The organism is Oerskovia merdavium (assembly GCF_014836755.1).
In the GTDB taxonomy this organism is placed as follows: domain Bacteria; phylum Actinomycetota; class Actinomycetes; order Actinomycetales; family Cellulomonadaceae; genus Oerskovia; species Oerskovia merdavium.
The window spans coordinates 109,106-205,388 of record NZ_JACSQF010000003.1 but is presented as its reverse complement, the minus strand read 5'-3'; the positions used below and the strand labels follow the sequence as shown (position 1 = coordinate 205,388).

At 71.0% G+C, this 96,283-nt stretch carries 98 protein-coding genes; 72 read left to right on the top strand and 26 right to left on the bottom strand.

Annotated features, from left to right (window positions below; genetic code table 11):
* Positions 1-105: 105 nt before the first annotated feature.
* The 36 genes from H9641_RS04575 to H9641_RS04400 all read left to right on the top strand — a co-directional run bounded on the left by H9641_RS04575 (position 106) and on the right by H9641_RS04400 (position 27,275).
* The gene (locus H9641_RS04575; protein ID WP_191801419.1) at positions 106-3,975 is read left to right on the top strand and encodes a DNA-directed RNA polymerase subunit beta'; all 3,870 of its coding nucleotides are present in this window, start codon (positions 106-108) and stop codon (positions 3,973-3,975) included.
* Between the two features lie 367 nt (positions 3,976-4,342).
* A complete protein-coding gene (gene rpsL, locus H9641_RS04570; RefSeq protein ID WP_021479869.1) occupies positions 4,343-4,717 on the top strand; it encodes a 30S ribosomal protein S12 in 375 nt (124 codons plus the stop codon).
* On the top strand, positions 4,717-5,187 hold the full coding sequence (gene rpsG / locus H9641_RS04565) for a 30S ribosomal protein S7 (RefSeq protein ID WP_191801416.1): 471 nt from the start codon (positions 4,717-4,719) through the stop codon (positions 5,185-5,187). Before rpsL ends, rpsG begins: the two co-directional genes overlap by 1 nt.
* Positions 5,188-5,296: 109 nt before the next feature.
* A complete protein-coding gene (gene fusA / locus H9641_RS04560; protein WP_191801413.1) occupies positions 5,297-7,402 on the top strand; it encodes an elongation factor G in 2,106 nt (701 codons plus the stop codon).
* A 118-nt stretch (positions 7,403-7,520) separates the two neighbouring features.
* Positions 7,521-8,711: an elongation factor Tu gene (gene tuf, locus H9641_RS04555; RefSeq protein WP_056653755.1), complete on the top strand. Its 1,191-nt coding sequence runs from the start codon at positions 7,521-7,523 to the stop codon at positions 8,709-8,711.
* Between the two features lie 1,004 nt (positions 8,712-9,715).
* Positions 9,716-10,024, top strand: a complete 309-nt coding sequence (rpsJ, locus tag H9641_RS04550; RefSeq protein WP_012867945.1) for a 30S ribosomal protein S10 — start codon at positions 9,716-9,718, stop codon at positions 10,022-10,024.
* Positions 10,025-10,038: 14 nt separating this feature from the next.
* Positions 10,039-10,701 carry a 50S ribosomal protein L3 gene (gene rplC / locus H9641_RS04545; RefSeq protein WP_191801411.1) on the top strand — a complete coding sequence of 221 codons (663 nt, stop codon included), beginning with the start codon at positions 10,039-10,041 and terminating at the stop codon, positions 10,699-10,701.
* A gap of 5 nt (positions 10,702-10,706) precedes the next feature.
* Positions 10,707-11,408: a 50S ribosomal protein L4 gene (gene rplD / locus H9641_RS04540; RefSeq protein ID WP_056653761.1), complete on the top strand. Its 702-nt coding sequence runs from the start codon at positions 10,707-10,709 to the stop codon at positions 11,406-11,408.
* A complete protein-coding gene (gene rplW, locus H9641_RS04535; protein WP_056653763.1) occupies positions 11,405-11,707 on the top strand; it encodes a 50S ribosomal protein L23 in 303 nt (100 codons plus the stop codon). Before rplD ends, rplW begins: the two co-directional genes overlap by 4 nt.
* 33 nt (positions 11,708-11,740) lie before the next feature.
* On the top strand, positions 11,741-12,577 hold the full coding sequence (gene rplB, locus H9641_RS04530; protein ID WP_056653766.1) for a 50S ribosomal protein L2: 837 nt from the start codon (positions 11,741-11,743) through the stop codon (positions 12,575-12,577).
* Positions 12,578-12,591: 14 nt separating this feature from the next.
* Entirely contained in the window at positions 12,592-12,873 is a 282-nt protein-coding gene (gene rpsS / locus H9641_RS04525) for a 30S ribosomal protein S19 (RefSeq protein WP_012867940.1), read from the top strand.
* 70 nt (positions 12,874-12,943) lie between these two features.
* Positions 12,944-13,315, top strand: a complete 372-nt coding sequence (gene rplV, locus H9641_RS04520) for a 50S ribosomal protein L22 (RefSeq protein WP_030151935.1) — start codon at positions 12,944-12,946, stop codon at positions 13,313-13,315.
* Entirely contained in the window at positions 13,315-14,157 is an 843-nt protein-coding gene (gene rpsC / locus H9641_RS04515; RefSeq protein ID WP_030151934.1) for a 30S ribosomal protein S3, read from the top strand. The genes rplV and rpsC overlap by 1 nt, the downstream gene beginning before the upstream one ends.
* Positions 14,158-14,159: 2 nt before the next feature.
* Complete coding sequence (gene rplP, locus H9641_RS04510) at positions 14,160-14,579, top strand: 50S ribosomal protein L16 (protein WP_191801409.1); 420 nt, start codon at positions 14,160-14,162, stop codon at positions 14,577-14,579.
* Positions 14,579-14,818, top strand: coding sequence for a 50S ribosomal protein L29 (rpmC, locus tag H9641_RS04505; RefSeq protein WP_056653772.1), 240 nt, complete (start codon positions 14,579-14,581; stop codon positions 14,816-14,818). The genes rplP and rpmC overlap by 1 nt, the downstream gene beginning before the upstream one ends.
* A 7-nt stretch (positions 14,819-14,825) precedes the next feature.
* On the top strand, positions 14,826-15,128 hold the full coding sequence (gene rpsQ / locus H9641_RS04500; RefSeq protein WP_056653775.1) for a 30S ribosomal protein S17: 303 nt from the start codon (positions 14,826-14,828) through the stop codon (positions 15,126-15,128).
* Positions 15,129-15,333: 205 nt separating this feature from the next.
* Entirely contained in the window at positions 15,334-15,702 is a 369-nt protein-coding gene (gene rplN / locus H9641_RS04495) for a 50S ribosomal protein L14 (RefSeq protein ID WP_056653778.1), read from the top strand.
* Positions 15,703-15,704: 2 nt separating this feature from the next.
* Positions 15,705-16,046 (top strand): 50S ribosomal protein L24, encoded by a 342-nt coding sequence (gene rplX, locus H9641_RS04490; protein WP_056653782.1) that lies wholly within the window; start codon positions 15,705-15,707, stop codon positions 16,044-16,046.
* Entirely contained in the window at positions 16,046-16,618 is a 573-nt protein-coding gene (gene rplE / locus H9641_RS04485) for a 50S ribosomal protein L5 (protein WP_056653785.1), read from the top strand. Before rplX ends, rplE begins: the two co-directional genes overlap by 1 nt.
* Before the next feature lies 1 nt (position 16,619).
* The gene (locus H9641_RS04480) at positions 16,620-16,805 is read left to right on the top strand and encodes a type Z 30S ribosomal protein S14 (RefSeq protein WP_012867931.1); all 186 of its coding nucleotides are present in this window, start codon (positions 16,620-16,622) and stop codon (positions 16,803-16,805) included.
* Between the two features lie 76 nt (positions 16,806-16,881).
* Positions 16,882-17,280: a 30S ribosomal protein S8 gene (rpsH, locus tag H9641_RS04475; protein WP_030151928.1), complete on the top strand. Its 399-nt coding sequence runs from the start codon at positions 16,882-16,884 to the stop codon at positions 17,278-17,280.
* Between the two features lie 20 nt (positions 17,281-17,300).
* On the top strand, positions 17,301-17,837 hold the full coding sequence (gene rplF / locus H9641_RS04470) for a 50S ribosomal protein L6 (protein ID WP_056653788.1): 537 nt from the start codon (positions 17,301-17,303) through the stop codon (positions 17,835-17,837).
* A gap of 2 nt (positions 17,838-17,839) precedes the next feature.
* The gene (gene rplR, locus H9641_RS04465; RefSeq protein WP_056653792.1) at positions 17,840-18,211 is read left to right on the top strand and encodes a 50S ribosomal protein L18; all 372 of its coding nucleotides are present in this window, start codon (positions 17,840-17,842) and stop codon (positions 18,209-18,211) included.
* 52 nt (positions 18,212-18,263) lie between these two features.
* Positions 18,264-18,920, top strand: a complete 657-nt coding sequence (gene rpsE / locus H9641_RS04460; protein ID WP_056653795.1) for a 30S ribosomal protein S5 — start codon at positions 18,264-18,266, stop codon at positions 18,918-18,920.
* A complete protein-coding gene (gene rpmD, locus H9641_RS04455; RefSeq protein WP_030151924.1) occupies positions 18,920-19,102 on the top strand; it encodes a 50S ribosomal protein L30 in 183 nt (60 codons plus the stop codon). The genes rpsE and rpmD overlap by 1 nt, the downstream gene beginning before the upstream one ends.
* A gap of 2 nt (positions 19,103-19,104) precedes the next feature.
* Positions 19,105-19,677, top strand: a complete 573-nt coding sequence (gene rplO / locus H9641_RS04450; protein WP_082609121.1) for a 50S ribosomal protein L15 — start codon at positions 19,105-19,107, stop codon at positions 19,675-19,677.
* Positions 19,678-19,910: 233 nt separating this feature from the next.
* A complete protein-coding gene (gene secY / locus H9641_RS04445) occupies positions 19,911-21,206 on the top strand; it encodes a preprotein translocase subunit SecY (RefSeq protein ID WP_191801407.1) in 1,296 nt (431 codons plus the stop codon).
* A gap of 56 nt (positions 21,207-21,262) precedes the next feature.
* Positions 21,263-21,820 carry an adenylate kinase gene (locus tag H9641_RS04440; protein WP_191801536.1) on the top strand — a complete coding sequence of 186 codons (558 nt, stop codon included), beginning with the start codon at positions 21,263-21,265 and terminating at the stop codon, positions 21,818-21,820.
* Positions 21,821-21,842: 22 nt separating this feature from the next.
* Positions 21,843-22,679, top strand: coding sequence for a type I methionyl aminopeptidase (gene map, locus H9641_RS04435; RefSeq protein WP_191801405.1), 837 nt, complete (start codon positions 21,843-21,845; stop codon positions 22,677-22,679).
* Between the two features lie 349 nt (positions 22,680-23,028).
* Complete coding sequence (gene infA, locus H9641_RS04430) at positions 23,029-23,250, top strand: translation initiation factor IF-1 (protein WP_012867920.1); 222 nt, start codon at positions 23,029-23,031, stop codon at positions 23,248-23,250.
* An 85-nt stretch (positions 23,251-23,335) separates the two neighbouring features.
* Positions 23,336-23,449, top strand: a complete 114-nt coding sequence (gene rpmJ, locus H9641_RS04425; RefSeq protein WP_009740505.1) for a 50S ribosomal protein L36 — start codon at positions 23,336-23,338, stop codon at positions 23,447-23,449.
* 214 nt (positions 23,450-23,663) lie between these two features.
* Entirely contained in the window at positions 23,664-24,038 is a 375-nt protein-coding gene (rpsM, locus tag H9641_RS04420) for a 30S ribosomal protein S13 (protein WP_030151919.1), read from the top strand.
* Between the two features lie 103 nt (positions 24,039-24,141).
* A complete protein-coding gene (gene rpsK / locus H9641_RS04415) occupies positions 24,142-24,546 on the top strand; it encodes a 30S ribosomal protein S11 (protein ID WP_056653805.1) in 405 nt (134 codons plus the stop codon).
* A 154-nt stretch (positions 24,547-24,700) separates the two neighbouring features.
* On the top strand, positions 24,701-25,720 hold the full coding sequence (locus H9641_RS04410; protein ID WP_056653808.1) for a DNA-directed RNA polymerase subunit alpha: 1,020 nt from the start codon (positions 24,701-24,703) through the stop codon (positions 25,718-25,720).
* Between the two features lie 56 nt (positions 25,721-25,776).
* The gene (rplQ, locus tag H9641_RS04405; RefSeq protein ID WP_191801403.1) at positions 25,777-26,277 is read left to right on the top strand and encodes a 50S ribosomal protein L17; all 501 of its coding nucleotides are present in this window, start codon (positions 25,777-25,779) and stop codon (positions 26,275-26,277) included.
* Between the two features lie 263 nt (positions 26,278-26,540).
* Positions 26,541-27,275, top strand: coding sequence for an alpha/beta fold hydrolase (locus H9641_RS04400; protein ID WP_191801400.1), 735 nt, complete (start codon positions 26,541-26,543; stop codon positions 27,273-27,275).
* Positions 27,276-27,360: 85 nt separating this feature from the next.
* On the opposite strand, the gene H9641_RS04395 is transcribed toward H9641_RS04400, so the two are convergent.
* On the bottom strand, positions 27,361-28,146 hold the full coding sequence (locus tag H9641_RS04395; protein WP_191801398.1) for an ROK family protein: 786 nt from the start codon (positions 28,144-28,146) through the stop codon (positions 27,361-27,363).
* A 34-nt stretch (positions 28,147-28,180) separates the two neighbouring features.
* On the opposite strand from H9641_RS04395, the gene truA reads away from it, so the two are divergent.
* The gene (gene truA / locus H9641_RS04390) at positions 28,181-29,101 is read left to right on the top strand and encodes a tRNA pseudouridine(38-40) synthase TruA (RefSeq protein ID WP_191801396.1); all 921 of its coding nucleotides are present in this window, start codon (positions 28,181-28,183) and stop codon (positions 29,099-29,101) included.
* Between the two features lie 34 nt (positions 29,102-29,135).
* Here truA and H9641_RS04385 read toward each other — a convergent pair whose 3' ends face one another.
* On the bottom strand, positions 29,136-29,534 hold the full coding sequence (locus H9641_RS04385; RefSeq protein ID WP_191801394.1) for a DUF5709 domain-containing protein: 399 nt from the start codon (positions 29,532-29,534) through the stop codon (positions 29,136-29,138).
* Between the two features lie 186 nt (positions 29,535-29,720).
* Here H9641_RS04385 and H9641_RS04380 point away from each other — a divergent pair, with 186 nt between their 5' ends.
* The 8 genes from H9641_RS04380 (at position 29,721) to H9641_RS04345 (ending at position 37,787) form a co-directional block, all read left to right on the top strand.
* Positions 29,721-30,275 carry a DUF937 domain-containing protein gene (locus H9641_RS04380; protein WP_191801392.1) on the top strand — a complete coding sequence of 185 codons (555 nt, stop codon included), beginning with the start codon at positions 29,721-29,723 and terminating at the stop codon, positions 30,273-30,275.
* 174 nt (positions 30,276-30,449) lie between these two features.
* Positions 30,450-32,168 (top strand): ABC-F family ATP-binding cassette domain-containing protein, encoded by a 1,719-nt coding sequence (locus H9641_RS04375; protein ID WP_191801390.1) that lies wholly within the window; start codon positions 30,450-30,452, stop codon positions 32,166-32,168.
* A 192-nt stretch (positions 32,169-32,360) separates the two neighbouring features.
* Positions 32,361-33,320 carry an oxygen-dependent tRNA uridine(34) hydroxylase TrhO gene (gene trhO, locus H9641_RS04370; protein WP_191801388.1) on the top strand — a complete coding sequence of 320 codons (960 nt, stop codon included), beginning with the start codon at positions 32,361-32,363 and terminating at the stop codon, positions 33,318-33,320.
* 269 nt (positions 33,321-33,589) lie between these two features.
* Positions 33,590-34,033 (top strand): 50S ribosomal protein L13, encoded by a 444-nt coding sequence (rplM, locus tag H9641_RS04365; RefSeq protein ID WP_030151909.1) that lies wholly within the window; start codon positions 33,590-33,592, stop codon positions 34,031-34,033.
* A gap of 46 nt (positions 34,034-34,079) precedes the next feature.
* A complete protein-coding gene (gene rpsI / locus H9641_RS04360; RefSeq protein WP_056653832.1) occupies positions 34,080-34,568 on the top strand; it encodes a 30S ribosomal protein S9 in 489 nt (162 codons plus the stop codon).
* Positions 34,569-34,721: 153 nt separating this feature from the next.
* Positions 34,722-36,086, top strand: a complete 1,365-nt coding sequence (glmM, locus tag H9641_RS04355) for a phosphoglucosamine mutase (RefSeq protein ID WP_191801386.1) — start codon at positions 34,722-34,724, stop codon at positions 36,084-36,086.
* Positions 36,083-36,757, top strand: a complete 675-nt coding sequence (locus H9641_RS04350) for a peptide deformylase (protein WP_404821921.1) — start codon at positions 36,083-36,085, stop codon at positions 36,755-36,757. The genes glmM and H9641_RS04350 overlap by 4 nt, the downstream gene beginning before the upstream one ends.
* Before the next feature lie 274 nt (positions 36,758-37,031).
* The gene (locus H9641_RS04345) at positions 37,032-37,787 is read left to right on the top strand and encodes a DedA family protein (RefSeq protein WP_191801384.1); all 756 of its coding nucleotides are present in this window, start codon (positions 37,032-37,034) and stop codon (positions 37,785-37,787) included.
* Between the two features lie 116 nt (positions 37,788-37,903).
* Here H9641_RS04345 and coaA read toward each other — a convergent pair whose 3' ends face one another.
* Positions 37,904-38,854 (bottom strand): type I pantothenate kinase, encoded by a 951-nt coding sequence (coaA, locus tag H9641_RS04340; protein ID WP_191801532.1) that lies wholly within the window; start codon positions 38,852-38,854, stop codon positions 37,904-37,906.
* A 201-nt stretch (positions 38,855-39,055) separates the two neighbouring features.
* Here coaA and glmS point away from each other — a divergent pair, with 201 nt between their 5' ends.
* Positions 39,056-40,921: a glutamine--fructose-6-phosphate transaminase (isomerizing) gene (gene glmS / locus H9641_RS04335; RefSeq protein ID WP_056653840.1), complete on the top strand. Its 1,866-nt coding sequence runs from the start codon at positions 39,056-39,058 to the stop codon at positions 40,919-40,921.
* A gap of 121 nt (positions 40,922-41,042) precedes the next feature.
* Entirely contained in the window at positions 41,043-41,393 is a 351-nt protein-coding gene (locus H9641_RS04330) for a holo-ACP synthase (RefSeq protein ID WP_056653843.1), read from the top strand.
* Between the two features lie 226 nt (positions 41,394-41,619).
* Here the strand turns inward: H9641_RS04330 and H9641_RS04325 are convergent, their stop codons facing one another.
* Positions 41,620-42,681 carry an LLM class F420-dependent oxidoreductase gene (locus H9641_RS04325; protein WP_191801383.1) on the bottom strand — a complete coding sequence of 354 codons (1,062 nt, stop codon included), beginning with the start codon at positions 42,679-42,681 and terminating at the stop codon, positions 41,620-41,622.
* 107 nt (positions 42,682-42,788) lie between these two features.
* The gene (locus tag H9641_RS04320) at positions 42,789-43,988 is read right to left on the bottom strand and encodes a DUF4190 domain-containing protein (RefSeq protein ID WP_191801381.1); all 1,200 of its coding nucleotides are present in this window, start codon (positions 43,986-43,988) and stop codon (positions 42,789-42,791) included.
* A 155-nt stretch (positions 43,989-44,143) separates the two neighbouring features.
* On the opposite strand from H9641_RS04320, the gene H9641_RS04315 reads away from it, so the two are divergent.
* The 8 genes from H9641_RS04315 to H9641_RS04280 all read left to right on the top strand — a co-directional run bounded on the left by H9641_RS04315 (position 44,144) and on the right by H9641_RS04280 (position 52,005).
* Positions 44,144-45,820: a bifunctional ADP-dependent NAD(P)H-hydrate dehydratase/NAD(P)H-hydrate epimerase gene (locus H9641_RS04315; RefSeq protein WP_191801379.1), complete on the top strand. Its 1,677-nt coding sequence runs from the start codon at positions 44,144-44,146 to the stop codon at positions 45,818-45,820.
* Between the two features lie 87 nt (positions 45,821-45,907).
* Entirely contained in the window at positions 45,908-46,708 is an 801-nt protein-coding gene (locus tag H9641_RS04310; RefSeq protein WP_449866956.1) for a nucleoside/nucleotide kinase family protein, read from the top strand.
* A 47-nt stretch (positions 46,709-46,755) separates the two neighbouring features.
* Complete coding sequence (locus tag H9641_RS04305; protein ID WP_318244374.1) at positions 46,756-47,754, top strand: pseudouridine synthase; 999 nt, start codon at positions 46,756-46,758, stop codon at positions 47,752-47,754.
* A 183-nt stretch (positions 47,755-47,937) separates the two neighbouring features.
* Positions 47,938-49,230 carry an alanine racemase gene (alr, locus tag H9641_RS04300; RefSeq protein WP_318244379.1) on the top strand — a complete coding sequence of 431 codons (1,293 nt, stop codon included), beginning with the start codon at positions 47,938-47,940 and terminating at the stop codon, positions 49,228-49,230.
* Positions 49,227-49,871, top strand: coding sequence for a tRNA (adenosine(37)-N6)-threonylcarbamoyltransferase complex ATPase subunit type 1 TsaE (gene tsaE, locus H9641_RS04295; protein WP_191801375.1), 645 nt, complete (start codon positions 49,227-49,229; stop codon positions 49,869-49,871). The genes alr and tsaE overlap by 4 nt, the downstream gene beginning before the upstream one ends.
* Positions 49,872-49,880: 9 nt before the next feature.
* On the top strand, positions 49,881-50,615 hold the full coding sequence (gene tsaB, locus H9641_RS04290; protein WP_191801373.1) for a tRNA (adenosine(37)-N6)-threonylcarbamoyltransferase complex dimerization subunit type 1 TsaB: 735 nt from the start codon (positions 49,881-49,883) through the stop codon (positions 50,613-50,615).
* Entirely contained in the window at positions 50,612-51,151 is a 540-nt protein-coding gene (gene rimI, locus H9641_RS04285) for a ribosomal protein S18-alanine N-acetyltransferase (RefSeq protein ID WP_191801371.1), read from the top strand. Before tsaB ends, rimI begins: the two co-directional genes overlap by 4 nt.
* On the top strand, positions 51,148-52,005 hold the full coding sequence (locus H9641_RS04280) for a sulfurtransferase (RefSeq protein ID WP_191801369.1): 858 nt from the start codon (positions 51,148-51,150) through the stop codon (positions 52,003-52,005). Before rimI ends, H9641_RS04280 begins: the two co-directional genes overlap by 4 nt.
* Before the next feature lie 65 nt (positions 52,006-52,070).
* Here the strand turns inward: H9641_RS04280 and H9641_RS04275 are convergent, their stop codons facing one another.
* Entirely contained in the window at positions 52,071-52,712 is a 642-nt protein-coding gene (locus H9641_RS04275; RefSeq protein ID WP_191801367.1) for a malonic semialdehyde reductase, read from the bottom strand.
* A 117-nt stretch (positions 52,713-52,829) separates the two neighbouring features.
* On the opposite strand from H9641_RS04275, the gene tsaD reads away from it, so the two are divergent.
* The gene (gene tsaD, locus H9641_RS04270; protein ID WP_191801365.1) at positions 52,830-53,900 is read left to right on the top strand and encodes a tRNA (adenosine(37)-N6)-threonylcarbamoyltransferase complex transferase subunit TsaD; all 1,071 of its coding nucleotides are present in this window, start codon (positions 52,830-52,832) and stop codon (positions 53,898-53,900) included.
* 76 nt (positions 53,901-53,976) lie between these two features.
* Here tsaD and H9641_RS04265 read toward each other — a convergent pair whose 3' ends face one another.
* The gene (locus H9641_RS04265; protein ID WP_191801362.1) at positions 53,977-54,726 is read right to left on the bottom strand and encodes a class I SAM-dependent methyltransferase; all 750 of its coding nucleotides are present in this window, start codon (positions 54,724-54,726) and stop codon (positions 53,977-53,979) included.
* A gap of 59 nt (positions 54,727-54,785) precedes the next feature.
* Between H9641_RS04265 and H9641_RS04260 the strand changes: the two genes are divergently transcribed.
* On the top strand, positions 54,786-55,988 hold the full coding sequence (locus H9641_RS04260; RefSeq protein WP_191801360.1) for a hypothetical protein: 1,203 nt from the start codon (positions 54,786-54,788) through the stop codon (positions 55,986-55,988).
* Positions 55,989-56,031: 43 nt separating this feature from the next.
* Here H9641_RS04260 and H9641_RS04255 read toward each other — a convergent pair whose 3' ends face one another.
* Together H9641_RS04255 and H9641_RS04250 are read right to left on the bottom strand one after the other, a co-directional pair.
* A complete protein-coding gene (locus H9641_RS04255) occupies positions 56,032-57,168 on the bottom strand; it encodes a glutamate--cysteine ligase (RefSeq protein ID WP_056653873.1) in 1,137 nt (378 codons plus the stop codon).
* Between the two features lie 3 nt (positions 57,169-57,171).
* The gene (locus tag H9641_RS04250; protein WP_191801358.1) at positions 57,172-58,470 is read right to left on the bottom strand and encodes a class I SAM-dependent methyltransferase; all 1,299 of its coding nucleotides are present in this window, start codon (positions 58,468-58,470) and stop codon (positions 57,172-57,174) included.
* Between the two features lie 207 nt (positions 58,471-58,677).
* Here H9641_RS04250 and groES point away from each other — a divergent pair, with 207 nt between their 5' ends.
* Positions 58,678-58,974: a co-chaperone GroES gene (gene groES, locus H9641_RS04245; protein WP_056653879.1), complete on the top strand. Its 297-nt coding sequence runs from the start codon at positions 58,678-58,680 to the stop codon at positions 58,972-58,974.
* A gap of 184 nt (positions 58,975-59,158) precedes the next feature.
* On the opposite strand, the gene H9641_RS04240 is transcribed toward groES, so the two are convergent.
* The gene (locus tag H9641_RS04240) at positions 59,159-59,446 is read right to left on the bottom strand and encodes a WhiB family transcriptional regulator (RefSeq protein ID WP_056653881.1); all 288 of its coding nucleotides are present in this window, start codon (positions 59,444-59,446) and stop codon (positions 59,159-59,161) included.
* Positions 59,447-59,656: 210 nt separating this feature from the next.
* On the opposite strand from H9641_RS04240, the gene H9641_RS04235 reads away from it, so the two are divergent.
* Positions 59,657-60,760, top strand: a complete 1,104-nt coding sequence (locus H9641_RS04235; protein ID WP_191801356.1) for a MerR family transcriptional regulator — start codon at positions 59,657-59,659, stop codon at positions 60,758-60,760.
* 94 nt (positions 60,761-60,854) lie between these two features.
* Positions 60,855-62,378: an IMP dehydrogenase gene (guaB, locus tag H9641_RS04230; protein ID WP_191801354.1), complete on the top strand. Its 1,524-nt coding sequence runs from the start codon at positions 60,855-60,857 to the stop codon at positions 62,376-62,378.
* 75 nt (positions 62,379-62,453) lie between these two features.
* Here the strand turns inward: guaB and H9641_RS04225 are convergent, their stop codons facing one another.
* Together H9641_RS04225 and H9641_RS04220 are read right to left on the bottom strand one after the other, a co-directional pair.
* Positions 62,454-63,995 carry a UDP-N-acetylglucosamine 1-carboxyvinyltransferase gene (locus tag H9641_RS04225; protein ID WP_225219969.1) on the bottom strand — a complete coding sequence of 514 codons (1,542 nt, stop codon included), beginning with the start codon at positions 63,993-63,995 and terminating at the stop codon, positions 62,454-62,456.
* Between the two features lie 123 nt (positions 63,996-64,118).
* Positions 64,119-64,817: an exonuclease domain-containing protein gene (locus H9641_RS04220; RefSeq protein WP_191801352.1), complete on the bottom strand. Its 699-nt coding sequence runs from the start codon at positions 64,815-64,817 to the stop codon at positions 64,119-64,121.
* A gap of 283 nt (positions 64,818-65,100) precedes the next feature.
* Between H9641_RS04220 and H9641_RS04215 the strand changes: the two genes are divergently transcribed.
* Positions 65,101-66,225, top strand: a complete 1,125-nt coding sequence (locus tag H9641_RS04215; protein ID WP_056653894.1) for a GuaB3 family IMP dehydrogenase-related protein — start codon at positions 65,101-65,103, stop codon at positions 66,223-66,225.
* Positions 66,225-66,734: a GNAT family acetyltransferase gene (locus H9641_RS04210; protein ID WP_191801350.1), complete on the top strand. Its 510-nt coding sequence runs from the start codon at positions 66,225-66,227 to the stop codon at positions 66,732-66,734. The genes H9641_RS04215 and H9641_RS04210 overlap by 1 nt, the downstream gene beginning before the upstream one ends.
* Positions 66,735-66,842: 108 nt before the next feature.
* On the opposite strand, the gene H9641_RS04205 is transcribed toward H9641_RS04210, so the two are convergent.
* Entirely contained in the window at positions 66,843-67,604 is a 762-nt protein-coding gene (locus tag H9641_RS04205; protein WP_191801348.1) for an SDR family NAD(P)-dependent oxidoreductase, read from the bottom strand.
* A gap of 94 nt (positions 67,605-67,698) precedes the next feature.
* Between H9641_RS04205 and H9641_RS04200 the strand changes: the two genes are divergently transcribed.
* Both H9641_RS04200 and H9641_RS04195 read left to right on the top strand, forming a co-directional pair.
* Entirely contained in the window at positions 67,699-68,313 is a 615-nt protein-coding gene (locus H9641_RS04200; protein WP_191801346.1) for a TetR family transcriptional regulator, read from the top strand.
* Between the two features lie 123 nt (positions 68,314-68,436).
* A complete protein-coding gene (locus H9641_RS04195) occupies positions 68,437-70,074 on the top strand; it encodes a succinic semialdehyde dehydrogenase (protein ID WP_191801344.1) in 1,638 nt (545 codons plus the stop codon).
* Positions 70,075-70,149: 75 nt separating this feature from the next.
* Here H9641_RS04195 and H9641_RS04190 read toward each other — a convergent pair whose 3' ends face one another.
* From H9641_RS04190 to H9641_RS04170, 5 genes are all read right to left on the bottom strand, one after another.
* The gene (locus H9641_RS04190; RefSeq protein WP_191801342.1) at positions 70,150-70,887 is read right to left on the bottom strand and encodes a SanA/YdcF family protein; all 738 of its coding nucleotides are present in this window, start codon (positions 70,885-70,887) and stop codon (positions 70,150-70,152) included.
* A 117-nt stretch (positions 70,888-71,004) separates the two neighbouring features.
* Positions 71,005-72,003 (bottom strand): DUF4031 domain-containing protein, encoded by a 999-nt coding sequence (locus tag H9641_RS04185; protein WP_191801340.1) that lies wholly within the window; start codon positions 72,001-72,003, stop codon positions 71,005-71,007.
* A 116-nt stretch (positions 72,004-72,119) separates the two neighbouring features.
* On the bottom strand, positions 72,120-73,481 hold the full coding sequence (locus H9641_RS04180; RefSeq protein WP_191801338.1) for an acetate/propionate family kinase: 1,362 nt from the start codon (positions 73,479-73,481) through the stop codon (positions 72,120-72,122).
* Positions 73,478-75,706: a phosphate acetyltransferase gene (pta, locus tag H9641_RS04175; RefSeq protein ID WP_191801336.1), complete on the bottom strand. Its 2,229-nt coding sequence runs from the start codon at positions 75,704-75,706 to the stop codon at positions 73,478-73,480. Before pta ends, H9641_RS04180 begins: the two co-directional genes overlap by 4 nt.
* Positions 75,703-78,198: a phosphoketolase family protein gene (locus H9641_RS04170; RefSeq protein WP_191801334.1), complete on the bottom strand. Its 2,496-nt coding sequence runs from the start codon at positions 78,196-78,198 to the stop codon at positions 75,703-75,705. The genes pta and H9641_RS04170 overlap by 4 nt, the downstream gene beginning before the upstream one ends.
* Positions 78,199-78,441: 243 nt before the next feature.
* On the opposite strand from H9641_RS04170, the gene H9641_RS04165 reads away from it, so the two are divergent.
* Positions 78,442-79,407, top strand: coding sequence for an SURF1 family protein (locus tag H9641_RS04165; RefSeq protein WP_318244373.1), 966 nt, complete (start codon positions 78,442-78,444; stop codon positions 79,405-79,407).
* Here H9641_RS04165 and H9641_RS04160 read toward each other — a convergent pair.
* The 4 genes from H9641_RS04160 to H9641_RS04145 form a co-directional block, all read right to left on the bottom strand.
* Positions 79,388-80,092 (bottom strand): YceI family protein, encoded by a 705-nt coding sequence (locus H9641_RS04160; protein WP_191801332.1) that lies wholly within the window; start codon positions 80,090-80,092, stop codon positions 79,388-79,390. The two genes, H9641_RS04165 and H9641_RS04160, sit on opposite strands and share 20 nt — an antisense overlap.
* A 253-nt stretch (positions 80,093-80,345) precedes the next feature.
* Entirely contained in the window at positions 80,346-82,043 is a 1,698-nt protein-coding gene (locus H9641_RS20605; protein WP_191801330.1) for an NAD(P)-binding protein, read from the bottom strand.
* 70 nt (positions 82,044-82,113) lie between these two features.
* On the bottom strand, positions 82,114-83,847 hold the full coding sequence (locus H9641_RS04150; protein WP_191801328.1) for an ABC transporter ATP-binding protein: 1,734 nt from the start codon (positions 83,845-83,847) through the stop codon (positions 82,114-82,116).
* Entirely contained in the window at positions 83,844-85,706 is a 1,863-nt protein-coding gene (locus H9641_RS04145) for an ABC transporter ATP-binding protein (RefSeq protein WP_191801326.1), read from the bottom strand. The genes H9641_RS04150 and H9641_RS04145 overlap by 4 nt, the downstream gene beginning before the upstream one ends.
* Positions 85,707-85,764: 58 nt before the next feature.
* Between H9641_RS04145 and H9641_RS04140 the strand changes: the two genes are divergently transcribed.
* Together H9641_RS04140 and moeB are read left to right on the top strand one after the other, a co-directional pair.
* Positions 85,765-86,202 carry a DUF3817 domain-containing protein gene (locus H9641_RS04140; protein ID WP_191801324.1) on the top strand — a complete coding sequence of 146 codons (438 nt, stop codon included), beginning with the start codon at positions 85,765-85,767 and terminating at the stop codon, positions 86,200-86,202.
* Entirely contained in the window at positions 86,199-87,536 is a 1,338-nt protein-coding gene (moeB, locus tag H9641_RS19945) for a molybdopterin-synthase adenylyltransferase MoeB (protein ID WP_225219968.1), read from the top strand. Before H9641_RS04140 ends, moeB begins: the two co-directional genes overlap by 4 nt.
* Positions 87,537-87,621: 85 nt before the next feature.
* On the opposite strand, the gene H9641_RS04130 is transcribed toward moeB, so the two are convergent.
* The 3 genes from H9641_RS04130 to thiO form a co-directional block, all read right to left on the bottom strand.
* Complete coding sequence (locus tag H9641_RS04130) at positions 87,622-88,467, bottom strand: thiazole synthase (protein ID WP_191801522.1); 846 nt, start codon at positions 88,465-88,467, stop codon at positions 87,622-87,624.
* 70 nt (positions 88,468-88,537) lie between these two features.
* The gene (thiS, locus tag H9641_RS04125) at positions 88,538-88,765 is read right to left on the bottom strand and encodes a sulfur carrier protein ThiS (protein WP_191801322.1); all 228 of its coding nucleotides are present in this window, start codon (positions 88,763-88,765) and stop codon (positions 88,538-88,540) included.
* Positions 88,765-90,063, bottom strand: a complete 1,299-nt coding sequence (gene thiO / locus H9641_RS04120; RefSeq protein ID WP_191801320.1) for a glycine oxidase ThiO — start codon at positions 90,061-90,063, stop codon at positions 88,765-88,767. The genes thiS and thiO overlap by 1 nt, the downstream gene beginning before the upstream one ends.
* A gap of 306 nt (positions 90,064-90,369) precedes the next feature.
* Here thiO and thiE point away from each other — a divergent pair, with 306 nt between their 5' ends.
* The 4 genes from thiE (at position 90,370) to guaA (ending at position 94,033) form a co-directional block, all read left to right on the top strand.
* Entirely contained in the window at positions 90,370-90,990 is a 621-nt protein-coding gene (gene thiE / locus H9641_RS04115) for a thiamine phosphate synthase (protein ID WP_225219993.1), read from the top strand.
* A gap of 154 nt (positions 90,991-91,144) precedes the next feature.
* Positions 91,145-91,807, top strand: a complete 663-nt coding sequence (locus tag H9641_RS04110) for a hypothetical protein (RefSeq protein WP_191801316.1) — start codon at positions 91,145-91,147, stop codon at positions 91,805-91,807.
* Between the two features lie 4 nt (positions 91,808-91,811).
* Positions 91,812-92,378, top strand: a complete 567-nt coding sequence (locus H9641_RS04105) for an OmpA family protein (protein ID WP_191801315.1) — start codon at positions 91,812-91,814, stop codon at positions 92,376-92,378.
* 68 nt (positions 92,379-92,446) lie between these two features.
* Complete coding sequence (gene guaA, locus H9641_RS04100) at positions 92,447-94,033, top strand: glutamine-hydrolyzing GMP synthase (protein ID WP_191801313.1); 1,587 nt, start codon at positions 92,447-92,449, stop codon at positions 94,031-94,033.
* 152 nt (positions 94,034-94,185) lie between these two features.
* Here the strand turns inward: guaA and H9641_RS04095 are convergent, their stop codons facing one another.
* Positions 94,186-95,334, bottom strand: a complete 1,149-nt coding sequence (locus H9641_RS04095; RefSeq protein WP_191801311.1) for a glycosyltransferase family 4 protein — start codon at positions 95,332-95,334, stop codon at positions 94,186-94,188.
* 139 nt (positions 95,335-95,473) lie between these two features.
* Here H9641_RS04095 and H9641_RS20600 point away from each other — a divergent pair, with 139 nt between their 5' ends.
* Positions 95,474-96,226, top strand: a complete 753-nt coding sequence (locus tag H9641_RS20600; protein ID WP_318244371.1) for a hypothetical protein — start codon at positions 95,474-95,476, stop codon at positions 96,224-96,226.
* The last annotated feature ends 57 nt before the right edge of the window (positions 96,227-96,283 follow it).

Here is a 96,283-nt window from a genome sequence, read left to right as displayed (position 1 = left end):
GTCACGAACGACCGCCCCACCGCCACCCGACACTCTGTAGCACCTCCACCGCGCCGGCCGGGACGAACCCCGGACAGGCCGGCAGACGAAGGAAGTAGGACCACCTTGCTCGACGTCAATGTCTTCGACGAGCTGCGTATCGGACTGGCCACGGCAGACGACATCCGTGACTGGTCTCACGGCGAGGTCAAGAAGCCTGAGACCATCAACTACCGCACCCTCAAGCCGGAGAAGGACGGGCTCTTCTGCGAGAAGATCTTCGGTCCCACCCGTGACTGGGAGTGCTACTGCGGCAAGTACAAGCGCGTGCGCTTCAAGGGCATCATCTGCGAGCGCTGCGGCGTCGAGGTGACGCGCTCGAAGGTGCGCCGCGAGCGCATGGGCCACATCGAGCTCGCCGCTCCTGTCACGCACATCTGGTTCTTCAAGGGTGTGCCCTCCCGCCTCGGTTACCTCCTCGACCTCGCGCCGAAGGACCTCGAGAAGGTCATCTACTTCGCCGCGTACATGATCACGTCGGTCGACGTCGAGGGCCGTCAGGAAGACCTCCCCAACCTCCAGAACGAGATCGACCTGGAGAAGAAGGAGATCACGGACCGTCGCGACAACGACATCAACACCCGTGCCCAGAAGCTCGAGGCCGACCTGGCCGCGCTCGAGGCCGAGGGCGCTCGCGCCGACGCCCGCCGCAAGGTCCGCGACTCGGCCGAGCGCGAGATGGCGGCGATCCGCAAGCGTTCCGACGCCGAGCTCGACCGCCTGGACCAGGTCTGGGACCGTTTCAAGAACCTCAAGGTCGCCGACCTCGAGGGCGACGAGATGCTGTACCGCGCCCTCCAGGACCGCTACGGCAACTACTTCGAGGGCTCGATGGGCGCCGCGGCGATCCAGAAGCGTCTCCAGGACTTCGACCTGGCTGCCGAGGCTGACCTCCTGCGCGAGATCATCCGCTCCGGCAAGGGCCAGAAGAAGACCCGTGCGCTCAAGCGCCTCAAGGTCGTCAACGCGTTCCTGACGACCACGAACTCGCCCACGGGCATGGTGCTGGACGCCGTCCCGGTCATCCCGCCGGACCTGCGCCCCATGGTGCAGCTCGACGGTGGCCGCTTCGCGACCTCGGACCTGAACGACCTGTACCGCCGCGTGATCAACCGGAACAACCGCCTCAAGCGTCTTCTCGACCTGGGCGCCCCGGAGATCATCGTCAACAACGAGAAGCGCATGCTGCAGGAAGCTGTGGACTCGCTCTTCGACAACGGCCGTCGTGGTCGCCCGGTCACGGGCCCCGGCAACCGTCCGCTGAAGTCGATCTCCGACATGCTCAAGGGCAAGCAGGGTCGATTCCGTCAGAACCTGCTCGGCAAGCGTGTCGACTACTCGGGCCGTTCGGTCATCGTGGTCGGCCCGCAGCTCAAGCTGCACCAGTGCGGTCTGCCCAAGCAGATGGCCCTCGAGCTCTTCAAGCCGTTCGTGATGAAGCGCCTCGTGGACCTGAACCACGCGCAGAACATCAAGAGCGCCAAGCGCATGGTCGAGCGCGCGCGCCCGGTCGTGTGGGACGTCCTCGAAGAGGTCATCACCGAGCACCCGGTGCTGCTCAACCGTGCACCGACGCTGCACCGTCTCGGCATCCAGGCGTTCGAGCCCCAGCTGGTCGAGGGCAAGGCCATCCACCTGCACCCGCTCGTGTGTGCCGCGTTCAACGCGGACTTCGACGGTGACCAGATGGCCGTGCACCTGCCGCTGTCGGCCGAGGCCCAGGCCGAGGCCCGCATCCTCATGCTCTCGAGCAACAACATCCTGAAGCCGTCGGACGGCCGTCCGGTGACCATGCCCTCGCAGGACATGATCATCGGTCTGTACCACCTGACGAACGACAAGAAGGATGCCAAGGGTGCAGGGCGTGCGTTCAGCTCCGTCGCCGAGGCCATCATGGCCTTCGACGGCGGGACGCTGGACCTGAACGCCGAGGTCAGCATCCGCATGGACGGCCTCGTCTTCGCCGAGGGAGAGGCCCCTGAGGGCTTCGTCCCCGGCGAGCCCTTCGTCTTCGGGACGACGCTCGGGCGCGCGCTCTTCAACGAGACGCTGCCCGTCAGCTACGGCTACGTCAACGGGATCGTCGACAAGAAGAAGCTGTCGACGATCGTCAACGAGCTCGCCGAGACCTACCCCAAGGTCGAGGTCGCTGCCTCGCTCGACGCTCTCAAGGAGGCCGGCTTCCGCTGGGCCACCCGTTCGGGTGTCACCATCGCGATCTCCGACGTCGCGACGCCGAGCGAGAAGGCCGCGATCCTGGAGGAGCACGAGGCTCGTGCGCTCAAGGTCCAGCAGGAGTACGAGCGTGGTCTGATCACCGACGACGAGCGCCGTCAGGAGCTCATCGAGATCTGGACCCAGGCCACCGACAAGGTCGCCACCGCGATGCGCGCGAGCTTCCCCGAGCGCAACACCGTCTACACGATGGTCGGCTCGGGTGCTCGTGGTAACTGGATGCAGGTCCGTCAGATCGCCGGTATGCGCGGCCTCGTGGCGAACCCGAAGGGCGAGATCATCCCCCGCCCGATCAAGTCCAACTACCGTGAGGGCCTCTCGGTCCTCGAGTACTTCATCGCGACCCACGGTGCCCGTAAGGGCCTCGCCGACACCGCTCTGCGTACGGCCGACTCGGGTTACCTGACCCGTCGTCTGGTCGACGTGTCGCAGGACGTCATCGTCCGTGAGGAGGACTGCGGCACCGAGCGTGGTCTGACGCTGCCCGTCGGGGAGAAGATCGGCGACCGCCTGGTCCGTCACGACAAGGTCGAGACGAGCATCTACTCCCGCACGCTGGCCTCCGACGTGCAGGACGCCGACGGCAACCTCATCGCCAAGGGAGGGGAGGACGCCGGTGACCTGGTCATCGACGCTCTCCTCGCTGCCGGGATCGACACGGTCAAGGTCCGCTCGGTCCTGACCTGCGAGTCCCGCGTCGGTACGTGCGCCAAGTGCTACGGCCGTTCGCTGGCCACCGGCAAGCTCGTCGACATCGGCGAGGCCGTCGGCATCATCGCGGCCCAGTCGATCGGTGAGCCCGGTACCCAGCTGACGATGCGTACCTTCCACACCGGTGGTGTGGCCTCCGCGGACGACATCACGCAGGGTCTGCCCCGTGTGACCGAGCTCTTCGAGGCACGTACCCCGAAGGGTGAGGGCCCCATCGCGGAGTTCTCGGGTCGTATCACGATCGACGAGGCGGAGCGCACGCGCCGCATCGTCCTGACCCCCGACGACGGCTCGGAAGAGCTCGCCTACCCGGTGACGAAGCGTTCGCGCCTCCTCGTCAGCGACGGCGACCACGTCGAGGTCGGCACGCAGCTGGTCCAGGGTGCGGTCGACCCCAAGAAGGTCCTGCGCATCCTCGGCCCCCGCGCCACCCAGAAGCACCTGGTGGACGAGGTCCAGGAGGTCTACCGCTCCCAGGGCGTGGACATCCACGACAAGCACATCGAGGTCATCGTGCGGCAGATGCTGCGTCGCGTGACCGTGCTGGACTCGGGCGACTCGCAGCTCCTCCCGGGCGAGCTGGCCGAGCGTGGGCGTTTCGAGGACCTCAACCGTCGCGCGGTGGCGGAGGGTGGCCAGCCGGCCTCCGGCCGTCCCGAGCTGATGGGCATCACGAAGGCGTCGCTCGCGACGGACTCGTGGCTCTCGGCGGCCTCCTTCCAGGAGACGACACGCGTCCTCACCGAGGCAGCGATGAGCGGTCGTCGTGACCCGCTCCTCGGCCTCAAGGAGAACGTCATCCTCGGTAAGCTCATCCCGGCCGGTACGGGTCTGCCCCGCTACCGCAACGTCGAGGTCGAGCCCACCGAGCAGGCCAAGACCGAGCTCTACCCGAGCTTCGGCTACGACGAGATCGACTTCCAGGGGCTCGGCATGGGCTCCGGCGAGGCGATCCCGCTCGAGGACCTGGACTTCGGCGACTACCGCTGATCCTGACCCAGCGGCCCCCCCGCCCCGCGGGGGAACGAGTAGCACAGGGGGTGGTCGTGGCGCGTTCGACGCGCCGCGATCACCCCCTCTCGCTTTGACTACCTGCCAACCGGCAGGTATCGTGAATGACCGTGCCCGCGCCGTCGGGCTTGCTGTGGTGTTCTCCAGCGAGCCGATGTGAGTGCGCGAGCATTCCGGTCCCTGTGTTCCTCGGATGATCCGTGGTTCGGGGCCCGGACCATCGAGCCGGTGGTACGTGGCGATTGCGACGCTCTGCGTCGCAGGTGCCGTTTGCCGTCGGCGCCCACAGCCCGTAGACCACCGCCGGGGTTCGCCCCGGTCCAGCTCGAGAAGACACGGAGACGTAGTGCCTACGATCCAGCAGCTCGTCCGCAAGGGGCGGACCTCGAAGGTCGGGAAGTCCAAGACTCCCGCCCTCAAGGGTTCCCCGCAGCGGCGTGGTGTGTGCACGCGTGTGTACACCACCACCCCCAAGAAGCCGAACTCCGCACTGCGCAAGGTCGCACGCGTGAAGCTGTCCTCGCAGGTCGAGGTCACCGCGTACATCCCCGGTGTCGGCCACAACCTCCAGGAGCACTCCATCGTGCTCGTCCGTGGCGGTCGTGTGAAGGACCTCCCCGGTGTCCGCTACAAGATCGTCCGTGGCGCACTCGACACCCAGGGCGTCAAGAACCGCAAGCAGGCTCGCAGCCGCTACGGCGCCAAGAAGGAGAAGAGCTAATGCCTCGTAAGGGCCCCGCCCCGAAGCGCCCGCTCATCGTCGACCCTGTCTACGGTTCCCCGGTCGTCACGCAGCTCATCAACAAGGTCCTCCTGGACGGCAAGAAGTCGACCGCCGAGGCGATCGTCTACGGTGCCCTCGAGGGTGTCCGCGCGAAGACCGACGGCGACCCCGTCGTCGTCCTCAAGCGTGCGCTCGAGAACGTGCGCCCGGCCCTCGAGGTCCGCTCCCGCCGCGTCGGTGGCGCGACCTACCAGGTCCCCGTCGAGGTGCGCCCCGTGCGTTCGACGACGCTCGCGCTGCGCTGGCTCACGGACTACTCGCGCGCCCGTCGCGAGAAGACCATGACCGAGCGCCTCATGAACGAGATCCTCGACGCGAGCAACGGCCTCGGTGCCGCGGTCAAGCGTCGCGAGGACATGCACAAGATGGCCGAGTCCAACAAGGCCTTCGCGCACTACCGCTGGTAGTCCGACCGACCGGCCCTGGGGGTTCACCCCCCGGGGCCGTCGGCGGGTCCAGCCGGCCTCTCGGTCGAAGCATCGCCCCCGACTCAACCCACACAAAGGGGAAGTACCCGTGGCACACGACGTGCTGACCGACCTGAACAAGGTCCGCAACATCGGCATCATGGCCCACATCGATGCCGGTAAGACCACGACCACCGAGCGCATCCTGTTCTACACCGGGGTGAACTACAAGATCGGTGAGACGCACGACGGCGCGTCGACGACCGACTGGATGGAGCAGGAGAAGGAGCGCGGCATCACGATCACGTCTGCCGCCGTGACCTGCTTCTGGAACAAGAACCAGATCAACATCATCGACACCCCGGGCCACGTGGACTTCACGGTCGAGGTCGAGCGCTCCCTGCGCGTGCTCGACGGCGCTGTTGCTGTCTTCGACGGCAAGGAGGGCGTCGAGCCCCAGTCCGAGACCGTCTGGCGCCAGGCCGACAAGTACAACGTCCCGCGCATCTGCTTCGTCAACAAGATGGACAAGCTCGGCGCGGACTTCTACTTCACGGTCGACACCATCGTGAACCGCCTCAAGGCCAAGCCGCTGGTCATCCAGCTGCCGATCGGCTCGGAGAGCGACTTCACGGGCGTCGTCGACCTGCTCGAGATGCGCGCGCTCGTCTGGCGCGGCGAGACCAAGATGGGCGAGGCCTACGAGATCGAGGAGATCCCCGCGGACCTCCTCGAGAAGGCCAAGACCTACCGTGCCGAGCTCGTCGAGAACGTCGCCGAGGCCGACGAGGAGCTTCTCGAGAAGTACCTCAACGGTGAGGAGCTGACGGTCCCGGAGATCAAGTCCGCGATCCGCAAGCTCACCGTCTCGGGCGAGGCCTTCCCCGTCCTGTGCGGCTCCGCTTTCAAGAACAAGGGCGTCCAGCCCATGCTCGACGCGGTCATCGACTACCTCCCCTCGCCCCTCGACGTCCCGGCCATCAACGGCCACGACGTCAAGGACGAGGAGAAGGTCGTCGAGCGCCACCCCGACGCCACGGAGCCCTTCGCGGCTCTGGCGTTCAAGGTCGCCTCGCACCCGTTCTTCGGCAAGCTGACGTACGTCCGCGTCTACTCCGGCCAGGTCACGCCGGGCACCCAGGTGCTCAACGCGACCAAGGGCAAGAAGGAGCGTCTGGGCAAGATCTTCCAGATGCACTCCAACAAGGAGAACGCGGTCGAGCTCGGCAGCGCCGGCCACATCTACGCGTTCATCGGCCTCAAGGACACGACGACCGGTGACACCCTGTGTGACATCGCGAACCCCGTCGTCCTCGAGTCGATGACCTTCCCGGAGCCCGTCATCGACGTGGCGATCGAGCCCAAGACGAAGGCCGACCAGGAGAAGCTCTCGGTCGCCATCCAGAAGCTCGCCGAGGAGGACCCGACCTTCCGCGTCAAGCTCGACGAGGAGACCGGCCAGACCGTCATCGGCGGCATGGGCGAGCTCCACCTCGACATCCTCGTCGACCGTATGCGTCGTGAGTTCAACGTCGAGGCGAACGTCGGCAAGCCGCAGGTCGCGTACCGCGAGACCATCCGCCGCGCGGCGGAGAAGATCGACTACACGCACAAGAAGCAGACCGGTGGTTCGGGTCAGTTCGCCAAGGTGCAGGTCACCTTCGAGCCTCTCGACCTGACCGACGGCGGCGAGCTCTACGAGTTCAAGAACGCCGTCACCGGTGGTCGCATCCCGCGTGAGTACATCCCGTCGGTCGACGCCGGTATCCAGGCCGCCCTCCAGCTGGGTGTCCTCGCCGGCTTCCCGCTCGTGGGCGTGAAGGCTACGCTCATCGACGGCGCGTACCATGATGTCGACTCCTCGGAGATGGCATTCAAGATTGCCGGCTCGATGGTCCTCAAGGAGGGCGTCAAGCGGGCGGACCCGGTTCTGCTGGAGCCGGTCATGGCGGTCGAGGTGCGTACGCCCGAGGAGTACATGGGCGACGTGATCGGTGACCTCAACTCTCGTCGCGGCATGATCCAGTCCATGGAGGACGCGACGGGTGTCAAGGTCATCCGTGCTCAAGTACCGTTGTCCGAGATGTTCGGGTACATCGGCGACCTGCGGTCCAAGACCCAGGGTCGTGCTGTGTACTCGATGTCATTCGACAGCTATGCCGAGGTCCCTCGGAACGTTGCCGAAGAGATCATCAAGAAGACCCGGGGCGAGTGAGTCCCCACAGGTCGAAGACCCTGTAACAACCATCAACCTGTAGCGACCCGCACGCCCCGCAGATGTCTTGTGCATCTGCATCGTTCGGCACAACTACCCAAGTCCCAGGAGGACCCCAGTGGCGAAGGCCAAGTTCGAGCGGACCAAGCCGCACGTCAATGTCGGCACCATCGGTCACGTCGACCACGGTAAGACGACCCTGACGGCAGCGATCTCCAAGGTGCTGCACGACAAGTACCCGGACGTGAACCCCGAGTTCAAGTTCGACGAGATCGACAAGGCTCCGGAAGAGAAGCAGCGCGGTATCACGATCAACATCGCGCACATCGAGTACGAGACGGAGAAGCGTCACTACGCTCACGTCGACGCTCCCGGGCACGCCGACTACATCAAGAACATGATCACCGGTGCCGCTCAGATGGACGGCGCGATCCTCGTGGTCGCGGCGACCGACGGCCCCATGGCTCAGACGCGTGAGCACGTGCTGCTCGCCCGCCAGGTGGGTGTCCCCTACCTGCTGGTCGCGCTGAACAAGTCCGACATGGTCGAGGACGAGGAAATCCTCGAGCTCGTCGAGATGGAGGTGCGTGAGCTCCTCTCGTCGCAGGGCTTCGACGGCGACGAGGCCCCCGTGGTCCGCGTCTCCGGTCTGAAGGCTCTCGAGGGCGACCCCGAGTGGGTCAAGTCCGTCGAGGCGCTCATGGAGGCCGTGGACGAGAACGTCCCCGAGCCCGTCCGTGAGCTCGACAAGCCCTTCCTCATGCCTGTCGAGGACGTCTTCACGATCACCGGTCGTGGCACCGTCGTCACCGGCAAGGTCGAGCGCGGTACCCTCGCGGTCAACTCCGAGGTCGAGATCGTCGGCATCCGCAACCCGCAGAAGACCACGGTCACGGGTATCGAGACGTTCCACAAGCAGATGGACGAGGCTCAGGCCGGCGACAACACCGGTCTGCTGCTCCGCGGCATCAAGCGCGAGGACGTCGAGCGCGGCCAGGTCGTCGTCAAGCCGGGTTCGATCACCCCGCACACCGACTTCGAGGCTCAGGTCTACATCCTGGGCAAGGACGAGGGTGGGCGTCACAACCCGTTCTACTCGAACTACCGCCCGCAGTTCTACTTCCGCACCACGGACGTCACCGGCGTCATCACGCTGCCCGAGGGCACCGAGATGGTCATGCCTGGTGACAACACCGAGATGACGGTCGCGCTGATCCAGCCGATCGCCATGGAGGAGGGCCTCGGCTTCGCCATCCGTGAGGGCGGCCGTACGGTCGGTTCGGGCCGTGTCACGAAGATCATCAAGTGATCTTCTGACCACCTGATCCACTCCGGCCGGTCCTGAGCCTCACGCTCAGGGCAGCCGGGAAGGATTGAACGAAGGGCCCGGGTACCGCAAGGTACCCGGGCCCTTCGTCGTCCCCGGACGCCCGACACGGACTCTCGAGGCGAGCCCCGACGTCGTCGTCACCGTGGGCTGACGCCGGGGCGGCCCAGGTGCCGCAGCTGCTCGCCGCCGTGACGGCCGTCGGACGTCGTGCGGTCCGACGAGCTGGTCGTGGCCGGTGCACGGCCGGTCGCGGGGGAGCGGGCAGCGCGTGACTCCGGGTGAGGATTCGACTCCGGGCCGGGGTCGCGTCAGATCGTGCGAGACTCGACTCGAGGGCGAAGAGGGCAGGCCGACAGGGCCCGGTGCGGTGATCTCGCACCGATCTCGATTCCGGACGGGGCGTGGCCGACCTGCATCGATGCAGGTGAGGAGCGTGCGGTCGGGTACGGGGCTCTCCGGGGGAGCCGGCCGTCGGTGTGAAGGCCGTCACTTCGTCCTGCGAGGTCCGATCTGGCGGTTACCCTAGAAGTACCGACAAGCCCGCACTGCGCGTGAGCGTGTCGGTCGGAGCGTGGGGACAGTCCCTCTGAGGGCAGAGTCACACGCGCAACGATTGGTCTTCCACGAGTTCCTGTGGCAGACTGTTCAGGTTGCCTGTTACGGGTGCGCTCTTTCATGTGTCGAACAGTGTGTTGAACCGCTAAGCATGCGGACCTCGGTATTCCGGGGTTGCCGCGGGTTGAACTCTCTGTCGATACGGATCGAGGACCCCGCGGAGCTCAGGTTCTGCACAGGCTCGACAACGTTGTGAACGGCTGTGACGCCGTCGGGCGCCAGAAGTTGGCCCGATGCGTGAGCGGTTCACATATCCAACGGCCCTGCACCGTTCCTCGGTGCGTGCGCTGGGTAGGTCGCGATACGCGACACGCCCGAGCGCGTGGGTCGGACAGCTAGCGGTTCGAGAGAGAGAGTCAGACGACGCCATGGCGGGACAGAAGATCCGCATCCGGCTCAAGTCCTACGACCACGAGGTGATTGACAGCTCGGCGCGCAAGATCGTCGACACTGTCACCCGCGCTGGTGCAACGGTCGTGGGCCCGGTGCCGCTGCCGACGGAGAAGAACGTCTTCTGCGTCATCCGGTCGCCTCACAAGTACAAGGACAGCCGCGAGCACTTCGAGATGCGCACGCACAAGCGGCTTATCGACATCATCGATCCCACTCCGAAGGCCGTCGACTCGCTCATGCGTCTCGACCTGCCTGCGGACGTGAACATCGAGATCAAGCTCTGAGGCGGGAGGACAACATGACTACCCCCCAGCAGAACGAGCGGCCCGTCACGGCCGTGCTCGGTACGAAGCTCGGCATGACCCAGCTCTGGGACGAGGCCGGTCGCCTGGTTCCCGTCACGGTCGTTGCCGTGGGCACGAACGTCGTGACCCAGGTCCGTACCGAAGAGGTCGACGGCTACAGCGCGGTCCAGCTGGCTGCAGGCCAGATCGACCCGCGCAAGGTCACGAAGCCCCTCAAGGGTCACTTCGAGAAGGCCGGCGTCACGCCGCGCCGTCACGTGACCGAGGTCCGCACGACCAACGCCGGTGAGTACACCCTCGGCCAGGAGATCACCGCGGAGGTCTTCACGGCCGGCGCGAAGGTCGACGTCCAGGGCACCACCAAGGGCAAGGGCACGGCCGGTGTCATGAAGCGTCACGGCTTCCACGGCGCCCCGGCCTCCCACGGTGCACACCGTAACCACCGCAAGCCTGGTTCGATCGGTGGGGCCTCGACCCCGGGTCGAGTCTTCAAGGGCGTGCGCATGGCTGGTCGCATGGGTTTCGACCAGCAGACCACGCAGAACCTGACCGTCCACGCGGTCGACGCAGAGAAGGGTCTGCTGCTCGTCAAGGGCGCAGTGCCCGGCCCCAAGGGCGGCGTCGTCCTCGTGCGTAGCGCCGTGAAGGGAGCATGACACTCATGGCAGCTCTCACTGTTGACGTCCTCGACGCCACGGGCAAGAAGGCCGGCACCGCCGAGCTTCCCGCCGAGGTGTTCGACGTCCAGACGAACGTCCCGCTGATCCACCAGGTTGTCGTCGCGCAGCTCGCTGCAGCCCGTCAGGGCACGCACGACACCAAGAGCCGCGGCGAGGTCCGCGGTGGTGGACGCAAGCCGTACAAGCAGAAGGGCACCGGCCGCGCCCGTCAGGGTTCGACCCGTGCGCCTCAGTTCGCCGGCGGTGGGGTCGTTCACGGCCCGACGCCGCGCGACTACAGCCAGCGCACCCCCAAGAAGATGAAGGCTGCTGCCCTGCGCGGCGCCCTCTCCGACCGGGCTCGTGCAGGCCGTGTCCACGTCGTGTCCGGCTTCGGGATCGACGGCCAGCCGTCGACCAAGGCCGCGATCTCCTCGCTCGCCAACCTCTCTCCCCGCAAGCACGTGCTCGTGGTGCTGGAGCGCGGCGACGAGCTGACGAGCAAGTCCCTCCGCAACGCGGAGCAGGTGCACCTCCTGGTCGCAGACCAGCTGAACACCTACGACGTGCTGGTCTCCGACGACGTGGTCTTCACCGAGGGCGCACTCGCTGCGTTCCTCGCCGGACCCGCCACGGGCTCGTCGGTCAAGGCCGTCGCGTCCGAGTCGGAAGCAGCTGACGAGGCCGAGGAGGCCGCGAAGTGACCGCCGTGACGAAGGACCCCCGCGACATCCTGCTCGCGCCGGTGGTCTCCGAGAAGAGCTACGGGCTCCTCGACGAGGGTAAGTACACCTTCCTCGTGGACCCGCGGGCCAACAAGACCGAGATCAAGATCGCTGTCGAGCAGATCTTCTCGGTCAAGGTTGCCTCCGTGAACACGATCAACCGCAAGGGCAAGACCCGGCGGACGCGTTTCGGACTGGGCAAGCGCAAGGACACCAAGCGTGCGATCATCACCCTCCGCGAGGGCACGATCGACATCTTCGGCGGGCCGGTCGGCTGAGGCCGGACGAGAGCAGATTGAGGACAGATCCCCATGGGAATCCGTAAGTACAAGCCGACGACGCCCGGCCGCCGCGGCTCGAGCGTTGCCGACTTCGTCGAGATCACGCGCTCGCAGCCGGAGAAGTCGCTGGTCCGTCCGCTCACCAAGAGCGGTGGCCGCAACAGCACCGGTCGCATCACCACCCGTCACAAGGGTGGTGGCCACAAGCGCGCATACCGAGTCATCGACTTCCGTCGTCACGACAAGGACGGCGTGCCCGCGAAGGTCGCTCACATCGAGTACGACCCCAACCGCACGGCACGCATCGCGCTCCTGCACTACGCGGACGGCGAGAAGCGCTACATCATCGCGCCGAACAAGCTGAAGCAGGGCGACGTCATCGAGAACGGCGCCGGCGCCGACATCAAGCCCGGCAACAACCTGCCGTTGCGCAACATCCCGACCGGTACGGTCATCCACGCCATCGAGCTCAAGCCCGGTGGCGGCGCGAAGATCGCCCGTTCGGCTGGTGCCTCCGTGCAGCTCGTCGCCAAGGACGGCCCCTACGCCCAGCTGCGTATGCCGTCCGGTGAGATCCGCAACGTCGACCTGCGCTGCCGCGCCACGGTCGGCGAGGTGGGCAACGCCGAGCAGTCGAACATCAACTGGGGCAAGGCCGGCCGTATGCGTTGGAAGGGCAAGCGCCCCTCCGTCCGTGGTGTCGCCATGAACCCGATCGACCACCCTCACGGTGGTGGTGAAGGCAAGACCTCCGGTGGACGTCACCCGGTCAGCCCCTGGGGCCAGGCCGAAGGTCGTACCCGCCGTCCCAACAAGCCGAGCGACAAGCTGATCGTGCGTCGTCGCCGTACCGGCAAGAAGCGCTGATAGGAGCCTGACAGATGCCACGCAGCCTGAAGAAGGGCCCCTTCGTCGATGGACACCTTCAGAAGAAGGTGGACGTCCAGAACGAGAAGGGGACCAAGAACGTCATCAAGACCTGGTCCCGTCGGTCGGTCATCACGCCCGACTTCCTCGGTCACACTTTTGCCGTGCACGACGGACGCAAGCACACTCCGGTGTTCGTCACCGAGTCGATGGTTGGCCACAAGCTCGGCGAGTTCGCACCCACCCGGACCTTCCGCGGCCACGTGAAGGACGACAAGAAGGGCCGTCGTCGCTGATCTGCGTGCAGACGCAGATCAAGAGACGGCGACTCCGAACGTCATGACGAGACAAGAAGGCAGGACAGCAATGGAAGCCAAGGCGCAGGCGCGGTTCGTCCGTGTCACGCCCCAGAAGGCCCGGCGCGTCGTGGACCTCATCCGTGGCAAGCAGGCCACCGAGGCCGTCGCGGTGCTGAAGTTCGCACCGCAGGCCGCGAGTGAGCCCATCCGCAAGGTCGTGGAGAGCGCGATCGCGAACGCACGGGTGAAGGCCGACCGCGCGAGCGTGGCATTCGACGAGCAGGAGCTCGTCGTTGCCCAGGCGTTCGTGGACGAGGGCCCGACCCTCAAGCGGTTCCGGCCTCGCGCTCAGGGGCGCGCGAGCCAGATCCTCAAGCGGACGAGCCACATCACCGTGGTTCTCGTTCCGCGCGAAGACACGAAGGGAAGGGCCCGATAGTGGGACAGAAGGTTCACCCGCACGGGTACCGCCTCGGCATCACCACCGACCACCGGTCGCGTTGGTTCGCCGACAGCACCAAGCCCGGACAGCGGTACCGCGACTACGTCCGTGAGGACGTCCAGATCCGCAAGCTCATGGCCACCGGCCTCGAGCGTGCCGGCATCTCCAAGGTCGAGATCGAGCGCACCCGCGACCGTGTTCGTGTGGACATCCACACCGCACGTCCGGGCATCGTCATCGGCCGCCGTGGCGCAGAGGCAGACCGCATCCGCGGCGAGCTCGAGAAGCTCACGGGCAAGCAGGTCCAGCTCAACATCCTCGAGGTCAAGAACGCTGAGATCGATGCTCAGCTCGTGGCCCAGGGGATCGCGGAGCAGCTCGCGAGCCGCGTGTCCTTCCGTCGTGCGATGCGCAAGGGCATGCAGTCCGCGCAGCGCGCCGGCGCTAAGGGCATCCGTGTCCAGTGCTCGGGTCGTCTCGGCGGCGCCGAGATGAGCCGCTCGGAGTTCTACCGCGAAGGCCGTGTGCCGCTGCACACGCTCCGCGCGAACATCGACTACGGCTTCTTCGAGGCCCGCACCACCTTCGGCCGTATCGGCGTCAAGGTGTGGATCTACAAGGGCGACATGACCGAGAAGGAGTTCGCTGCGCAGCAGGCGACCGCCGCTCCCCGCCAGGGCCGTGGTGGCCCCCGCGGTGGCGACCGTCCTGACCGTGGTGGAGACCGTCGCGGTGCTGGTCGTCGCAACGAGCGTCCGGCACAGTCCGAGGCACCTGCAGCTGCAGGGGCGGAGGCACCTGTCGCCGAGAAGGCTCCTGAGTCCGGAACGGAGGCCTGAGCATGCTTATCCCGCGCAGGCTGAAGCACCGCAAGCAGCACCACCCCTCGCGCTCCGGCGCCTCGAAGGGTGGCAACCAGATCGCGTTCGGCGAGTTCGGCATCCAGGCTCTCGAGCCTGCGTACGTCACGAACCGCCAGATCGAGGCTGCTCGTATCGCGATGACCCGCCACATCAAGCGAGGCGGAAAGGTCTGGATCAACATCTATCCGGACCGCCCGCTGACCAAGAAGCCGGCGGAGACCCGCATGGGTTCTGGTAAGGGTTCGCCCGAGTGGTGGATCGCCAACGTCAAGCCCGGCCGTATCATCTTCGAGCTGGCCGGTGTACCGGAGCCCCTGGCTCGCGAGGCCATGCGCCGCGCGATCCACAAGCTCCCGATGAAGTGCCGTTTCGTGGTGCGCGAGGGTGGTGGCAACTGATGGCTATCGGAACCAAGGAACTGGGTTCGAGCGAGCTGGACACGTTCGATGACGAGAAGCTCGTCGCCGAGCTGAAGAAGGCCAAGGAGGAGCTTTTCAACCTCCGTTTCCAGTCGGCCACCGGTCAGCTGGAGAGCCACGGTCGCCTGAAGGCCGTGCGTCGCGACATCGCTCGGATCTACACGATCCTGCGCGAGCGCGAGCTCGGTATCCGTACCGCACCGAGCGTGAGTGAGTGAGGCTGGAATGAGCGAGAACGCAACGAACGCCGCACCGGTGACCGAGACGGCCGCTGACCAGCGCGCCAACCGCAAGACGCGGCGCGGCTACGTGGTGAGCGACAAGATGGACAAGACCGTCGTGATCGAGGTCGAGGACCGGGTCAAGCACCCGCTCTACGGCAAGGTCATCCGGCGCACGAGCAAGGTCAAGGTCCACGACGAGCAGAATGCTGCCGGCGTCGGTGACCTCGTCCTTATCATGGAGACCCGCCCGCTGTCCGCGACCAAGCGGTGGCGCCTGGTGGAGATCCTCGAGAAGGCCAAGTAGGCCCTGCGCCTACCAGGTCGTGACGGGCGGGGGTCCCGTCCGTCACGACCGGTCTCGGGCCGCACCAAGGTGCGGCAACCAGTAGACAGGGCGGCGGGACCCCGCCGCACCTGGCCGGTTCACCCGCAAGGGACCCGGCACTGACAGCTATCCGTTCGGCAAGGCTCGCTCAGCGAGAACCGGCTCGACGACAGGAGTTCACTAAATGATCCAGCAGGAGTCGCGACTTCGCGTCGCCGACAACACGGGTGCCAAGGAGATTCTCTGCATCCGTGTTCTCGGTGGTTCGGGCCGTCGCTACGCCGGAATCGGCGACGTCATCGTCGCAACCGTCAAGGACGCTATCCCCGGCGGCAACGTGAAGAAGGGCGATGTCGTGAAGGCGGTCATCGTCCGCACCGCCAAGGAGCGTCGTCGTCCGGACGGTTCCTACATCAAGTTTGACGAGAACGCGGCCGTGATCCTCAAGAACGACGGCGAGCCTCGTGGCACGCGCATCTTCGGCCCCGTGGGCCGCGAGCTGCGTGACAAGCGGTTCATGAAGATCATCTCGCTGGCTCCGGAGGTGCTCTGAACATGGCGAAGATCAAGAAGGGCGACCTGGTGGTCGTCATCTCTGGCAAGGACCGTACCCAGCAGGGTCGCGTGCTCGAGGTCCTCACGGACTCCGACCGCGTGATCGTCGAGGGCATCAACCGCGTCACGAAGCACACCAAGGTGGGTCAGTCCCAGCGCGGGACGCGTACCGGTGGCATCGAGGTCGTCGAGGCGCCGATCCACGTGAGCAACGTGATGGTCGTCGACCCGGAGACCAAGAAGGGCACCCGCGTCGGGTACCGCACCGAAGAGGTCGAGCGTGACGGCCGTACGCGTAACGTCCGCGTGCGCGTCGCCAAGCGTTCCGGTAAGGACATCTGATGAGCACTGAACTGCAAGCCCCGGAGATCGCGCGTCTCAAGCAGCGCTACCGCGACGAGATCGTCGCCGGGCTCCTCGAGGAGTTCGGCCACGAGAACGTCAACCAGGTTGCACGACTGACGAAGATCGTCGTCAACATGGGTGTCGGCGACGCGGCCAAGGACTCGAAGCTCATCGAAGGTGCCATCCGCGACCTCTCGGCCATCACCGGCCAGAAGCCGCAGGTCACCAAGGCCCGCAAGTCCATCGCTCAGTTCAAGCTGCGTGAGGGCATGCCGATCGGCGCGCACGTCACGCTGCGCGGCGAGCGCATGTGGGAGTTCCTCGACCGCCTGCTGTCCATCGCACTGCCGCGTATCCGCGACTTCCGCGGCCTGTCGCCCAAGCAGTTCGACGGACACGGCAACTACACCTTCGGTCTTACGGAGCAGTCGATGTTCCACGAGATCGACCAGGACAAGATCGATCGCGTCCGCGGTATGGACATCACGATCGTGACGACGGCGACGACCGATGACGAGGGCCGCTCTCTGCTGCGCCGTCTCGGCTTCCCCTTCAAGGAGCAGAACTGATATGGCGAAGAAGGCCCTGGTCAACAAGGCAGCCGCAAAGCCTAAGTTCGCGGTTCGCGCCTACACTCGCTGCCAGAAGTGCGGTCGCCCGCACTCCGTGTACCGCAAGTTCGGCCTGTGCCGTATCTGCGTTCGCGAGATGGCACACCGTGGCGAGCTTCCCGGCGTCACCAAGAGCAGCTGGTAACAACTACGTCGTAGGTCTGGCACGGTTCCCCACGGGGAACCGGCCAGATACCCCGGCGAGGAAGGGCTGAAGCCCAATGACGATGACCGACCCGATCGCAGACATGCTGACCCGTCTGCGTAACGCGAACTCGGCTTACCACGAGACGGTTCAGATGCCGTTCTCGAAGCTGAAGTCGCACATTGCTGAGATCCTGCAGGCCGAGGGCTACATCTCCGGCTGGACCGTCGAGGACGCCCCCGTGGGCAAGTACCTCACGATCCAGCTGAAGTTCGGCCCGAACCGTGAGCGCTCCCTTGCTGGCGTGCGCCGCGTGTCGAAGCCCGGCCTGCGTGTGTACGCGAAGTCGACCAACCTGCCCAAGGTTCTCGGTGGCCTCGGCGTGGCGATCCTGTCCACGTCCTCCGGCCTCCTGACCGACCGTCAGGCAGCCAAGAAGGGCGTGGGCGGAGAAGTCCTCGCCTACGTCTGGTAATCGGAAAGGAGAGATACGCCATGTCTCGTATCGGCAAGATCCCCGTTCCGGTTCCCGCCGGAGTGGATGTCACGATCAGCGGCGCACTGGTGACGGTCAAGGGCCCGAAGGGTTCCTTGGAGCACACCATCCCCGCCCCCATCGAGGTCTCCCAGGACGCCTCCACCCTCGTGGTGACGCGCCCCAACGAAGAGCGTTCATCTCGCGCTCTGCACGGCCTGACCCGCACGCTTCTCGCGAACCTGGTGACTGGTGTCACCGAGGGCTACGAGAAGAAGCTCGAGATCGTCGGTACCGGTTACCGCGTGACCGCGAAGGGCACTGACCTGGAGTTCGCTCTGGGCTTCAGCCACCCCGTCGTGGTGTCCGCGCCCGCTGGTATCACCTTCGCTGTCGAGTCCCCGACCAAGTTCTCGGTCGCGGGCATCGACAAGCAGCAGGTCGGCGAGGTCGCTGCGAACATCCGCAAGATCCGCAAGCCCGAGCCGTACAAGGGCAAGGGTGTGCGGTACGCCGGCGAGGTCGTCCGCCGCAAGGTCGGAAAGGCTGGTAAGTAACGATGGCTCTCAAGGTTCTCGGCAAGGGCAAGGCGGTCTCGCGCAAGCGCCGCCACCTCCGCCTGCGCAAGAAGATTGCCGGCACGGCTGCTCGTCCCCGCCTCGTGGTGACGCGCTCCGCGCGCCACATCACGGCGCAGATCGTGGACGACACGATCGGCCAGACCGTTGCTTCCGCTTCGACCATCGAGGGCGACCTGCGGTCGCTCGAGGGCGACAAGAGCGCGAAGGCCCGCAAGGTCGGCGAGCTCGTCGCAGAGCGTGCCAAGGCCGCTGGCGTCGACTCGGTCGTCTTCGACCGCGGTGGCAACAAGTACCACGGCCGGGTGGCTGCAGTCGCCGACGGGGCCCGCGAAGGCGGTCTGTCCCTGTGATGATGGCCGAAACCACCACCGTGTACACGGTACGGAAGCAAAGGATTCTCTGATGGCTGCAGGGCAGCGCAGCAGCACCGGCGCCCCTACGGGTGCCGCCAACGAGTCGACCGACCGCAACTCCGGAGGCCGGGGCGACGCTCGTCGCGACGGTCGTCGGGGTGACGGTCGCCGTGGTGACGCCGCCGAGAAGAACGCCTTCGTCGAGCGCGTCGTCACCATCAACCGCGTGTCCAAGGTCGTCAAGGGCGGCCGTCGCTTCAGCTTCACCGCGCTCGTCGTGGTGGGCGATGGTGACGGTACCGTCGGTGTCGGCTACGGCAAGGCGAAGGAAGTTCCCGCGGCGATCGCCAAGGGTGTCGAGGAAGCCAAGAAGAACTTCTTCAAGGTTCCCCGCATCCAGGGCACCATCCCTCACCCCATCCAGGGCGAGGCAGCCGCCGGTGTCGTCTTCCTGCGTCCGGCCGCTCCGGGTACCGGTGTTATCGCCGGTGGACCGGTGCGCGCCGTGCTGGAGTGCGCGGGCATCCACGACGTCCTGAGCAAGTCGCTCGGTTCGTCCAACGCGATCAACATCGTGCACGCAACGGTCGAGGCACTGCGCAACCTGGAGCAGCCTGAGGCTGTTGCAGCGCGCCGTGGCCTGCCGCTCGAGGCAGTGGCTCCGGCCGCCCTCCTGCGTGCACGTGCAGCTGGGGTAGGTGCGTGATGGCTCGACTCAAGGTGACCCAGACGAAGTCCGCCATCGGCGGCAAGCAGAATCAGCGCGACACGCTGCGCACTCTGGGCCTCAAGCGGATCGGCGACACCGCCGTGAAGGAGGACCGCCCGGAGATCCGCGGCATGGTCGCAACGGTGGCGCACCTCGTCGCCGTTGAGGAGGTCGAGTGATCATGGCTGAGAAGGCCAAGAAGGAGACCGCGGTCGAGGCTTCGACCGACGCTCCCAAGAAGAAGGCTCCTGCCAAGAAGGCTGCTGTCGCCGAGGCCCCTAAGGCCGAGGCTCAGCAGACCGTCGGCGCTGGTGGCACCCTGAAGGTGCACCACCTCCGTCCGGCCCCCGGCGCCAAGAAGGCCAAGACCCGTGTGGGTCGTGGTGAGGCGTCGAAGGGTAAGACGGCCGGCCGTGGTACCAAGGGCCAGAAGGCTCGTTACCAGGTGCCGGAGCGTTTCGAGGGTGGTCAGATGCCGCTGCACATGCGTCTGCCCAAGCTTCGTGGCTTCAAGAACCCGTTCCGCACGGAGTACCAGGTCGTGAACCTGGACAAGCTCTCCGCGCTGTACCCCGAGGGTGGCTCCGTCACCGTCGAGGACCTGGTCGCCAAGGGAGCCGTCCGCAAGGGCGAGCTCGTCAAGGTGCTCGGCACGGGTGAGATCACCGTCAAGCTCGAGGTCGCGGTCGACGCGCTCTCTGGTTCCGCCAAGGACAAGATCCTTGCGGCCGGTGGCTCCATCTCGGAGAACTGATACGAAGGACAGGGCCGATAGCGCTATGCGCTGTCGGCCCTGTCTGCGTCTAGAGGCGTGGTAGCCGGTGCCAGCCTCGCTCGGGGGAACGTAGAATCACTGCCGGTTGTCTCAAATTGCCGTCCATCGCGGCGCAGCGGCTAAGGTGCCCAGTGGCGTCCCGTGCCGGGTGCGTCACATCTCGCCGAACCCCGGCGACACGACATCCCGCCTCGAGCGGGCCAGGAGGATAGGTGCTCAGCGCATTCGCCCGGGCTTTCCGGACACCTGACCTGCGGCGCAAGCTGCTGTTCACGATCGCCATCATGGCGATCTTCCGTGTGGGCTCGTTCATCCCTACCCCCGGCGTGGACTATGCCAACGTCCAGCAGTGCATTGATTCCCAGGGGCAGAACGACCTCCTCGGAATGGTCAACCTGTTCAGCGGTGGAGCTCTGCTCCAGCTCTCGATCTTCGCGCTCGGCATCATGCCGTACATCACCGCGAGCATCATCGTGCAGCTGCTCCGCGTGGTCATCCCTCACTTCGAGGCGCTGCACAAGGAAGGCCAGTCCGGTACCGCGAAGCTCACGCAGTACACGCGCTACCTGACCATCGCTCTCGCGATCCTGCAGTCCACGACGGTGATCACCACTGCCCGCAGCGGCTTCCTCTTCCCGAACTGCCCGGTCGAGGTCATCCCGAACGACAGCTTCATGACCTCGGCCCTCATGGTGATCACCATGACCGCCGGTACCGGTCTGATCATGTGGCTCGGTGAGCTGATCTCGGAGCGCGGCGTCGGCAACGGCATGTCGCTCCTCATCTTCACCTCGATCGCCGCCAGCTTCCCCACGGCGCTGTGGTCCATCGCGGGTGGCGCCAACGGCGCCGTGAACTTCACCATCATGATCGCGGTCATCATCCTGGTCATCGGGCTCGTCGTCTTCGTCGAGCAGTCCCAGCGCAGAGTGCCGGTGCAGTACGCGAAGCGCATGGTCGGACGCAAGATGTACGGCGGCTCCAGCACCTACATCCCCATCAAGATCAACATGTCGGGTGTCATCCCCGTCATCTTCGCGTCGTCGCTGCTCGCGGTCCCCGGCCTCATCGCCCAGTTCGGCGACGCGACGGCCGGATGGGTCCAGTGGGTCTCGAAGTACCTCGCGGACCCGGCCTCGCCGATCCACATCTCGATCTACGTGCTCCTGATCGTCTTCTTCTGCTTCTTCTACACGGCCATCACGTTCAACCCGGACGAGGTCGCCGACAACATGAAGAAGTACGGCGGCTTCATCCCCGGCATCCGTGCCGGCCGGCCGACGGCGGAGTACCTGGACTACGTCATCACCCGCATCACCTCTGCGGGTGCCATCTACCTCGCGCTCGTTGCGCTCATCCCGACGCTCGTCCTCGTCCTGCTGGGGGTGAGCACGAACATCCCGTTCGGCGGTAGCTCGATCCTCATCGTCGTGGGCGTCGGCCTCGAGACGGTCAAGCAGATCGACTCGCAGCTGCAGCAGCGTCACTACGAAGGGTTCTTGCGTTGACCGAATCGACTCCCACTGCAGCGTCCTCCGCGGAGGGCTCCGCTCGCCTGATCATCATGGGTCCCCAGGGTGCAGGCAAGGGCACCCAGGCGGCGCGCCTGGCGGAGCACTACGGCATCCCTGCGATCTCCACGGGCGACATCTTCCGTGCGAACATCAAGGGCGGCACCGAGCTGGGCAGGCTCGTTCAGGAGTACACCGCGAAGGGTGAGCTCGTCCCGGACTCCGTGACGAACGAGATGGTCCGTGACCGTCTCGCTCAGGACGACGTGGCGCGCGGCTTCATCCTCGACGGCTACCCGCGCAACGCGGCGCAGGTCGTCGAGCTCGACGAGATCCTCGCGGACCTCGGCGTCCGGCTGGATGCCGTCCTCGAGCTCACCGCGGACCGCGACGAGCTCCTCGCTCGTCTGCGCAAGCGCGCCGAGATCGAAGGTCGCGAGGACGACACCGAGGAGGCGATCGCCCGCCGTCTGGACATCTACGCCGAGCAGACGGCTCCGCTCACCTCCGCCTACGCCGAGCGCGGTCTGCTCGCCCAGGTCGACGGTATCGGTGAGATCGACGACGTGACCTCGCGTCTCGTCGAGGCGCTCGCGCCTCTCGTCGGCTGACCCGGGACGGTTGGGGCGAGACGTGTTCGGTCGCGAGAAGATCGAGTACAAGACGGTCGACCAGGTGCGCACCATGCGCCGGGCGGGCCTGGTGGTCGCTGACGCGCTCGCCACGGTCCGCTCGGCGGTGCGTCCCGGCATGACGACCGCGGACCTGGACGCCCTGGCGGCGGCTGTCATCGGCGACGCCGGTGCCACCCCGTCGTTCCTGGGATACCACGGCTACCCGGCGACGCTCTGCGTCTCGGTGAACGACGAGGTCGTGCACGGTATCCCCGGGACGCGCGAGCTCCTCCCGGGCGACGTGGTCTCGGTCGACTGCGGCGCGATCGTCGACGGCTGGCACGGGGACTCCGCGTTCTCGTTCGTGCTGCCGGAGGCCGACGCAGCGGACCTCGCGCTCGTCGAGGCGACCGAACGGGCGCTCTGGGCGGGCATCGCCGCGCTGGCCACGGGTGAGCGGCTGGGCGACGTCGGGAACGCGGTCGAGGACTCGATCGAGGCCTCGGCTGCCGCGGACGGCGTCGCGTACGGGATCATCGAGGAGTACGTCGGCCACGGCATCGGTACCTCGATGCACCAGCCGCCGGACGTCCTGAACTACCGGACGCGGGAGCGCGGCCCTCGGCTCAAGCCGGGCATGTGCCTCGCGATCGAGCCGATGGTGACGCGTGGCGAGCGGTTCACGCAGGTTCTCGAGGACGACTGGACGGTCGTGACCGACGACGGCGCCCGTGCTGCTCACTGGGAGCACAGCGTCGCGATCCTCGAGGACGGGATCTGGGTCCTGACGGCCCCTGACGGCGGTGCGGCCAAGCTCGCCGAGCTCGGTGTCACGATCGCCCCGCTCGACGCCTGACGGCCCTGTTCAGCCAGCCCCCGCCCAGGCGTGGGCCGGCGTCAGACCCGGCCCGTCCCGCCCTTCATGGTCCGGGCGGGCCGTCGGCCGTCGGGCGAGCCGTCGCTCGCCCGAGCACCAAGCACCGCGCACCGCGCACCGCGCACCGCGCAGCACGGTGACGGGGTGCACAACCCTGCGGTTCCCTCGCGGTGATCCATGCCGTAGGATAGTCCGCTGGGTGTAGTCCGCGTTTCCCGTGCGAGTCGAACTGACCGACGACGGGCCGGACCACACACGACGTCCACTCACCGGTCCTCGTAGAGCACGGGTGCGTGGGAAGCAGTTCAGACGAGAGTTAGCGGAGGATATGGCAAAGAAGGACGGTGTCATCGAGATCGAGGGCAGCGTGGTCGAGGCCTTGCCGAACGCGATGTTCCGCGTGGAGCTGGCCAACGGGCACAAGGTTCTGGCTCACATCTCGGGCAAGATGCGACAGCACTACATCCGGATCCTCCCTGAGGACCGAGTGGTGGTGGAGCTGAGCCCGTACGACCTGTCCCGTGGCCGGATCGTCTACCGCTACAAGTAGTCGTCAAGAATCCACCACTCGAAACAACTGCTGCCGCAAGCCTGGGTTCGCCCGCGCGTGCGTGCGGCGGCGGAGGAACAGACTGATGAAGGTCAAGCCCAGCGTCAAGAAGATCTGCGACAAGTGCAAGGTGATCCGCCGGCACGGTCGCGTCATGGTGATCTGCGAGAACCTGCGCCACAAGCAGCGCCAGGGCTGAGTCCCCGGCGCTCCGGCGCACGGTGATCCAGGTCCGCGAGAGCGGACCGGTCGCCGGCACCCTCGGGTGCCAACCAGCGCATCACCACGAACCTCACGGTCGGGCCGCACAGGCCCACTGAGGGGAACCCCCGGCTCGGAGGCCGGGGCCCGCAGCTCCGCGGGAAGATGGTGCGGTAGACCTCCGAACGAAGTACAGAGGAGCCGAAAGGCACATGGCACGTCTTGTCGGCGTCGACCTCCCCCGCGAGAAGCGGCTCGAGATCGCGCTCACCTACATCTACGGCGTCGGCCGTACCCGCGCCCAGCAGACGCTGGCCGCCACCGGGATCTCCCCGGACGTTCGCGTGAAGGACCTCGGTGACACCGAGCTCGTCGCGCTGCGTGACTACCTCGAGGGCAACTACAAGCTCGAGGGTGACCTCCGCCGTGAGGTGGCCGCTGACATTCGCCGCAAGGTCGAGATCGGCTGCTACGAGGGCCTGCGTCACCGCCGCGGCCTGCCCGTCCGCGGGCAGCGCACCAAGACCAACGCGCGTACCCGCAAGGGACCCAAGCGCACCGTGGCCGGCAAGAAGAAGGCCCGCTAAGCAGTAGTCCGTGGAACGCGTGCCGCTCGCCTGAACCTCGAGTTCACCCGCGCAGCGCACGCCGACCCGGTCCGAACACCTCAGACCAGGAGAGAACTCAGAAATGCCTCCCAAGACTCGCGCCACCGCGGCTCGCAAGCCGCGCCGCAAGGACAAGAAGAACGTCCCTCACGGCCAGGCTCACATCAAGAGCACGTTCAACAACACGATCGTGTCGATCACGGACCAGACGGGTGCTGTCATCGCCTGGGCCTCCGCCGGCCACGTCGGCTTCAAGGGCTCGCGCAAGTCGACCCCGTTCGCCGCGCAGCTCGCTGCTGAGTCCGCGGCTCGCCGCGCCCAGGAGCACGGCGTCAAGAAGGTCGACGTCTTCGTCAAGGGCCCGGGCTCCGGTCGCGAGACCGCGATCCGCTCGCTCACGGCGACCGGCCTCGAGGTCGGCTCGATCCAGGACGTGACGCCTCAGGCTCACAACGGCTGCCGCCCCCCGAAGCGTCGCCGCGTCTGATCTTCCGCTTCGCTCGCCGTCGCGCCGCACCCGATCCCTTCGGGCCGGTGCGGCGGCGGGCGCAGCCACCTGGGCGGGTGGACAGAGTCCCGCCCCGGCACAGCGTTGCCCGTGATGCGTCATATGGCGGACGCACACTGAAAGGAACACACCAGTGCTGATCGCACAGCGCCCCACCCTGACCGAAGAGGTCCTCTCGGAGAACCGTTCGCGCTTCTCCATCGAGCCGCTCGAGCCTGGCTTCGGCTACACCCTCGGCAACTCGCTTCGTCGCACGCTGCTCTCGTCCATCCCGGGCGCTGCAGTGACCTCGATCCGTATCGACGGTGTGCTCCACGAGTTCACCACGGTGTCCGGTGTCAAGGAAGACGTCACCGAGATCATCCTCAACATCAAGAACCTCGTGGTCTCCTCGGAGAACGACGAGCCGGTCGTGATGTACCTGCGCAAGCAGGGCGCTGGCGCGGTCACCGCCGCGGACATCGTTCCGCCGGCGGGTGTGGAGGTCCACAACCCGGACCTGCACATCGCCACCCTCAACGACAAGGGCAAGCTCGAGATCGAGCTGACGGTCGAGCGTGGACGTGGCTACGTCTCCGCCAACCAGAACAAGTCCTTCGACGCCGAGATCGGCCGTGTTCCCGTCGACTCGATCTACTCGCCGGTCCTCAAGGTCACGTACAAGGTCGAGGCGACCCGTGTCGAGCAGCGCACCGACTTCGACAAGCTGATCGTCGACGTCGAGACGAAGCAGGCGATCTCCCCGCGCGACGCGCTGGCCTCGGCCGGCAAGACGCTCGTCGAGCTCTTCGGCCTCGCCCGTGAGCTCAACGTCGAGGCCGAGGGCATCGAGATCGGCCCGTCCCCGACGGACGCCGCTCTCGCCGCGGACCTGGCGCTCCCGATCGAGGAGCTCAACCTCACGATCCGTTCGTACAACTGCCTCAAGCGCGAGGGCATCCACCAGGTCGGCGAGCTCGTCGCTCGCAGCGAAGCAGACCTGCTGGACATCCGGAACTTCGGCGCGAAGTCCATCAACGAGGTCAAGGAGAAGCTCGCAGAGCTCGGCCTGAACCTCAAGGACTCGCCGCTGGACTTCGACCCCTCGACGGCCGACTACTACGAGGCCGACGAGGACGAGGCGACGTTCTCCGACGAGCAGCAGCAGTACTGACCTTCCGTGCGAGCGGCTCGGCCGCACGCACGATCCACTTCTAAGGAGCAAGATCAATGCCTACCCCCACCAAGGGTCCGCGGCTCGGCGGTGGCCCGGCTCACGAGCGTCTCATCCTCGCGAACCTGTCCACGGCGCTCTTCGAGCACGGCCGCATCACGACCACCGAGACCAAGGCCAAGCGCCTGCGTCCGCTGGCCGAGCGTCTCATTACGTTCGCGAAGCGCGGTGACCTGTCGGCTCGCCGTCGCGTCATGACCGTCGTCCGCGACAAGTCCGTCGTGCACACGCTCTTCACCGAGATCGCCCCGCAGATGGCGGAGCGCAACGGTGGCTACACGCGCATCACGAAGGTCGGCAACCGCAAGGGCGACAACGCCCCCATGGCCGTCATCGAGCTCGTGACCGAGCCCGTCAGCCCCAAGCAGGCTGTCGTCCGCGAGGCCGAGAAGGCCACGAAGAAGACCAGCAAGCCCAAGGCCGCCAAGGTCGAGGACGCGCCGGTCGTCGAGGACGCCCCGGTTGTCGAGGACGCTCCGGCTTCCAAGGAGGACTGATCTCGCTCCGGCTCTGCCGGACGGGTACCTCCTGAAGGGCCCGGCACCATCTGGTGCCGGGCCCTTCGCCATGCCCGACGACGGAGCGACGTCGGGCGCTGAGGGCTGGGCCCGGGGTGGCGTCAGGCCGGGAGGCGGGAAACTTGGCGCTTGCCGCGGGGCGGGACACAGGTTCCGGCCCGCACGAGTGCGCGACGTCTCGCGTGCGGTGACGAGCACGCCTCGGCCCGCGACGTAGGCTGGTTCGCCCTAGATTGGTCCGCATGGCTCTCCCGGTGCTGTTCGTCCACGGCTCGCGCACGTCCCGCACGATGTGGCGCGCGCAGCTCGAGGCCATGGACCGTGCCGGCATCGAGGCTCGCGCGGTGGACCTGCCGGGACACGGCCGACGGATCGGCGAGCCGTTCACGCTCGACGGCGCGGTGACGACCGTCGCCCGTGCCGTGGACGACCTCGGGGGCCGGGCGCTCGTCGTCGGGCTCTCGCTGGGCGGGTACGTCGGGATCGAGCACCGTGCGCGGTGTCCCGAGCAGGTCGCGGGCCTCGTCGCCGCGAGCTGCTGCACCGTCCCCGGCTCGCCCCTGCGTGGCGCGTGGCGCGTCGCGGCCGACCGGATCGAGAAGCTGCCCGACAACGGTGCGGCGATCAACCAGGCACTGGTCGACCGGACCCTGCCCGCGGCCGGGATCGTCGACATCGGTGCGGGCGGGTTCGCCCTGACGGCCATGACCGCGATCCTGGACGAGGTGGGCACCTCGGACCCGCTCACGGCTCTGGCCGGGACCGACTCGCCGGTCTGGTTCGTCAACGGTCGGTGGGACCACTTCCGCCTCGGTGAGCGCGAGTTCGTCGCAGCGGCCCGGGCCGGCGGGGCCAGCGCCCAGCTCGTCGTGATTCCCGGGGCCAAGCACCTCGTGAGCCTCGACCGACCCGTCGCGTTCAACCGTGCGGTCCTCGAGGCGTACGGAGAGGTCGTGGCGGAAGAGCGGCGGGCGTGACCCGCCGTCCGGCCCTGCCTCGCCCGCAGGCCGTCCCGCCCTGCTGTCCCTGCAGGCGCGTTCCCGGCCCGCACGGCCACCTGGCTCAGGCCAGGGGCAGGTCCCACGCCCTGGCCCCGCCCACGAGCGCGGCGGAGTTGGGGACGATCACGACGTCGTCGCCGAGCCGCTCGAGCGCGGACGGCGTGATCTGGCGTGAGTTGCCCCCACCGAGATAGAGGCGGTCCCACCAGAAGACGGGCCGCAGGCCGTCGACGAGCGCGACGACGCGCCGTGACCACAGCCCGTTCCCGAGGCGACGACGCTCGACCTCGCCGATGTACTCGTCGTACGTGGTGCCACGCCGCACCGGGGCGTGGGACCACTCGAGGTGGGGCGCGAGACGCCCTCCGTGGAACAGCGCAGACCCCAGCCCCGTGCCGAGCGTCAGGACGAGCTCGAGGCCCGACGCCGCGATGACCCCGGCCCCGTGGACCTCGGCGTCGTTGAGGACGAGCGCCGGTATCCCCAGCCTCTCGCTCACGGCGGCCTGGACGTCGAAGCTGGCCCACTGCTCGGCGAGGGCCGGGTCGACACGGCTCCGCGGGCCCGAGCGGGTGATGTAGTGCGGGGTGTGGACGACGACCCCGCGCCGGATCATGCCGGGCATGCCGACCGTGACACGCACGGCGGGGGGCAGACGATCGGCGATCTGCGCGATGACGTCGACCAGGAGCGAGGGCGGCAGCGGGTAGGGCGTGGGTACCCGCACAGCGGTCGCGTGCGCGGTGCCCGCGGCGTCGAGCACGTTGGCCTTGATGCCGCCCCCGCCGCAGTCCACCGCGAGGGTGCGCAGGTCGGCGGGGTCGGTCGTGGCGGGACGTTCGGGCATGTCTGCACACTAACGGGCGCTAGCGTAGGTGCACGTGACGAACGAGCAGCCGGTCCGCGTCCGCCTGGACCTCGCCTACCAGGGCACCGACTTCGCGGGCTGGGCCCGACAGCCCGGTCTGCGGACCGTCGAGGGGGCCCTCGAGGACGGTCTGGGGCAGATCCTGCGGGGCGTCCCGCCGCGCCTGACGGTCGCGGGACGCACCGACGCCGGCGTGCACGCCCGCGGGCAGGTGGCCCACGTCGACCTCCCACGGTCCGTCTGGGACGCGATGCCCGGCCGGTCGGACCGCGAGCCGGGAGACGCGCTCGTCGCGCGGCTCGGGGGAGTGCTGCCGGGTGACGTCGTGGTGCACCGGGCCTCCCGGGCGCCGGAGGGGTTCGACGCGCGCTTCTCGGCCCTCTACCGCAGCTACACGTTCCGGATCGTCGACGACCCCACCCTGCGCGACCCGTTGCGCCGCGAGTGGGTCCTGTGGAACCGCAAGCCGCTCGACGCGGACGCGATGCACGAGGCGCTGCAGCCCTTGCTCGGCGTGCGCGACTTCGCGGCCTTCTGCAAGCCGCGCCCCGGTGCGACCACGATCCGCGAGCTCCAGCACCTGTCGTGGCAGCGTGCGGCCGACGGCCCGGACGCGGGGCTCGTCGTCGCGCACGTCCGCGCCGACGCGTTCTGCCACAACATGGTCCGGGCGCTCGTCGGGGCGTCGGTCGCCGTGGGGGAGGGGCGCCGCTCGGTCTCGTGGCCGGCCGAGGTCCTGGCAGCGAGGCGCCGGGACGCGGGGGCCGGCGTCGTGCCGCCGCACGGCCTGGTCCTCGAGGAGGTCACGTACCCGCCCGACGACGAGCTCGCTGCCCGTGCCGAGCGCGTGCGCGCGGTGCGCATGGACGAGGACGTGTGGGACGCGGGGGCTGCAGGGCCGACCGCCGGAGCAGGGGCCTCCCCGACCTCGTAGCGCCGGGCCGTCGTCCCGCGCCCGCTGCCGTCTCCTACGGCTCCTCGACGATGTGGACCGCGGCCTCCTCGGCGCTCGCCGCGGCGCCGTCGATCCCGGCGTCGTCCGCGTACGTGTCGTTGACGCGCCCGTCGAGCGCGTCGGCGTCCGCCACGAGGCGGCCCGACCGGGTCGAGTCGGGGCGGTCGAGAGGGGCGGCGTCCCAGTCCTCGGGCTCCTCGTCGGCGAGGCGCTGGTCGAGCGACTCGCCGTCCTCCTCGAGCCGTTCGGGGTGGGCGTAGGTCAGGGGAGCGCGCTCGGGCGGGGCGTACCCCTCGTCGAGCACGTCGTCGACGCCGCGGTCGACCAGGGTGTCGTCCTGCTGGAGCTGGTCGGAGTCGCCCTCGGTGCCGAGGGCCGGGTCTGTCCGGGTGGCCGGTGTGTCGTCGCTCATGTCTCCACACTCGCACCGGTGACGCGTTCGCGCAGCCCACCGGGCGGATCCGGCCACCTGCGGACTAGGCTCGGGGTGCGCGCGGCAGTGACTCCCGACGGGTGGCCGTCCGGTGCCCCGGCGCACGTCCGTCCCGTGACGACGCCGTCCTCGACCTGCGGGGCGGCCTGAACCAGGAGTCCCACCATGGCATCGATCGACGATCTCCTGTCCGCCATCCCGCTCGACCAGCTCGCCGGCAGGCTCGGCGTGGACGAGGCGACCGCCCAGCAGGCGGTCACGACGGCCCTTCCCGCGCTGATCGGCGGTCTCGAGGCCAACGCGCAGGACCCCGCCGGGGCCGCGTCGCTCCAGAAGGCTCTCGCGCAGCACTCTCCCTCGCTCGTCGAGGGCGGCGTGAACCTCGACGACGTCGACACGGCCGACGGCGAGAAGATCGTCCGCAACATCTTCGGCTCGAACGAGGAGCAGGTCGTCGCGCAGCTCGCGGACAAGAGCGGCACGCAGTCGAACGTCCTGGCCTCGATCCTCCCGGCGCTCGCACCCATCGCGCTGTCCTTCCTCGCCAAGCAGCTCGGGGGCAAGAGCGAGCAGCCGGCCGGGACGCAGGAGGCCGCCGGGGGCGGCGGGATCGGCGACCTGCTGGGCGGGCTCCTGGGTGGTGGGCAAGGCGGTTCGGGAGGCGGCCTCGGGAGCATCCTGGGCGGGCTGGGCGGCCTCCTGGGCGGCGGCAAGCGCTGACCCCCGCCCGACGGCGGAGCGCGCCCCGGGCGCACGGGTGCACCCGGGTGTGCTCCGCCGTCGGGCACCGCGAGGGCGACGCAGGGGAGTCCTGCCCGCCGTCCGCAGCCCGTGCGCGGTCGCCCGGACGGAAAGGAATCGTCATCCGGGGCCTCGGGCAGGGAGGATGTGCCCGTGGGTCACATCGACATCAGCGACATCAGCTACTTCCTGCCCGACGGGCGTCCCCTCCTCGCCGGGGCGACCCTGCGCGTCGCGGACGGGGCCAAGGTCGCGCTCGTCGGACCCAACGGCGCCGGCAAGACGACGCTCCTGCGCATCGTCGCGGGGGACCTGTCCCCGCACGGGGGCACCGTGGGACGCAGCGGCGGGCTCGGTGTCATGCGCCAGTTCGTGGGCCGCATCGACGACGACCGCACGGTCCGCGACCTGCTCGTCGACCTCGCGCAGCCCTCGATCCGGGACGCCGCGCGCGAGCTCGCCGCGGCAGAGCTCGACATCATGACGGTCGACGACACCCCCTCCCAGATGCGGTACGCCCAGGCGCTCGCCGACTGGGCCGACGCGCGCGGCTACGAGGCCGAGGCCGAGTGGGACAAGGTCACCGACGAGGTCCTGTCCATCCCGTTCGACCAGGCCCAGTTCCGCGAGGTCCGGACGCTGTCCGGCGGCGAGCAGAAGCGCCTGGTCCTCACGGCCCTGTTCCGCGGCCCCGAGGAGGTCCTGCTCCTCGACGAGCCCGACAACTACCTCGACGTGCCGACCAAGCGTTGGCTCGAGGAGAAGCTCGCGGCCTCGCCCAAGACCGTGCTGTTCATCAGCCACGACCGCGAGCTCCTGGCGCGCACCGCGACCCAGGTAGCGACCGTCGAGCCCACTGCCGCGGGCGGCACGATCTGGGTGCACGGCGGCGGGTTCGGCACGTACGCCGAGGCGCGGGCCGACCGCCGCAGCCGCCTCGAGGAGCTGCTGCGCCGGTGGGAGGAGGAGCACGCCAAGCTCAAGGACCTCGTCAACATGCTCAAGAACAAGTCGGCCTTCAACGACGGGCTCGCGAGCCGCTACCAGGCCGCCCAGACGCGCCTGCGCAAGTTCGAGGAGGCGGGCCCGCCCCAGGTGCTCGCCCACGAGCAGAACGTCAAGGTCCGGCTCACGGGCGGTCGCACGGCCAAGCGTGCCGTGACGTGCGAGCGGCTCGAGCTCACGGGGCTCATGGAGCCGTTCGACCTCGAGGTCTTCTTCGGTGAGCGCGTCGCGATCCTGGGGTCCAACGGCTCGGGCAAGTCCCACTTCATGCGCCTGCTGGCACGGGGCGGGTCGGACCCGGACGTCGAGCACCGGCCGGTCTACGAGAACACGGCAGGCGGTGCGGGCGCGGCAGGCGACGCCGCCGTGGTCCCGCCCGTCGCGCACACGGGCCGCGCCGCGCTCGGCTCGCGCGTGCGCCCGGGATGGTTCGCGCAGAACCACGCCCACCCCGAGTTCGAGGGCCGCACGCTCCTGGAGATCCTGCACCGTGGCGACGGTGCGCGCGACGGCATGGGGCGTGAGCCCGCGAGCAAGGCCCTCGACCGCTACGAGCTGGTCGGTCAGGCCGAGCAACGCTTCGAGACGCTCTCGGGTGGCCAGCAGGCGCGCTTCCAGATCCTGCTCCTCGAGCTCGGTGGAGCCACGCTCCTGCTGCTCGACGAGCCGACCGACAACCTCGACCTGCACTCGGCCGAGGCGCTCGAGACCGGTCTCCTGGCGTTCGAGGGCACGGTCATGGCCGTCACGCACGACCGGTGGTTCGCGCGAGGCTTCGACCGGTTCGTGGTCTTCGGCTCCGACGGCCGCGTCGTGGAGACTCCCGAGCCCGTGTGGGACGTCGAGCGGGTCAAGCGGCAGCGCTGACCGGCGGACCGTGGCGGTCCGTCGTCGGGGCGCCACGGACTGCGGGCCCGACGTCCGTCGGGCGAGGCCGGGCCCCTGGCGCGCTCAGACCCGGCCTTGCGCGCGGAGAGGGTGCGGTGAGGAAGACCACATGCGCCACGGTGGGCCGATAGCACGGCCTGCGGGGCGTCGTCGGGCTCCTAAAATGGAGCAATGGCCGTCCCCAAGATCGTGCTCTTCTACGCCTTCACACCGCTCGCCGACCCGCGCGCGGTGCAGCTGTGGCAACGTTCGCTCGGGGAGCAGTGGGGCCTGACGGGACGCGTCATCGTCTCCGAGCACGGCATCAACGCCACGCTCGGCGGGACGGTCGAGAACCTCAAGCAGTACGTCAAGACCACCAAGCAGTACCCGGGCTTCGCCGGGATCGACGTCAAGTGGTCGGACGGCACGGGACGCGACTTCCCGCGCCTGTCCGTCAAGGTCCGGCCCGAGCTCGTGAGCTTCGGGGCCGCGGACGAGATCGCGGTCGACGCGGACGGCGTGGTCGACAGCGGGGTGCGGCTCGCCCCCGAGGCGCTCCACGAGCTGGTCGCCGAGCGTGGCGAGGACGTCGTGTTCTTCGACGGTCGCAACGCGTTCGAGGCCGCGATCGGCCGGTTCCGCGGTGCGGTCGTGCCCGACGTCGCGACGACCCGCGACTTCGTCGCGGAGCTCGACTCGGGCGCGTACGACGCCCTCAAGGGCCGTCCTGTCGTGACCTACTGCACGGGCGGCGTGCGGTGCGAGGTCCTGTCCTCGCTCATGCTCGCGCGCGGCTTCGAGGAGGTCTACCAGCTCGACGGCGGGATCGTCCGCTACGGCGAGACGTTCGGCGACCAGGGGCTGTGGGAAGGGTCGCTCTACGTGTTCGACGAGCGCATGCACGTCGAGTTCGGTGACGACACGGTCCCGCTCGGCGCGTGCTGCGAGTGCGGCGCGGCGACCGCGAAGTACGAGAACTGCGTCGACCCCGGGTGCCAGACGCTGCGCCTGTTCTGCACCGACTGCGCGGGTCTGGCCCGCACGCTCCAGTGCGACGCCTGTGCCGAACTGCGCCCGGGCGCGTATCCTCGACCTCGGGAAGACGCGAGGACCGGTCTCTCCCACGACAACCACCGGGCAACCGCCTGAATCGGCTGTCTGGCACCAGAGCCTGTGCCGTCTGACGAGGCCGATCACACCGAGGTACTTTTCGCCCTCGGTGTGACGCATCTTGTTTTGACCCTGCACGGGCCGTCCAGGTAGTCTGTTGAGTCGTTGTGCTTCCCCTTCGGTTATCTCGTCACTTGTGCGCCCACTCGCTCCGTGACGGGGACATCCGTCGACCGAAGGCCGAACGACTTGTCGGACGCAGGCTCCTGCGCCGAAGACATCGAAGACACGAAACGAAGGCTACGACCGTGCGTACGTACACCCCGAAGCCCGGCGACGTCCAGCGTGACTGGTACGTCATCGACGCGACCGACGTCGTCCTGGGCCGCCTCGCCACCCACGTGGCGACCCTGCTCCGTGGCAAGCACAAGGCCACCTTCGCGCCTCACGTCGACGGAGGTGACTTCGTCATCGTCATCAACGCCGGCAAGGTCGCCCTCACCGGCAACAAGCGCGAGCAGAAGCTTGCCTACACCCACTCCGGTTACCCGGGTGGTCTTCGGGCGGTCGCCTACAGCGACCTGCTGGAGAAGCACCCCGAGCGTGCTGTGGAGAAGGCCGTCCGCGGCATGATCCCCAAGACCTCGCTCGGCCGCGCCCAGTTCGGCAAGCTCAAGGTCTACGCAGGCTCTGAGCACCCGCACGCCGCGCAGCAGCCGAAGACTTTCGAGATCACCCAGGTCGCGCAGTAGGCTCCGCCTGCTCGTAGACGAGAACTTAGGACGCGAGGACACACCAGTGGCCGAGACCACCGTCGACATCGACGTGCTGGACGAAGAGACTCCCAGCAACTACACCTCTGAGAGCGCAGCCCCCACGGGCCGTGGCCAGAGCATCACCGCCCCCGCGCAGGCCCTGGGCCGTCGCAAGGAGGCCATCGCCCGCGTGCGCCTGGTGCCCGGCACCGGCCAGTGGAAGATCAACGGCCGCACCCTCGAGGGGTACTTCCCCAACAAGGTGCACCAGCAGCTGGTCAACTCCCCGCTGAAGCTGGTCGACGTCGAGGGTCGCTTCGACGTCATCGCCCGCATCAACGGTGGCGGCTCGTCCGGCCAGGCCGGCGCTCTGCGCCTGGGCATCGCCCGTGCGCTGAACGAGATCGACGCCGAGCACAACCGCCCGGCGCTCAAGAAGGCCGGCTTCCTGACCCGCGACGCCCGCGTCGTCGAGCGCAAGAAGGCCGGGCTCAAGAAGGCTCGTAAGGCTCCGCAGTACTCCAAGCGCTGATCCAGCGCTTGCGCACAACGGCCCCGGTGGACATCGTCCACCGGGGCCGTCGTCATTTGTCAGGGATGCTGACGAGCGACCGGACCGGTCTGCTCGCAGCGGGGGCGGAGCGGGCCTCGGTGCCTGTACCGTCCCGTTGAGGGAGGAAATCTCATGGGACGACTGTTCGGCACCGACGGCGTGCGGGGGCTGGCGAACAGGGACGTCACGGCCGAGCTCGCGCTCGGCCTGGGCGTGGCCTCGGCCAACGTGCTGGGACGCACGGGACAACCCGAAGGGCACCGCCCGCGTGCGGTGATCGGCCGCGACCCCCGGGCCTCGGGCGAGTTCCTCGGCGCGGCAGTGACCGCGGGCCTGGCGAGCGCCGGGGTCAACGTGCTCGACGTCGGCGTCCTGCCGACGCCCGCCGTCGCGTTCCTCACGAGCACTCTCGACGTGGACTTCGGCGTCATGATCTCCGCCTCGCACAACCCGATGGCCGACAACGGCATCAAGTTCCTGGCCCGAGGCGGGATCAAGCTCGAGGACTCGCTCGAGGACGAGATCGAGCGTCAGCTCGGCACCGCATGGGACCGTCCGCTCGGGGCCGGCGTCGGCCGCGTCCGGACCGACACGGGCAGCGCCGGTGCGGACTACGTCGAGCACCTCATCGGGAGCATCGGCGCCACGGGTGACGCCCTGCCGCTCTCGGGGCTGCGGATCGCCGTGGACTGCGCGAACGGGGCGGCGAGCGACGTGGGACCCGCCGCGCTGCGCGCGGCCGGTGCCGACGTCGTCGTGATGAACGCGAGCCCCGACGGGCGCAACATCAACGAGAAGTGCGGCTCGAACCACCCCGAGCAGCTCCAGGCCGTCGTGGTCGCCTCCGAGGCCGACTTCGGCGTCGCGTTCGACGGCGACGCCGACCGCTGCATCGCCGTGGACCACCGAGGCGTGCTCGTCGACGGCGACCAGATCATGGGTGTCCTGGCCCTCGCCGAGAAGGACAAGGGGCGACTGCACGAGGACACGCTCGTCGTGACGGTCATGAGCAACCTCGGGCTGATCCTCGCGATGCGTGAGGCGGGCATCCGGACCGTCCAGACCGGCGTGGGCGACCGGTACGTGCTGGAGGAGATGCGCGCCAACGGGTACACCCTCGGCGGCGAGCAGTCGGGCCACATCATCCTGTCGCAGTTCGCGACCACGGGCGACGGTGTCCTCACGGCGCTCCAGCTCGCCGCACGCATCCAGGAGTCGGGGACCAAGCTCGCGGACCTCGCGGGCGCCGTGCCCAAGCTGCCGCAGACGCTGCTCAACGTGCCGGGCGTGGACAAGGCCCGCACCGCGACGGACGCGGTCCTGCAGGAGGCGGTCGCGGCAGCCGAGTCCCGCCTCGGCGAGACCGGCCGGGTCGTCCTGCGCTCGTCGGGCACCGAGCCCCTGGTGCGCGTCATGGTCGAGGCCGCGACGCAGGCCTCGGCCGACGCCGTGGCCGAGTCGCTCGCCGCAGTGGTGCGGGACAGGCTGGCCCTGTGACCACCGAGAGCCACGCTGTCGGGTTCGCCGGACCCGTCGACGAGGAGCTGCGCGACCAGGTCGCGAGCCATCTCGCACGCCACGAGGACGGTGTGCTGCCGATCGTCCAGGCGGGTCATCCGGTGCTCCGCCGAACGGCGGTGCCCTACACGGGTCAGCTCGGGGACCTGTTCCCCGAGCTGGTCGAGGCCATGCGTCGCACCATGCACGCGGCCCCCGGGGTCGGCCTCGCGGCTCCCCAGATCGGCCTGGGCATCGCGGTCGCGGTGATCCAGGACCAGGGAGTCTCCGACCCCGAGGACGCGGACCTGCGCGAACGTCACCCTCTGCCGTTCCGCGTGCTCGTCAACCCCGCGTACGAGGCCGTGGGCGACGACCGTCGGGCGTTCTACGAGGGCTGCCTGAGCGTGAGCGGTTGGCAGGCCGTCGTGGCCCGGCCCCGGACCGTCCGGCTCACCGGCCAGGACGAGCACGGTCGCCCGGTGGACGACGTCCTGACCGGTTGGCCGGCGCGCATCGTCCAGCACGAGACCGACCATCTGCAGGGCGGGCTCTACCTCGACCGCGCCGAGCTCCGGTCGCTCGCGTCGAACGACAGCATGATGCGGTTCTGGGGACAGACCCCGGATCCCTCCGGGGCCGCTGAGGCGCTGGGGTTCACGCTGCCCTGACCGGCTCGGGCCCCTGCCAGGATGCCCGTCCCTCGGAGGTGTCACAGCATCCTTCCGGGGGACCTCCCTAGGTGTGGATCTCCCTCCGGAGGATGACGCACCGGTCCCGGCCGGTGCGGCAGAATTCATCGAGGAAGGTAGGGGTCGGTATCAGGGCAGACTGGGGGGTTTCCCCGATGGTGCCGGCCCCTCGTATCCGTAGGCTGGTCACAGGTGCATCTCCTGTACCTGTGACCAGCCTGGTTCGCCACACCAGCCGACGAACAGAGGACCCGTGATCGAGGCCGTCTCGACCTTCCTGGAGAACCTGGAGACCTGGGTCCTCGCACTCGCGGCGTCCGCATGGATCTACCCCGCCCTGTACGCCTTCGCGACGATCGACGGCTTCTTCCCGCCGATCCCCAGCGAGTCCGTGGTCATCACGCTCGCGGTCGCCGCCAGCGCGTCGGGCAATCCCAACCTCGTCCTCGTCCTGGTCATCGCCGCGCTCGGAGCGTGGACCGGCGACCAGATCGCGTACGCGCTCGGCCGCAGCATCGGCACCGAGCGGATCCGTTTCCTCCGCACGGTCCGGGGGCGCAAGGCGGTCGCCTGGGCCGACCAGGCTCTCAAGGCTCGTGGGGCCGCCTTCATCCTCGCGGCGCGGTACATCCCCATCGGTCGTGTCGCGGTCAACATGACCGCGGGCGCGGTGGGCTATCCGCGGCGACGTTTCATGCTGTACTCGGGGCTCGCCGCCGTGACGTGGTCGCTCTACTCGGTCCTCATCGGACTGGTCGCCGCGCAGTGGCTCGGCCACCAGCCGCTCCTCGCCATGGTCATCGGCGTGATCCTGGGCGTCCTGTCCGGGGTGGTCGTCGACCGCATCATGAACCGCATGGCCCGCAAGCGCCGCGCAGCCGAGGCCGCGCGGGCAGCCGCCGCCGGAGCCACCCCGCTCCACGGTGCGCCGACCGACCAGACCGCCGCACCGTCGTCGGGCACTGAGGACCTGCAGGACGACGAGTCCGCGGTCCGCCGGGCCTGCTGAGCGCGTTCGCGCGCCCCGTCGGGGCGTGAGCGGCGGGAGGGGCCGAGCGCTCAGGGTGTTCGCGGGCCCCCGGGTCGCCAGGCCCCCAGCGCCCCGCCAGGCGCCCAGGCTGCCGCTCAGATCTTGCGCAGGCGCGCCCGCTGGACCGAGTGGTCCGAGCCCTTCGTCAGCACCAGGGTCGCCCGCCCGCGGGTCGGCAGGATGTTCTCCTCGAGGTTCGGCGCGTTGATCGAGTCCCAGATCGACCTGGCCTTCTCGATCGCCTCCTCGTCCGTGAGCGTCGCGTAGCGCTTGAAGTACGACTCGGGACGCGCGAACGCCGTCCGGCGCAGCGAGAGGAACCGGTCCACGTACCACTGGCGGATGTTGCGCGTGCGCGCGTCGACGTAGATCGAGAAGTCGAAGAAGTCGCTCACCGCGACCGTCGACTCGTCGGTCGCGCTCGGCCGTGCGGGCTGCAGGACGTTGAGCCCCTCGACGATCAGGACGTCCGGCTTGCGGACGACCGTCTCGGCCCCCGGGACGATGTCGTAGGTCAGGTGGTCGTAGACCGGGCTGCGGACCTCGGGAGCCCCCGCCTTGACGCGGGACAGGAACCGGATCAGGGCACGGCGGTCGTACGACTCCGGGAAGCCCTTGCGCTCCATGAGGCCGCGCCGCGCGAGCTCGGCGTTCGGGTAGAGGAACCCGTCGGTCGTGATGAGCTCGACGCGCGGGGTCTCGGGCCAGCGCGCGAGCATCTCGCGCAGGATGCGGGACGTCGTCGACTTGCCCACGGCGACCGACCCCGCGACACCGATCACGTACGGCGTGCGCGTCGAGTTCTCCCGCAGGAAGGTCGACGTGGCTTCGTGGAGGCCGCTCGTGGCCGTCACGTACAGGTTGAGGAGTCGCGAGATGGGGCGGTAGATCGCGTCGACCTCGGCCAGGTCGATCGGATCGCCCAGGCCGCGGAGCTTGACGACGTCGGAGTCGGTCAGCGGCAGCGGCGTCGACTCGGAGAGCTTGCTCCACGCGGCGCGGTCCAGGTCGACGTACGGCGACGCCGTGGTGCGCTCGGACAGCAGCCCCGCACCGGGAGAGGCGCTCGGGTCGCTCGCAGGGACACCCTCGCGCGGAGGGACGGGCAGGTCGGAGGGAGGAACCACTCGGATGATTCTGCCGGACGCACGCGGTGATCGGGAACCGAATGCCGCCGGACCGCTAACAAAGAATCGCGAGATGTCGCGGTCGAAAGAGCCCGGACCGGTGCCGCTAGACTCCGAAACATGTGTGGAATCGTGGGTTACGCAGGCCCTCTCGCAACGTCCGGGCGACCCCTGGACGTCGTCCTCGAAGGACTCGGCAGGCTCGAGTACCGCGGCTACGACTCGGCCGGGGTCGCGCTCGTCGCACCCGAGCTGAACCGTGTCGCGACGGCCAAGAAGTCCGGAAAGCTGGTCAAGCTCCTCGACGAGCTCGCCGCCAGACCGCTGCCCGCCGCGTCCGCGGCGATCGGGCACACGCGGTGGGCGACGCACGGCGCGCCCAACGACACCAACGCCCACCCGCACCTCGCGGACGAGGGGCGGCTCGCGGTCATCCACAACGGGATCGTCGAGAACTTCGCGGTCCTCAAGGAAGAGCTGCTGGCCGACGGCGCCACGTTCCTCTCCGAGACCGACACCGAGGTCGCCGCCCAGCTGCTCGCCCGTGCCTACCGCCGCACGGGTGACCTGACCGAGGCCATGGCCTACGTCGCCCGCCAGCTCGAAGGAACGTTCACCCTGCTCGCCGTCCACGCGGACAGCCCCACGACCGTGGTGGGCGCGCGGCACGACTCGCCGCTCGTCGTCGGGCTCGGCGAGGGCGAGAACTTCCTCGGCTCCGACGTCGCGGCCTTCATCGCCTTCACCAAGGACGCGCTCGAGCTGGGCCAGGACCAGATCGTGACCATCACCCCCGACTCGGTCGAGGTCGTCGACTTCCACGGCAACCCGGCCGAGGCCACGCGCTTCACGGTCGACTGGGACGCCGCCGCCGCCGAGAAGGGTGGCTTCGCGTCCTTCATGGACAAGGAGATCCACGACCAGCCGCAGGCCGTGGGGGACACCCTGCTGGGACGGACCGACGCCGAGGGGCGCCTGATCCTCGACGACCTGCGCATCGACGAGGCCGTGCTGCGGACCATCGACAAGATCATCGTCATCGCGTGCGGCACCGCGGCCTACTCGGGGCACGTCGCCAAGTACGCGATCGAGCACTGGTGCCGCATCCCCGTCGAGGTCGAGCTCGCGCACGAGTTCCGCTACCGCGACCCGATCGTCAACGAGAAGACGCTCGTCGTGGCCGTCACCCAGTCCGGCGAGACCATGGACACGCTCATGGCGGTCCGGCACGCGCGTGAGCAGGGCGCCAAGGTCATCTCGATCGTCAACACGCACGGGTCGACCATCCCGCGCGAGTCCGACGCGGTCCTGTACACGCACGCCGGCCCGGAGATCGCGGTCGCCTCGACCAAGGCGTTCCTCTCGCAGATCACCGCGGCCTACCTGCTGGGCCTCTACCTGGCCCAGCTGCGCGGCAACAAGTTCCCCGACGAGATCCGCGAGATCCTCGACGACCTGCGCGAGATGCCGCGCAAGATCCAGACCGTGATCGAGCGGGGCGAGTACGTCAGCGCCGTGGCCCGCTCCATGAAGGACGCGACGTCGGTGCTCTTCCTGGGCCGGCACGTCGGGTTCCCGGTCGCCCTCGAGGGCGCGCTCAAGCTCAAGGAGCTCGCGTACATCCACGCCGAGGGCTTCGCGGCGGGCGAGCTCAAGCACGGCCCCATCGCCCTGATCGACGAGGGGCAGCCGGTGTTCGTCGTCGTGCCCTCGCCGCGCGGACGCGACTCGCTCCACTCGAAGGTCATCTCCAACATCCAGGAGATCCGGGCGCGTGGGGCCCGCACGCTCGTCATCGCCGAGGACGGCGACGACGCGGTGCTGCCCTTCGCGGACGAGATCTTCTGGATCCCGCAGTCGCCCACGCTGCTCTCGCCGCTCCTGGCGGTCGTCCCGCTGCAGATCTTCGCCATGGCGCTGGCCACGGCCAAGGGCCTCGACGTCGACCAGCCGCGCAACCTGGCGAAGTCCGTCACGGTCGAGTAGTCCCGCGCGCCGCGCCGGCATCGCCCGGACGCAGCACCACCCGGAAGCCCACCGCGCCACCGGCCCGGTGGGCTTCCGGCGTCCGGGGCCCGCGCCGCGCGCCACCGCTTAGGGTGAACGCATGATCATCGGGGTGGGAATCGACGTCGTGGACGTCGCGCGGTTCATGGACACGCTCGGCAGGACGCCGCGCCTGCGCGAGAAGCTCTTCACCCCCGCCGAGCGCGACCTCCCGGCGGCGTCCCTCGCGGCCCGCTTCGCGGCCAAGGAGGCCATCGCCAAGGCTCTCGGCGCGCCGGGCGGCATGAACTGGCAGGACGCCACGGTCCACCGCGTCGTCGGTGGCGCTCCACAGGTCGAGATCACCGGGACGGTCCAGGCCAGGGCGACCGCGCTCGGGATCACGTCGTTCCACCTGTCGATCTCGCACGACGCCGGGATCGCGTCGGCCATGGTGGTCGCGGAGGGCTGAGGGCTCGTCGCCTCGAAGTCGTCCCACCCGGGGAGGCCAGAGACGCGGGGCGCTCCGGCGTCTCTCGCGCAGGTGGTCGCGTGGCCGCGAGCGGCTGTCGAACACGAGGTTGCGGTCGTTCTCGACGTCAGAACGACCGCAACCTCGTGCTCGGCACAGGCACAGGCACAGGCACAGGCACCGGCTCTCCAGCTCCAGCCCCCGCGGCACCGAGCCGGCGGAGCGGTCAGCCCTGCAGCGCCGGCACGACCTCGCGCTCGAACAGCTCGATCCCGCTGCGGTCGTAGGCCGCCTCCGCGAAGTACGTGATGGCGTACGTCATGCCCGCGCCCTCGAGCTTCTGGAGCGTCTCGACGACCTGCTCGGGGGTACCCACGAGCGGGCCAGAGCGGAAGTCCCGCACGGTCTGCTCGGCCTTGGCGGGGACGGTCTTGGCGTAGTGCTCGCCGATCCACCGCAGGCGGTCCTCGACGTCGGCCTCGGTCTCCCCGATGACCACGTTGTAGTTGGCCGAGCGCGTGATGTCCTCGAAGGGCCGACCGATCGCCTCGCAGTGCCCCCGCAGGACGTCGGACTTGTGCGCGAACCCCTCGAGCGAACCGTCGAAGTTGGTGTACTGGGCGTGCTGCGCCGCGATGCGCAGCGTCTTCTTCTCGCCACCGCCCGCGATCCACAGGGGGATGCTGGGAGCGCCGCCGCCGTCGGCCCCCACGCCGTCCAGGACCTGGAGCGGCTGCGGGTGGCACAGCGCGCCGTCGACCTGGAAGTACGTGCCGTCGAGCGTCGCGGAGCCCGTGCGCCACATCTGCTCCATGACCTGCACGCCCTCGTCGAGCGCGCCCAGGCGTGCTCCCGCCCCCGGGAACCCGTAGCCGTAGGCGCGCCACTCGTGCTCGTACCAGCCGGCGCCGATGCCCATCTCCGTGCGGCCGCCGCTCACGATGTCGACGGTCGCCGCGAGCTTCGCGAGGTAGGCCGGGTTGCGGTAGGCCATGCACGTGCACATCTGGCCCAGGCGTACGCGCTCGGTCGACGCCGCGAACGCCGCCATGAGCGTCCAGGCCTCGTGCGTGGCCTCTCCCGTGGGCTCGGGCACGGTGTGGAAGTGGTCGTAGACCCACACCGACTCCCACACGTGCTGCGCGTCTGAGCCGCCCGGGCCGGGCGCTCCGGTCGTCGCGGTGTCCGCGTGGTGAGCGAGCGACCGCATGGTCTCCCACTGCTCGGAAGGGTCGATGCCGACGAGGTCCTGTCGCCAGCCTTGCGGGATGAAGAGTCCGAATCGCATGGTCGCCAATCTAGCCCGGCCCAGCACGGGAGCTCGGGGAACGTCCGCACGCGTCGACCGGGCGTCCTGCCCTGACGTGCCCGGTCGGCGCGTGCGGATGCCGGGCCCTAGTAGTCGAACCGATCGACCGACGCGATGCGGAAGACCGCGTCCGGGGGCAGGTCCTCGTAGAAGTCGGCGGTCACCGCTGCTGACTGGCTCGGGCCGAGGTTCTCGGCGTAGGCGCTCGCGGTGCCGAGCTGGACGGTTCCGTCGGGGCTCTCGGCGACGACCTCCACGGAGTAGGTCATCTGCACCGTGCTGCTGTTCGTCACGGTGAGCGCGAGCGCCACACCGCCATACTCCTGCGCGACCGGAGCCCCGAGCGCGACGTCTCCGCTGAGATCCTTGAAGCCGACGCCCTCGACCGCAGCGACCTTGAGCACCGGTGCGGTCATGCCTCCGCCCATCACGGTGTCGTAGGTCGTCGCGCCCTCGACGATCGCGTGGACCTTCAGGACGTCGCCCACGGTGACGTCGGTCAGCACCGAGCTGTCGCCGGAGAGCAGGGTGTTGACGTCGAGCTCGAAGGAGGTTGACGGTTGCTCGGCTCCGGTGCTGGCGCGGAACGAGTCCGACCCGGTGGCGGCGTCGAACTGTGTGACCTCGGCGTAGAGGACGATCTTGTCGCCGACGTACCCTTCCGGGTCCTTGGCGATCTGCGCCCAGGCGGCTTCGTCGACCGCTGTGAACGACGAGAGGTCCATGTCCTGCATCGACTCGCCCTCGGGCGACGTGCCGACTGTGGTGCGGTCCGGGCTTGCGGCATCCGGGGAGTCGTCGAGGATCGCGACCAGGAGGAGGACGCCCGAGACGGTGCCGACGACCGCGAGCACGATGCCCAAGATCGACCGCGTCCTTCCCACGGCGGGCGTCGAACGGCTCGCGCGACGCAGACCGACGATCCCCAGGACGATCGCAGCGATTCCGGGGAGGAAGAACAGGTTCGCCAGGGCGGCGATGATCCCGGCCGTCAGGCTCAGGGTCGCGGGGGTGTTCTTGGTCGGAGCGGTCCACCCGCTCGGTGACGGCGCTGCACTCTGCCCGGTCCAGCCGTACGGCTCTGTGGTCGCCGAGGGGGCGTAGGGCCACGCCGCACCTGCGTGCCCCGCGTCGTGGTTCATCGCCTCGGTGGAGGTCGGGACGCCCTGGATGAGTCCCGGCGGCGGGGGCGGTGACGAGGCGGGCACCCAGGTCCCGTCGGGAGCCAGACGCCAACCGTTGACCACGTCGCCGACGCGGTAGGAGTTCTGCGGGGAATCGGTCACGGCAACCTGCTCACGGAGAGGGACGAAAGTGCCAGAACCGTACTGGCTGGACCGGGACCGGTGAGGCGAATCTCATGCAGCGACCGGGTGAATTCCGGACGGGAGGACCGGAGGCTCTCTCAGCGTGCGGCGCCCAAGCGCGGCATCATGGCCCCATGATCGAAGCGTTCGCCGCCGCCCAGGTTCGTGCCGCCGAGGAGCCGCTGCTCGCCCGGGGCGTCCCGCTCATGGAGCGTGCGGCGTTCGCGCTCGCGACGATCGTGGCAGGCGACCTGCGGCGCGCGTCCCCGCGCTGGAGTTCCGCGCGGGCAGGGGGTGCCGGGCCCGACGGCGGAGCGCGCCCAGGGCACGTGACCGGCACACGGGTGGTGCTCCTCGTGGGCTCGGGCAACAACGGCGGCGACGCCCTGTTCGCGGGGGCGTACCTGGCCCGGCGAGGTGTCGCGGTCGAGGCGGTCTGCACGAGCGAGCACCCTCATGCCGACGGCCTGACGGCGCTGCACCGCGCGGGTGGGAGGGTCCTCGACCTGGGCGCCCCGGCAGGGCGCGCGCGATGGGGACAGGCCGTCGAGGGCATCCTCTCGGCCGACGTGGTCGTCGACGGGCTGGTCGGGATCGGTGCGTCGGGAGCCCTGCGGGGCGTGGCCGGCGAGCTGGTCGAGGCGCTCGCGGACCGGCTGTCGGGGTGGGTCTCCCGCGGCGGGCCGCGGCCCTGGGTCGTCGCGGTCGACGCCCCGAGCGGGATCGGTGTCGACGACGGCTCGGTCCCCGGGCCCGTCCTGCCCGCCGACCGGACGGTCACCTTCGGCGCACCCAAGCCCGGGCTGCTCCTGCCCCCGGCGACCCACCTCGCAGGGCACGTGACACCCGTCGACGTGGGCCTCGCCGGGCTGGGAACCCCCGCGGTCCGGCGCCTCGAACCTGCGGACGTCGCACGCCTGTGGCCTGTGCCCGGGGCGAGCGACCAGAAGTACACGCGCGGGGTCCTGGGCGTCGTCGCGGGCACGCCGACGTTCCCGGGTGCCGCGGTGCTCGCGGTCACGGCGGCCGTCCGTGCAGGCGCGGGCATGGTGCGGTACCGCGGGCCCGACGACGTCGCGCGGGTCGTCGTCTCGGCTCGCCCCGAGGCCGTGCCCGCCGAGGGCAGGGTCCAGGCGTGGGCGCTCGGGTCGGGGGTGCCGGCCGCGGGGGAGCGGCCACCGCTGCGCGACGGCGCGAGCGAGCGGGACACGGGCGCCGGACCGGACGCCGGCCAGCACGAGCGCATCCGGTACGCGCTCGCGGTGGCGTGCGGCGAGCTCGCACAGGATGCCTGGGACGCCTCGGCCGGGCCGCGACCGGCGTGCGTCGTGGACGCCGGCGCGCTGTCGCTGCTGCCTGCGACCTGCCCGCCGTCGGTCGTGCTGACGCCGCACGCGGGCGAGCTCGCGAGCCTCCTGAGGGCGCGTGGCGAGGACGTCGACCGGGCCGACGTCGAGGCCGAGCCGCTGCGCTGGGCGCGCACCGCGCACGAGCTCACGGGCGCGACCGTGCTGCTCAAGGGGTCGGCGACCGTGGTGGTCGGACCCGAGGGAGTGTGGTCCCAGGCGGACGGACCGGCCTGGCTCGCGACCGCGGGGGCCGGGGACGTGCTCACGGGGCTCCTGGGCGCCCTTCTGGCCGCCCACGGCGAGCGCGTGGTCCAGGAGCCCGGGCTGGCCGCAGAGCTCGCTGCCGCGGCTGCTACGGTCCACGGGTTGGCAGCCGTGCGGGCGAACCCTGGCGGGCCGGTCGCGGCCATGGACGTGGCCGAGGCAGTTCCCGGCGTGGTCGCGGACCTGCTCCGAGGGTGACGGACGCGCAGGCCCACGGCGGCGGACGCTCAGGTCCACGGTGGCGGCGCACCGCCACACCGTCGGTGACGAGAGAGGAGGTCGCGGGTGAGGCACGTAGACGTCGAGGGTGACCAGGTGCTGATCGAGGGCGAGGTCGCGGCAGCGCTCGCGGACCGGTGCCTGGACCTCGTCGCACGCGCCCGAGGCACGGCCCCTGGGGGCACGTCGGCCAGGGGCACGGCGCCAAGGGGAACGGCCAGGGTGCTCGTCGGGATCGTCGGCGCACCGGGGGCGGGGAAGTCGACGCTCGCCGCGGACGTCCTCGCCGCGCTCGCGCAGCGCGCCGCACCCGCCGACAGCGGCGGCGTCCCGTCGGCCCCGTCCGCGCAGGGCGCCCGCGCGCCTGGGGTGAGCGCCGTCGTCGTGCCCATGGACGGCTTCCACCTCGCCGACGCCGAGCTCGCCCGCCTGGGCCGCCGGGACCGCAAGGGCGCGCCCGACACGTTCGACGCCCACGGGTACGTCGCGCTCCTCGGGCGGCTCCGCTCGCCCCGCGACGGCGTCACGGTCTACGCGCCCGCGTTCGACCGCGAGATCGAGGAGCCTGTCGCGGGATCGATCCCCGTCGGACCGGACGTCGAGCTCGTCCTGACCGAGGGCAACTACCTCCTGCTGGGCGAGGACCAGGACCACGGGCGCTGGAGCCCGGTGCGCACGATCCTCGACGAGACCTGGTTCCTCGAGGTCCCCGAACCCGTGCGCATCGAGCGCCTCGTGGCCCGGCACGAACGGCACGGCAAGCCGCCTGCCGCGGCGCGCGCCTGGGCGCTGGGGCCCGACGAGGCCAACGCCCGGCTCGTGGCCTCGACGCGGGACCGGGCCGACGTCGTCGTGCGCCCCTCCTGACGGCCACCCAGCAGGGTCGCCCGGGGCGAGCGGCTACCGTGGTGGCCGTGCCGACCCCCACGACCCCCCAGGTCCCGCCGCGCCGTCGGCGCATCCCGTTCCAGCCGCTCCCCGTGCGCGACGGACTCAACGCGACCCGCGTCGTCCTGCCCCAGAACGGCGACGGGAGCGACGGATCGCCCCGGTGGGACACCGTCCTGGACCACCTCGTCCACCGCTTCCCCGACGACGAGCCGCGCCTGCGCGAGAAGGTCGCCGCGGGGGAGGTCGTCGACCATCTGGGCCGGCCGGTCACGCCCGACACGGCCTTCGCGCAGCACGCGCGCGTGTTCCTGTACCGGGACCCGCCCGTGGAGGCACGCGTGCCGTTCGAGATCGAGATCCTGCACCGCGACGACGACCTGGTCGTGGTCGACAAGCCGCACTTCCTGGCGAGCATCCCGCGCGGTGCCTTCATCGCGGAGTCCGTGCTGGTCCGGCTGCGCCGAGACCTCGACCTGCCCGAGCTCTCGCCCGCTCACCGGCTCGACCGCGTGACCGCGGGGGTGCTCGTGCTGACCGTGCGGCCCGAGGTCCGCGGGCCGTACCAGACCCTCTTCGCCGAGCGGCGCGTGACCAAGGTGTACGAGGCCGTCGCGGGCGTCGACCCAGCGCTCGACCTGCCGCGCGTCGTGCGCAGCCGCATCCACAAGGAGCGCGGCGTCATGCGCGCGTCCGAGGTGCCGGGCGAGCCGAACTCCGAGAGCCTCGTCGAGCTCGTGGCCACGCGCGAGGACTCGTCCGGGACGGGCGACGGGTCGCGCGGCCGGACCGGGCTCTACCGCCTCACCCCGCACACGGGCAAGACCCACCAGCTCCGGCTGCACATGAGCTCGCTGGGCCTGCCGATCCTGCACGACAACTTCTACCCGACGTTCTACGACGTGCGCCCCGACGACTTCAGCAGGCCGCTCCAGCTCGTCTCGCGCTCGATCGAGTTCGTCGACCCGCTCAGCGGGAGGCCACGGCGGTTCGAGACGACGCGGCCTCTGCAGGAGTGGTCGTAGGCCCGACGGCGTCCCTGGTGGGCGGGTCCGTCGCCTCGGCCCGCACGCCCGTCACCGCCGGTGAGAGAATCGGTGACCGTGAGCCCCTTCAGCGATCCCCCGCACGGTTCCACCGGCGACACCACCCCCTCGCCGTCGGCCACCGGCCCCGTCCCGCCCGCCGACTACTACCCGGCCCGCGCCGTGATCGACCTGGGCGCGATCCGCTCCAACGTCGAGTCGCTCGCGCGGCACGCCGGCACGGCCCAGGTCATGGCGGTCGTCAAGGCCGACGCGTACGGCCACGGCCTGCTGCCCAGCGCCCGTGCGGCGCTCGCGGGCGGGGCCACGTGGCTCGGCACGGCGCAGCTCTCGGAGGCGCTCGCGCTGCGCGCCGCGGGCATCGGCCCCGACCAGGCGCGGGTCCTGACCTGGCTCTACGCGCCGGGAGCGCCGCTCCGGGCGCTCGTCGAGGCCGAGATCGACGTCTCGGTCGCCGCGCCCTGGGCCCTCGACGAGGTCGCCGCGGCGGCCCGCGCGGCCGGGCGTCCTGCTCGCGTGCACCTGAAGATCGACACGGGGCTCGGGCGCAACGGGATCGTGCCGGACCAGCTCCCGGCCGTGCTCGACGCCGCGCTGCGCGCCGAGTCCGAGGGCGTGCTGCGCGTCGTCGGGATCTGGTCGCACTTCGCGTTCGCGGACGAGCCCGAGCACCCGACCGTCCTGCACCAGGCCGACGTGTTCGACGCCGCGGTGCGCACGACCGAGGCCGCGGGTGCGCAGCTCGAGGTGCGTCACCTCGCGAACTCGGCGGCGACGCTCACCAACCCGCGCGTGCACTACGACCTGGTGCGCCCGGGCCTCGCGGTCTACGGCCTCTCGCCGGTCCCGCAGCTCGGGACGCCCGACGACTTCGGCCTGACCCCGGCCATGACGCTCGAGGCTCGGCTCGCGACCGTCAAGCAGGTCGCGGGGGGCCAGGGCGTCTCCTACGCGCACGCCTACACGACGCCGCAGGCGACGATCCTCGGCGTGGTCCCGCTCGGCTACGCCGACGGCATCCCGCGGCACGCCTCGGGCGCCCTGCCCGAGCGGCCCGGTGGCCCCGTGCTGGTGGGTGGGCCGATCGACGAGGCCGGCGGAGTGGACGGCACGGGCCGCGTCCTGCACGTGGCCGGGCGGGTCTGCATGGACCAGTTCGTGCTCGACCTGGGTCCCTACGCGTCCGAGCAGGCGGGCGACGTCGTGACGTTGTTCGGGCCCGGTGCGGGGCTGGCCCGCGGGGGAGCCCCGACCGCCGAGGACTGGGCGCTGGCCGCCGGCACCATCAGCTACGAGATCACGACGCGTCTGGGCGCGCGCGTGCCGCGCGTTCACGTCGACGGCACGGGCGGCACGACCGGCCAGACGACGGAGCCCGCCACGGGCGCTCCGGCGGACCGCGCCCCCGAGGCGTCGAGCAACCCCCTTCACCACGACCAGGAGTGGCTGTCATGAACGACCTGACCATCGATCTGCCCGACGCCGACGCGACCCGCGCGTTCGGGCTCGCGCTGGCCCGCGAGCTGCGCGCGGGAGACCTCGTGATGCTCACGGGCGACCTGGGCGCGGGCAAGACGACCCTGACCCAGGGGATCGGCACGGGGCTGGGGGTGCGGGGCCAGGTGGCGTCGCCCACGTTCATCATCGCGCGCGTGCACCCGCCGCTCGCGGGCGGGCCGTACCTGGTGCACGTCGACGCCTACCGGCTCGGTTCGCTCGACGAGGTCGAGGCGCTCGACCTCGACGCGAGCCTCGACGAGTCGGTCACGGTCGTCGAGTGGGGACAGGACCTCGTGGAGTCCCTCGCCGAGGACCGCCTGGAGATCACGATCGAGCGCCCGCGCGGCGGACTGGGCGTCTCCGCGGGGAGCGACGGGACCGACGACGGGCTCGACTCGCCCGAGGCCGGGGTCCGGCACGTGACCGTGCGGGCCGTGGGCGACCGCTGGGCCGGCTTCGAGCGGGCCGCAGCCGCGCTGCGCGCGGCCGTCGTCGCGTCCCTCGAGTCCTCGGGGGAGCCGGACGACACCGCGGGACCCCGTGCGGAGGGCTCCGGCATGCAGGAGCTGGCCGCCGACCCGTCCGCGGAAAAGTAGGCTGGGACCGTGGCAGTCCTCGCGCTCGATACGTCAGCCGCCGTCGCGGTCGCCCTCGTCGGGGAAGGCGGTGAACGGCTCGCCGTGCGCTCCGCGGACGAGAGACGCCGGCACGCCGAGACCCTGGCTCCCCTCGTGAGCGAGGTGCTCGCCGAGGCCGGCGTGGACCGGACCGCGCTGACCGCGGTCGTCGCGGGCACCGGGCCGGCGCCGTTCACGGGCCTGCGCGTGGGGCTGGTCACGGCCCGCACGCTCGCGCTCTCGCTCGGCATCCCGGCGCTCGGCGTCTCGGGCCTCGACGCGATCGCGGCGCAGGCCGTGAGCGACCTGGGCCTCACGCCGGGCGACGAGGTCCTCGCGACCGCCGACGCGCGCCGTCGTGAGGTGTACTGGGCGCGCTACCGCGTCGTGGCGCACGAGGGTCCGCACGCGACCCCGGTCGTCGAGCTCGTCGCGGGTCCCGACGTGGGTCCGGCCGCGGGCCTGGCCGACCAGGTCGCGGGCGCCGTCGTCGTGGGAGAAGGGGCCGCGCTGTACCCCGACCACCTGCCGCTCGCCGAGGACGCGCCCCTGGTGCCCGACGCGACGGTCCTGGCGCGGCTCGCGATCGCCCGCCGCGACGCGGGCGTCGAGCAGCCCACCGAGCCGCTGTACCTGCGCCGACCGGACGTCCAGGAGCCCGCCGCGCGCAAGCGGGCGAGCGACGCACCGCCCGCGGCGACGCCGACGGGGGCCGGGGCGTGAGCGCGCGCTACGAGGTCAAGCTCCGGCCGCTGCGGGCCGCGGACCTGCCGCGCGTCGTACGCCTCGAGCAGGAGCTGTTCGGGTCGAGCGCCTGGACCTACGGCATGCTCGCCGAGGAGCTCGGGGCGCTGGGCCGCTGGTACGTCGCGGCCGAGCCCGTCCGCCTCTACGCCGCCGGCCCGCAGGAGCTCATCGGCTACGCGGGACTGTGGTTCGACGGCGACGTCACGCAGATCATGACGATCGGCGTGGACCCGCAGTACCAGCACCTCGGCATCGGGTCGGTGCTGCTGACGGCTCTGATCGACCGTTCGCGCCAGGTCGGGGCGAGCGCGGTGCTGCTCGAGGTCCGGGTGGACAACGACGCCGCGCTGGCCATGTACGGCAAGTTCGGGTTCGAGCAGCTCGGCATCCGCAAGCGGTACTACCAGCCAGAGGACGTCGACGCGTACACCATGCGCCTCGAGCTGACCGACGACGCGCCTGCCGCGGAGACCCGCGACGCAGCGGTGCCCGACGAGCCGGGCGTCGCGTGAGCGCACGCGACGCGGTGCTCGTCTCGGCACGGGCCCTGCACGACGAGCTCGCGGCAGGAACGGGCGACCTGGTCCTGCTCGACGTCCGCTGGGCCCTCGGGGTCACGGACGGCCACGAGCAGTACCTCGCGGGGCACCTGCCCGGCGCGGTGTTCGTGGACCTCGAGTCCGAGCTCGCCGCGCCGCCGTCCCCGGCGAGGGGCCGGCACCCGCTCCCGGACCTCGCCGACCTCGAGGCGGCCGCGCGTCGCTGGGGCGTGCGCCAGGGGTCCCGCGTCGTCGCGTACGACGCCGTGGGCGCCACGTCGGCGGCGCGCGCCTGGTGGCTGCTGCGCTGGGCGGGTCTCGCCGACGTCCGCCTCCTCGACGGTGGTCTCGGTGCCTGGACCGGTGCGGGCTTCGTCCTCGAGCAGGGGGAGGTCGTCCCCGTGCGCGGGGACGTCGTCCTGTCGCAGGGGGAGCTCCCCACGCTCACGCCCGACGACGCGGCGCGCCTGGCGTCGTCGGGCAGCGGACTGCTCCTCGACGCTCGGGCGGGCGAGCGCTTCCGGGGCGAGGTCGAGCCCGTGGACCCGCGCGCGGGGCACGTGCCCGGAGCCGTGAGCGCGCCGACCGTCCAGAACCTCGGGTCCGACGGACGGTTCCTCGACGAGCCCGCGCTGCGCGAGCGCTTCGCGGCGCTCGGGGTGCGCGCCGACGGCGAGCAGCACGTCGGCGTCTACTGCGGGTCCGGGGTCACGGCCGCGCACGAGGTCGCAGCCCTCGCCACGCTGGGGATCGACGCCGCGCTCTACGCGGGCTCGTGGTCCCAGTGGTCCAACGACGAGACCCGCCCGGTGGCCACAGGGGCCTGACCGGACGGGTCTCGGGGTCGTTCAGCCGGGGGCCGCAGAGGGCTCGGCGCACCGGCGGGACGGCGTCAGAGCGTCGTCGAGGCCTGCTCGAACGTGAGGCGCGTCTGGCGCGGGTACGTCGCGCCCTCGCCAGCCGGGGTGCCGACGTTGATGACGACGAGCGACTTCCAGCCGTTCTCGCCGAAGAACTCGGCGTCGACACCTGCCGCGTCGAAGCCACCCATGGGACCGACGTGCAGACCGGCCGCACGCAGACCCACGATGAAGTAGCCGACCTGGATCAGCGCAGAGGTGCGGGACATCCCGGTACGGGTCTCCTCGCCGGCAGCCTCGAAGTTCTCCTTGGCGCCCTCCATGTGCGGGGCGAGGACGGGCAGGTACTCGTGGAAGTTGGGGTCGGCCGCGGCGACGATGGTCAGCGGCGCAGCCAGGGTCTTGGCCTTGTTGCCGTCGGCCATGTGCTCGACCAGGCGTGCACGGGCCTCGGGGTCACGGACCACGAGGAGGCGCAGCGGCACGGTGTTCATGGCGGTCGGTCCCCAGCGGACCAGGTCGTAGGCGGCCTGGATCTTCTCGTCCGGCACGGCCTCGTCCTCGAACGCGTGGACGGTGCGGGCCTCGCGGAACAGCAGGTCGGCGGTCGAGGCGTCGATCTCGAGCAGGTCGTCGAAGGCGGCGTCGATGGGGGTGAAGGTCTCTGTGCTCATGCCTCGGTCAACAGTTGAAGGATCAATCACCCTTCCCGATCCGGGGCGTGACGTGCGACACAACGACGGCGTCCCCGCCCGCACGACGACCTCTCCAGCACGACTACGCTGGGAACCATGGTTTCTGGCGGTTCCTCTGACAGCCTCGGTGCCCCCCTCGTCCTCGGGATCGAGTCCTCCTGCGACGAGACGGGGGTCGCGCTCGTGCGCGGCCGCGAGCTCCTCGTCGACGCGGTCGCGAGCTCGATGGACGAGCACGCCCGCTACGGCGGCATCATCCCCGAGGTCGCCTCGCGCGCCCACCTCGAGGCGATGATCCCCACGATCCAGCGTGCGCTGGGCGAGGCGGACGTCGACCTCTCGCAGATCGACGCGATCGCGGTCACGGCCGGTCCCGGCCTCGTCGGCCCGCTCACGATCGGCGCCTCGGCCGCCAAGGCGCTGTCGATCGGCCTGAACAAGCCTCTGTACGGCGTGAACCACGTGATCGGCCACGCCGCGGTCGACGAGCTGGTCCACGGCGAGTTCCCCGAGCACGTCATGGCCCTCGTGGTCTCGGGCGGGCACTCGTCGCTGCTGCTCGTGGACGACATCGCGACCGACGTGACCGAGCTCGGCTCGACGCTCGACGACGCCGCGGGCGAGGCGTTCGACAAGGTCGGCCGCCTCCTCGGGCTGCCCTACCCCGGAGGGCCCCACGTCGACCGCCTCGCGCGCGAGGGCGACCCGACCGCGATCCGCTTCCCGCGTGGCCTCACCGCGCGCAAGGACCAGGAGAAGCACGCGTACGACTTCTCGTTCTCCGGCCTCAAGACCGCGGTCGCCCGCTGGGTCGAGGCCCGTGTCGACAGCGGGCTCGAGGTGCCCTTGAACGACGTCGCGGCCTCGTTCGCCGAGGCCGTCGCCGACGTCCTCACGGCCAAGACCATCGCGGCCTGCCAGCGGCACGGCGTCGAGACGCTCGTGGTCGGTGGCGGGTTCAGCGCCAACTCCCAGCTGCGCGACATGGCCGCGAAGCGTTGCGCCGAGGCCGGTATCGACCTGCGCATCCCTCCCATCCGGTACTGCACCGACAACGGCGCGATGATCGCCGCGCTCGGGTCGGCGGTCGTCCGGGCGGGCGTCGCGCCCTCGGGCCTCGACATCCCCGTCGACTCCTCGATGCCGCTCACGACCGTCACGGTCTGAGCGGGCCAGGCCTGGCCCGCTCTGAGCCGAGCAGCTCGTTCTCGGTGAGGCGGCGTGCCCGATCGGGCGCCGTCGCTCAGCGCGCGGCGCGCAGCACGAACGTGACGTCGCTCGCGTCGTGCGCGGCCGGGCGCCCCTCGTCGTCCTGGACCTCGACGACCTCGAGACCCGCGGCACGGGCCAGGTCGCGGAAGCCGTCGCGGGTGTACCAGTGGATGGTCCACACCCGTTCGTCGACCGTGGTGAGACCGTCCAGGACGCGTTCGTAGCGCAGTGTGCTGCGCTGGACCCGGGCGACCTCGTCGCGCTCCTCGGTCGTGACCGCGACGCTCAGGAGCGCGCCGTCCTCACGCGTCGTCGCGCGGGCGCGCCCGAGCTGCTCGGACGGCGTCGGCGTCGGGACGAAGAGCGGGACCAGCGCGGTGCCGTCGGGGGTCAGGTGGGTCCGGATGCGGCGCAGCGCCGCGAGGGCCGTGCCGTCGTCGGGCAGCAGGGTGAACGTGGGGCCCGCGAGGAAGATCGACCGGTAGCACCGGTCGAGGTCGAGCTCCTCCATGCGCTGGTGGTGCACCACGACGTCGAGGCCCTCCTGGGCCGCGAGCTCGCGGCACCGGGCGAGCATGTCGGCCGACGAGTCGACGCCCTCGACGTCGAGGTCGAGCGCGCGCAGCGCGAGGAGCGGGTCCCCGTCGCCGCACCCGAGCTCGAGGGCCGGCTCGCCCGAGTCCAGGACGAAGCGCGCGTAGCGCTCGGGGTCCTCGTGGCCCGACTTCAGGGGCGAGTAGAGCTCGACGACGAGTCCGGTGTAGAAGTCCGCGGGATCCATGCGCCCATGCTCTCAGCCACCGCCACCGAATTGTTCGGACCCCCGGGCGGGGCGCGCGGGTGGACTTGATACCGTGCGACCTGGCCGACGCGACCGCCGCGGGGCAGTACGGAGAGCTCATGGATCCCGCGCGACCCGGCCCGGCAGGACCTGCCTACCAGGGCCCGCCGTCGGGGTCCGCGCACGCGCCGGGCAGCGCTGCCGCCGCGTGGCAGAGCGCGCAGGCGTGGCACGCGTACGCCCTCACCCAGGTGGGCCGCGCTCAGCAGCACGCCCTGGCGGCGTCGGCGCACTGGTTTGCGGTCCACCGCACGCTCGCCGCCCAGGAGGCGGCGCGTGCGGGCGGCCACCGCTGGCCCCCGGCCCCTGCCGGGCCCACCGGGTACCCGGCCCCGGCCGCACCACAGCCCCCGCGCCGTCGACGCTCCGCGCTCGTCGGGACCTTCGTCGCTCTCGTCGGGGTCCTGGTCGTGGTCGGGCTGGCCGCCGGCGTGATCCGGTCCGCGCAGCAGGGGCTCGCGGGCGCCTTCGACAACCCCGCACCGACCGTGCCGGCGATCGACGGCTGGGTCGCGCCCGAGCCGGACCCGGAGACCACCCCCGTCCCGGGCACCGGTTCGGACGACGTCGTCGCCGACCCTGCTCCCGGCGACCTCGCCGCGGGCGGATCAGACCTCTCTGCCGACGCGGGCATGGAGGAACGCTGGAAGCAGGGAGACTACGCGCTGCCGGTGCCGGACAGCCTGCTCACGGCGGCCCCCGGCACCGCTTTCGCGCCCGGCCAGCCCGACCCGACGCGATGGCTCGTCGATCTCAACCCGGCCAACGAGGGCCTGCGCGTGGTCTTCACCGACGACGGCGCCTACAACTGCGGCATGGAGTGGATCGTCGAGCGCGACATGCGCGAGACCGGCGTCGCCGGGTGCTACGACCCCGACTACCCGACGACCCTGTTCATGTACTGGGGACCCGAGGCGAGCGCTGCGGCAAAGGAGTTCGTGCTCGCGCACGAGCTCTCGCACCTCATGCAGTGGTGGCACCGGTTCGACGTCGTCCAGTCTGCGGGCGAGGCGGGGCTGCGGGACGACGAGGACTGGAAGGACGTCGTCGAGTCGGACGCGACGTGCCGCGTCCTGTCCTGGGGCGGTTACTCGCAGGAGGTCGCGGACAGCTCGTCGTCGCCGTGCACGGCCCCGGACTGGTCGGAGGACTGGCTCGCCGAGCAGGCCGCGGCACGTGGGGTCACGATCACGGACCACTGACCGGGCGCACCCGCGGTGCGCTCCGGCGTCGGGCCACTCGCCGCTACAGCGGGCGCCCCGCCCGCATCTCCGCGACGAGCGCGCGCACCACGGCGTCCAGCTCTCCGCCGTTGCGGCGCGCCACGGCCCGCTGCCGCTGGTACGACGCACCGCGCCGCAGGATCACGCGAACGTCGTCGAGCTCCTGGAGGCACCCGAGCCGGGCCGCCACGGGCTCGAGCTCGACGAGCAGCTTGGCGACGGCCTCGGTCACGAGCTCCTCGTTGCCCGCGCGGTCGAGGATGATGATCGCGTCCATCCCGTACCGGGCCGAACGCCACTTGTTCTCCTGGGCGAACCAGGCCGGGATGGTCGGGAGCTCCTTGCCCTGGTCGAGCAGCGTCGACAGGTGCTCGACGAGGCAGTGGTTGAGCGCCGCGAGCGCGAGGACCTCGGTGAGGTTGGTCGCGCCGTCGCAGATGCGGGTCTCGAGCGTCCCGAAGCGCGGTGAGGGGCGCAGGTCCCACCGGACCTCGTCGAACTGGTCGATCACGCCCGTGTGGATCATGTCCCCGACGTAGCCCTCGAGCTGCTCCCAGGTCTCGAACTGGAAGCCCAGGCCTGCGGTCGGCAGCTGCTGGAACATGAGCGCACGGTTCGACGCGTAGCCCGTGTCCTTGCCACCCCAGAACGGTGACGAGGCCGAGAGCGACTGCAGGTGGGCGAAGTACCCGAGCATGGCGCGCGAGATGGGCAGCACCTTGCTGCGGTCCTCGATCCCGACGTGCACGTGCACGCCGTAGATGAGCATCTGCCGGCCCCACCACTGGGTGCGGTCGATGAGCGTCGCGTAGCGCTGCTTGTCGGTGACCTTCTGCTGGGCCCAGCGCGCGAACGGGTGCGTGCCCGCGCTCATGAGCTCGACGCGCAGGGGGTCGGTCAGGACGCGGATCTCCTCGATCGCGGCCTCGAGGTCGCGGCCCGCGTCGCCGACCGTGCGGCACACGCCGCTCACGACCTCGACCGTGTTGAGCAGGAGCTCCTGGCGGATGTGGGGGTGCTGCGAGCCGTCGGTGGGCTCGACGGCGTCGAGCACGGTCTGGGCGACCTGGCGCAGGTCGCCCGAGTCCTTGTCGACGAGCGCGAGCTCCCACTCGATGCCGACGGACGAACGCTCGGACCGGGCGAAGGGAAGGTGCACCGATCAGCCCCTTTCAGGAGGCGTGGGGGAGTCGAGGATGTTCGTGCCGTCGGGCCGGATCAGCGGTTCGACGACCAGGACCTGCTGCGAGCCGGCGATCCGGGTGAGGACGACGGTCGCCTCCGCGGTGCCGCGGAGGTCGAGCTGCTTGCGGAGCTGTTCGGGCACGACGGCCGTGCCCCGCTTCTTGATGGTCAGCCGTCCCACGCCACGCTCGCGCAGGTAGGCCTTGAGCTTCTTGAGGCTGAAGGGCATGACGTCCAGGACGCGGTACCCGGTCGCGACGTCTGCCGACCCGTCGCTGCCCACGGCGGAGCGGGGAGCGGGGGAGTCCGTGGTCACGTAGGCGATGGTCCGGTCGAGCAGGCGTCCGCCGAGCTCCGCTGCGGCCTGGGCGACGAGCCCGGCGCGGATGATCGCGCCGTCGGGCTCGTAGAGATAGCGCCCGACGACGCCCACGTCCGGGACGAGCTCGTCGTCCCCCTGGGCATGGCGAAGGGTGCGCGACGTGGTGCGGCGCGTGCCGTCGTCGTCCGTCACGGTCCGCAGGACCAGCGCGGTGCGCCCGGGGCCCTCGGGGGCGAGCGGGCCGAACCACAGCGCGGCCTCGACCACGTCGCCGTCGACCGAGACCCACTGCGTCTCGGCGTCGGTCGGCAGTCCCGCGTGCGGGATGCCGGGGCCGACCTTGATACTGACCGCGGGAACGACCGAGCGCAGGGCCCACACGTCGTCGAGCGGGGGAGCGTACGAGCGAGGGTCGAAGATGCGCGTGCCCGAGCGCGTGCGGCGCGCAGGGTCGGCGAACACGCCGTCGACGCCCTCTGCCGCCAGGTCGATGCTCAGCCCGTCCGCGTGGCGGACCTCGGCCTCGGGGAAGTGACGGAGGTTGACGGTCGCGATCGACGCCGTGACCTCGTCGATGTCCGTCGCGAGGACCTGCAGGCCCGTCCCGGCGAACGTCATGGAGTCGGCACCGATCCCGCACGTCAGGTCGGCGACCTTGGTCACGCCGGCCGCGTGATAGCGCTGCGCGTGGCGTGCGGCCACCACGAGCCGCGTGGCCTGCTCGAGGCCGTCCTGGGTGAAGAGCATGCCGTCCGCGAACGTGTCGAACTTCAGGTGCGCCTTGGCGCGCAGGCGCGACTGGGTGAGCGCGGCCGCGGCGAGCTCAGGGTCCACCCCCTGGGCCCGCAGTCCCGTCGCGAGCACCATGGCCTGCCGCTCGTCGTACGGGGGGAGCGCGTTGAGGAGCGCCCACCCCGTCGGGCTGAGCAGCTTGGTCAGTGCCGACGCGTCCATGCGTCGATCTTTCCACGCCCGGCGCGCGTTGGCACTCGCCTTGACCGAGTGCTAATGCGGACCTAGATTGTGCGTAGGACGTTCGCCCCCTCGGGGGCGGGCGAACACCAGAGCGACACCAGCCGGTCCGGCACCCGCGACGACGGACGGCAGGCAGCGCTCGACACTCATCCGTTGCAGTTCTCATAGCGAAAGGGGAGGTCCGACGTGTCGGTCCCCATCAAGCCGCTCGAGGACCGGATCGTCGTGAAGGCCCTCGAGGCCGAGACCACGACCGCATCCGGCCTGGTCATTCCGGACACCGCCAAGGAGAAGCCCCAGGAGGGCGAGGTCCTGGCCGTTGGTCCGGGTCGTATCGACGACAACGGCAACCGCGTCCCCCTGGACGTCGTCGTCGGCGACAAGGTCATCTACAGCAAGTACGGCGGCACCGAGGTCAAGTACGGGGGCCAGGAGTACCTGGTGCTCTCCGCACGCGACATCCTCGCCGTGGTCGTCGCCTGATCATCGGCTGACGGCTGGCAGCTGCCAGCACGAAGGGCCCCGCAACCTCGGTTGCGGGGCCCTTCGTCATGTCAGGGGTCTGCTGAGCTCTCGAGTGGTGCAGGTCGTGACGAGGCCGGTCGTGGTGCCGGCCGCGGCGCTTCGTCGAGCGCGGCGCCGCGACGAGCGTGAGGCCAGGTGGAGGTCAGGCGGTCTTCGAGACCCCGGCCAGGATCGCAGAGCGCTCGTCCTCGCTCAGGCCGCCCCACACGCCGTACGGCTCGCGAACCTTGAGCGACTGCTCGCGGCACTGCATCAGCACGGGGCACGAGGCGCAGATGGCCTTGGCCGCTTCCGCGCGGCGGCGGCGGGTGGAGCCTCGCTCGCCCTCCGGGTGGAAGAAGAGGGTGTCGTCCGCGTCGCGGCACGAGCCCTGGTACTGCCATTCCCACAGTTCCATCACCGGTCCGGGGAGCCTCGAGATCTCTGTCATGTCGAACAACCTACAAGCGTTGCAGAAGTTGTTCAAGGGGCGGGGGTGGATGAGTTTCTGACCGGCTTTGCCTCTCTGTGCACCGTTTCATGGCGAACATGGCGCGAACTGCGGCGTTGTCCACTGTGTGACAGGACACACCGGGACAGCCGACCGAGACACGCCGCGCCCGAAGTGGCGAGGGGGTGAGCCGGTCGGCAGAATCGGTGCATGACTTCACTCCGGTCCGCCCCGACCCCCGGCGGGCCCCGACGGAAGGTGACCGAGGTTCCTGCACTCGCTGTCGCAGCCGTCGCCAAGAGGTTGGGCGTCGCCCCGGCCACCCTCCGCACCTGGGACCGTCGCTACGGTCTGGGTCCCTCCGAGCACACTGCCGGTTCGCACCGGAGATACACGGCCGACGACGTCGCGCGCCTCGTCATCATGCGTCGCCTCACGCTCGAGGGCGTCGCACCGGTCGACGCCGCGCGCGCGGCCCTGGATGCCGACCAGGCGGAGCTCGCGCTCGAGAGCGGCCAGATCGAGCAGGCCGCCGGCTCCGACGGCCCCGCCGAGGACGGGGACGAGGGCGAGCCGTCGGGCGAGACGCCCGGCGGGGGGCTGCGCCTCCTGCGCGCGGTCCCGCGCGGCGCGGACGACGAGCCGGTCCGCATCGGCGCGACGCGCGCCACGGGCGTGTCCGACGTGGTCGACGCCGCGATCTCGTTCGACCAGAAGCGGTGCGACAAGCTCCTGCGCATCGCGCCCGGCACCGACCCCGGTCAGTGGTGGTCGACGCTCGTGGAACCGGCCCTCCACCGCATCGCCGAGCGCACGTTCCTCGCCTCCCCGGGAGAGATGCCGGAGGTGGTCTTCAGCAACGCGACCCTGGCCGCGCTGCGCGAGTACACCCAGCAGTCCGAGGCCGCGCTCGTCGCGGGAGGCGGTCCGCCCCCCAACCATCCGAGCAGGATGCGGCGGATCGTGCTGATCTTCGCGGCGCCGGGAGAGCAGGTGCCGCTCGCGGCCCACGCGCTCGCCGCCGCCCTGGGCGCGCAGGGAGCCATGGCCCGCATCGTGACCGGGTCGGCCACGATGCACCGTTCGCTCGAGCTCGTCGCCATGGTGCGCCCTGCAGCGGTCGCGGTCGTGACGACGCAGCCCCGGCCGGACCTCGACGTCGTCCGGACGGTGCACGAGGCGAACCCGGACCTGCCCATCTTCGTCGGGCTCCAGAACGACGCGGCGGCGACGGGACTGCCCCTCGCCGCGACCGTGCAGCGGGTGCGCAGCTTTACGGGGCTCCTCCACGAGGCGCTCGCCGTCGTCCGGTGACGCGCGCCACGTGCACGGCGGGAGCCGCCCTCCCGGCCGTCCGGTGGCGGGACGGCCGGGAATATGTCAGAGGCCCTCGGCGTAGAATCTTGATGTGACCGACTCTCTCGCAGCCCCCGCACACGACCCCTTCGGATTCACCGGACTGACGTACGACGACGTCCTCCTGCTCCCGAACGAGACGGACGTCATCCCGAGCGAGGTCGATACGACCGCGCGGCTGACGCGCGAGATCACCATGTCCTCGCCGCTGCTCTCCGCCGCGATGGACACGGTCACCGAGTCGCGCATGGCGATCGCCATGGCCCGCCAGGGCGGGATCGGGATCATCCACCGCAACCTGTCGATCGAGGCGCAGGCCAAGGAGGTCGACCTCGTCAAGCGGTCCGAGTCCGGCATGATCACCGACCCGGTCACGGTCGGCCCGGAGGCCACCCTCTCCGAGCTCGACGCCCTGTGCGGCCAGTACCGGGTCTCCGGGCTGCCCGTGGTCGACGAGACCGGCAAGCTGCTGGGCATCATCACGAACCGGGACCTGCGCTTCGTCAACCCGGCTGACTTCGCGGAGCGTCGCGTCTTCGAGATCATGACCCCCATGCCGCTCGTGACGGCCCCGATCGGCATCGAGCGCGACGACGCCGCAGCGCTGCTCGCCAAGCACAAGATCGAGAAGCTGCCCCTCATCGACGCCGAGGGCCGCCTGGGCGGGCTCATCACGGTCAAGGACTTCGTCAAGACCGAGCAGTACCCGGGGGCGACCAAGGACGCCGAGGGGCGCCTGCGCGTCGGCGCCGCGATCGGCTTCTTCGGTGACGCCTGGACGCGCGCGACCTCGCTCGCCGAGGCCGGGGTCGACGTCCTTGTCGCGGACACGGCCAACGGGCACGCCCGCCTCCTGCTCGACATGATCCGCAAGCTCAAGGCGGACCCGGCGTTCAAGGACGTCCAGGTCATCGGCGGCAACATCGCGACCCGCGCAGGTGCGCAGGCGCTCGTCGACGCGGGCGCGGACGGCGTGAAGGTCGGCGTCGGGCCGGGCTCGATCTGCACGACCCGCGTCGTCGCCGGGGTCGGCGTCCCGCAGGTCACCGCGATCTACGAGGCCTCGCTCGCGTGCCGCCCGGCCGGCGTCCCCGTCATCGGCGACGGCGGCCTGCAGTACTCGGGAGACATCGCCAAGGCGCTCGTCGCCGGAGCGGACACGGTCATGCTCGGCTCGCTCCTCGCGGGCTGCGACGAGAGCCCCGGCGACCTCGTGTTCGTCAACGGCAAGCAGTACAAGCTCTACCGCGGCATGGGTTCGATCGGCGCGATGGCCTCGCGCGGCAAGAAGGCGTCCTACTCCAAGGACCGCTACTTCCAGGCGGACGTCGCGAGCGACGACAAGATCGTGCCCGAGGGCATCGAGGGCCAGGTGCCCTACCGTGGCCCGCTCGGTGCGGTCGCCCACCAGCTCGTCGGCGGACTGCACCAGTCGATGTTCTACGTCGGTGCGCACACCATCCCCCAGCTCCAGGAGCGCGGGAAGTTCGTGCGCATCACGCCGGCCGGGCTCAAGGAGTCGCACCCGCACGACATCCAGATGACGGTCGAGGCGCCCAACTACACGGGACGCTGACCCGCCTCCTCCCGAACGCCGGAACGGGCGTGACCCCCTTGGTGGGGGGGCCGCCCGGTGCGGTGTTGGGGGGGGTCAGTCGCGGAACGTCTCGATCCGCGCCCCCAGCTCGATGAGCCGCTCCTGGAGCTGCTCGTAGCCGCGCGAGATGATGTCGACGTTGCGCAGCACCGAGGTGCCCTTCGCGGCGAGCATCCCGAGCAGGATCACGACGGCGGGGCGCAGCGCGGGCGGGCAGCTGACCTCGGCGCCCGACCAGTGGGTGGGGCCCGTGATGTCGAGGCGGTGCGAGTCGAGCAGCCGGACGTCCGCCCCGAGCCGGGTCAGGTCCGTCAGGTGGATGGCCCGGCCCTCGTAGACCCAGTCGTGGATGAGCGTGTGACCGCTCGCGCACGCGGCGATGACCGCGAAGAACGGCAGGTTGTCGATGTTGAGCCCCGGAAACGGCATGGGGTGGATCTTGTCGATCGGGGCGTGCAGCTCGCTCGGGTGCACCGTCACGTCGACCAGACGCGTGCGACCGTTGAGCGCCAGGTACTCCGGCGTGAGGGAGTAACGCAGCCCCATCTCGGAGAGCGTCGCGAGCTCGATCTCCATGAACTCGATGGGCACGCGCGCGACCGTGATCTCTGAGCCCGTCACGATCCCCGCGGTCAGCAGGCTCATGGCCTCGACCGGGTCCTCGGAGACCGCGTACTCGACGTCCGCGTCGATGTCGGTGCGGCCGTGGATGCGCAGGGTCGTGGTGCCGATGCCCTCGATGCGCACCCCGACGAGCTCGAGGTAGAAGCACAGGTCCTGGACCATGTAGTTGGGGCTGGCGTTGCGGATCGTGGTCACGCCGTCGCGCGATGCGGCCGCCATGATCGCGTTCTCCGTGACGGTGTCGCCGCGCTCGGTCAGGACGACGCTCAGGTCCTCCGTGCCACCCGGGGTCACGAGGGCCTCGTAGTTGCCCGATGCCGCCGTGACCGACAGCCCGAACGGGCGCAGCGCGATCATGTGCGGCTCGACGGTCCGGGTGCCGAGGTCGCACCCGCCCGCGTAGGGGAGCGCGAACTCGCGCTCGAGGCCCAGGAGCGGGCCGAGGAACATGATGATCGACCGTGTGCGGCGTGCCGCGTCGACGTCGATCGAGGCCAGGTCGAGGTGCTCGGGCACGACGATCTCGAGGTCGCGGCCGTCGGTCGACCACGTCGCCTGGACGCCGATGCTGCGCAGGACGTCGACGATGCGGTCGACCTCGACGATGCGCGCGACGCGCCGCAGCGTGGTCCGGCCCCGGTTGAGCAGCGACGCGCAGAGCAGCGCGACGGCCCCGTTCTTCGAGGAGTTGACCTCGATGCGTCCGGAGAGCTCGTGACCTCCGCTGACCCGCAGGTGCGAGTGCTTGGGGGCCCCGAACGTGATGATCTCGGAGTCGAGGGCTGCGCTGATCCGCGCGAGCATGTCGAGGCTCACATTCTGCGAGCCCTGCTCGATCCGGTGGATCGCGCTCTGGCTGGTGCCGAGCCTCTCGGCGAGCTGGGCCTGGGTCAGGCCCTTGTTCTGGCGGGCGCCGCGGATGAGCGCGGCGACCTGCGCGAGGTGCTGGGGTGCTTCGTCGACCATGGTCATGGACCGACCGTAACTCATGCATGAGATATTGGCGCGTCGATCTTGGGGTGTGGCGGCAGTTTCACGAGATCATCACGCCTGCCTCATCTGTTCCATGAGTTCAGAGCGGTGCGCTGCGGGTGGTCAGGACGGCCAGGCGGTGCTGGCGCCGGCCCCGACGTACCCCTGCTGCTGGCGCCAGGAGTTGAAGTTCTCCGCCCAGGCGCGGTGGGCCGTGATCTGGTGGCGGTGGAGCGCGTCGAGGTCCTGGTCGACGATCTCCGGGAACGCGCGGGTCATGGCCTCGAGCACGTCGAGGGTCGCCAGGACGTCGACGTCCGCGGTGTGCAGGTTGCCGCCGTCGAACACGCCGTAGTGCGCGCACAGGTCACCGAGCTTGCGCTTGCCCTTGCGGTAGCGGTCGAGCGAACGGTCCAGCACGAGCGGGTCGATCACCGGGGTGACCTCGCGCCCCAGGCGCTCGCCCAGGGTCGGCAGGCCGTGCCGCGTGAGCTCGGCGTCGAGCAGCGAGAGGTCGAACGCGGCGTTGAACGCGACGACCGGGACCCCCAGCGCGAGGTCCGCGGCGATGAGCGACGCGATCTCCTCGAGCGCGGGGCCCGGGGCCTCCCCGTGCTCGACCGCGTGCTCGGTCGAGATCCCGTGGATCGCGGCGGCCTCCGCGGGGATGGGGACGCCCGGGTCGATCAGCCACGTCCGCACCTCGGTGCTCTCGCCCGGCACGCGCCGGACGAGGGCTGCCGTGACGATGCGGTCGTTGTGGACGTCCACGCCGGTGGTCTCCGTGTCGAAGCCCAGCAGGGGCCTGGTGGTCCAGCTCATCGTCGTGCTCCTTGCAGTGGTCCTGTGGACGGCCGGCCCGCCGACTGCGCCGTGCCCGACCTGTCCTGGTCTCTGGTCGTGAGCATGCCAGCGGCCACTGACACGCGCGGGCGCGGCACGTTCGCAGGGGTGTCAGGTCGCCGCAGGCTCGCCCGTGCGCCGCGGGACGGGCCCGCCGTCCCCGACGGTCCGCCGGGCTCCCGGTCGCCCGGGGCTGGACGTGCGGAGTCCACCCGGCGGCACGGGCGGGCGGGGGAGCGGTGCGGGCCGGTATCCTCATCGGGTGAGCAACGAGATCGAGATCGGTCGTGGCAAGCGCGGACGGCGCGCCTTCTCCTTCGACGACATCGCCGTGGTCCCCTCCCGGCGTACTCGTGACCCGGAGGACGTGTCGGTGGGGTGGCAGATCGACGCCTACCACTTCGACCTGCCGATCCTGGCGGCACCCATGGACTCCGTCATGAGCCCGTCGACCGCGGTCGCCCTGGGCAACGCGGGCGGCCTGGGCGTGCTGGACCTCGAGGGCCTGTGGACGCGCTACGAGAACCCGGAGCCGATCCTCGCGGAGATCGCGACGCTCGACGCCGCGAGCGCGACGCGCCGCATGCAGGAGGTGTACGCCGAGCCCATCAAGGCCGAGCTCATCACCCAGCGCCTGAAGGAGATCCGCGCGACGGGCGTCACGGTCGCGGGCGCGCTGTCCCCGCAGCGGACCCAGGAGTTCTACAAGACGGTCGTGGACGCGGGGGTGGACCTGTTCGTCATCCGTGGCACCACGGTCTCGGCCGAGCACGTCTCGGGCAACGCCGAGCCGCTCAACCTCAAGCGTTTCATCTACGAGCTGGACGTCCCCGTGGTCGTCGGCGGCGCCTCGACGTACACCGCGGCCCTGCACCTCATGCGGACGGGTGCCGCGGGCGTCCTGGTCGGGTTCGGCGGCGGTGCGGCGCACACGACGCGCGTGAGCCTCGGCATCCACGCCCCCATGGCGACGGCCGTCGCAGACGTCGCGGCCGCGCGCCGTGACTACCTCGACGAGTCGGGCGGCCGGTACGTGCACGTCATCGCCGACGGCGGAGTGGGCCGCTCGGGCGACCTGGTCAAGGCGGTCGCGTGCGGCGCTGACGCCGTGATGCTGGGTGCCGCTCTGGCGCGCGCCTCCGAGGCTCCCGGGCGTGGCTGGCACTGGGGCTCCGAGGCGCACCACCCGCAGCTGCCCCGCGGCGAGCGCGTGAGCGTCGGCACGGCCGGCACGCTCGACGAGATCCTGTTCGGCCCGGGCCGCCAGGCCGACGGCACGCTCAACCTCGTGGGCGCGCTCAAGCGCGCCATGGCCACGACGGGCTACTCCGACCTCAAGGAGTTCCAGCGCGTCGAGGTCGTCGTCTCGCCGTACCAGCCGCGCTGATGGCTCCGGGCCGCATCCGCGACGGGGTCGCTCTGACGAACGCCCTCGCCGCGGGTGCGCCCGACGCCGCGCCCGAGCACCTGCGGGTCGGCGGCGTGGAGTTCCGCGAGATCGCCGACGACGACGTCGAGCAGGTCGTCGCCCTGTGGGACGGGTGCGGCCTGGTGCGCCCGTGGAACGACGCCCACCGGGACGTCGCTGACGCGCGGGTCAACCCGACGTCGACGGTCCTGGTCGCGCACGACGAGGGCGGCGCCGTCGTCGCCACCGCGCTGGCCGGGTACGAAGGGCACCGCGGATGGATCTACTACGTCGCGGTGGCGCCCGCGCTCCAGGGCGCGGGGCTCGGCAGAGACGCGGTCGTGGCCGCAGAGGCGTGGCTCCTGGCCGCCGGCGCCCGCAAGGTGCGACTCATGGTGCGCACGACCAACACGCCCGTCCTGGGCTTCTACGAGCGCCTCGGGTACACGGACGCCGAGTGCACGGTCCTGGGGCGAGACCTCGTCTGACCCTCGGCCGCGACGGCGCGACGCGACGAGCTGCCGCTCGCGGGTCGGTCAGGAGGCGCGGTGCTGCCGCCCGACTGACCCGCGGCCGTCACCCGTGGGGGCGAGCCGTCAGATCGTCGACCAGCCACCGTCCGACATCAGGAGCGCGCCGTTGACGTTGGCGGAGTCCTCGGACAGCAGCCACGTGATCGAGGCCGCGAGCTGCTCGGCGGTCGCGGGAGCGGGCACGGTCGCCTGCATGATCGGGCCCAGGCGCTGGGCGCCCAGCTCGGAGCGGAACGGCGCCTCGATGTTGGTCGCGACGGCTCCCGGTGCGACGGCGTTGACGCGCACGCCCGCGGGGCCGTAGAAGAGCGCGGTGCTCTTGGTGAGGCCCACGACGGCGTGCTTGGACGTCGCGTAGGGCGTGCCCGACGCGCCTGCGCGGATGCTGGCCTCGCTCGCGACGTTGACGATCCGCCCGTGCCCGGCCTCGACCATCGCGGGCAGCACGGCGCGCATGAGCTTCATGGGGGCTGTCACGTTGATGCGCAGGACCCGCTCCCACAGCGCGTCGTCGATCTCGGCGGTGGGCACGAACGCGTCCATGATCCCCGCGTTGTTGACGAGGCCCGTGATGCGCCCTTCGCCGACCTCGACGATCTGCGCGATCACCGCGTCGTCGGACACGTCGCCCACGACGGTCGTCAGGGGGAGGTCGCCGACCTCTACGCTGAGCGCATCGAGCCGTTCGGCGTCGAGGTCGCTCGCGATGACGCGGGCGCCCTCGGCGAGGAGCCGGGTCGCGGTCGCCTTGCCGATGCCGGAGCCGGCGCCGGTGACGACGACGGTCGCCCCTGCGAAGCGGTTCGGGATGGTCGACGTGGTCATGATGGGGTCCTTCCGCCGGATGGAGGGGCCGGGTGCGGCCCCCCGCTACCTTTTTAACACCGAGTGCCATAAAGAAGTACCCCGAGGAGATGTGATGTCGGAGACAACCGCACGCCGAGGCCGGCCGGCCACCGTCGACCGGCACCGGGTGGCGGCCACGGCCCTGCGCCTCTTCACGGACGAGGGGTTCGGCAACGTCACGATGGACGACGTGGCGGTCGCGTGCGGCGTCGGCCGACGGACCCTGTTCCGCCTCTTCCCCTCCAAGGCCGCGATGGTCTGGGGTGGCTCGGGGGAGGCGCGCGACGCGATCGACGGCGTGCTCGCCGCGGCCGGTGACGTGACCCTGCCCGAGGCCCTCGACGTCGTGCGCGGTGCGTTCGTGGCGTCGTCCACCTTCCCGCCCGAGGCGCTCGAGGTCACGCGTCAGCGGCTGTGCCTCATCGCCGGCGACGAGGAGCTCCTCTCCTGGGGCACGTCGAGCATCGGGACGTCGGCCGCGTCGGTCGCGGAGTTCCTCAGCCGGGCCGAGGGGGCCGCGCAGTCCTCGTTGCGTGCCCGTTCGCTCGCGGCGGCGTGCGCGGCAGCGAACTTCGCGGCCCTCGTCTGGTGGGCGCAGAGTGCCCCCGAGCGTGACCCCGCCGGGGTCGTGGACGAGGCGCTCACGCACCTGCTCGACGGCGCGCGGACCTGGGCCGCGCAGGGCTGAGCCGGGCGGCGTGCGGCCCGGAGCCCCCGGCCCGGTCTCCCGGCGCGGCGTCGGGACCGCGTCACCAGGGGGATTGTGTGAAGGATGTTCTGCGTGGGGGTACCGACGCGTAACCTGTCACGCATGGCAAGCGAACCAGCCGACGGCGGCCAGGGCGGCAGCGCCGCGATCGACGGACTCATCGACCCCGAGGACCCCTCGGCCACGTACGTCCTGGAGCCCGACGTCGTCGCTCCCCTCGTGGCCCGCATCGTCACCTCTCACACCGCGGGCGACCACCGGTCCCTCCTCCCGTTCACGGGCGCGCCCCTCGCGGCGATCCCCCTGTCCTCGGTCGAGGACGTGGCCGAAGCCGTCGAGCGTGCTCGTCGGGCTCAGCGCTCGTGGGCTCACACCACGGTCGCCGAGCGTGCCGCGGTGCTCCTGCGCTTCCACGACCTGGTCCTCGAGAGGCAGGCCGAGGTCCTGGACCTCCTGCAGATGGAGACCGGCAAGTCGCGGCGCAGCGCGTTCGAGGAGGTCGGCGACATCGCCCAGGTCACGCGTCACTACGGCGTGCGGGCGGCCACCTACCTCGCGGACCGTCGCGTGGGCGGCATGCTCCCGGTCCTGACCGGAGCCACGGTGCACCGCCGGCCCGTCGGCGTCGTCGGGGCCATCGCTCCCTGGAACTACCCGCTGACGCTCGGGCTCGCCGAGGCCCTGCCCGCGCTCGTGGCAGGCAACGCGGTCGTGCTCAAGCCGGACCCGCAGACGTCCCTGACCGCACTGTGGGCCGCCGAGCTGCTCGAGGAGGCCGGGTTGCCCGGCGACCTCTTCCTCGTCGTCGCGGGCGGTGGAGACGTGGGCGCCGCTCTGACGGGTCTGGTCGACCACATCGCCTTCACGGGCTCGACCGCGACAGGTCGGAAGGTCGCCGCCCAGGCTGGCGAGCGCCTCATCGGGACCACGCTCGAGCTGGGCGGCAAGAATCCCCTGTACGTCGCGGCGGACGCGCACGTCCCGTCGGCAGCCCAGGGAGCGGTGCGGGCCTGCTTCTCGAACAGCGGCCAGCTGTGCGTCTCGATCGAGCGTCTGGTCCTCCACGAGGACATCGCCGAGGAGTTCCTCGACGCGTTCGTCCCGCTCGTGCGCGGGCTCACGCTCGGGACCGCGCTCGACTACTCGGTCGACATGGGCTCGCTCACGTCGCAGGCGCAGCTCGACCGCGTCGTCGCGCACGTCGACGACGCCCTCGCGCAGGGTGCCCGGGTGCTGGCCGGCGGCGTCCACCGCGCGGACATCGGCCCGTACTTCTACGCCCCCACGGTCCTCGACCATGTCCCGCCCACCGCGGCCTGCGCTCACGAGGAGACGTTCGGGCCGGTCGTCTCGGTGACGCGCGTGCCTGACGACGCGACCGCGATCCGCGTCATGAACGACTCCGAGTACGGGCTCAGCGCGAGCATCTGGACCCAGGACACGGCGCGGGGCCGTCGCCTCGCGGCGCAGGTCGAGGCCGGTGCGGTCAACATCAACGACGGCTACGCCGCGGCGTTCGGGTCGGTCTCGGCCCCCATGGGCGGTTTCAAGTCCTCGGGGCAGGGGCGCCGCCACGGACGCGAAGGCATCGAGGCGCTCACCGAGCCCCAGACGATCGTGGTCCAGCGCGGGGTGTCGCGCGGGCTGAGCTTCGACACGCTGTACGCCCAGCCGGGGGACCGGCCCAGCCGCCTGCTCACGGCCGCGTTCGCGGTCATGAAGAAGCTGCGTCTGCCGTAGCGGCGTCGCGCCGACCGGCGCCCACGACGATCGATCGCCCGCCCCACGTCCGGGGCGGGCGATCGATCGTGGGTGTCAGGGCGTCGCGGAGCGCGACTCGAGGACGTCGGAGACCGCGGTCTCCTTCGCGCCCAGGTGCACCGGCTCGCGGTGCGTGAGGGCGTCCCAGGCCGCCTTGAGCGACGCGGGCACCTCGCGCACGCGGTACATCACGGCCTTCGGGGGCTCGACGCTCGTCGAGGGCACCCCCACGCCCACGGCGTCGATACCCGCCTGGGAGCACGAGAACAGGGCGCGTGGCAGGTGGTAGTCCTGCGTGACGACCACGGCCTCCGTGACGCCGAAGATCTCGTGCGCGCGGACGCACGTGTCGTGCGTGTCGAACCCGGCGAAGTCGCGGACCACGTGCTCGGCCGGGACCCCCTGCTCGACGAGCCAGTCGAGCATCGCGGTCGGCTCGTCGTACCCTTCGCGGGAGTTGTCGCCGCTCACGAGGACGACCTGGACCTTTCCCTGCTCGTAGAGCTCGCGCGCCGCGTCGAGGCGCCGACGCAGGAAGGTCGACGGTGACCCGTCGGGTCGCAGCCCTGCACCGAGCACGATGGCCACGGGCCGCTCGGGCGTCGACGCGACGTCGGGGCTGACCTGGAGCCGACCGCCGACCTGCACCCAGGCGAGCGGGGCCGCGACCACGAGCACGAGCGCGGCAGCGCCGAGCGCGAGCGTCCGTCGATGCCCCCGAGGTGGCGGGACGGGCCCTGCCGTCGGATCCGTCGGTACCGTCGGTGCGGGGTTCCCCTGCGGTGCGCTCACGCGGGCGAGCCTAGCGGCCGGTCCGGGCTTCGGAGCCCTGCCGTCGTGCGCGTCGCGGCCCGAGGCGCGGAGCCCGGGCCGCACGCCCCCGGGAGGGCCGCGAACCCAGGGGAGCAGTCAGGCAGTTCCCGAGGCGCCCACGAGCCCCGCGAGCTCGGTCCGGAGGTTCTCCTCGGCGCGCGCGGCCCAGCGCTCGCGCCCGAGCGGGGTCCTGAAGAGCGCGGGCAGTGCGAGGAGCTGCTCGAGCACCGCGGCGCGTCCGGCCCGGAAGAGGTCGTCGGGGACGTGCGCGTACTCGGCGCGGACCTGGCGCACGTAGCGGGCGTAGCGGTCGGGCATGGCGCCGAGGATCGCGAGGTCCGCGTCGCACACGAGCGCTCCCACGGCGTCGTCGGGGGAGGGGTCGTGACCCGCGGTGAGCCGGACGAGCCGCGCGACCTCCGCGACGTCGTCCGCCGTGAGGCGAGTCCCGCCGGCGGCGGGATCGGCGCCCGGGGCGTGCTCCGTCGTCGGGCCGGCGAGCAGCGGGGTGAGGCTCGCCACCGCGAGGTCCGCCGACGCCTCCTCGTCCTCGCCCGCGACCCCCTCGTGGACCGCGTCGTGGAACCACAGCGCGAGCTGCGCGCGCGACGACGTGCCCGACGGCGCCGCCTCGCCCCGCGCGGGCACGCCCGGCGAGCGCTCCTCGAGGACCGCGAGCGAGTCGAGCACGTGCACCAGGTGCGAGGGGCCGTGGTAGACGCGGTGCGGCTCGTGCCAGCGCCGCACGAGGTCCGCGCCGACCTCTGGCGCGCCCGGGACGCCCGGCAGGAGCGTGTCCCAGCGGGCCGTGAGCGCGGCCGCCTTCGCGGCCGCCCGGTCGCGTGCGGGGACGCGCAGGCCCGAGGCGCGCAGCCGCACGATGAGCTCCCGCCCCGAGACGCCGTGCGCACCCGCGGCGACGCAGTCCGCGTGGCGCTCGGCCGGGACGTCGTAGTGGTCCAGGTCGAACGCGCGCCGCCCGAGCCCCAACCGCTCGGCGAACGCGTGCAGCTCGTCGAGCGAGGAGTCGGACACGAGGTGGGACCAGAGGGTCCCGTGGGCCGGCCAGGTCGGCGGGTCGATGAGAAGAGCCACGCCTCGACCCTGGAGGGTCGAGGCGTGGCTCGGGTCGTGCGCCGGCAGTGCCGTGCCGGTGCACTGTCGTCGCCGGGCGGTGCTCCCTGCCCGACGGCGTCAGCGGGGTGGTGAGGTCAGCTCTCCTCGGCGAGGGTCGGCTCGGGCGCGTGGTCCTCGGCCGGGACCTCGGGGTCCACCGCCTCGGAGGCTAGCGCAGCCGGGGGGAACGTGACAGGGTGACCCGCCTTCTCGGTCTCCTCGACGACCTCGACGCTCAGCCGGGCGATCGCGAGCTCCTCCATGGTCGGGACGACCATGACGAGCGTGCTCGTCCAGTCGGGCGAGATGACGCGCGGCTCCTTGCTGCGGACCGCGTTGCGCTCGGGGTCCACGGCGATACCCAGACCCGCGAGACCCTCGACGACCTGGGCGCGCACGATGTCGTCGTTCTCGCCCACGCCGGCCGTGAAGGCGATCACGTCGATGCGCCCCAGCACGGCCATGTAGGCGCCGATGTACTTGCGCAGGCGGTGGATGTAGACGTCCAGGGCCAGCCTCGCGTCCTCGTCGCCCGACGCGATGAGCTCGTGCAGGGCGCGGAAGTCGTTCTCCCCCGCGAGGCCCTTGATGCCCGAGCGCTTGTTGAACAGGTCGTCGAGCTCGTCGATCGACATGTTCGCGTTGCGGGCCAGGTGGAAGATGACCGCGGGGTCGATGTCGCCCGTCCGGGTCCCCATGACCAGGCCCTCGAGCGGCGTCAGGCCCATCGAGGTGTCGACCGCGATCCCGCCGCGCACGGCCGAGGCCGACGCGCCGTTGCCGAGGTGCAGCACGATGATGTTGAGGTCCTGCAGCCGGCGGCCCAGGACGCGCGCGACCTTGCCCGACACGTAGTGGTGGCTCGTGCCGTGGAAGCCGTACCGGCGCACGCCGTACTTCTCCGCGGTCTCCTTCTCGAGCGCGTACGTCGAGGCGGCCTTGGGCAGCGACGAGAAGAACGCGGTGTCGAACACCGCGACGTGCGGGACGTCGGGCAGGAGCCGGCGTGCGACCGAGATGCCCGTGACGTTGGCGGGGTTGTGCAGCGGCGCGAGGGGGGCCAGGTCGAGGATCTGGCGCTCCACGTCGTCGTCGACCAGGACCGGCCGCGAGAACGTCGCGCCACCGTGCACCACGCGGTGCCCCACGGCGTACACGTTGGCGTCCGCGAGCCGGGGGCCCACCTCGTCGAAGAGCGAGAGCGCGATGCGCAACGCCTCGCCGTGGTCGGCGACGCGCTCCTCGCGCGTCGTCGTGTTCCCCGCGAAGCGGTGCTTGATGACCCCGCTCGACTCACCGATGCGCTCGATCGTCCCGGCGGCGATGGCCTCGCCGCCCACCGGGTTGACCAGCTGGTACTTGAGCGAGGACGAGCCCGAGTTCATCACGAGCACCGAGCCGTGCGCGCCGTACGCCGAGTACGGGTTGGTGCGCTCGTGCTCCGGGAGGACGGTCATGCGGAAGCTCCGTTCGTGCTGGACAGGGCGGTCGACCCTGCCTGTGCCTGGATGGCCGTGATGGCCACGGTGTTGACGATGTCCTGGACCAGGGCACCGCGCGAGAGGTCGTTCACGGGCTTGTTGAGGCCCTGCAGGACCGGTCCCACGGCCACCGCGCCGGCCGAGCGCTGCACGGCCTTGTAGGTGTTGTTGCCCGTGTTGAGGTCCGGGAAGATGAAGACGGTCGCCTTGCCGGCCACGTCGGAGCCCGGCATCTTGGAGGCCGCCACCGATGCGTCCACCGCGGCGTCGTACTGGATGGGGCCCTCGACGAACAGGTCGGGGCGACGGCTGCGGACCAGCTCGGTCGCGGCGCGCACCTTGTCGACGTCGACGCCCGAGCCCGACTCGCCCGTCGAGTAGGACAGCATCGCGACGCGCTGGTCGATCCCGAACTGGAGCGCCGTGGCCGCGGACGAGATGGCGATGTCCGCGAGCTGCGTGTCGGTCGGGTCCGGGTTGACGGCGCAGTCGCCGTAGACCAGGACACGGTCCTCGAGGCACATGAGGAACACCGACGAGACGACCGAGACGCCCGGGACGGTCTTGATGATCTCGAACGACGGCTTGATGGTGTGCGCCGTGGTGTGCCGGGCGCCCGAGACCATGCCGTCGGCCAGGCCCAGGTGGACCATCATGGTGCCGAAGTAGGACACGTCCGGCACGATCTCGCGCGCGCGCTCGACCGTCATGCCCTTGTGGGCGCGCAACCGGGTGTACTCCTCGGCGAACCGCTCGACGAGCTCGGGGTCGTGCGGGTCGATCACGGTCGCCGCGTCGATGTCCAGGCCCAGCTCGGTCGCGCGCGCCCGGATCGACTGCTCGTCGCCCAGGATCGTGAGGTCCGCGACCTGACGGCCCAGGAGCGTCGAGGCCGCGCGCAGGATGCGGTCGTCCTCGCCCTCGGGGAGGACGATGTTCTTGCGGTCCGCGCGCGCCCGCGACAGGAGCTCGTACTCGAACATGAGCGGCGTGACGACCTCCGGGCGCGGGACGTCGAGCCCCGCGAGGAGCGCCGCGCCGTCGACGTTCTGCTCGAACAGCGCGAGCGCGGTGTCGACCTTGCGCTGGGACTCCTTGGAGACCCGGCCCCGCGCGCGTGACGCGGCGCTCGCCGAGCGGAACGTCCCGAGGTCCGTGCGGATGATCGGCAGGCTCGGGTCGAGGGCCTCGACGAGGCGCCCGGTCGAGTCGGGCGGGTAGAACCCGCCGTTGAGGATGATGCCCGCGAGCGACGGGAAGTTGCGCGCCTGCTGGGCGGCGAGCAGCCCGATGAGGATGTCGCTGCGGTCGCCGGGCGTGATGACCACGGCGCCGTCGACCAGCTTGTCGAGCAGGTGCTCGAGCGACATGGCACCCACGAGCACGTCGAGGACCTCGCGGCCGAGCAGCTCGGGGTCGCCCAGGGCGAGCTCGCCGCCCACGGCCTCCATGAGTGCGGCCACCGTGGGCGCGTTGAGGAACGGGTCCTCGGGGATGGCCCAGCCGGGCAGCGTGCCCGACGGCGCCGCACCCCTGCCCGTGTCGTCGGACGACAGCGCCGACAGCTGGGCGCGCACGTCCTCGATGCTGGCCGGGAGGCAGCGGTTGGCGATGACCGCGATGGGCTGCGCGTGGTTCGAGCGGAGCTCGGACACGCTGACCTCGATGAGGTTAGCGATGGCCTCGGGGGAGCGCTCGCGGCCCGAGACGACCAGGAGCACGGGGGCACCCAGGTTGGCGGCGATCCGCGCGTTGAACGCGAGCTCGGTCGGTCCTGCGACGTCGGTGTAGTCGGTCCCGACGACGACCACGAAGTCGCACTGCTTGGCGACCTCGTGGTACCGCGAGACGATCTGCGCGAGCGCGGCCTCGGGGTCGGCGTGGACGTCGTCGTACGTGACGCCCATGGCCTCCTCGTAGGTGAGGTCGACGCCGTCGTGCGCGAGCAGGAGCTCGAGCACGTAGTCGCGGTCCTGCTCGCGTGCGCCGGCCTCTGCCGGGGCGCCGGCCGGGGTGCCGGCCGCCTCGACGGGGGCCACGGCCCCCGTGACGGCGCTGGGCGAGGTCCTGGTCACGGGACGGAAGACCCCGACCCGCTGGACCCTGCGGGTCAGCAGGTCGAGGACTCCCAGGGCGATCGTCGACTTCCCCGTCTCACCCTCGGGTGAGGCGAGGTAGATGGATCGGGCGGTGCTGGTCACTCGTTGTCGCCTCCGGTAGCGGCGGCCGCGTCGTACGCCGGCCCGCCTTCTGCAGTTGCGGTGTCGCCCGCGTCGGGCCACACCCAGTCACGGACCGAGGGGATGTCCTCGCCGTGCTCTCTCGTGTACTGACGAGCCTCCAGACGGGCGTCCACCATCTTCTGGCGCAGCCCGGCCGCCTTCGACCGCAGCGAGGGCACGCGGTCGATCACGTCGATCACCAGGTGGAACCGGTCGAGGTCGTTGAGCATGACCATGTCGAACGGCGTGGTGGTGGTGCCCTCCTCCTTGTAGCCGCGCACGTGGATGTTCTCGTGCCCGTTGCGGCGGTACGTCAGGCGGTGGATGAGCCACGGGTAGCCGTGGTACGCGAACACGACCGGCTTGTCCGTGGTGAACAGCGTGTCGAAGTCGCGGTCGGAGAGCCCGTGCGGGTGCTCCTTCTCGTCCTGCAGGCGCATGAGGTCCACGACGTTGACCACGCGGACCTTGAGCTCGGGCAGGTGCTGGCGCAGCAGGTCGGCCGCGGCCAGGGTCTCGAGCGTCGGGACGTCGCCGGCGCAGCCGAGCACCACGTCCGGGTCCTCGCCCGGGACCTCGGTGCCGGCCCACTCCCAGATGCCCAGGCCGCGCGTGCAGTGGGCGATCGCCTGGTCCATGGTCAGGAAGTTCGGCGCGGGCTGCTTGCCCGCGACCACGACGTTCACGTACTGGCGCGAGCGCAGGCAGTGGTCGTAGGTCGAGAGCAGCGTGTTGGCGTCCGGCGGCAGGTAGACGCGGACGATCTCCGCCTTCTTGTTGACCACGTGGTCGATGAAGCCGGGGTCCTGGTGGCTGAAGCCGTTGTGGTCCTGGCGCCACACGTGGCTCGAGAGCAGGTAGTTGAGGCTCGCGATGGGCCGTCGCCACGGGATGTCGTTGGTGACCTTGAGCCACTTGGCGTGCTGGTTGAACATCGAGTCGATGATGTGGATGAAGGCCTCGTAGCACGAGAAGAGCCCGTGGCGCCCCGTGAGGAGGTACCCCTCGAGCCAGCCCTGGCACTGGTGCTCGGAGAGCATCTCCATGACGCGACCCGCACGCGCGAGGTGCTCGTCGACGTCGGGCCCGAAGAACTCCGCGTTCCACTGCTTGTCCGTGACCTCGTAGACCGCCTGCAGGCGGTTCGACGCGGTCTCGTCCGGGCCGAAGATCCGGAAGTTGTCCGGGTTGAGCCGCACGACGTCGGTCAGCCACTGGCCCAGGACCCTGGTCGCCTCCGAGAGGCCCCCGCCGGGGGCGGTGACCTCGACCGCGTAGTCGCGGAAGTCGGGCAGGCGCAGGTCCTTGAGGAGCAGGCCACCGTTGGTGTGCGGGTTGTCGCTCATGCGCAGCGTGCCGCGCGGGGCGAGCTGCGCGATGTCCGCGTCGAGGCGGCCCTTGTCGTCGAACAGCTCGTGGACGCGGTAGGAGTCGAGCCAGTCCTTGAGGTCCTGGAGGTGCTCCGGGGTGTCGCGCGCGCTCGCGAGCGGCACCTGGTGCGAGCGCCAGGAGTCCTCGGTCTTCTTGCCGTCGATCGTCTTGGGGCCCGTCCATCCCTTGGGGGTGCGGAACACGATCATGGGCCAGAACGGGCGCTCGTCGTTGCCTGCCGCGGCGTCGGCCTTGATCTGCGCGATGTGGTTGAGCACCTCGTCGAGCAGGGACGCGAACCGGCGGTGCACCTCGTAGTGGTCCTCGCCGTCGAACCCGCCCGAGAAGAAGTAGGGCGTGTGCCCGTAGCCGACCATGAGGTCGTGCAGCTCGTCGTCGCTGATGCGGCCGAGGATCGTCGGGTTCGCGATCTTGTACCCGTTGAGGTGCAGGATCGGCAGCACCACACCGTCGTTGACCGGGTTGACGAACTTGTTCGAGTGCCAGCTCGTGGCCAGGGGGCCGGTCTCGGCCTCGCCGTCGCCCACGACGGCCGCGACCAGGAGGTCCGGGTTGTCGAACGCGGCGCCGTACGCGTGCGAGAGCGCGTAGCCGAGCTCGCCGCCCTCGTGGATCGAGCCGGGAGTCTCCGGTGCGACGTGCGAGGGGATGCCGCCGGGGAACGAGAACTGCCGGAACAGGCGGCGAAGCCCCTCGGTGTCCTGCGTGATGTCGGAGTAGACCTCGGAGTAGGTGCCCTCGAGGTAGGAGTTCGCGACGAGGCCGGGGCCGCCGTGGCCGGGACCCGTGACGTAGATCGTGGACTGCTCGCGCTCGACGATCGCACGGTTGAGGTGCGCGTAGAGGAAGTTGAGGCCCGGCGTGGTGCCCCAGTGGCCCAGGAGACGGGGCTTCACGTCGTCCCGGTCGAGGGGCTCGCGCAGCAAGGGGTTCGCGAGCAGGTAGATCTGACCCACCGAGAGGTAGTTGGCCGCCCTCCACCAGCCGTCGACGCGGGCGAGGGTCTCCTCCGAGAGAGGGGCGACCTCACCGGATCGCCAAGGTGTTCCTTCTGTCGGACGCGAGGTGGTCGTAGTCATCGCACGCTCCAGCTGTACCGGGGGATGGTGGCCCCTTCATACAACCGCATCGGCCGGGGTGACGCATGGTTTCGGTGGTCCCGCGGAGTGTGAGGTGCGCCCGAAACGGCAGAAAAGGACGAAGGTCCCCGACCGGTCGGTCAGGAAGTCCCGATCGGGTCGCCGGAACCACGGACAGTGGTGTGGGTCACGTCTCCCCGCACGGATTCTCCGGGGCAACTCGCGCCCGGTTACCGTGGGGGCGTGTCCGACCAGGCCTCCCCTCGCCCAGGCTTCTGGGCCGTCGCCCGCAGCCCCCGCATGATCGGCTTCCTGCTGCTCTTCCTCCTCGCGGCGGGCGTGTGCGGCCGCCTCGGGGTGTGGCAGCTCGACCGCGCCTACGAGCGTGCCGAGCTCGCCGAGCAGCACGCCCTCGCGGAGGCCGAGGCCGAGGCGGAGGCCAAGGGACCCGACGGGCTCGGCGAGGTCCTGCCCCCGCAGTCGACCTTCCCGGGCGAGCTCGTGGGGCACAAGGTCTGGGTCGAGGGCGAGTACGAGCCCGAGGGCCAGCTCCTGGTCGCCGGCCGTGCGCTCGACGGCGAGACGGGTTTCCTCGTCCTGACGCCCCTGCGCGTGTCCGACGACGGGACGGACGGCGAGTCGTGGGCCGACCTGTCCGGCCCGCCCGTCGTCCCGGTCGTCCGCGGCTGGGTCCCGACGGCGGACGCTGAGGACGACGTGGCCCTCGCCGTACCCTCCGGCCAGGTGCGGGTCACCGCCTACCTCCAGGCCTCCGAGGCCGACGGGACCGGTGGCCTGCCCGAGGGGCAGACCGACTCGATCTCGTCCGCGGCGCTCGCGAACGCCTGGGGCAACCCCATCTACGGCGGCTACCTCGTCATGATCGACTCCGACCCCGCCCAGCTCGCAGCGGACGAGGGCGGTCCGCGCGTGCTGCCCCGACCCACGATCGAGGGCGGCACGGGCGTCAACATCCAGAACGCGTTCTATGCGCTCCAGTGGTGGATCTTCGGAGCCTTCGCGGTCCTGCTGTGGGTCCGCCTGGTGCGTGACGAGGCGGCCGGCGGGCGCAAGCGCGGCGACGGCGTCTCGAGCGGGATCGCCGGGCTCCCCGACCTGCCGGTCGCGCCTCGGGAGGCGGCAGGCGAGCCGGTAGGCGAGGCAGCCGGCGAGGCGCCGGACGGCCCGGTCAGGAACCAGCGGGCGTGAGCTCGAGCAGCAGCTCCACGGTCCCGGCATCCTCGACCGTGACGAACCCGAGGTTCGGCGCGCTCACGTCGTAGTCGGAGAACGTCACGGGGATGGATCCGCTGACCTGCGCGCCGTCACCCACGGTCTGGGCGTCGAGGGTCACGACGACCTCGTGCGAGACGCCCTTGATCGTGAGCGTCCCTGTCGCCTCGACGGTCGCGGTGCCGCCGGCGAGTCCCGACAGGTCCACGGGCGACGACAGGACGAACGTCGCGGTCGGGTGCGCCGAGGTGTCGAGGATCCCCAGGAACTGCCGGTCGCGGCCCGAGTCGTCGGTCGCGATCGTGGTCATGTCGACCTCGATGCTGGCCGCGGTGAGCACGCCGCCCTCGACCGTCGCCTCGCCGCGCACGTCGCTCGTGCGCCCGACGACGGTCACGTCCTGTCCCGAGAGGACCTCGTCGACCCGGTACCCGGCCTGCGACCCGGTGTCGACCGCGTAGACGCCGTCGGCGACGGGGCCGGTGGCCGTGCTGCCGGCGTCGTCTACGGAGTCCGACGACCCGCTCGGAGCGGGCGACGTGAGGGCGAGAGGTGCTGCCTCGGTCCCGGCCTGCGAGCGGGCGTAGACCCAGGTCCCGCCCAGGAGCAGTGCGCCGCAGAGCAGCACGATCCCGATGGTCAGTGCGACGGTCTTCTTCATGCGGCCCAGCTCCCTAGTTGAACGGTCAACTAAGCCTTGCCGGGTTTCCTGGGGATTGCCTGGGAGCGGGGCGTCGGGAGTGCTGTGAACCTGGTTGCCGTGCCGAGGGTTGGCGACTTCTCCTGCTGCCAGGCGCGCCAGAGCCGCGCGCAGCTTCCCCCGAAGCGGCGAGCTCATCGTGCGGCCCGATCTCCGTGATGCCTTTGTCCAGAGCGCGCAGCGGCCGGGTGTCACCCTCCGTCGCGCCGTGCAGTCAGCGGCGGATGCTGACCACGCTCGTGTTCAGCTTGATGTTCATGTTGCGCTTCTCGACCATCTGATCCCAGACGTCTTCCCAGCCCTTCTGCCAGGCCGTGACGCCGCTCGACTCGCCAAGAGGTTGCGCCATGTCCGGCATGACCCACACGAGGCCGTAGTACGCAGGGATCTTGTCGAGATCGCCATAACCCTGCACCTGATAGGCGTACATCAGATAGCCCTTCAACGCGCCCATCTTGTTGTCGTCAAGATATTGCGCGAAGCTCTTCGAAAAGATGCCGTGCGGGTCGCCGACAGGCTTCGAGACCGGCATGACGCCGTCGACGGTGCCGAAGATCTCCCAGCGCAGGCGGACGTAGATCGCGGCGGCGGCCAGCAGCTCGGCGTAGGCGAGGTCCTGCTCCACCTTGCTGCAGGGCCAACCGAAACCGAGATACTGGCACGCGACCATGAGTCCGTAGTCGCCGAAAGCCATGACCGTCTCGTTCGGCGGCGTGCCGACGACTATGCCTCGTTCGGTCCCGTGCGCGACGGCCACGCGCTTGTTGCCGACGGTGAACTCGGAGAGCGCTTGCACCATCTCGTCGTACGCCGGCGACAGGTAGCACGTGCCGAGCTCGGCGATCGAGGTGACGCCCTGGTCCGGCACCTGCAACGAATGCGTCTTGCCGGCGAACCTGTTCGTCTTCTCCAGCAGGGTGATGTTGGTGAAGCCCGAGTCGATGAAGCGCTGCGCGAAGAGCAACCCGCTCACTCCCGCACCGATGACGACGATGGCGCTGTCCTTGGCTGCCGACAGCAGGGCGGGCTTGGCGTCGAGCAGGATGTTCAGATACGACCAGCAGTGCAGGACAGACTCGAAGCACGTCGACGCGTGGACGTACACCGTGTCGTTCGCGCCCTGCATGTCGAGCCATCGCCACGGAGCCCCGGCTTCGAGCGCGCCGGAGAAGAACTGGTTGAAGTAGGGCGTCTGCAACGGGTTCACGGCCTGGTGGATCTCGCCGTTCTGATTTTCTTCGACCTGCACGATCTCGTACTGGCCGGGCCGGAACGGCCACCACGAAGGAGGGTCGTCCAAGAATGCCTTTCGCTGTGCGGCGAGGGTGCCGGGATCCGACTCGCCGTTGATCCCTACCATCTGGTATATCGTGACGACGTTGGTCGCGGCGCGGTTCGCGGCGGGAAGGCCCCACTGTTTTGCCGTCTCGTTGCGATACCCCTGCACGAGGCCGGTCTGGGACTCGACGATGTCGGGAGCGAGGATGACGACCCGATCTTGCGCCCTGCGCGGAGAGACTCGCAGACAGGTCGTGTAGAAGGTGAAGTTGCGGAGCGAATTCAGCAGCGCTCGCTCTTCGCGCGTATAGTCCATGACCGGCTCGAGCTCGCGCGGATCGCAGGCGATCACGAGAAGCGCCGGATTGACGACGACGTGGTTTCCACCGGTTCGATAAACCAGTTCCATTGATTCCACCTCCGCGGTCACGCTATCACCGGGCCGGTTCCATGGCGCGAGCAGCGCTCGCCAGGTCATGGCGGCGACGACCGGACGATTGATATCCCGCAGTGTCCTGCGATATTTGCGGCGACCCCTGTGCTCAGGTCGCTGATCCTGAATCGTTGTCGCCACGTCCGGCGTGCCGGGCCGCCGCGCAGAAGGTGCAGAGGGGCGTGACCGGGATCCGGTCACGCCCCGAGAGGTGCGCGCACGCGTCGTGAGCTGCCCTCGCGGTGGGAGGTGGCTCAGCGCACAGGTGCGGCTATTCCTGCTGCCAGGACTTCCAGAGCCGGGCGTAGTCGCCGCCAGCGGCGACGAGCTCGTCGTGCGGGCCGATCTCGGTGATGCGGCCCCCGTCGACGACCGCGACCCGGTCGGCGTCGTGCGCGGTGTGCAGACGGTGCGCGATCGCGACGACCGTGCGCCCCTCGAGCACCGCGTTGAGCGAGCGCTCGAGGTGCCGGGCTGCTCGCGGGTCCAGCAGCGAGGTGGCCTCGTCGAGGATCAGCGTGTGCGGGTCCAGCAGGACGAGCCGCGCGAGCGCCACCTGCTGCGCCTGCGCGGGGGTCAGCACGTGCCCTCCCGAGCCGACCCCGGTCGCGAGCCCCTCCGGCAGGGACTCGACCCAGCCGAGGGCGTCGACCGCGGCCAGTGCGGCGAGCAGCTGCTCGTCGTCGGCCGTCTCGTCGGCCAGGCGGAGGTTGTCCGCGAGCGAGCCCACGAACACGTGGTGCTCCTGGGTGACCAGGGCGACGTGGCGGCGCAGGTCGTCGAGCGGCAGGTCGACCAGGTCGACACCGCCCACCTGGACCGACCCGCCCGTGGGCGGGTGGATGCCCGCGAGCATGCGTCCCAGGGTCGACTTGCCCGCGCCCGAGGGGCCGACCACGGCGAGGCGTTCGCCGACCCGCAGGTCCAGGTCGATCCCGTGCAGCACGTTGTGCCCCGCGCGGTAGGCGTACTCGACCTTCCGGGCCACGACGTGCTCGTCGGTGGGGACCTCGTCCCCGGCCTCGCGGTCGCTGTCGACGAGCTTGACGCCGACGATGCGGGCGAGCGAGGTCGCGGCGACCTGGATCTCGTCGAGCCAGAAGATGAGCTCCCACACGGGCCCCGCGAGCTGGAACGCGTACATCGCGATGGTCGTCACGGCGCCGAGCGTCGCGTGCCCCGTGGAGATCATGTAGCCGCCCCAGACGATGACCGCGACGGGCGCGAGGACGAACGTGAAGTCGACCGCGGGGAAGAGCACGGTCCGCAGGTTCAGCGTGTACCTCTCGGCCGCGAAGGCCTCGCGCAGGTCCGCCTGGACCCGGGCCCGGCGGCGTGCGCCGAGCCGCAGGGCGTCGACCGTCCGCGCACCCTCGACCGACTCGGTGATGGTGCCGTTGAGCGCCGCGTAGGCCGCGGACTCGCGCTGGTAGCCCGGAGAGGCCCGGCGCAGGTACCAGCGCGAGACGACGACCATGAGCGGCACGCCCACGAACAGCGCGACCGCGACGAGCGGCGACGTGAGCAGGCTCGCGACGACCGTGAGCAGGATCGTCACGACCGCGACGATCAGGCGCGGCACGCCGAACCGCACGGCGTGCTGGATGCGGTTGACGTCGTTCGTGGTGCGCGCGACGAGGTCGCCCGTGCCCGCGCGCTCGACGGTCGACAGCGGCAGCGTCGTGACGGTCTCGAGGAAGTCCTCGCGGAGCTCGGCGAACACGGCCTCGCCGAAGATCATCGAGGCCTTCTGCGCGTAGCGGATGAGCACGGCCTGGACGATCACCGCGACCACGCCGATCGCGATGACCTGGTTCACGTATCCGGCCGTGGTGCCCTGGGTCACGGCGTCGACGAGCCGGCCCAGGATCCACGGTCCCGCGAGCCCGGCGACCGCGGCGACGGTGTGCAGGACCGCGAGACCGATCAGCGTCCCACGGTGCTCGCGGACCAGGTAGGCGGTGTGCTTGCGGACGGTGGGGCCGTCGGCGATGGGCAGCTTCATGACACGCCCTTCGAGGCGTCGGAGAGCTCGGGGGAGCTCGAGGTCAGGTGGTCGGTCCCGTGCGCGCCCTCGACGTCCTCGCCCGGCTGCGTGGCGGCGGGCTCGTCCATCGAGCGCCCGACGACGGCACGGTAGCGAGCGGCCTGCTCGCCCTGGTGCGCGCCGCGGGGCCGGTGCAGGAGCTCGCGGTGCGTCCCGTGGGTCACGACGCGGCCGTCCTCGACGAACAGGACGTCGTCCACGTGGTCGAGGACGAGCGGGCTCGCGGTCACGACGAGCGTGGTGCGTCCGCGCCGGACCTCGGCGAGGCGCTCGGCGATGCGGGCCTCGGTGTGGGCGTCGACCGCGCTCGTGGGCTCGATCAGGATCAGGATCTCCGGGTCGGTGAGGATCGCGCGCGCCAGCGCCACGCGCTGTCGCTGGCCGCCGGACAGGGACCGGCCCTTCTCCGGGAGGTCGCCCGCGAGGCCGTCCGGGACCGAGTCCAGGACGTCGTGCGCGTCGGCGATCATGATGGCGCGCATCAGCTCGGCCTCGAGGTTCCCGCCGCGCACGTCGAGCTCCTCGCCGAGCACGCCCGAGAACAGGTGCGGCGTGGCCTCGGCGACGACGATGCGCTCGCGCACCACGTCCTTGTCGAGGTCCGCGAGCCGGACCCCGCCCAGGTGCACGGGCGTGCCCGCCTCCGCGACGTCGTCGAACCGGCCCATGCGCGTGGCGATGCGCGCCGACTCGTCCGGGTCCACGCTCACGAGCGCGACGACCCGGCCGGGTGCGAGCTCGACGCCGCTCGCGTCGTCGACCAGCACCGAACCTGCGGGCGGCGCCGAGGAGGTGCCGGGCGTCGCGCCCGTCGCCGGGACGACCGAGAGGACCTTGATGAGCTTCTTCGCGGCGACGTGCGCACGCGTCGTGGCCTGGAGCGTCTGCGTCGCGATCTGCAGGGGCCACGACAGGAACGCCGCGTAGCCGTAGAACGCCACGAGCTGCCCCGGGCTGATCTCCCCGCGCACCGCGGCGTGCGCGCCCAGGTAGAGGACCAGGGCTACGAACAGCCCCGGCAGCAGGACCTGGAGCGCGTCGAGGTAGGACTGCGTCGTCGCGACGCGCACCCCCGTACGGCGCACGTCCTGCGACTGGGTCCGGTAGCGGTCCGTGAAGACCTTCTCGCCGCCGATGCCGCGCAGGATGCGCAGGCCCGAGACGGTGTCCGCGCCGAGCGTCGTGAGCCGGCCCGAGGCCTCGCGCTGGGCGGCCTGGCGCTGCTGGAGCGGCTTGACGAGGAACGCGAGGATGCCCGCGACGACGGGCAGGCCGAGGACCACGACGAGCCCCAGCTGGAACGAGGTGCTCAGCATGATGCCCGCGACGACCGCGTACGCCATGAGCGAGCCCGCGAACCGCGCCGCGATCGCGTAGACCTCGCCCACGCGCAGCGCGTCGGACGCGACGGCCGAGACGACCTCTCCCGTGGGGAGCTCGTCGGTGATGGTGTGCCCCGAACGGGCCACGGTGTCCCCGACGAGCTGCGAGGTGGTGAAGGCCGCACGCAGCCAGTTCTCGATGTCGAACCGGTGCCCGACCGCGGCGGCGGCCACCTGGACGACGCCGATCCCGAGCATGACCGCGGCCCAGCCCAGCAGGACCGCGCCGAAGCCCTCGGTCAGTCCCTCGTCGAGCGCTCGGCCGAGCACGTAGGGCATGACGGCCTGGCACCCGAACGTGACCATCCCGAGCAGGACGGCGACCGTGAGGATGCCCCACTGGCGGCGGGCGAGCCACCAGAGGAGGGCGCCAGGGCCGGTGACCGGAGGGGTGCCCGGGTCGGGGAGGGGGAGGGGTCGCACGGTCACTAACATTAGGTGTGGCCACCGACACCGAGCCACGGATTTTCGCACAGCGTAAGGAAACCTTCCCATGACCACGCCCGACCCCGCCGGCACGCAGCAGACCTCCGACGCCGTGGCGCAGGCCCCCACGCAGGACGTCGTCGACCGTGCGGTCCGCAAGGCCCGCGGCGCGCTCGCCCGCTACCGCGTGATGGCCCTCATCACCGGTGTGATGCTCCTGATCCTGTGCGTCGAGATGATCGTCAAGTACGGCGTGGGCGCGTTCGTCGACGTCGACGGCGTGATGCGCTTCGTCGGCTGGATCCCGTTCGCGCACGGGTGGGTCTACGTGGTCTACCTCGTCACGGTCCTCGACCTGTGGTCCAAGATGCGCTGGAGCTGGGGCCGACTGACCAGCATGGTGTTCGCCGGTGTCGTGCCGGTCATGTCCTTCATCCTGGAGAAGAAGGTCCACCGCGAGGCCGAGGCCAAGCTCGACGCCCTCGTGGAGCAGTACGCACGATGACCTCGCTGCCGCCGCTGGTCGCGCCCTCGACCGAGCCGCTCGGCCCTGAGGAGCTCGCCCGGTACTCGCGGCACCTCGCGCTGCCGGGCATCGGGATCGAGGGCCAGCAACGGCTGCGCGCCGCGCGCGTCCTGGTCGTGGGTGCGGGCGGGCTGGGCAGCCCCGCGCTGCTCTACCTCGCGGCGGCAGGCGTCGGCACGCTCGGGATCGTCGACGACGACCGCGTCGAGGTCTCCAACCTCCAGCGCCAGGTGATCCACGGCGGCTCGGACGTGGGACGGCCCAAGGTCGCCTCGGCTCGGGACGCGATCGCCGAGGTCAACCCGCACGTGACCGTCCGCCTGCACGAGCAGCGACTCGACGCGGACAACGTCCTGGACGTCCTGGCCGGCTACGACCTGGTCCTCGACGGGACCGACAACTTCGCGACCCGCTACCTCGTGGGGGACGCCGCGGAGATCGCGGGCATCCCGTGCGTGTGGGGCTCGATCTTCCGGTTCCAGGGCCAGGTGAGCGTCTTCTGGGCGACACCCCCCGGTGGCGAGGGTGTGGTCTACCGCGACGTGTTCCCCGAGCCACCGCCGCCCGGCACGGTCCCCGACTGCGCGACGGGCGGAGTCCTCGGTGCCATGTGCGGGACGATCGGCTCGGTCATGGCGACCGAGGCGGTCAAGCTCGTCACGGGTGCCGGACGCACGCTCCTGGGACGCCTCGCGGTCTACGACTCGCTCGAGCTCACGTGGCGCCACCTCACGGTCCGCGCCGACCCGCAGCGCGTGCCCGTCACCGGGCTGCTGGCCGGGGACCACGCCTACGAGGCGTTCTGCGGGCTGGGCCCGTCCGCCACCCCCGCGACCGCGGCGGGCGTCACGGGCGGCCCGCCGGTCGCCGGCGACCTCTTCTCCGGCCCGACGGCGGAGGGTCGCCTCGCCATCGACCTCGCCAGGGTGCCGGGGGAGCCGACCACCGCTGGGCACGCGCTCCGCGTGGGGGCTGAGTCCCCGACGAGCCTGACGGCCCGCGAGCTCGCCGCGCGCCTCGCCGACCCCACCGACGACCTGCTGCTGCTCGACGTGCGCGAGGACTGGGAGACGCAGATCGTGGGGATCGACAGCGCCCGCGTGGTGCCGAGCGGGATCTACGCGGGACCGGGCGCCGGGGCGGCGCTCGCGGACCTGCCGCGGGACCGGACCGTCGCGGTGCTGTGCAAGGTCGGAGGCCGCTCCGACCGCGTCGCGAGCCTCGCACGGGCCGCGGGCGTCGACGCGCGCAACGTCGAGGGCGGGATCCTGGCGTGGGTGCGGGACGTCGAGCCGGGGCGCCCGACGTACTGATCCTCTGCCGAGGTAGAGGCCTGCCGTCGAGGTAGAGGGCCAGCGCCCTCTACCTCGACGAGAATCCTCTACCTCGGCGCATCGGTCACAGCGCCAGGTCGAGGTTCCCTCCGCCCAGCACCCCGGCCCCCGTGAGCCCGGCCGGCGACCCGGCGCCGACGGCCCCGGCTCGGCCCACCATCCCGTCGACCGGCGAGCTCGCGAGCGCCTGCTCGCGCCGCGGGATGCGGCCCGCGAGCGCCGCGAGACGACCCGCCTCGACCGCGAGCCGCATGGCCCTGGCCATCCGCACCGGGTCGGCGGCACGCGTGACCGCGGTGGCCAGGAGAACCCCGTCGCACCCGAGCTCCAGGGCGTGCGCGGCCTCCGACGCGGTCCCGATCCCCGCGTCCAGGATCACGGGCACCCGAGCGGCCGACGTGATGGCCGCGATGTTGCGCGGGTTGAGGATGCCGAGCCCCGACCCGATGGGCGCCCCGAGCGGCATGACCGCGGCGCACCCCACGTCCTCGAGGCGCCGCGCGAGGATCGGGTCGTCGTTGGTGTACGGAAGCACGACGAAGCCGTCGCGGACCAGGGTCTCGGCGGCCTGGACGAGCCCGATCGGGTCGGGCAGGAGCGTCACGTCGTCGGCGATCACCTCGAGCTTGACCCAGTCCGTGCCGCACGCCTCGCGCGCGAGGTGCGCGGTGAGGACGGCTTCCTTGGCCGAGAAGCAGCCTGCGGTGTTGGGCAGAGCGCGGATGCCGAGGCGGTCGAGCATCGCCCAGACGCCGGTCTCGCCGGCGTCACCCGCGCCGCCCGACCCGGCCCGGTCGCCCGACGGGCGGACCCGCGCGACGCGGCGCATCGCGACGGTCGTCAGCGCGGTCCCGGACGCGACGAGCGCCTCCTCGAGCGTGAGCAGGTTGGCCGCGCCGCCCGTGCCCATGACGAGGCGGGAGCCGAGGGGTACGCCCGCGACCACCAGGGGGTCGTCGGCCGCGCGGTCCTGCCGGGGGTCAGCCACCCTGCACCGCCGTGACGACCTCGACGCGGTCGCCGTCGCGCAGCGTCGTGGACGCCCATGCGCTGCGCGGCAGCACGGCGTCGTCGATCGCGACCGCGACGCCCTGGGGGGCGCCGGTGCCGGTGACGAGCCCGGGCAGCAGGCGGGCGACGAGGCTCGCGACGGTCGTGGGGGTCGTGAGCGGGTGGGGCTCGCCGTTGACGAGGGCGGTGTCGGTCATCAGGGTCCTCCGGGACGGTTCGTGGGAACGGACGAGGGGGCGGGCGAGAAGCGCAGGGGGTCGATCGCGGCGACCGTGGGCGGCAGGGGTTCCCCGGCCAGGACCGCGTCGACCGCGGCCCCCGTGACCGGCGCGAGCAGCACCCCGTTGCGGTAGTGGCCCGTCGCGAGGACCAGGCCGGGCACGGTGGTGGGCCCCAGGAGAGGCAGGTTGTCCGGGGTCCCGGGGCGCACGCGCGGCGTGACCTCGACGAGGGCCGCCTCGTCGAGCCCGGGCAGCAGGGCGCGCGCGTCGCGCAGGAGGGCGAAGACGCCGCCCGCGGTCGCGCGCCGGTCGTCGGGGTGCTCCTCGCTCGTCGCACCGACGACGACCTCGCGGTGCCCGTCGGGTCCGGGCGTACGCGGTACGACGTACACCGGACGTCCCTGCACGATCCCCCGCACCACGTGGTCGAGCGTGAACCACGGCGGGGCGTCGAGCCGCAGCGTCTGCCCCTTCACCGGGCGGGTCGGGACGCACACCTCGGGGACGCCCGTGAGCAGGGCGCCCGAGTCGGCCCCGGCCGCGAGGACCACGGTCCCCGCACGGTGCTCGTGGCCCGCGTCGTCGAGGGCACCGGTCACGGGAGCGCCGAGCCCGGGGGAGCGCAGCAGCCGGACGGCCCGCCGGTGCACGACGGCGGCACGCGGGTCCCGTCCCAGGGCCGCGGTCAGGGCCCGGTGCACCGCGCGGGGATCGACCTGGTGGTCACCCGGGGCCCAGAACGCCCCGGCCACGCGCGGCCCGACCAGGGGCTCCAGGTCGCGTGCGGCCGCGACCGAGATCTCGGTCGAGTCGAGGCCCCACGCCTCCTGCAGCGCGCGCACGCGGCGCCCGAGCGCGAGGTCGTCGCCGTCGTAGGCCAGCGTGAGGGTCCCGGTCGTCCGCAGACCCACGCTCAGCCCCGAGTCCGCCTCGAGCTCGGCCGCGAACACGGGCCAGCGCGCCGCGGAGTCGGAGCCCAGACGCAGCGCGGCCTCCTCGCCGAAGTCGGCCTCGGTCACGGGCGCCAGCATCCCGGCTGCGGCGTGCGTCGCGCCGTCTCCGGGGGAAGGGTCCAGGACGGTCACGCGCAGGCCCGCGCGCGAGGCCCGCCAGGCCGCGGTGAGCCCCACGATGCCGCCGCCCACGACGAGGACGTCCGCGGCGCCGTCGGGCAGGTGGTCGTGGGGCAGGCCCGATGGCGCCGCGCGCCCAAGGCCTCCGTCGCGCCCCGGTGGGCGCGCAGGCAGGGCAGGGTGTGGCAGGGCTGCGCTCATGCGCTCGCTCCCTTCGCTGGCATGACCCAGATCAGGTTCGACGGTCGGCTCTCGCCCTCTCAGCCCCGTGCGGGGCTCCCGTGCTTCGCGGCCACCCTACAACGCGTCCCGTCCACCCTCCGGGCGTGCCCGGAGGCTGCGCAGCCCGGGCGACCCGGCCCCGGCCGTGCCTATCCTGGCGCCGTGACCACCCTCCCGACCGGCGACCCCGGCCGCCGCCGACGCTCCGCACCCCGCCACCGCTCCGACGCGCCCGAGGGCCTCGACGCGAGGACCCTCGCAGCCCGCGAGGCCGCCGTCGAGCGCCTGGGCGCCGCCCGCCTGTACCTGTGCACCGACGCGCGCGAGGAGCGCGGCGACCTCGAGGACTTCCTGCACGCGGCGCTCGCGGGCGGGGTCGACGTGGTCCAGCTCCGCGACAAGACGCTGGACGTCGCGCGCGAGCTCGAGCTCCAGGAGACGGTCGCGCGCGTCGCGACCCAGCACGGTGCGCTGTGGGCCGTCAACGACCGTGCCGACGTCGCGCTGCTCACCGGTGCGCCGGTCGTGCACACGGGCCAGGGCGACCTCCCGGTCCCCGCGGTCCGGTCGCTCCTGGGCGCGGGTCCGCTGCTGGGGCGATCGACGCACTCGCTCACCCAGGCCGCGGCCGCCGAGGCCGACCCGTCGGTCGACTACTTCTGCGTCGGGCCGCTCTGGTCCACGCCGACCAAGCCGGGGCGCGACGCCGTCGGGCTCGACCTCCTGCGACAGGTCGCGGCGACCCGGCCGACGACGCCGTGGTTCGCGATCGGGGGCATCGACGCCGCGCGTCTCGACGAGGTGCTCGACGCGGGCGCCGAGCGGATCGTCGTCGTCCGCGCCCTCACCGAGGCCGCCGACCCGGAGCAGGCCGCACGCGAGCTGCGCGAGCGGCTGCCCGCCTGACCGGGCCCCAGAGGGACAGGTCCCCGTCCCCCGGGCGGTCTCAGAGGACGGAAGGTCTTCCCGCCGCCGGGCCGCTGTGGGAGGGTCTGGGCTGCAGAGTGCTCGCCGCCGAGCGCAGGACGCTCCCGTCCTCGATCCTCAGACCCGGAGAACCATGACCCGCACGCGTGGGCCCCTCGTGGCCGCCCTGTTCTCGCTCACCCTGCTCGTGCTCGCGGGCTGCACCGGTGCTGGCGCCGGCGCCGAGCCGTCGCCGGGCGGTGGCACGGAGGGGACGACGGCCTCGTCCCCCGCGGCGGACGGCGACCAGGAGCAGGCGGCCGGCGAAGCCTCGATCACGACGGCGTCGCTCGCCGAGCAGACGTTCGACGCGACCGCGGGGTCCGGAGAGGCCCCCGGCGGCACGATCACCATGACGCTGCGCTCGGTCGAGGTGACGGGCAGGACCATGACCGTGCGCTGGGCCCTTCGCTGGGACAACCCTGACAAGGGGGCCGGAGAGCGCGCGTCGTTCTCCGACCTCGGCGCACGACACGTGCCGACCGTGACGGACAGCACGAACCTCAAGATCTACAAGCCCTTCTGCACCAAGGGGGCCTGGAAGGGCGCCGCGCTCGACGTCCAGGCCTGCGAGCTCTCCGCGCTCGTCTCGCCGAGCGCGTCCAGCGGTGCAGGCCTGACCAACGGCTCGACGATCGAGGCCTGGGCGCTCCTGCCCTCGCCGCAGGGCGACCCCGGGCCGCTCGACATCCTCGTCTCCGACGGGTGGCCGGCGTTCAGCGGGATCACCCCCGTCGTCGTCGACGACGGGAAGTAGGGCCGTGAGCACCCTGCGAGAGACCCTCCGCGGAACGGCCGTCGTCGGGGCCGTGACGGTCGGACTCCTCGGCACGACGTCGCCCAGCACGGCGGCGGTCTCGCCCGAGCCGGTCCCCGACCTCGTGGTGACGGAGCAGATGAGCGCCGACGCGACGTTCGACCTGCGGCCCGACGACGCGACGACGGGCCTCGAGACCGTCCGCGAGGAGGAGGGCGAGACCGTGATGGTCCTCACGTCCGACCTGCTCTTCGCCTTCGCGTCCGCAGACCTGTCGCCCCAGGCCGCCGCAGCGGTCACGGACCTGGTCGCGACCATCCCTCAGGGAGCCGACGTGGCCGTCGACGGTCACACCGACTCCGTGGGGGACGACACCGTCAACGACCCGTTGTCGCAGCAGCGCGCGGATGCGGTCGCCGCGCTCCTGCGCGCGGCGCGCCCGGACCTGGTGCTGACGGTCACCGGGTACGGCAGCAGGGAACCCGTGGCGGACAACACGGTCGGCGGCCAGGACAGCCCGGGCGGGCGGGCGCTGAACCGGCGCGTCGAGATCACGTTCGCGTCCTCCTGAGCGCAGGCCCCGCCCGCCCTGGGTGGACGGATGACGTGACGGGCCCGGGGGCCAACTATCCTGGGGTGGTGACACCCACCCCCTCAGCCCCCCGGCCCGTATTGGTCGTCGACTTCGGCGCACAGTACGCCCAGCTGATCGCGCGTCGCGTGCGTGAGGCCAAGGTGTACTCGGAGATCGTCCCTCACACCTTCACCGTCGAGCAGATGCTCGCCAAGGACCCGGCAGCGATCATCCTGTCCGGCGGTCCGTCGTCCGTGTACGCCCAGGGCGCCCCGTTCGTGGACCCCGCGCTGTTTGAGGCCGGCGTGCCCGTCCTCGGCATCTGCTACGGCTTCCAGGCCATGGCCCAGGCGCTCGGCGGCAAGGTCGCGCAGACCGGCCTCAGCGAGTACGGCGGCACCGAGGTCGAGGTGTGCTCCGCGGGCGTCCTGCTCGCCGAGACCCCCGACCACCAGACCACGTGGATGAGCCACGGCGACTCCGTGCACGCGGCGCCCGAGGGCTTCGAGGTCCTCGCGACGTCGTCCGGCTCCCCGGTCGCGGCCTTCGAGGACACCAGCCGGCGCCTGTACGGCGTGCAGTGGCACCCCGAGGTGAAGCACTCCGCGCACGGCCAGGCCGTGCTCGAACGCTTCCTGTACGAGGGCGCGGGCCTCGCCCCCGACTGGACCCCCGGCAACGTCATCGCCGAGCAGGTCGCGCTCATCCGTGAGCAGGTCGGCGACGCGCGCGTCATCTGTGGCCTGTCCGGAGGCGTCGACTCGTCGGTGGCAGCAGCCCTCGTCCAGCAGGCCGTGGGCGACCAGCTCACGTGCGTGTTCGTCGACCACGGCCTGCTGCGCGCGGGCGAGGTCGAGCAGGTCGAGCGCGACTTCGTCGCGGCCACGGGCGTCAAGCTCGTCGTCATGGACGAGAAGCAGCGCTTCCTCGCGGCGCTCGCGGGCCACTCGGACCCGGAGACCAAGCGCAAGATCATCGGCCGCGAGTTCATCCGCGCGTTCGAGCAGGCTGCGCGTGACATCGTCGGGGAGAGCCGGGAGCACGACTCCGACGACACCGAGGTCAAGTTCCTCGTGCAGGGCACCCTGTACCCGGACGTCGTCGAGTCCGGCGGCGGCGAGGGCACCGCGAACATCAAGAGCCACCACAACGTGGGCGGCCTGCCCGACGACCTGCAGTTCTCGCTCGTCGAGCCGCTGCGGGCCCTGTTCAAGGACGAGGTCCGCGCCGTGGGCCGCGAGCTCGGCGTGCCCGAGGTCATCGTGGCCCGTCAGCCCTTCCCCGGTCCCGGGCTCGGTATCCGCATCGTCGGCGAGGTCACGGCCGAGCGCCTGGAGATCCTGCGCGCAGCGGACGCGATCGCGCGCGAGGAGCTCACCAAGGCGGGGCTGGACGACGAGATCTGGCAGTGCCCCGTGGTGCTCCTGGCCGACGTCCGCTCGGTCGGCGTCCAGGGCGACGGCCGCACCTACGGTCACCCGATCGTGCTGCGCCCCGTGTCCTCCGAGGACGCCATGACCGCGGACTGGACGCGCCTGCCGTACGACGTGCTCGCGACCATCTCGACGCGCATCACGAACGAGGTCAAGGACGTCAACCGCGTCGTGCTCGACGTGACGAGCAAGCCGCCGGGCACCATCGAGTGGGAGTGACCTCCCGCTGAGCCGCGAAGGGCCGGCCCCCGCAGAGCGATCTGCGGGGACCGGCCCTTCGGCGTTCCTGGTCCCGTCCCCGGGCCCGTCCCCGGGCCGGGAACGCAGGCCGACGGGGGAGCGCCTGGGGACCGGTCCGGCGTACCGGCGGGTCAGCCGCGCCGCTCCTCGCGGTACGCCGCCGCCTTCTCGTAGGCCTTCTCGACGTCCGCGAGCACGCTGGGCCACCCGCTCGACGGCCGGACCTCGCGGTTGTGCGCGACGATCCGGTCGAGCAGGCCGTCCTGCGTCACGAGCCGCACGATCTGCTCGGTCATCTCGGCGTCGTCGGCGGCGAGCAGCCCGTCGACCCCGTCCGTCAGGCGCTCGGCCACCCCGGACTCCGCGCGCGTCACCACCGCGAGCCCCGCGGCCTGCGCTTCGAGCGCCGCGATCCCGAAGGACTCCTGGACGGCCGGTGCCAGGAACACGTCGGCGCGCGAGTAGAGCCGCTTGAGCTCGTGCGCCCCGAGCCGTCCCGGGAGGCTGACCGTCGAGGACAGCCCGTGCTCCTTGACGAAGCGCCGGGCCGCGTCGAGCTCGGGGCCCTCGCCCGCGATCGTCGCGAACAGGGCGTCGTGGGGGAGACGCTCGACGGCCTGCCGGATCGACTCGAGCAGGGGGAGCACCCGCTTGCGTGGCGCGAACCGGGTCGCGGCGACGACGTGCACGGCCTTGCCCTCGCCCCGCGCGTCGCGCTCGACGCGCGGCACGGCCCACTCGTCGAGGTCCAGCCCGTTGTGCAGGATCTCGACGGGCACGCCGCGTCCCGCGATGCGCCGCAGCGGCGCCGCGGTCAGCTCGCTCACGGCCGAGAGCAGGATCGGGAGGCGCGACCAGTGCGTGACGCGGTCGAGCGCGGCGAACCACCTCTCGGCCGACCCCCACACGCTGTGCACGGTCAGGACCGCGGGCAGGCCGAGGCGCGCGACGGGCTTCAGCGACGCCTGCACGGACGGCGTCAGGACGCCCATGTGCAGGTGCACGACGTCGGGCCGCGCGTCCCGCAGGATGCGCGTCACGTGGTGCGCGGCACGGGGGTGCACGGGGTAGCCACCGGGGACCCGGGCCGCGACGCGGTGGATCGTGACGCCGTCGTGCACCTCGGTGCTCACCCCGTGCTCGCCGCGCGCCGCGGGCGTCGTGGTGATCACCTCGACGACGTGGCCCGTCGCGGCCTGCTGGGCCGCGAGACGGCTCACCTGGGTCTCGATGCCGCCGAGCAGCGGCAGGTAGCAGTCCGTCACATGGGTGATCCTCACCCCCGGATTCTCCCATCACGCGGTGTCCGACCTGCCCGCGCGTGCGCCGTTTCGACGTCGAACAGACCTTTCGTCCGGCGGAAACGACGAAACGTCGCTACGTTGACACCAAAGATCCGGCTCGGGGAGGGATACCGCAATGTCCAGCACTGTCACGGTTCGGCCCGCGAAGGGCGTAGGAGTCATCGGACTCCTCAGCGTCATCGCGGGAATCGTCATGATCATCGCGGGTGGCGTCACGTGGGGCGTCGTGTCCTCGCAGCTGTCGGCCGAGGACATCACGGTGTCCGACGACGCGTCGTTCCTCGCGGGGGCCCACGTCAGCGGGCCGTTCTCCGCCTACGCGCAGGCCGAGGTCATCAACAAGCACGCGCTCGAGATGAGCGACGGCCAGACCTACGCCGAGCTCCCGCAGGACGACGAGCGCCGCGCCACGGTCATGAACGCCTCGTTCCTGCGCGCCTCGCTCTTCACGTCGGTCGTCGCGTTCGGCGTCGCGGCCCTCGTGATCGGTCTCGGCATCATGTTCATCCTCATCGGGATCGCGCTCCGCAGGATCGCGAGCGGTCCGGCGGTCGCGGTCGAGACGCCGGCCGGCTACACCTCGGGCGGCGGGCTCTCGTCGGCCGCACCGCCGACCCACACGCCCGCGCACGCCGCCCCGGCCGCTCCCATGACGCCGGCCCCGACGACGCCGGCACCCACGACCCCGCCGGTCACGCCGCCCACCCGCACCTCGGCCCACGCGGCTCCTGTCGAGGAGCCCAAGAGCCCGGGCGTCCCCACGACCCAGGTCCCGCCGGTCGTCGAGCCCAAGAGCCCGGGCGTCCCGCCGACCGGTACCGACACGCCTCCCGCCACACCCCCGACGGAGGGCACGGCCCCGCGCTGAGGCACCCCTCGCACGGAAGCACGACGGGGGGGGGGGGGGGGGGGGGGGGGGGGGGGG

Bases quoted from the DNA above. Each gene is read 5' to 3' on its own strand.
- trhO (WP_191801388.1), top strand. From the start codon at position 32,361: ATGGCCGTCCCCAAGATCGTGCTCTTCTACGCCTTCACACCGCTCGCC.
- H9641_RS04210 (WP_191801350.1), top strand. From the start codon at position 66,225: ATGGCTCCGGGCCGCATCCGCGACGGGGTCGCTCTGACGAACGCCCTC.
- rplE (WP_056653785.1), top strand. From the start codon at position 16,046: ATGAGCACTGAACTGCAAGCCCCGGAGATCGCGCGTCTCAAGCAGCGC.
- H9641_RS04170 (WP_191801334.1), bottom strand. From the start codon at position 78,198: ATGACTACGACCACCTCGCGTCCGACAGAAGGAACACCTTGGCGATCC.
- rplC (WP_191801411.1), top strand. From the start codon at position 10,039: ATGACTACCCCCCAGCAGAACGAGCGGCCCGTCACGGCCGTGCTCGGT.
- rplB (WP_056653766.1), top strand. From the start codon at position 11,741: ATGGGAATCCGTAAGTACAAGCCGACGACGCCCGGCCGCCGCGGCTCG.
- rpsS (WP_012867940.1), top strand. From the start codon at position 12,592: ATGCCACGCAGCCTGAAGAAGGGCCCCTTCGTCGATGGACACCTTCAG.
- rplO (WP_082609121.1), top strand. From the start codon at position 19,105: ATGGCTGAGAAGGCCAAGAAGGAGACCGCGGTCGAGGCTTCGACCGAC.
- rpsE (WP_056653795.1), top strand. From the start codon at position 18,264: ATGGCTGCAGGGCAGCGCAGCAGCACCGGCGCCCCTACGGGTGCCGCC.
- rplN (WP_056653778.1), top strand. From the start codon at position 15,334: ATGATCCAGCAGGAGTCGCGACTTCGCGTCGCCGACAACACGGGTGCC.
- rpsJ (WP_012867945.1), top strand. From the start codon at position 9,716: ATGGCGGGACAGAAGATCCGCATCCGGCTCAAGTCCTACGACCACGAG.
- rplP (WP_191801409.1), top strand. From the start codon at position 14,160: ATGCTTATCCCGCGCAGGCTGAAGCACCGCAAGCAGCACCACCCCTCG.
- moeB (WP_225219968.1), top strand. From the start codon at position 86,199: ATGACCTCGCTGCCGCCGCTGGTCGCGCCCTCGACCGAGCCGCTCGGC.
- rplF (WP_056653788.1), top strand. From the start codon at position 17,301: ATGTCTCGTATCGGCAAGATCCCCGTTCCGGTTCCCGCCGGAGTGGAT.
- H9641_RS04395 (WP_191801398.1), bottom strand. From the start codon at position 28,146: ATGCCCGAACGTCCCGCCACGACCGACCCCGCCGACCTGCGCACCCTC.
- rpsG (WP_191801416.1), top strand. From the start codon at position 4,717: ATGCCTCGTAAGGGCCCCGCCCCGAAGCGCCCGCTCATCGTCGACCCT.
- rplR (WP_056653792.1), top strand. From the start codon at position 17,840: ATGGCTCTCAAGGTTCTCGGCAAGGGCAAGGCGGTCTCGCGCAAGCGC.
- H9641_RS04325 (WP_191801383.1), bottom strand. From the start codon at position 42,681: ATGCGATTCGGACTCTTCATCCCGCAAGGCTGGCGACAGGACCTCGTC.
- H9641_RS04250 (WP_191801358.1), bottom strand. From the start codon at position 58,470: ATGGACGCGTCGGCACTGACCAAGCTGCTCAGCCCGACGGGGTGGGCG.
- rplD (WP_056653761.1), top strand. From the start codon at position 10,707: ATGGCAGCTCTCACTGTTGACGTCCTCGACGCCACGGGCAAGAAGGCC.
- H9641_RS04235 (WP_191801356.1), top strand. From the start codon at position 59,657: ATGACTTCACTCCGGTCCGCCCCGACCCCCGGCGGGCCCCGACGGAAG.
- H9641_RS04130 (WP_191801522.1), bottom strand. From the start codon at position 88,467: ATGGGCACGGGCGGCGCGGCCAACCTGCTCACGCTCGAGGAGGCGCTC.
- rpsK (WP_056653805.1), top strand. From the start codon at position 24,142: ATGCCTCCCAAGACTCGCGCCACCGCGGCTCGCAAGCCGCGCCGCAAG.
- thiO (WP_191801320.1), bottom strand. From the start codon at position 90,063: ATGAGCGCAGCCCTGCCACACCCTGCCCTGCCTGCGCGCCCACCGGGG.
- rpmC (WP_056653772.1), top strand. From the start codon at position 14,579: ATGGCTATCGGAACCAAGGAACTGGGTTCGAGCGAGCTGGACACGTTC.
- glmM (WP_191801386.1), top strand. From the start codon at position 34,722: ATGGGACGACTGTTCGGCACCGACGGCGTGCGGGGGCTGGCGAACAGG.
- H9641_RS04140 (WP_191801324.1), top strand. From the start codon at position 85,765: ATGACCACGCCCGACCCCGCCGGCACGCAGCAGACCTCCGACGCCGTG.
- rpsQ (WP_056653775.1), top strand. From the start codon at position 14,826: ATGAGCGAGAACGCAACGAACGCCGCACCGGTGACCGAGACGGCCGCT.
- H9641_RS04380 (WP_191801392.1), top strand. From the start codon at position 29,721: ATGGCATCGATCGACGATCTCCTGTCCGCCATCCCGCTCGACCAGCTC.
- glmS (WP_056653840.1), top strand. From the start codon at position 39,056: ATGTGTGGAATCGTGGGTTACGCAGGCCCTCTCGCAACGTCCGGGCGA.
- rpsM (WP_030151919.1), top strand. From the start codon at position 23,664: ATGGCACGTCTTGTCGGCGTCGACCTCCCCCGCGAGAAGCGGCTCGAG.
- H9641_RS04400 (WP_191801400.1), top strand. From the start codon at position 26,541: ATGGCTCTCCCGGTGCTGTTCGTCCACGGCTCGCGCACGTCCCGCACG.
- H9641_RS04180 (WP_191801338.1), bottom strand. From the start codon at position 73,481: ATGACCGTCCTCCCGGAGCACGAGCGCACCAACCCGTACTCGGCGTAC.
- H9641_RS04225 (WP_225219969.1), bottom strand. From the start codon at position 63,995: ATGACCATGGTCGACGAAGCACCCCAGCACCTCGCGCAGGTCGCCGCG.
- H9641_RS04205 (WP_191801348.1), bottom strand. From the start codon at position 67,604: ATGACCACGTCGACCATCCCGAACCGCTTCGCAGGGGCGACCGTCGTC.
- tsaD (WP_191801365.1), top strand. From the start codon at position 52,830: ATGGTTTCTGGCGGTTCCTCTGACAGCCTCGGTGCCCCCCTCGTCCTC.
- H9641_RS04150 (WP_191801328.1), bottom strand. From the start codon at position 83,847: ATGAAGCTGCCCATCGCCGACGGCCCCACCGTCCGCAAGCACACCGCC.
- H9641_RS04240 (WP_056653881.1), bottom strand. From the start codon at position 59,446: ATGACAGAGATCTCGAGGCTCCCCGGACCGGTGATGGAACTGTGGGAA.
- rplX (WP_056653782.1), top strand. From the start codon at position 15,705: ATGGCGAAGATCAAGAAGGGCGACCTGGTGGTCGTCATCTCTGGCAAG.
- tsaE (WP_191801375.1), top strand. From the start codon at position 49,227: ATGAACGACCTGACCATCGATCTGCCCGACGCCGACGCGACCCGCGCG.
- rplV (WP_030151935.1), top strand. From the start codon at position 12,944: ATGGAAGCCAAGGCGCAGGCGCGGTTCGTCCGTGTCACGCCCCAGAAG.
- H9641_RS04145 (WP_191801326.1), bottom strand. From the start codon at position 85,706: ATGTTAGTGACCGTGCGACCCCTCCCCCTCCCCGACCCGGGCACCCCT.
- H9641_RS04480 (WP_012867931.1), top strand. From the start codon at position 16,620: ATGGCGAAGAAGGCCCTGGTCAACAAGGCAGCCGCAAAGCCTAAGTTC.
- H9641_RS04110 (WP_191801316.1), top strand. From the start codon at position 91,145: ATGACCCGCACGCGTGGGCCCCTCGTGGCCGCCCTGTTCTCGCTCACC.
- H9641_RS20600 (WP_318244371.1), top strand. From the start codon at position 95,474: ATGTCCAGCACTGTCACGGTTCGGCCCGCGAAGGGCGTAGGAGTCATC.
- H9641_RS04220 (WP_191801352.1), bottom strand. From the start codon at position 64,817: ATGAGCTGGACCACCAGGCCCCTGCTGGGCTTCGACACGGAGACCACC.
- H9641_RS04265 (WP_191801362.1), bottom strand. From the start codon at position 54,726: ATGGATCCCGCGGACTTCTACACCGGACTCGTCGTCGAGCTCTACTCG.
- rplQ (WP_191801403.1), top strand. From the start codon at position 25,777: ATGCCTACCCCCACCAAGGGTCCGCGGCTCGGCGGTGGCCCGGCTCAC.
- H9641_RS04200 (WP_191801346.1), top strand. From the start codon at position 67,699: ATGTCGGAGACAACCGCACGCCGAGGCCGGCCGGCCACCGTCGACCGG.
- H9641_RS04315 (WP_191801379.1), top strand. From the start codon at position 44,144: ATGATCGAAGCGTTCGCCGCCGCCCAGGTTCGTGCCGCCGAGGAGCCG.
- rpsH (WP_030151928.1), top strand. From the start codon at position 16,882: ATGACGATGACCGACCCGATCGCAGACATGCTGACCCGTCTGCGTAAC.
- H9641_RS04195 (WP_191801344.1), top strand. From the start codon at position 68,437: ATGGCAAGCGAACCAGCCGACGGCGGCCAGGGCGGCAGCGCCGCGATC.
- infA (WP_012867920.1), top strand. From the start codon at position 23,029: ATGGCAAAGAAGGACGGTGTCATCGAGATCGAGGGCAGCGTGGTCGAG.
- thiS (WP_191801322.1), bottom strand. From the start codon at position 88,765: ATGACCGACACCGCCCTCGTCAACGGCGAGCCCCACCCGCTCACGACC.
- H9641_RS04330 (WP_056653843.1), top strand. From the start codon at position 41,043: ATGATCATCGGGGTGGGAATCGACGTCGTGGACGTCGCGCGGTTCATG.
- rpmD (WP_030151924.1), top strand. From the start codon at position 18,920: ATGGCTCGACTCAAGGTGACCCAGACGAAGTCCGCCATCGGCGGCAAG.
- H9641_RS04275 (WP_191801367.1), bottom strand. From the start codon at position 52,712: ATGAGCACAGAGACCTTCACCCCCATCGACGCCGCCTTCGACGACCTG.
- H9641_RS04160 (WP_191801332.1), bottom strand. From the start codon at position 80,092: ATGAAGAAGACCGTCGCACTGACCATCGGGATCGTGCTGCTCTGCGGC.
- H9641_RS04440 (WP_191801536.1), top strand. From the start codon at position 21,263: ATGGGTCCCCAGGGTGCAGGCAAGGGCACCCAGGCGGCGCGCCTGGCG.
- H9641_RS04385 (WP_191801394.1), bottom strand. From the start codon at position 29,534: ATGAGCGACGACACACCGGCCACCCGGACAGACCCGGCCCTCGGCACC.
- rpmJ (WP_009740505.1), top strand. From the start codon at position 23,336: ATGAAGGTCAAGCCCAGCGTCAAGAAGATCTGCGACAAGTGCAAGGTG.